Source organism: Paraburkholderia diazotrophica, assembly GCF_900108945.1.
Lineage (GTDB): Bacteria > Pseudomonadota > Gammaproteobacteria > Burkholderiales > Burkholderiaceae > Paraburkholderia > Paraburkholderia diazotrophica.
Map to the genome: position 1 here is coordinate 114,862 of NZ_FNYE01000008.1, position 113,618 is coordinate 228,479.

106 protein-coding genes (1 of these 106 running past the window's edge) are annotated in these 113,618 nt (G+C 63.9%); 51 read left to right on the forward strand and 55 right to left on the reverse strand.

What is annotated here, in order from left to right; all coding sequences use genetic code 11:
* Positions 1-107: 107 nt before the first annotated feature.
* Both BMW76_RS42595 and BMW76_RS13080 read left to right on the forward strand, forming a co-directional pair.
* Entirely contained in the window at positions 108-494 is a 387-nt protein-coding gene (locus BMW76_RS42595; protein WP_090865559.1) for a hypothetical protein, read from the forward strand.
* Complete coding sequence (locus BMW76_RS13080; protein ID WP_090865560.1) at positions 473-997, forward strand: helix-turn-helix transcriptional regulator; 525 nt, start codon at positions 473-475, stop codon at positions 995-997. Before BMW76_RS42595 ends, BMW76_RS13080 begins: the two co-directional genes overlap by 22 nt.
* Before the next feature lie 109 nt (positions 998-1,106).
* Here the strand turns inward: BMW76_RS13080 and BMW76_RS13085 are convergent, their stop codons facing one another.
* On the reverse strand, positions 1,107-2,522 hold the full coding sequence (locus tag BMW76_RS13085) for a nucleobase:cation symporter-2 family protein (protein ID WP_090865561.1): 1,416 nt from the start codon (positions 2,520-2,522) through the stop codon (positions 1,107-1,109).
* Here BMW76_RS13085 and BMW76_RS13090 point away from each other — a divergent pair.
* The 4 genes from BMW76_RS13090 to fghA all read left to right on the forward strand — a co-directional run bounded on the left by BMW76_RS13090 (position 2,517) and on the right by fghA (position 6,558).
* Positions 2,517-2,756, forward strand: coding sequence for a hypothetical protein (locus BMW76_RS13090; RefSeq protein ID WP_090865562.1), 240 nt, complete (start codon positions 2,517-2,519; stop codon positions 2,754-2,756). The two genes, BMW76_RS13085 and BMW76_RS13090, sit on opposite strands and share 6 nt — an antisense overlap.
* A 211-nt stretch (positions 2,757-2,967) precedes the next feature.
* Complete coding sequence (locus tag BMW76_RS13095; RefSeq protein ID WP_090865563.1) at positions 2,968-4,392, forward strand: xylulokinase; 1,425 nt, start codon at positions 2,968-2,970, stop codon at positions 4,390-4,392.
* 202 nt (positions 4,393-4,594) lie between these two features.
* Positions 4,595-5,701: an S-(hydroxymethyl)glutathione dehydrogenase/class III alcohol dehydrogenase gene (locus BMW76_RS13100; RefSeq protein WP_090865564.1), complete on the forward strand. Its 1,107-nt coding sequence runs from the start codon at positions 4,595-4,597 to the stop codon at positions 5,699-5,701.
* A gap of 11 nt (positions 5,702-5,712) precedes the next feature.
* Entirely contained in the window at positions 5,713-6,558 is an 846-nt protein-coding gene (fghA, locus tag BMW76_RS13105) for an S-formylglutathione hydrolase (protein WP_090865566.1), read from the forward strand.
* 58 nt (positions 6,559-6,616) lie between these two features.
* Here the strand turns inward: fghA and BMW76_RS13110 are convergent, their stop codons facing one another.
* Genes BMW76_RS13110 through BMW76_RS13125 form a run of 4 tightly spaced genes read right to left on the reverse strand, consistent with a single transcriptional unit; the run spans position 6,617 to position 9,820 of the window.
* On the reverse strand, positions 6,617-7,408 hold the full coding sequence (locus tag BMW76_RS13110; protein WP_090865760.1) for a metal ABC transporter permease: 792 nt from the start codon (positions 7,406-7,408) through the stop codon (positions 6,617-6,619).
* Positions 7,401-8,330, reverse strand: coding sequence for an ABC transporter ATP-binding protein (locus tag BMW76_RS13115; protein ID WP_090865568.1), 930 nt, complete (start codon positions 8,328-8,330; stop codon positions 7,401-7,403). The genes BMW76_RS13110 and BMW76_RS13115 overlap by 8 nt, the downstream gene beginning before the upstream one ends.
* Complete coding sequence (locus BMW76_RS13120) at positions 8,327-9,256, reverse strand: metal ABC transporter solute-binding protein (RefSeq protein WP_090865570.1); 930 nt, start codon at positions 9,254-9,256, stop codon at positions 8,327-8,329. The genes BMW76_RS13115 and BMW76_RS13120 overlap by 4 nt, the downstream gene beginning before the upstream one ends.
* A 54-nt stretch (positions 9,257-9,310) precedes the next feature.
* Positions 9,311-9,820, reverse strand: a complete 510-nt coding sequence (locus BMW76_RS13125; RefSeq protein WP_090865572.1) for a Fur family transcriptional regulator — start codon at positions 9,818-9,820, stop codon at positions 9,311-9,313.
* 279 nt (positions 9,821-10,099) lie between these two features.
* On the opposite strand from BMW76_RS13125, the gene BMW76_RS13130 reads away from it, so the two are divergent.
* From BMW76_RS13130 to BMW76_RS13160, 7 genes are all read left to right on the forward strand, one after another.
* Entirely contained in the window at positions 10,100-10,882 is a 783-nt protein-coding gene (locus BMW76_RS13130; RefSeq protein WP_090865762.1) for an L-iditol 2-dehydrogenase, read from the forward strand.
* Positions 10,883-10,975: 93 nt separating this feature from the next.
* Entirely contained in the window at positions 10,976-12,298 is a 1,323-nt protein-coding gene (locus tag BMW76_RS13135) for an ABC transporter substrate-binding protein (protein ID WP_090865573.1), read from the forward strand.
* A 186-nt stretch (positions 12,299-12,484) separates the two neighbouring features.
* Entirely contained in the window at positions 12,485-13,435 is a 951-nt protein-coding gene (locus tag BMW76_RS13140; protein WP_090865575.1) for a carbohydrate ABC transporter permease, read from the forward strand.
* Positions 13,432-14,298, forward strand: a complete 867-nt coding sequence (locus tag BMW76_RS13145) for a carbohydrate ABC transporter permease (protein WP_090865577.1) — start codon at positions 13,432-13,434, stop codon at positions 14,296-14,298. The genes BMW76_RS13140 and BMW76_RS13145 overlap by 4 nt, the downstream gene beginning before the upstream one ends.
* A complete protein-coding gene (locus BMW76_RS13150) occupies positions 14,295-14,990 on the forward strand; it encodes an HAD family hydrolase (RefSeq protein ID WP_090865579.1) in 696 nt (231 codons plus the stop codon). The genes BMW76_RS13145 and BMW76_RS13150 overlap by 4 nt, the downstream gene beginning before the upstream one ends.
* Positions 14,991-15,154: 164 nt before the next feature.
* Entirely contained in the window at positions 15,155-16,264 is a 1,110-nt protein-coding gene (locus tag BMW76_RS13155) for an ABC transporter ATP-binding protein (protein ID WP_090865581.1), read from the forward strand.
* A 303-nt stretch (positions 16,265-16,567) separates the two neighbouring features.
* Complete coding sequence (locus tag BMW76_RS13160) at positions 16,568-18,373, forward strand: tetratricopeptide repeat protein (RefSeq protein WP_245763207.1); 1,806 nt, start codon at positions 16,568-16,570, stop codon at positions 18,371-18,373.
* Positions 18,374-18,421: 48 nt separating this feature from the next.
* On the opposite strand, the gene BMW76_RS13165 is transcribed toward BMW76_RS13160, so the two are convergent.
* The 3 genes from BMW76_RS13165 to dalD all read right to left on the reverse strand — a co-directional run bounded on the left by BMW76_RS13165 (position 18,422) and on the right by dalD (position 22,624).
* Complete coding sequence (locus BMW76_RS13165; protein ID WP_090865585.1) at positions 18,422-19,399, reverse strand: sugar-binding transcriptional regulator; 978 nt, start codon at positions 19,397-19,399, stop codon at positions 18,422-18,424.
* Positions 19,400-19,512: 113 nt separating this feature from the next.
* A complete protein-coding gene (gene xylB / locus BMW76_RS13170) occupies positions 19,513-20,997 on the reverse strand; it encodes a xylulokinase (RefSeq protein WP_090865587.1) in 1,485 nt (494 codons plus the stop codon).
* A gap of 217 nt (positions 20,998-21,214) precedes the next feature.
* Entirely contained in the window at positions 21,215-22,624 is a 1,410-nt protein-coding gene (gene dalD / locus BMW76_RS13175) for a D-arabinitol 4-dehydrogenase (RefSeq protein WP_090865589.1), read from the reverse strand.
* Positions 22,625-22,833: 209 nt separating this feature from the next.
* Here dalD and BMW76_RS13180 point away from each other — a divergent pair, with 209 nt between their 5' ends.
* From BMW76_RS13180 to BMW76_RS40320, 9 genes are all read left to right on the forward strand, one after another.
* Positions 22,834-23,082, forward strand: coding sequence for a hypothetical protein (locus tag BMW76_RS13180; RefSeq protein ID WP_090865591.1), 249 nt, complete (start codon positions 22,834-22,836; stop codon positions 23,080-23,082).
* A gap of 90 nt (positions 23,083-23,172) precedes the next feature.
* Positions 23,173-24,195 (forward strand): AraC family transcriptional regulator, encoded by a 1,023-nt coding sequence (locus BMW76_RS13185; RefSeq protein ID WP_090865593.1) that lies wholly within the window; start codon positions 23,173-23,175, stop codon positions 24,193-24,195.
* An 88-nt stretch (positions 24,196-24,283) separates the two neighbouring features.
* Positions 24,284-25,243, forward strand: coding sequence for an ABC transporter substrate-binding protein (locus BMW76_RS13190; protein WP_090865595.1), 960 nt, complete (start codon positions 24,284-24,286; stop codon positions 25,241-25,243).
* Positions 25,244-25,312: 69 nt separating this feature from the next.
* Entirely contained in the window at positions 25,313-26,848 is a 1,536-nt protein-coding gene (locus BMW76_RS13195) for a sugar ABC transporter ATP-binding protein (RefSeq protein ID WP_090865597.1), read from the forward strand.
* Positions 26,835-27,836 carry an ABC transporter permease gene (locus BMW76_RS13200; RefSeq protein ID WP_090865599.1) on the forward strand — a complete coding sequence of 334 codons (1,002 nt, stop codon included), beginning with the start codon at positions 26,835-26,837 and terminating at the stop codon, positions 27,834-27,836. The genes BMW76_RS13195 and BMW76_RS13200 overlap by 14 nt, the downstream gene beginning before the upstream one ends.
* Before the next feature lie 43 nt (positions 27,837-27,879).
* Positions 27,880-28,968 (forward strand): alcohol dehydrogenase catalytic domain-containing protein, encoded by a 1,089-nt coding sequence (locus tag BMW76_RS13205; protein ID WP_090865600.1) that lies wholly within the window; start codon positions 27,880-27,882, stop codon positions 28,966-28,968.
* A 72-nt stretch (positions 28,969-29,040) separates the two neighbouring features.
* A complete protein-coding gene (locus tag BMW76_RS13210; RefSeq protein WP_090865602.1) occupies positions 29,041-30,585 on the forward strand; it encodes an FGGY-family carbohydrate kinase in 1,545 nt (514 codons plus the stop codon).
* A complete protein-coding gene (locus BMW76_RS13215) occupies positions 30,582-31,322 on the forward strand; it encodes an SDR family oxidoreductase (protein WP_090865604.1) in 741 nt (246 codons plus the stop codon). The genes BMW76_RS13210 and BMW76_RS13215 overlap by 4 nt, the downstream gene beginning before the upstream one ends.
* A complete protein-coding gene (locus BMW76_RS40320; protein WP_143062257.1) occupies positions 31,322-31,588 on the forward strand; it encodes a hypothetical protein in 267 nt (88 codons plus the stop codon). The genes BMW76_RS13215 and BMW76_RS40320 overlap by 1 nt, the downstream gene beginning before the upstream one ends.
* A gap of 683 nt (positions 31,589-32,271) precedes the next feature.
* On the opposite strand, the gene kynA is transcribed toward BMW76_RS40320, so the two are convergent.
* The 3 genes from kynA to kynB all read right to left on the reverse strand — a co-directional run bounded on the left by kynA (position 32,272) and on the right by kynB (position 35,185).
* Positions 32,272-33,216, reverse strand: coding sequence for a tryptophan 2,3-dioxygenase (kynA, locus tag BMW76_RS13220; protein WP_090865606.1), 945 nt, complete (start codon positions 33,214-33,216; stop codon positions 32,272-32,274).
* A 9-nt stretch (positions 33,217-33,225) separates the two neighbouring features.
* Positions 33,226-34,476 carry a kynureninase gene (gene kynU, locus BMW76_RS13225; RefSeq protein WP_090865608.1) on the reverse strand — a complete coding sequence of 417 codons (1,251 nt, stop codon included), beginning with the start codon at positions 34,474-34,476 and terminating at the stop codon, positions 33,226-33,228.
* A 76-nt stretch (positions 34,477-34,552) separates the two neighbouring features.
* Positions 34,553-35,185: an arylformamidase gene (gene kynB / locus BMW76_RS13230; RefSeq protein WP_090865609.1), complete on the reverse strand. Its 633-nt coding sequence runs from the start codon at positions 35,183-35,185 to the stop codon at positions 34,553-34,555.
* Between the two features lie 132 nt (positions 35,186-35,317).
* Between kynB and BMW76_RS13235 the strand changes: the two genes are divergently transcribed.
* Positions 35,318-35,821 (forward strand): Lrp/AsnC family transcriptional regulator, encoded by a 504-nt coding sequence (locus BMW76_RS13235; protein ID WP_087738730.1) that lies wholly within the window; start codon positions 35,318-35,320, stop codon positions 35,819-35,821.
* 118 nt (positions 35,822-35,939) lie between these two features.
* On the opposite strand, the gene BMW76_RS13240 is transcribed toward BMW76_RS13235, so the two are convergent.
* Positions 35,940-36,452 carry a flavin reductase family protein gene (locus tag BMW76_RS13240; protein ID WP_090865611.1) on the reverse strand — a complete coding sequence of 171 codons (513 nt, stop codon included), beginning with the start codon at positions 36,450-36,452 and terminating at the stop codon, positions 35,940-35,942.
* Between the two features lie 370 nt (positions 36,453-36,822).
* Here BMW76_RS13240 and msrA point away from each other — a divergent pair, with 370 nt between their 5' ends.
* Positions 36,823-37,374, forward strand: coding sequence for a peptide-methionine (S)-S-oxide reductase MsrA (gene msrA, locus BMW76_RS13245; protein WP_090865764.1), 552 nt, complete (start codon positions 36,823-36,825; stop codon positions 37,372-37,374).
* A gap of 64 nt (positions 37,375-37,438) precedes the next feature.
* Here msrA and BMW76_RS13250 read toward each other — a convergent pair whose 3' ends face one another.
* The 3 genes from BMW76_RS13250 to pdxH form a co-directional block, all read right to left on the reverse strand.
* The gene (locus BMW76_RS13250) at positions 37,439-38,614 is read right to left on the reverse strand and encodes a DUF72 domain-containing protein (protein ID WP_090865613.1); all 1,176 of its coding nucleotides are present in this window, start codon (positions 38,612-38,614) and stop codon (positions 37,439-37,441) included.
* A 105-nt stretch (positions 38,615-38,719) separates the two neighbouring features.
* The gene (locus BMW76_RS13255) at positions 38,720-39,934 is read right to left on the reverse strand and encodes an SAM-dependent methyltransferase (RefSeq protein WP_090865615.1); all 1,215 of its coding nucleotides are present in this window, start codon (positions 39,932-39,934) and stop codon (positions 38,720-38,722) included.
* Positions 39,935-40,134: 200 nt separating this feature from the next.
* Entirely contained in the window at positions 40,135-40,773 is a 639-nt protein-coding gene (pdxH, locus tag BMW76_RS13260) for a pyridoxamine 5'-phosphate oxidase (RefSeq protein ID WP_090865617.1), read from the reverse strand.
* A gap of 209 nt (positions 40,774-40,982) precedes the next feature.
* Here pdxH and tcdA point away from each other — a divergent pair, with 209 nt between their 5' ends.
* Positions 40,983-41,843, forward strand: a complete 861-nt coding sequence (gene tcdA / locus BMW76_RS13265; protein ID WP_090865766.1) for a tRNA cyclic N6-threonylcarbamoyladenosine(37) synthase TcdA — start codon at positions 40,983-40,985, stop codon at positions 41,841-41,843.
* A 72-nt stretch (positions 41,844-41,915) separates the two neighbouring features.
* Here tcdA and trxA read toward each other — a convergent pair whose 3' ends face one another.
* Together trxA and BMW76_RS13275 are read right to left on the reverse strand one after the other, a co-directional pair.
* Positions 41,916-42,764, reverse strand: coding sequence for a thioredoxin (trxA, locus tag BMW76_RS13270; RefSeq protein ID WP_090865619.1), 849 nt, complete (start codon positions 42,762-42,764; stop codon positions 41,916-41,918).
* A gap of 124 nt (positions 42,765-42,888) precedes the next feature.
* Complete coding sequence (locus BMW76_RS13275; protein ID WP_090865621.1) at positions 42,889-43,770, reverse strand: pirin family protein; 882 nt, start codon at positions 43,768-43,770, stop codon at positions 42,889-42,891.
* Positions 43,771-43,937: 167 nt separating this feature from the next.
* Here BMW76_RS13275 and BMW76_RS13280 point away from each other — a divergent pair, with 167 nt between their 5' ends.
* Positions 43,938-44,819: an EamA family transporter gene (locus tag BMW76_RS13280; protein ID WP_090865622.1), complete on the forward strand. Its 882-nt coding sequence runs from the start codon at positions 43,938-43,940 to the stop codon at positions 44,817-44,819.
* 102 nt (positions 44,820-44,921) lie between these two features.
* Here BMW76_RS13280 and BMW76_RS13285 read toward each other — a convergent pair whose 3' ends face one another.
* Together BMW76_RS13285 and tsaE are read right to left on the reverse strand one after the other, a co-directional pair.
* Positions 44,922-46,478, reverse strand: coding sequence for an N-acetylmuramoyl-L-alanine amidase (locus tag BMW76_RS13285; protein WP_090865624.1), 1,557 nt, complete (start codon positions 46,476-46,478; stop codon positions 44,922-44,924).
* On the reverse strand, positions 46,460-47,014 hold the full coding sequence (tsaE, locus tag BMW76_RS13290; RefSeq protein WP_090865626.1) for a tRNA (adenosine(37)-N6)-threonylcarbamoyltransferase complex ATPase subunit type 1 TsaE: 555 nt from the start codon (positions 47,012-47,014) through the stop codon (positions 46,460-46,462). The genes BMW76_RS13285 and tsaE overlap by 19 nt, the downstream gene beginning before the upstream one ends.
* A 122-nt stretch (positions 47,015-47,136) precedes the next feature.
* On the opposite strand from tsaE, the gene queG reads away from it, so the two are divergent.
* The 3 genes from queG to xerD are packed head-to-tail and all read left to right on the forward strand — an operon-like array spanning position 47,137 to position 49,780.
* Complete coding sequence (gene queG, locus BMW76_RS13295; RefSeq protein ID WP_245763208.1) at positions 47,137-48,327, forward strand: tRNA epoxyqueuosine(34) reductase QueG; 1,191 nt, start codon at positions 47,137-47,139, stop codon at positions 48,325-48,327.
* 38 nt (positions 48,328-48,365) lie between these two features.
* On the forward strand, positions 48,366-48,848 hold the full coding sequence (locus BMW76_RS13300) for a methylated-DNA--[protein]-cysteine S-methyltransferase (protein WP_090865630.1): 483 nt from the start codon (positions 48,366-48,368) through the stop codon (positions 48,846-48,848).
* Positions 48,845-49,780, forward strand: a complete 936-nt coding sequence (gene xerD, locus BMW76_RS13305) for a site-specific tyrosine recombinase XerD (protein ID WP_090865632.1) — start codon at positions 48,845-48,847, stop codon at positions 49,778-49,780. Before BMW76_RS13300 ends, xerD begins: the two co-directional genes overlap by 4 nt.
* Positions 49,781-49,858: 78 nt before the next feature.
* Here xerD and BMW76_RS13310 read toward each other — a convergent pair whose 3' ends face one another.
* Positions 49,859-51,442: a class I adenylate-forming enzyme family protein gene (locus BMW76_RS13310; protein WP_407668950.1), complete on the reverse strand. Its 1,584-nt coding sequence runs from the start codon at positions 51,440-51,442 to the stop codon at positions 49,859-49,861.
* A 152-nt stretch (positions 51,443-51,594) separates the two neighbouring features.
* Here BMW76_RS13310 and ybaK point away from each other — a divergent pair, with 152 nt between their 5' ends.
* Together ybaK and plsY are read left to right on the forward strand one after the other, a co-directional pair.
* Positions 51,595-52,086, forward strand: coding sequence for a Cys-tRNA(Pro) deacylase (gene ybaK, locus BMW76_RS13315; protein WP_090865768.1), 492 nt, complete (start codon positions 51,595-51,597; stop codon positions 52,084-52,086).
* 121 nt (positions 52,087-52,207) lie between these two features.
* A complete protein-coding gene (gene plsY / locus BMW76_RS13320; protein WP_090865636.1) occupies positions 52,208-52,849 on the forward strand; it encodes a glycerol-3-phosphate 1-O-acyltransferase PlsY in 642 nt (213 codons plus the stop codon).
* Between the two features lie 107 nt (positions 52,850-52,956).
* Here plsY and BMW76_RS13325 read toward each other — a convergent pair whose 3' ends face one another.
* Entirely contained in the window at positions 52,957-53,442 is a 486-nt protein-coding gene (locus BMW76_RS13325; RefSeq protein WP_087739445.1) for a YajQ family cyclic di-GMP-binding protein, read from the reverse strand.
* A 181-nt stretch (positions 53,443-53,623) separates the two neighbouring features.
* On the opposite strand from BMW76_RS13325, the gene murB reads away from it, so the two are divergent.
* Complete coding sequence (gene murB, locus BMW76_RS13330) at positions 53,624-54,664, forward strand: UDP-N-acetylmuramate dehydrogenase (RefSeq protein WP_090865638.1); 1,041 nt, start codon at positions 53,624-53,626, stop codon at positions 54,662-54,664.
* Positions 54,665-54,768: 104 nt separating this feature from the next.
* On the opposite strand, the gene BMW76_RS13335 is transcribed toward murB, so the two are convergent.
* The gene (locus BMW76_RS13335; protein ID WP_090865770.1) at positions 54,769-55,995 is read right to left on the reverse strand and encodes an argininosuccinate synthase; all 1,227 of its coding nucleotides are present in this window, start codon (positions 55,993-55,995) and stop codon (positions 54,769-54,771) included.
* Between the two features lie 331 nt (positions 55,996-56,326).
* A complete protein-coding gene (gene argF, locus BMW76_RS13340; RefSeq protein WP_090865639.1) occupies positions 56,327-57,256 on the reverse strand; it encodes an ornithine carbamoyltransferase in 930 nt (309 codons plus the stop codon).
* A 466-nt stretch (positions 57,257-57,722) separates the two neighbouring features.
* On the opposite strand from argF, the gene BMW76_RS13345 reads away from it, so the two are divergent.
* On the forward strand, positions 57,723-58,058 hold the full coding sequence (locus tag BMW76_RS13345; RefSeq protein WP_090865641.1) for a DUF3579 domain-containing protein: 336 nt from the start codon (positions 57,723-57,725) through the stop codon (positions 58,056-58,058).
* 208 nt (positions 58,059-58,266) lie between these two features.
* Here the strand turns inward: BMW76_RS13345 and rpsT are convergent, their stop codons facing one another.
* Complete coding sequence (gene rpsT / locus BMW76_RS13350; RefSeq protein ID WP_090865643.1) at positions 58,267-58,545, reverse strand: 30S ribosomal protein S20; 279 nt, start codon at positions 58,543-58,545, stop codon at positions 58,267-58,269.
* A 472-nt stretch (positions 58,546-59,017) separates the two neighbouring features.
* On the opposite strand from rpsT, the gene murJ reads away from it, so the two are divergent.
* Together murJ and BMW76_RS13360 are read left to right on the forward strand one after the other, a co-directional pair.
* On the forward strand, positions 59,018-60,568 hold the full coding sequence (gene murJ, locus BMW76_RS13355; RefSeq protein WP_090865645.1) for a murein biosynthesis integral membrane protein MurJ: 1,551 nt from the start codon (positions 59,018-59,020) through the stop codon (positions 60,566-60,568).
* 5 nt (positions 60,569-60,573) lie between these two features.
* A complete protein-coding gene (locus tag BMW76_RS13360) occupies positions 60,574-61,413 on the forward strand; it encodes a SirB1 family protein (protein ID WP_090865772.1) in 840 nt (279 codons plus the stop codon).
* Positions 61,414-61,514: 101 nt separating this feature from the next.
* Here BMW76_RS13360 and BMW76_RS13365 read toward each other — a convergent pair whose 3' ends face one another.
* The 5 genes from BMW76_RS13365 to lpxK form a co-directional block, all read right to left on the reverse strand.
* Complete coding sequence (locus BMW76_RS13365) at positions 61,515-62,273, reverse strand: 3-hydroxyacyl-CoA dehydrogenase (protein WP_090865647.1); 759 nt, start codon at positions 62,271-62,273, stop codon at positions 61,515-61,517.
* A 257-nt stretch (positions 62,274-62,530) separates the two neighbouring features.
* A complete protein-coding gene (adk, locus tag BMW76_RS13370) occupies positions 62,531-63,196 on the reverse strand; it encodes an adenylate kinase (RefSeq protein WP_090865649.1) in 666 nt (221 codons plus the stop codon).
* Positions 63,197-63,452: 256 nt separating this feature from the next.
* Positions 63,453-64,274: a 3-deoxy-manno-octulosonate cytidylyltransferase gene (kdsB, locus tag BMW76_RS13375; protein ID WP_090865651.1), complete on the reverse strand. Its 822-nt coding sequence runs from the start codon at positions 64,272-64,274 to the stop codon at positions 63,453-63,455.
* A 331-nt stretch (positions 64,275-64,605) separates the two neighbouring features.
* Complete coding sequence (locus BMW76_RS13380; RefSeq protein WP_007180583.1) at positions 64,606-64,809, reverse strand: Trm112 family protein; 204 nt, start codon at positions 64,807-64,809, stop codon at positions 64,606-64,608.
* Positions 64,790-65,806 carry a tetraacyldisaccharide 4'-kinase gene (lpxK, locus tag BMW76_RS13385; protein ID WP_090865653.1) on the reverse strand — a complete coding sequence of 339 codons (1,017 nt, stop codon included), beginning with the start codon at positions 65,804-65,806 and terminating at the stop codon, positions 64,790-64,792. Before lpxK ends, BMW76_RS13380 begins: the two co-directional genes overlap by 20 nt.
* Before the next feature lie 365 nt (positions 65,807-66,171).
* Here lpxK and BMW76_RS40325 point away from each other — a divergent pair, with 365 nt between their 5' ends.
* The 3 genes from BMW76_RS40325 to BMW76_RS13395 all read left to right on the forward strand — a co-directional run bounded on the left by BMW76_RS40325 (position 66,172) and on the right by BMW76_RS13395 (position 68,602).
* Positions 66,172-66,441 carry a hypothetical protein gene (locus BMW76_RS40325; RefSeq protein WP_143062258.1) on the forward strand — a complete coding sequence of 90 codons (270 nt, stop codon included), beginning with the start codon at positions 66,172-66,174 and terminating at the stop codon, positions 66,439-66,441.
* Entirely contained in the window at positions 66,438-67,817 is a 1,380-nt protein-coding gene (gene xseA, locus BMW76_RS13390; protein ID WP_090865655.1) for an exodeoxyribonuclease VII large subunit, read from the forward strand. The genes BMW76_RS40325 and xseA overlap by 4 nt, the downstream gene beginning before the upstream one ends.
* A 206-nt stretch (positions 67,818-68,023) precedes the next feature.
* A complete protein-coding gene (locus BMW76_RS13395) occupies positions 68,024-68,602 on the forward strand; it encodes a superoxide dismutase (RefSeq protein WP_090865657.1) in 579 nt (192 codons plus the stop codon).
* A gap of 152 nt (positions 68,603-68,754) precedes the next feature.
* On the opposite strand, the gene BMW76_RS13400 is transcribed toward BMW76_RS13395, so the two are convergent.
* Together BMW76_RS13400 and BMW76_RS13405 are read right to left on the reverse strand one after the other, a co-directional pair.
* Positions 68,755-70,086 carry an NYN domain-containing protein gene (locus tag BMW76_RS13400; RefSeq protein ID WP_090865659.1) on the reverse strand — a complete coding sequence of 444 codons (1,332 nt, stop codon included), beginning with the start codon at positions 70,084-70,086 and terminating at the stop codon, positions 68,755-68,757.
* Positions 70,087-70,176: 90 nt separating this feature from the next.
* Complete coding sequence (locus tag BMW76_RS13405) at positions 70,177-70,776, reverse strand: isochorismatase family protein (RefSeq protein ID WP_090865661.1); 600 nt, start codon at positions 70,774-70,776, stop codon at positions 70,177-70,179.
* Between the two features lie 48 nt (positions 70,777-70,824).
* Here BMW76_RS13405 and BMW76_RS13410 point away from each other — a divergent pair, with 48 nt between their 5' ends.
* Positions 70,825-71,436 (forward strand): TetR/AcrR family transcriptional regulator, encoded by a 612-nt coding sequence (locus BMW76_RS13410; protein ID WP_090865663.1) that lies wholly within the window; start codon positions 70,825-70,827, stop codon positions 71,434-71,436.
* A gap of 57 nt (positions 71,437-71,493) precedes the next feature.
* Here the strand turns inward: BMW76_RS13410 and clpP are convergent, their stop codons facing one another.
* Complete coding sequence (clpP, locus tag BMW76_RS13415; protein ID WP_090865665.1) at positions 71,494-72,147, reverse strand: ATP-dependent Clp endopeptidase proteolytic subunit ClpP; 654 nt, start codon at positions 72,145-72,147, stop codon at positions 71,494-71,496.
* A 180-nt stretch (positions 72,148-72,327) separates the two neighbouring features.
* Between clpP and BMW76_RS13420 the strand changes: the two genes are divergently transcribed.
* Positions 72,328-73,287 (forward strand): sigma-70 family RNA polymerase sigma factor, encoded by a 960-nt coding sequence (locus BMW76_RS13420; protein ID WP_090865666.1) that lies wholly within the window; start codon positions 72,328-72,330, stop codon positions 73,285-73,287.
* On the opposite strand, the gene BMW76_RS13425 is transcribed toward BMW76_RS13420, so the two are convergent.
* The 3 genes from BMW76_RS13425 to BMW76_RS13440 all read right to left on the reverse strand — a co-directional run bounded on the left by BMW76_RS13425 (position 73,243) and on the right by BMW76_RS13440 (position 77,892).
* Positions 73,243-74,514, reverse strand: a complete 1,272-nt coding sequence (locus tag BMW76_RS13425; protein ID WP_090865774.1) for an EAL domain-containing protein — start codon at positions 74,512-74,514, stop codon at positions 73,243-73,245. The genes BMW76_RS13420 and BMW76_RS13425 overlap by 45 nt on opposite strands.
* 348 nt (positions 74,515-74,862) lie before the next feature.
* Complete coding sequence (mdtD, locus tag BMW76_RS13435; protein ID WP_090865670.1) at positions 74,863-76,329, reverse strand: multidrug transporter subunit MdtD; 1,467 nt, start codon at positions 76,327-76,329, stop codon at positions 74,863-74,865.
* A gap of 150 nt (positions 76,330-76,479) precedes the next feature.
* Positions 76,480-77,892 carry an aminotransferase-like domain-containing protein gene (locus BMW76_RS13440; RefSeq protein WP_090865672.1) on the reverse strand — a complete coding sequence of 471 codons (1,413 nt, stop codon included), beginning with the start codon at positions 77,890-77,892 and terminating at the stop codon, positions 76,480-76,482.
* 184 nt (positions 77,893-78,076) lie between these two features.
* Between BMW76_RS13440 and BMW76_RS13445 the strand changes: the two genes are divergently transcribed.
* The gene (locus BMW76_RS13445; RefSeq protein ID WP_090865674.1) at positions 78,077-78,394 is read left to right on the forward strand and encodes a DUF2917 domain-containing protein; all 318 of its coding nucleotides are present in this window, start codon (positions 78,077-78,079) and stop codon (positions 78,392-78,394) included.
* Between the two features lie 39 nt (positions 78,395-78,433).
* Here BMW76_RS13445 and BMW76_RS13450 read toward each other — a convergent pair whose 3' ends face one another.
* On the reverse strand, positions 78,434-79,666 hold the full coding sequence (locus BMW76_RS13450; protein ID WP_090865676.1) for a citrate/2-methylcitrate synthase: 1,233 nt from the start codon (positions 79,664-79,666) through the stop codon (positions 78,434-78,436).
* A 138-nt stretch (positions 79,667-79,804) separates the two neighbouring features.
* On the opposite strand from BMW76_RS13450, the gene BMW76_RS13455 reads away from it, so the two are divergent.
* A complete protein-coding gene (locus BMW76_RS13455; protein WP_090865678.1) occupies positions 79,805-81,199 on the forward strand; it encodes a CoA transferase in 1,395 nt (464 codons plus the stop codon).
* A gap of 33 nt (positions 81,200-81,232) precedes the next feature.
* Here BMW76_RS13455 and BMW76_RS13460 read toward each other — a convergent pair whose 3' ends face one another.
* Positions 81,233-81,979: a GntR family transcriptional regulator gene (locus tag BMW76_RS13460; protein WP_090865680.1), complete on the reverse strand. Its 747-nt coding sequence runs from the start codon at positions 81,977-81,979 to the stop codon at positions 81,233-81,235.
* Positions 81,980-82,165: 186 nt separating this feature from the next.
* Between BMW76_RS13460 and BMW76_RS13465 the strand changes: the two genes are divergently transcribed.
* A complete protein-coding gene (locus BMW76_RS13465) occupies positions 82,166-83,011 on the forward strand; it encodes an aldo/keto reductase (RefSeq protein ID WP_090865681.1) in 846 nt (281 codons plus the stop codon).
* Positions 83,012-83,146: 135 nt separating this feature from the next.
* Here BMW76_RS13465 and BMW76_RS41105 read toward each other — a convergent pair whose 3' ends face one another.
* Positions 83,147-83,782, reverse strand: coding sequence for a hypothetical protein (locus BMW76_RS41105; protein WP_177200370.1), 636 nt, complete (start codon positions 83,780-83,782; stop codon positions 83,147-83,149).
* Positions 83,783-83,901: 119 nt separating this feature from the next.
* Between BMW76_RS41105 and BMW76_RS41110 the strand changes: the two genes are divergently transcribed.
* Positions 83,902-84,078 (forward strand): hypothetical protein, encoded by a 177-nt coding sequence (locus BMW76_RS41110; RefSeq protein ID WP_177200371.1) that lies wholly within the window; start codon positions 83,902-83,904, stop codon positions 84,076-84,078.
* Between the two features lie 555 nt (positions 84,079-84,633).
* Here BMW76_RS41110 and BMW76_RS13475 read toward each other — a convergent pair.
* The 10 genes from BMW76_RS13475 to BMW76_RS13520 all read right to left on the reverse strand — a co-directional run bounded on the left by BMW76_RS13475 (position 84,634) and on the right by BMW76_RS13520 (position 96,787).
* Positions 84,634-86,781: an ABC transporter ATP-binding protein gene (locus tag BMW76_RS13475; protein WP_090865685.1), complete on the reverse strand. Its 2,148-nt coding sequence runs from the start codon at positions 86,779-86,781 to the stop codon at positions 84,634-84,636.
* The gene (locus BMW76_RS13480) at positions 86,778-87,689 is read right to left on the reverse strand and encodes an ABC transporter permease (RefSeq protein WP_090865687.1); all 912 of its coding nucleotides are present in this window, start codon (positions 87,687-87,689) and stop codon (positions 86,778-86,780) included. Before BMW76_RS13480 ends, BMW76_RS13475 begins: the two co-directional genes overlap by 4 nt.
* On the reverse strand, positions 87,686-88,696 hold the full coding sequence (locus BMW76_RS13485; RefSeq protein WP_090865689.1) for an ABC transporter permease: 1,011 nt from the start codon (positions 88,694-88,696) through the stop codon (positions 87,686-87,688). The genes BMW76_RS13480 and BMW76_RS13485 overlap by 4 nt, the downstream gene beginning before the upstream one ends.
* A gap of 31 nt (positions 88,697-88,727) precedes the next feature.
* Positions 88,728-90,413, reverse strand: a complete 1,686-nt coding sequence (locus tag BMW76_RS13490; RefSeq protein WP_090865691.1) for an ABC transporter substrate-binding protein — start codon at positions 90,411-90,413, stop codon at positions 88,728-88,730.
* A 357-nt stretch (positions 90,414-90,770) separates the two neighbouring features.
* Positions 90,771-91,814: a HoxN/HupN/NixA family nickel/cobalt transporter gene (locus tag BMW76_RS13495; protein ID WP_090865693.1), complete on the reverse strand. Its 1,044-nt coding sequence runs from the start codon at positions 91,812-91,814 to the stop codon at positions 90,771-90,773.
* Between the two features lie 37 nt (positions 91,815-91,851).
* The gene (locus BMW76_RS13500) at positions 91,852-92,349 is read right to left on the reverse strand and encodes a cupin domain-containing protein (protein ID WP_090865695.1); all 498 of its coding nucleotides are present in this window, start codon (positions 92,347-92,349) and stop codon (positions 91,852-91,854) included.
* Between the two features lie 217 nt (positions 92,350-92,566).
* Positions 92,567-94,672: an elongation factor G gene (gene fusA / locus BMW76_RS13505; RefSeq protein ID WP_090865777.1), complete on the reverse strand. Its 2,106-nt coding sequence runs from the start codon at positions 94,670-94,672 to the stop codon at positions 92,567-92,569.
* A gap of 279 nt (positions 94,673-94,951) precedes the next feature.
* On the reverse strand, positions 94,952-95,467 hold the full coding sequence (locus BMW76_RS13510; RefSeq protein WP_090865697.1) for a DUF192 domain-containing protein: 516 nt from the start codon (positions 95,465-95,467) through the stop codon (positions 94,952-94,954).
* Between the two features lie 144 nt (positions 95,468-95,611).
* Positions 95,612-95,812, reverse strand: coding sequence for a hypothetical protein (locus BMW76_RS13515; protein WP_090865699.1), 201 nt, complete (start codon positions 95,810-95,812; stop codon positions 95,612-95,614).
* Between the two features lie 405 nt (positions 95,813-96,217).
* On the reverse strand, positions 96,218-96,787 hold the full coding sequence (locus BMW76_RS13520) for a pseudouridine synthase (protein ID WP_090865701.1): 570 nt from the start codon (positions 96,785-96,787) through the stop codon (positions 96,218-96,220).
* Between the two features lie 396 nt (positions 96,788-97,183).
* Between BMW76_RS13520 and icd the strand changes: the two genes are divergently transcribed.
* From icd to BMW76_RS13535, 3 genes are all read left to right on the forward strand, one after another.
* The gene (gene icd / locus BMW76_RS13525; RefSeq protein ID WP_090865705.1) at positions 97,184-98,440 is read left to right on the forward strand and encodes an NADP-dependent isocitrate dehydrogenase; all 1,257 of its coding nucleotides are present in this window, start codon (positions 97,184-97,186) and stop codon (positions 98,438-98,440) included.
* 165 nt (positions 98,441-98,605) lie between these two features.
* Positions 98,606-98,965, forward strand: coding sequence for a hypothetical protein (locus tag BMW76_RS13530; RefSeq protein ID WP_090865707.1), 360 nt, complete (start codon positions 98,606-98,608; stop codon positions 98,963-98,965).
* 140 nt (positions 98,966-99,105) lie between these two features.
* Entirely contained in the window at positions 99,106-100,746 is a 1,641-nt protein-coding gene (locus BMW76_RS13535; protein WP_090865709.1) for a multicopper oxidase family protein, read from the forward strand.
* 94 nt (positions 100,747-100,840) lie between these two features.
* On the opposite strand, the gene cspD is transcribed toward BMW76_RS13535, so the two are convergent.
* The gene (gene cspD, locus BMW76_RS13540) at positions 100,841-101,047 is read right to left on the reverse strand and encodes a cold shock domain-containing protein CspD (RefSeq protein WP_017776809.1); all 207 of its coding nucleotides are present in this window, start codon (positions 101,045-101,047) and stop codon (positions 100,841-100,843) included.
* Between the two features lie 549 nt (positions 101,048-101,596).
* Here cspD and clpS point away from each other — a divergent pair.
* Together clpS and clpA are read left to right on the forward strand one after the other, a co-directional pair.
* Positions 101,597-101,911, forward strand: a complete 315-nt coding sequence (gene clpS / locus BMW76_RS13545; protein ID WP_012399982.1) for an ATP-dependent Clp protease adapter ClpS — start codon at positions 101,597-101,599, stop codon at positions 101,909-101,911.
* Positions 101,908-104,208, forward strand: coding sequence for an ATP-dependent Clp protease ATP-binding subunit ClpA (gene clpA / locus BMW76_RS13550; RefSeq protein ID WP_090865711.1), 2,301 nt, complete (start codon positions 101,908-101,910; stop codon positions 104,206-104,208). Before clpS ends, clpA begins: the two co-directional genes overlap by 4 nt.
* Positions 104,209-104,320: 112 nt before the next feature.
* Here clpA and dut read toward each other — a convergent pair whose 3' ends face one another.
* The 6 genes from dut to BMW76_RS13580 form a co-directional block, all read right to left on the reverse strand.
* On the reverse strand, positions 104,321-104,767 hold the full coding sequence (gene dut, locus BMW76_RS13555) for a dUTP diphosphatase (protein ID WP_090865713.1): 447 nt from the start codon (positions 104,765-104,767) through the stop codon (positions 104,321-104,323).
* Between the two features lie 54 nt (positions 104,768-104,821).
* Positions 104,822-105,826: an LLM class flavin-dependent oxidoreductase gene (locus tag BMW76_RS13560; protein ID WP_090865715.1), complete on the reverse strand. Its 1,005-nt coding sequence runs from the start codon at positions 105,824-105,826 to the stop codon at positions 104,822-104,824.
* A gap of 76 nt (positions 105,827-105,902) precedes the next feature.
* Positions 105,903-107,114 (reverse strand): bifunctional phosphopantothenoylcysteine decarboxylase/phosphopantothenate--cysteine ligase CoaBC, encoded by a 1,212-nt coding sequence (coaBC, locus tag BMW76_RS13565; RefSeq protein ID WP_090865717.1) that lies wholly within the window; start codon positions 107,112-107,114, stop codon positions 105,903-105,905.
* A gap of 184 nt (positions 107,115-107,298) precedes the next feature.
* Positions 107,299-107,799: a signal peptidase II gene (lspA, locus tag BMW76_RS13570; RefSeq protein ID WP_090865719.1), complete on the reverse strand. Its 501-nt coding sequence runs from the start codon at positions 107,797-107,799 to the stop codon at positions 107,299-107,301.
* The gene (gene ileS, locus BMW76_RS13575; protein WP_090865721.1) at positions 107,799-110,636 is read right to left on the reverse strand and encodes an isoleucine--tRNA ligase; all 2,838 of its coding nucleotides are present in this window, start codon (positions 110,634-110,636) and stop codon (positions 107,799-107,801) included. The genes lspA and ileS overlap by 1 nt, the downstream gene beginning before the upstream one ends.
* A gap of 214 nt (positions 110,637-110,850) precedes the next feature.
* Positions 110,851-111,843 (reverse strand): bifunctional riboflavin kinase/FAD synthetase, encoded by a 993-nt coding sequence (locus BMW76_RS13580; RefSeq protein ID WP_090865723.1) that lies wholly within the window; start codon positions 111,841-111,843, stop codon positions 110,851-110,853.
* A gap of 119 nt (positions 111,844-111,962) precedes the next feature.
* Here BMW76_RS13580 and purN point away from each other — a divergent pair, with 119 nt between their 5' ends.
* Both purN and BMW76_RS13590 read left to right on the forward strand, forming a co-directional pair.
* Positions 111,963-112,628 carry a phosphoribosylglycinamide formyltransferase gene (gene purN / locus BMW76_RS13585; protein WP_090865725.1) on the forward strand — a complete coding sequence of 222 codons (666 nt, stop codon included), beginning with the start codon at positions 111,963-111,965 and terminating at the stop codon, positions 112,626-112,628.
* Positions 112,625-113,618: the 5' portion of an RsmB/NOP family class I SAM-dependent RNA methyltransferase gene (locus BMW76_RS13590; RefSeq protein ID WP_090865727.1), read on the forward strand. The gene runs 266 nt beyond the window's last position; 994 of the gene's 1,260 nt are visible here — the first part of the coding sequence; its start codon is at positions 112,625-112,627; its stop codon lies off the right edge, out of view. Before purN ends, BMW76_RS13590 begins: the two co-directional genes overlap by 4 nt.

Below are 113,618 nucleotides of genomic sequence, written 5' to 3' on the forward strand. Positions count from 1 at the left end.
TGCATCGTGAACCGCTAGTATCGGCACCTGATGGACGGAAAATGATGGTCCATTTAAAGGTTGTCAATTGACAACCATACGACAGGCGCTATAGACTGGAGTTGTTCATGAATCGTCGAACTCATTCGAAGAAGGAAGTCGAGTCGGCACTCGGCTATGCGGAAGAAAACGGCTGGCGCGTCGTGTCCGGCACGGGCTGCGGGCATGCGTGGGGGCGAATGTATTGCCCTTACAACGACAGCGATTGCCGATGTGGCGAGTTTTGCATCACCAGCATCTGGTGCACGCCGCGCAATGCAGTCAGTCACGCGAGGACGTTGCGTCGCATCGTGGAGAATTGCGCGCCGCATCGGCACAAGGTCATTTCCTTCCGCGTGATCGCCGAAGCGAAAAGGCGCGTGCGAACGCAACAGCAGCACGGGCAGCAACAAGAGCAGCAGGAGCAGCAACCAGGGAAGGACAAGGAGCAAACATGGAATACACCTTCACACTGAAGTACCGTCTGAGCACGGAAGACTGCGATCATGACGACATCGTCGAGCGTCTTGCGGCGCAAGGCTGCGACGATGCAACCATCGGTGTCGGTCAGCCGGGGCGTCTTGCGCTCGCGTTCGCGCGCGAGGCAAAAACAGCGACGCATGCGCTCGTCAGCGCGCTGAAGGACGTGCGCCGCGCGGTGCCGACGGCGCAACTGGTCGAAGCCGCGCCGGATTTCGTCGGGCTGACGGATGTGGCGGAAGTGGCGGGCGTGTCGCGCCAGAACATGCGCAAGCTGATGCAGTCGCATGCCACGGAATTTCCCGCGCCCGTTCATGAGGGGAGCACGTCGTTGTGGCATCTGTCGGACGTGCTCGAATGGATGCACGATCGCGGCGGCTATGACATCGCACCCGACGTCTTCGAAGTCGCGAGATCGGCGAAGCAGATCAATCTGATGAAGGAGGCTCGCGATCTGGAGCCGAAGGTGACGCGACACTTCAACAACCTGGTCGCTTGAAGCGGGACGAAGGCGTCTGTTCTTCCGTTTGCGTGCGCACAACCGTAGTCATGCGCACGCGTAATGCGGTAGTTGCGCCTGGCGTCTGGCGCAGAATTTGGCACAAGGCTTAGTGCATGTCGGCGGCGCGCAGCATTTCGTCGCCGGCGATGGCGTCGTCGTTACCGCCGCGTCCGTCGAAGTCATGACCGGCGCGGTGAATATCGCGCTTCGCTGCGCGTTCGCCCTTCACGCCGTTGAAGATCAGGTTCAGCACGACAGCCGAAACGGACGCCAGCAGAATCCCGCTGTGCAGCAGCGGCGAGAGTGCGGGCGGCAGCTTCGAGAAGAAGTTCGGCGAGACTACGGGCACGAGGCCAAGGCCGATGCTCACGGCGACGATAAAAAGGTTGTGATGGTTCTTCACGAAGTCGACTTTCGACAGGACCTTGATGCCGTTTGCCGCCACCATGCCGAACATCACGATGCCCGCGCCGCCCAGCACGAAGGCCGGTACGGATGCGACCAACTGCGCCATCTTCGGGAACAGGCCGAGCAGCACGAGGATCACGCCGCCCATCGCGCAGACGAAGCGGCTCTTGACGCCCGTCACGCCGATCAGGCCGACATTCTGCGAGAACGACGTATGAGGGAAGGAGTTGAAGATGCCGCCGATCAGCGTGCCGAGACCGTCCACGCGCAGACCGCGCACGAGTGTCTTCTGATCGACGGGACGGTCCACCATGTCGCCGACGGCGAGGAACATCCCCGTCGATTCGATGAACGTGACGAACATCACCGTGACCATCGTCGCAATGGAGAGCGGATCGAAGTGAGGCAGGCCGAAATGGAACGGCATCACGAAGCCGACCCACGGCGCGTTCGTCACGCCATCCATGTTCACGCGACCGAGCAGCGCGGCAATGACGAAGCCCGCTACGATGCCGAGCAGCACCGAAATATTGGCGATGAAGCCTTTGCCGAACTTGTTGATCAGAAGGATGAGCGTGAGCACGACGAGCGACAGCGCGAGGTAGACCGGGTTGCCGTAATCCGGATTGCCGACTCCGCCTGCCGCCCAGTTGATGCCCACTTCCATCAGCGAAAGACCGATCACCGAGATCACCACGCCGACCACGACGGGAGGGAAAAAGCGCAGCAGCTTGCCGATCATCGGCGCGACGACGATGCCGATCACGCCGGCTGCGATCGTCGAACCGAAGATGTCGAGAATGCCCAGGTTCGGGTTCGTGCCGATCGCGACCATCGGGCCGACTGCGGCGAACGTGCAGCCCATGATGACGGGCAAACGGATGCCAAAGATCCACAGGCCGAGCGTCTGAATCAGTGTGGCGATGCCGCACGAAAAGAGGTCGGCGCTGATGAGAAAGGCGATTTGCTCTTTCGGCAGCTTGAGCGCACTGCCGATGATCAACGGCACGGCGACGGCGCCTGCGTACATCACCAGCACGTGCTGGATGCCGAGCGTCAGCAACTGGCCGAAGGGCAGTCGCTCGTCGCACGGATGAACCGTGTTCGAGTGCATCTTGTCTCTCTCCACATCTGGTTTTGGGATGACTCCAAGGTATGCGGGACGAAAAAACGCGACAAGACCACGTCGTTCTATTCCAACCTTTGCCGCGACGATATGCGTGAACCGGATTTGGAACGCACGTCCTATGCGCAATCGGAGGAATCTGCCCGCATCCCTTGCGGCGCGGTGGCGTGCGGGATTTTCATCAAAGGGGCGCTCAATGGCGACGTATCGGCGGCCATATGATGTGTATTGCGGTTCGCACATAATGCGTTTTCGGGCTGCGTCTTATCGGGGGTGGGTTAACCCGCGCGAGCGGTTGTCGCGCGTCGGAATGATCGTTCGCAACCTGTCCCGTTTCGACGCAAGCTGTCCCGCCTCGACGGAGCGTGCCGTGCCCCGGAAGCACGGCGCTCTTCAACACACACTTTTAAACCGGATTTAACCCATCGCATTCATGTCCTTCCTTGGCATCGATCTTGGTACAGGTTCACTAAAGCTCGCGATCATCGACGATGAAGGCCGCGAGCAATGCGCGGCAAGCGTCGCGTATACGATCGACACGCCGCAGCCGGGCTGGGCGGAAATCGATCCGGAGGTCTGGTGGCGCGCGCTGCGCGAAGCGGCTTCGCGTTTGCCGCAGGTTCAACGCAGCGCCGTGCGGGCGATCGGTTTTTCCGGTCAGATGCACGGCGTCGTGTTGAGCGACGCACAAGGCAATGCAGTTCGGCCCGCGATGCTTTGGCCCGATACGCGCGCGCTGCCGTTGCTCGACGCATGGTCCGCGCCGCAGCCGAATCCCGTCGCGCCCGGCATGGCAGGACCGCTGCTGCGATGGATCACGCTGCACGAGCCGCAGTCCATGCAAGCGGCTCGCTGGGCCTTGCAACCGAAAGACTGGCTGCGCTTCAAGCTCGGCGGCGAAATCGCGACCGATCCTTCCGATGCCTGCGCGACAGCGCTCGCCGATCCAGCCGGCGTATGGGATCGCGCGTTGCTGGAACGTCTCGCGTTGCCGCTCGAGCGCTTCGCGCCCCTCGCTGCGTCGTACGCGGCGAGTGGCTCGCTGTCCGGCGATGCGGCACGCGCGCTCGGTTTGCGCGCTGGCATCATGCTTGCCACAGGTGCAGGCGACACACCCTGCGCCGCGCTCGGCAGCGGCCTTGCGAACGACGGCGACGCGCTGCTCACCACAGGCACGGGCGGACAGATTCTCGTGCTCGCGACGCAAGAGCCGAACGAGGCACAAGGTCTGCATCGCTATCGGGCCGCGACCGACCACTGGTATCGGATGGCCGCGATGCAGAACATCGGGGTCGCGCTCGAAGCGGTACGAGGCTGGCTGTCTTACGAATGGTCTGATGCATATTGCGATGCGTTCGCGTCCGATCCTGCGTCGGGCGTGACGTTCTTGCCTTATCTGACGGGCGAGCGCACGCCTTGGCTCAATCCCTCGGCGCGCGGCGGCTGGCTCGGGCTCGCGCTGGGCACATCACGTGGCGCGATGATGCGGGCTGCATTCGAAGGCGTCGCGTTTTCGTTGCGCGCGGGGCTCGACGCGATCAGGCAAAGCGGCGCGCAAGTGTCGGCGCTGCGTCTCGCGGGCGGCGGTTCCGTCGATGCGCGCTGGCGCCAGTTGCTCGCCGACGCGCTCGACGTGGAACTGCATGCCGTCGATTGCCCCAACTCAGCGGCGCGCGGCGCGGCGATGCTCGGCGCAATCGCGTGCGGCCATTGGCATGCAAGCGATCTCGCTGCGCTCGCTCCTGCGGCGACACGCGTCGCGGGACCGCAAAACAATACGGCGCTCGCGGCACGGTACGCGCGCTTTATCGATCTGTACGGCAGGGTCGAAGGCTGGTTCGCGCCGCCATCCGCCTGAGGCGCGCTACGCGTCGCATGACGACAATCATGCGACGCGGCATGCCATGGGCGCGTCGCGATTGTCGGCGATGATGTCCGAAGCGCGGCGCGCGAACATGCGAGACAATCCGGGCCGCAATCGTTCACGGCAGTAGGAACAGATTCAGATTCAGACTCAAATTCATGGAACAGCGTTGCCGAACCACAGGAGAGCATTCACGATGAAGACGAAAGCAGCAATCGCATGGAAAGCCGGCGCACCGTTGACGATCGAAGAAGTCGACCTCGAAGGGCCGCGTGCCGGTGAAGTGCTGATCGAAGTGAAGGCGACGGGCATCTGCCACACCGACTATTACACGCTGTCGGGCGCCGATCCCGAGGGCCTCTTCCCGGCCATTCTCGGTCACGAAGGCGCAGGCGTCGTCGTCGATGTGGGGCCGGGCGTCGGCACGCTGAAGAAGGGCGATCACGTGATTCCCCTCTACACGCCCGAGTGCCGCCAGTGCAAGTTCTGCCTGTCGCGCAAGACGAATCTTTGTCAGGCGATCCGCTCAACGCAGGGCAAAGGCCTGATGCCCGATTCGACGTCGCGCTTCTCACTCGACGGCAAGCCGCTCTTTCACTACATGGGCACGTCGACGTTCTCGAACTACATCGTCGTGCCGGAGATCGCCGTCGCGAAGATCCGCGAGGACGCGCCGTTCGACAAGGTCTGCTACATCGGCTGCGGCGTGACGACGGGCGTCGGCGCTGTGGTCTATTCGGCGAAGGTGGAGGCGGGCGCGAATGTCGTGGTGTTCGGTCTGGGCGGCATCGGTCTGAACGTAATCCAGGGCGCCAAAATGGTCGGCGCTGACAAGATCATCGGCGTCGACATCAATCCGGGCCGCGTCGAACTGGCGAAGAAGTTCGGCATGACGCACTTCATCAACCCGAAGGAAGTCGAGAGCGTCGTCGACCATATCGTGCAGCTCACCGACGGCGGCGCTGACTATTCGTTCGAGTGCGTCGGCAATACGACGCTGATGCGCCAGGCGCTCGAGTGCACGCACAAGGGCTGGGGCCAGTCGTTCATCATCGGCGTGGCGGCAGCGGGCGAGGAGATCAGCACGCGGCCGTTCCAGCTGGTGACGGGTCGTCAATGGAAGGGCTCGGCGTTCGGCGGCGCGCGTGGCCGTACCGACGTGCCGAAGATCGTCGACTGGTACATGGAAGGCAAGATCAACATCGACGATCTGATCACGCATCACCTGAAACTCGACCAGATCAACGAAGGCTTCGACCTGATGAAGAAGGGCGAGTCGATCCGCTCGGTGGTCATCTACTAAAGGAGCGCGCGATGCTCGAACTGATCGAATCGCATGCGTCGTTCGGCGGGACGCAGCGTATCTACAGGCACGAGTCGAAGGCGATCGGGCTGCCGATGCGCTTCTCGGTCTTCATGCCGAAAGAGGCGTCGCAGCGGAAGGTGCCGGCGCTGCTCTATCTTGCAGGCCTGACCTGCACCGAAGAGACGTTCCCAATCAAGGCCGGCGCGCAGCGCTTTGCCGCGCAGCATGGCATCGCGTTGATCGCGCCCGATACGAGTCCGCGTGGCGCGGGCGTGCCGGGCGAGAGCGCGTCGTGGGACTTCGGCGTCGGCGCGGGCTTCTATGTCGATGCGACGCAGGAGCCCTGGTCGAAGCACTATCGGATGTACTCGTACGTGCGGGACGAACTGCGCGAAACAGTCGCCAAGGAACTGCCGGTCGATGGTGAAAGACTCGGCATCTTCGGTCACTCGATGGGCGGGCACGGCGCGCTGATGCTCGCGCTGCGCAATCCGGACCTCTATCGGTCGGTGTCGGCGTTCGCGCCGATTGCCGCGCCGATGCGTTGTCCGTGGGGCGAGAAGGCGTTCAGCGGCTATCTCGGCGCGGACCGCGAGGCGTGGAAACAGTACGACGCAAGCGAGCTGGTCGGCAAGGCGACACGCAAGTTTGCGCAAGGCATCCTGGTCGATCAGGGTCTCGCCGATCAGTTTCTCGCCGAGCAGCTGAATCCCGACGTGTTCGAAGCCGCTTGCAACGCAGCGGGGCAGCCACTCACGCTGCGTCGGCATGAAGGCTACGACCACGGCTATTTCTTCATCTCGACGTTCATCGAGGATCATCTCGCGCATCACGCGAAGGTGTTGCTCGGCTGAGCTTTACTGGCGATAGCGTCAAAAGCAAAACGGGGTGGCTCGCAAGCCACCCCGTTCTTTATTTGCGCATGTGTTGCGCCATCAGGCTCGCGCCATACACGAGCGCCGCGAGCAACGTAATCCAGAAGCTCGTCGGCCAGTCGGTGTAAAACGCGAGCGTCACGCCGATCCACGCCTGCGCGAGCGCGAGCAGCGCAGCGACCACGAGCCCGACGGAAAGACGCGTCGACAGGTTTTGCGCCGCCGCTGCCGGCCCGACCATCAGCGTGAACACGAGCAGCACGCCGACGATCTGCGTGCACGCAGCCACCGCAAGGGCGGCAATCGCCAGAAACAGCACCGACACGAGTCGCAGCGACACGCCTTTCGCTTCCGCCAGTTCCGGCTGCAACGATGCGAACAGCAAAGGCCGCATGATCGCCGCCAGCGCCAACAGGCTGACGACACCGAGCGCGGCGAGCACCGCGAGCGTCGCCGAACTGACGCCGAGCACGTTGCCGAACAGCAAGGCCGTGACCTGGGTCGCGTACGCGGTGAAGAAGTGCAGGAACAGCAAACCGAAACCCAGCGCCAGCGACAGGATTACGCCGATTGCCACATCACGTCCCGCGAGCTTCTCGCCGAGCGCGCCCATGCCGACGCCCGCCGCGAGCGTGAAGCCGATCATCCCCCAGATCGGCGAAATGCCGATCAGCACGGCGCCCGTCGCCCCCGTGAAGCCGACGTGCGACAGCGCGTGTCCCGCGAAGGTCTGCCCGCGCATCACGAGGAAGTAGCCGACGATGCCCGACAGCACCGCGACAATTCCCGACGCCGCGAACGCGTTCACCATGAAATCGTATTCAAACATCGTGCGTGTGTCCGTCGCGTGAGGCGGGATGGTGCGCATGTCCGTGGCCGTGCGCATGCCCGTGGCTGTGCGGCTCGCCGTGACGATGATCGTCATCTTCGTGCTCGTGATCGTGTTTCTCGACTTCGACGTCGCCCGACATCACGAAGATACGACCGTTCACGCGCATCACTTCGATGGTCGAGCCATAGAGGCGCGAAAGCACCGGCTTCGTGATCACTTCATCGACGGTGCCGAGCGCGGCGACGCCATTGCCGAGATACAGCACGCGATCGAGCGCATGCAGCAGCGGATTGAGCTCGTGCGCCGAGAACAGCACGGCGATGCCGAGCTCCTGCTGCACGCGCTTCACCAACTCGACGACTGACTTCTGATGATGCGGATCGAGGCTGATCAGCGGCTCGTCGAGCAACAGCAGGCGCGGATTGCCGAGCAGACATTGCGCGAGCAGCAGCCGTTGACGCTCGCCGCCCGACAGTTCGGACAACGGCCTTGCAGCCAGCGCGCCGCCGCCGACCAGATCGAGCACGCGATCGACGTCGGCGCGTGTTTTCGCATCGGCATGAGGCAGGCCCCAGCGATGTCCGTCCGCCGCCATTGCGACGAAATCGCGTCCGCGCACGCGCCGGCCGGCGAGCGCGCTGCGCGTCTGCGGCATGTAGCCTATCGACGGATTGCCGCGCACCACGGGCTCGCCGAGCACGCGCACCGTGCCGCTTGCAGCGGGGACGAGCCCGAGCACCGAGCGCATCAGCGTCGTCTTGCCCGCGCCGTTCGGCCCGAGCACGCCGATGAACTCGCCCTGGTTGATCGTGAGGCTGGTGTCGCGCAGGATCTTGCGATCGCCGAGTTCGAGCGTCACGCGATCCAGTTCGAGCACGGGCGCGTTGCCAGGCGATACGGCGCGGCGAGGCATGTTCATGGGGTCTTCCCCTGGTTCGCGCCGCCGCCATTGCCTGCGGCCAGCGCGTTTCCGAGCGCATCGAGCTGCGCCAGCATCCATTGCTGGAACGTCTTGCCGGCGGGTTGCGTCTCGGTGACGCTGACCGTCGGCACGTGTGATTGCTGCGCGAGTTTCAGCATGCGTTTCGTGAGGGCTTCCGTTGCCTGGCTGTTGTAGATCAGAACGCGCACGCGTCGCTCGCGAAGATCGCGCTCGAATGCAGCGATATCCGATGCGCTCGCTTCCGTGTCGTTCATTGCGGCAAGCTGAAAGCGCTGGTTACGCATATCGAGTCCGATCACATCGGACATGTAGCCGAACACCGGCTCGGTCGCCGTCACGCTCACATGCGCGTACTGGCTGCGCAGCGCGGCGATCTTGTCGTTCATCGGCTTGAGCGAATCGAGAAACTTCGCAAGGTTTGCATCGTACACGGCCTTGTGGGACGGATCGGCTGCTGTCAGCGCCGCGTTCACCGCGCGGGCGACGGCGGGCATCGTCGGCGGGGCGTACCACAGGTGCGGATTGTCGCCGCTCTTTTTGCCGACGAGATCGGCCGCCACGATCACCTTGCGCTTGTCGCTCCTCGACGCGTTCAGCAGCTTCACCATCCACGGATCGTAGTCGGCGCCGTTGTAGACGACAAGGCTCGCACGCTGCAACGCGCGCGCCGTCTTCGGGCTCGCTTCGAACAGATGCGGGTCCTGGTCGGGATTGCTCAGGATGCTGGTCACGTCGACGCGGTCGCCTCCGAGTTGCTGCACGACGTCGCCATAAAAATTCTCTGCGGCGACGACGGGAATCTTCGCATCCTGAGCCTGCGCCGCCTGAGTAAATGCGACGGCCATCAGCGTCGAAGCGGCGGCGCGCGTCAGAAACTTCCACATCGGGTTGTTCTTCTTCATATCGGATTGACCTGTGGCTTAAGAGGCGTCGGGTTAAACGAAAGCAGCGCGACGTTACGGGTGAGCGTGCTTGCAGGCCGCGCACAACCCGCTCAGTTCGACGACCTGGTGATGTACTTCGAAACCGGGTGCGCTGCGCGACAACTGCGCTGCCACCCCGTCGCCGGGAATCTCGACCGTTTCGCCGCACGCTTCGCACATCAGGAACTGGCTTTGATGCGGCTCGCCTATCTGGCAACACGCGAAAAACGCATTCTTCGATTCGATCCGATGCACGAAGCCATGCTCGACGAGAAACTCGAGCACACGGTAGACCGTGGTCGGCGGCACGCGGCCGCGCTGTGGTTCGAGCGCGCCGAGCAGATCGTACGCGCCGACGGGGCGCTCGCTCTGCGCGATCAGCGTATAGACCTGGCGGCGCAGCGTCGTCAGCGCGAGACCGCGCTCGGCCGCGAGCGCATCGGCGCGGGCCAGCTTGCGCGCGAGCTTGTCCGCGGACGGCGCGTTCGGATCGCCGGGACGGGCGGCGCCGTGAAAAGCGTCAGCATCGAATGAGCGGGCCATGTCACGACCTCCTGGCAGCGTCGGAATGAACGAAGGCGCAATGATATAACGTATCTCGAAAAATTGTCATTGCCCGTTGCAAGGTCATCGCCGATTCTTAGAAAGAAGCGCTGTGTCGCGCGCCGTTTGACGCTGCCGCGCTGCACCATCGAAATTGCGCGACGCGCCTTGACATGACCGGACGTGTATCCGATCATTCGATCACAACGAGAGCAATTGTTCGGCAAGCGAGCGTTCGCTCATGCTGATTCGAAGAATCAAACGAACCGGAGACAGGTTGTGACAGCCCGACTGCAAGGCAAGGTGGCGATTCTGACGGGCGCAGCAAGCGGTATCGGCGAGGCGGTGGCCCGCCGCTATCTCGAGGAGGGAGCGCGCTGCGTGCTGGTCGACGTGAAGCCGGCGAGCGAATTCGCACACGCGCTGCGCGAAACGGACGGTGACCGCCTGCTGACGATCAGCGCGGACGTGACGCGCCGCGAAGACATCGCGCGAATCGTCGACGAGACGGTGCGGCGCTTCGGCCAGATCGACATTCTTTTCAACAACGCGGCGCTGTTCGACATGCGCCCGCTGCTCGATGAATCCTGGGATATCTTCGACAAGCTCTTCGCGGTCAACGTGAAGGGCATGTTCTTCCTGATGCAGGCCGTCGCGCAGCGCATGGTCGAGCAGGGACACGGCGGCAAGATCATCAACATGTCGTCGCAGGCGGGCCGGCGCGGCGAGGCGCTCGTGTCGCACTACTGCGCGACCAAGGCGGCCGTGCTGAGCTATACGCAATCGGCTGCGCTGGCGCTCGCGCCTCACGGGATCAACGTGAACGGCATCGCTCCGGGCGTCGTCGATACGCCGATGTGGGATCAGGTCGATGCCCTTTTCGCGCGTTACGAGAACCGGCCGCCTGGCGAGAAGAAGCGTCTCGTCGGTGAAGCGGTGCCGCTGGGCAGGATGGGGCTGCCCGCGGATCTGACGGGGGCGGCGCTGTTCCTCGCGTCTTCGGATGCGGATTACATCACCGCGCAAACCCTGAACGTCGACGGCGGCAACTGGATGAGCTGACCGTCATTCATTCACCGGCAGCCAATTTCCGGCGTCCTGCGCGCACCCGCCGGTCACGTACCAAAACGCAAGTACGAATAAAGGAGACAAACGATGAAGCCCACTTTCAAACCCGCGCTCAATGTATTCGGCGCTGCGGCGCTCGCGTGCGCCGCGTTCAGCGCGAACGCGGCAACCGTGACGATCGCGACGTTGAACAATCCGGACATGATCGAGCTGAAGAAGCTGTCGCCGGCATTCGAGAAAGCGAATCCCGACATCAAGCTGAACTGGGTGATCCTGGAAGAAAACGTGCTGCGTCAGCGCGCGACGACCGACATCACGACGGGCAGCGGCCAGTTCGACGTGATGACGATCGGCGCGTATGAAACGCCGCAATGGGGCAAGCGCGGCTGGCTCGCGCCGCTCACGGGCCTGCCCGCCGACTACGACCTGAACGACGTCGTGAAGACGGCGCGCGACGGTCTGTCGTACAACGGCACGCTGTTCGCGCTGCCGTTCTACGTCGAAAGCTCGATGACGTACTACCGCAAGGATCTGTTCGCGGCGAAGGGCCTGAAGATGCCCGACAACCCGACGTATGACCAGATCGCCCAGTTCGCCGACAAGCTCACCGACAAATCGGCGGGCACCTACGGCATCTGTCTGCGCGGCAAGGCCGGCTGGGGCGAGAACATGGCGTACGTGACGACGCTCGTGAATACGTTCGGCGGCCGCTGGTTCGACGAAAAGTGGAACGCTCAGCTGACGACGCCCGAATGGAAAAAGGCCGTGTCGTTCTACACCGACCTGCTGAAGAAGGACGGCCCGCCGGGAGCGAGCTCGAACGGCTTCAACGAAAACCTCACGCTGATGTCATCGGGCAAGTGCGCGATGTGGATCGACGCGACGGTCGCGGCGGGCATGCTCTACAACAAGCAGCAATCGCAGATCGCGGACAAGGTCGGCTTCGCGGCCGCGCCGACGCAAGCCACGCCGAACGGCTCGCACTGGTTGTGGGCATGGGCGCTGGCGATCCCGAAGTCGTCGAAGCAGGCCGATGCCGCGAAGAAGTTCATCACGTGGGCGACGTCGAAGCAGTACATCGAGCTCGTCGCGAAGGATGAGGGCTGGGCCTCGGTGCCGCCGGGCACGCGCCAGTCGACCTATGCGCGCCCCGAGTACAAGCAGGCCGCGCCGTTCGCCGACTTCGTGCTGAAGGCGATCGAGACGGCTGACCCGAACCATCCGACGGCCAAGCCGGTGCCGTACACAGGCGTGCAGTTCGTCGGCATCCCTGAGTTCCAGTCGTTCGGGACGGTGGTCGGCCAGAGCATCTCGGGCGCCGTCGCGGGCCAGATGTCCGTCGAGCAGGCGCTCGCAGCCGGCAACGCGACAGCCGAGCGCGCCGTCAAGCAGGCCGGCTACCAGAAATAACGATGAAGTGAAAATGGGTACGTCGTTTGCGTTTCCCCTGGCGCAAGGGACGTACCCAGCCCGTAGCCTCGAAACAAGGCCGTAACGATGTAACGCGCCGGCTGACAGCACACCGTCAGCCGGACCCTGGCAGCACAGCGAGCCGCAAGCCCCGCGACCCGCGCACGACCGAAGAGGTGGTCCATCATGCGTCTTCATTTGCGTCTACCCCTCATGCACGCCCAACCCCAGCCCCAGCCCAAAACAGAACACGAGCGAGAGGAGCGCAAGGCCGCGCACGCGCGCTGGCTCGTTTCGCCGTCCGTAGGTCTTCTCGTGCTGTGGATGACGATACCGCTCGCGATGACGATCTGGTTTTCGTTCTCGCGCTACAACCTGCTGAATCCGGATGAAAAAGGTTTCGCGGGTATCGACAACTACAAGTTCCTCGCCAGCGATCCTGCATTCGGTCCGTCGATCCTGCACACGCTGCAGTTGATCGTCGCCGTGCTGGTCATCACCGTGGTCGGCGGCGTGCTGATGGCGGTGCTGTTCGACCGCAAGTTCTACGGGCAGGGCATCGCGCGGCTGCTCGCGATCGCGCCGTTCTTCGTGATGCCGACGGTCTCCGCGCTGATCTGGAAAAACATGATCCTGCACCCGGTGTACGGGCTCGTCGCGCAAGGCATGCGCGCGATCGGCCTCACGCCGGTCGACTGGTTCGCCGACTATCCGTTGACGGCCGTGATCATCATCGTCGCGTGGCAGTGGCTGCCGTTCGCGTTCCTCATTCTGTTCACGGCGATCCAGTCGCTCGACCAGGAGCAGAAGGAAGCCGCGAAGATCGATGGCGCCGGTCCGTTCTCGATGTTCTTCTTCATCACGCTGCCGCACCTGAGGCGCGCGATCGCCGTGGTCGTGATGATGGAAACCATTTTCCTGCTGTCGATCTTCGCCGAAATCTACACGACGACGGGCGGCGGTCCGGGCAACGCGACGACCAACCTGTCGTACCTGATCTACGCGCTGGGCCTGCAACAGTTCGACGTCGGCCTCGCATCGGCAGGCGGGATTCTCGCCGTGGTGCTCGCGAATATCGTGTCGTTCTTCCTCGTGCGCATGCTCGCGAAGAACCTGAAAGGGGAGTACGAAAAATGAGCCAGGTTGCTGCTACACCCGTTACGACGACCCAGTCGTCGGCCGCTTCGCCGCTCGCCGTCATCCGGCGCAGCATTCCCGGCATCATCGCGTGGCTGCTCGCGCTGCTGCTGTTCTTCCCGATCTTCTGGATGACGATCACGGCATTCAAGACCGAGCAGCAGGCGTACGCGTCGTCGCTCTTCTTCGTGCCGACGCTCGACAGCTTCCGCGAGGTTTTCGCGCGCAGCAACTACTTCGGCTTCGCGTGGAACTCAATCCTGATCTCAGTCGGCGTGACGCTGTTGTGCCTGATCCTCGCCGTGCCGTGCGCGTATGCGATGGCGTTCTTCCCGACCCGACGCACACAGAAAGTGCTGCTGTGGATGCTGTCGACGAAGATGATGCCGTCCGTCGGCGTGCTGGTGCCGATCTATCTGCTGTGGAAGAACAGCGGGCTGCTCGACACGGTTTCGGGCCTCGTGATCGTCTACACGCTGATCAATCTCCCGATCGCCGTGTGGATGGCGTTCACGTACTTCGCCGAAATCCCGCGCGACATTCTCGAAGCGGGCCGCATCGACGGCGCGGCGACGTGGCAGGAGATCGTCTATCTGCTGATGCCGATGGCGCTGCCGGGGCTCGCGTCGACGGCGCTGCTGCTCGTGATCCTGTCGTGGAACGAGGCGTTCTGGAGCATCAACCTGTCGAGTTCGAACGCGGCGCCGCTCACGGTATTCATCGCGTCGTATTCGAGCCCTGAGGGCCTCTTCTGGGCGAAGCTGTCGGCGGCATCGCTGCTGGCCGTCGCTCCGATTCTGATCGTCGGCTGGGTTTCGCAGAAACAGCTGGTGCGTGGCCTTACGTTCGGGGCGGTCAAGTGACGGATATCAGAACCGACGCGAAGCTGGCTTTGATTTGCGATTGCGACGGCGTGCTGATCGACAGCGAAGCCGTCGCGGCCGCGATGCTCGTGCACGAGCTCGAAGCGCGCTGGCCCGATGCCGACGTCGCGCCCGTCGTGATGCCGCTGCTGGGCTTGCGCATCGAGAGCGTGCTGCAAGGCACGGCGACGCAGCTCGGCAAGACGTTGACGCCCACGGACATCGCTGCGATTCGCAGCGCTGTCGAAGCCGCGGCCGTGAAGGCGCCGATGGTCGACGGCATCGAGGCGGCGCTCGCGAGCATCCCGCTCACGAAGGCGTGCGCGAGCAACAGCTTTCGCGCGTACGTCGAAGCGGCGCTGGCGCGCACGGGCCTCGTCCGGCATTTCGGCAACCGGCTGTTTTGCGCGGATGCCGTTGCGCAACCGAAGCCCGCGCCCGACGTCTATCTCGCCGCCGCGCGCGGACTGTGCGTTAGCGCCGATGCATGCCTCGTCATCGAAGACAGCGTGACGGGCGTTACGGCGGCAACGGCGGCGGGCATGACGGTGTATGGATTCATCGGCGGCGATCATGCGAGCGACGAGCAGATCGGCGCGCTGCACCGCGTGGGCGCGCAACAGGTCTTCGACGATATGAGGCAATTACCGGGACTGGTCGCGGACTGGATGCAGCGCATAACGGTCGCGTAACGGTCGCATAACCGTCGCGTGATGGTTACGTGATAGTCGGACGGGCATCGCACGAAGTCCACTTTCCGGCAAAGCGATTGAACGTAGTAGAGAAGCAGCAACTATTTTGCATGGGACGGAAGTGGACGCCAGGCGCCATCTCCCGTCGACAATGGAGACACATCATGGCAAGCGTAACTCTGCGCAACATCAGGAAAGCCTACGACGACAACGAGGTGATGCGCGACATCAACCTCGACATTCAGGACGGCGAGTTCGTCGTGTTCGTCGGGCCGAGCGGCTGCGGCAAGTCCACGCTGATGCGGATGATCGCCGGCCTCGAAGACATCACGGGCGGCGATCTGCAGATCGACGGCACGCGCATGAACGACGTGCCGCCCGCCAAGCGCGGCATTGCGATGGTGTTTCAGTCGTACGCGCTGTATCCGCACATGACGCTGTACGACAACATGGCGTTCGGCCTCAAGCTCGCGGGCACGAAGAAGCCGGAGATCGACGTCGCCGTGCGCAATGCCGCGAAGATCCTGCACATCGACCATCTGCTCGAACGCAAGCCGAAGCAGCTGTCGGGCGGCCAGCGGCAGCGCGTCGCGATCGGCCGCGCGATCACGCGTAAGCCGAAGGTGTTCCTGTTCGACGAACCGCTGTCGAATCTCGACGCCGCGCTGCGCGTGAAGATGCGCCTCGAATTCGCGCGTCTGCACGACGAGCTGAAGACGACGATGATCTACGTCACGCACGATCAGGTCGAAGCGATGACGCTCGCGGACAAGATCGTCGTGCTGTCGGCGGGCAATCTGGAACAGGTGGGCAGCCCGAACATGCTGTATCACGCGCCCGCGAACCGCTTTGTCGCCGGCTTCATCGGCTCGCCGAAGATGAACTTCCTCGAAGGCATCGTGCAGTCGGTGTCGGCGAACGGCGTGCTCGTGAAGTACGAAACGGGCGAGACGCAACTCGTGCTGGTCGAACCCGGCCGCGCGAAAGAGGGCGACAAGGTGACGGTCGGCATCCGGCCCGAGCATCTGCATATCGATGTGGCGGACTATGGCGTGTCGGCGCGCATCATGACGGTCGAATCGCTCGGCGATGCGGCGTATCTGTACGCCGAAAGCAGCGTTGCGCCCGACGGTCTGATCGCGCGCATCCCGCCGCTTGAACGGCACGAGAAAGGCGCGACGATCCGGCTCGGCGCAACGCCCGATCATTGCCATCTGTTCAACAGCGACGGGCAGGCGTTCCAGCGCAAGATCGTCGAGGTGCTTGCGGCGTGATTGAACGATAAGAAAGCGCTCAACGAGGGCGTGTTCTAGCGCGCAGGTACGGGCGTCGTTGCTCCGTCGTTGCCATAAAGGTGACAGCGAGACAACGGCGCCTTGCTTTTGCAGACTCGGACTTATCCGATATTTCCGCGACCTATCCCATATCAAAATTGTGCATCGTCTGACGGGACGCCTGAGGCCAAACGGCCCGGCGCGTTCTGTCGATTCCCCGTCCATCCCCGTCGAATACGCCATCAAAGCGATTGCAATCCGAATCGCGCGTGCATGCGCGTGCCGCCGACGACACAAGACGCCATGCACAACATCCCCGCCTTCACGCAACAAGAAACCGTTACGACATCGACTGTCGATAACCCGGTCGACAACCCGATCGAAAATGCGCTTGCGCTCCATCGCGCGGGCCGGCTCGATGGCGCCGAACAGGCGTATCGCGCGATTCTGAACGCGCAGCCCTGCGACGCAAGCACGCTCTACATGCTCGGCGTGCTGTACCTGCAGCGCCAGGACATCGAGCGCGCAATCGAACGCTTCGATGCGGCGCTCGCGCTGGAGCCGAATGACGCCGATTGCCTGATCGATCGCGGCATCGCGGCCCTCGCGCGCGGCGACGATGAAGGCGCGGAGCGATTCTTCAGCGTGGCCGTGGAGTACGCGCCACAACATGCGCTGGCGCACAGCAATCTCGGCAAGGTGCAACGGCGCATGGGCAAGCGCGAAGAGGCGCTGGCCAGTTTCCAGCAGGCCGTTGAACTGGAGAGCGATCTCTTTGAGGCGGCGGTCGGCCGTGCCGAACTGCTCGAAGCGCTTTCGCGTCCGCAGGAGGCGGTTGCCGCTTACCAGTGCGCGGAGCGATTGGCGCCGCAGGACACCCGAGTGCTGCGCGGCCTGGGCGCGACGTTGAACGCGGTGCGCCGGCATACAGAGGCTACCGAGGTTTTTCAACGCGCATTGCAGTTGGAGCCGCGCGATATCCACGCGCTGTTCGGCCTCGCATTCGCAACGGATGCGCAACTGAAGTTCGACGATGCGCTCGCGATCTACGCTCGCGCTCTGGAGATCGCGCCAGACTCGCCGACGCTGCACAACAATGTCGCGTTCACGCTGACGTGTCTGTCGCGCTACGACGAAGCCGACGATCATCTGCGCTGCGCGATCGAACTCAGCCCCACTCTTTCCAATGCCTATAAGCTGCTCGGCATGTCGGAATTGCGGCGCGGGAATTTCCGCCGAGGCTGGACGTATTACGAGCATCGCAAGACCACGCCGAGTGGCCTGCTCGACTATCCGAAGCTCGGCATGCCCGAATGGCAGGGCGAGCCGATCGGTGGCAAGCGCTTATTGCTCGCGCGCGAGCAGGGCGCCGGCGATCAGTTGCAGTTCGTCCGTTATGCCGATGTGCTGCGCGGTCTCGGCGCGACCGTCGACGTATGGACCAGCAGCGAACTGGCGCCTCTCATCTCGCGCATGCCAGGCGTGAACCGCGTTCTGACGAGCCAGCCCGACGGCGGCTATGACTACTCCTGCCGCATGATCAGCGTGCCCGCGTGTCTCTCCGACGACGCGATCCCGAACGCGGTGCCGTATCTGTCGGCGGACGCGGCGCAGGTCGCTGTGTGGAGCGAGCGGCTCGCGCAGGCTGCGGGCGAGCGCAAGAAGATCGGGCTCGTGTGGGCGGGCAATCCGCAGCACTATCTCGACGTGTATCGTTCGGCGCCTCTTGCGGCGCTCGAAGCGCTCGCGTCGGTGCGCGGCCTCGCATGGTTCGCATTGCAAAAGGGCGCGGCGGAGGCGCAGCTCGACGGGCTCGCGCATCGCTGGCCGATCTCCGCACTGGGTCAGTTGCTGAACGACTTCGACGCGACGGCGGCCGTGATCGAGTGTCTGGATCTCGTGATCACCGTCGATACGTCCGTGGCGCATCTGGCGGGCGCGCTCGGCAAGCCGGTGTGGGTGATGCTGCCGAAGCAGGCCGACTGGCGCTGGATGATGTCGGGCGAGGACAACCCGTGGTATCCGACTGCACGTCTTTTCCGGCAGCAGGTGCTCGGCGACTGGACGCCCGTGATCGATGCGTTGCGCGGCGCGCTCGAAGCGCTTTGAGCAACGCGAGCGCTCCGATCGTGTCGAGAGGGCGCTAGCGTCCTCTCATCACGCGCGTGATGCGACGGACACATCCGCGCCGTGATTCAGCGCGGCGCGCGCGCACAACTCGTCGGTGACGAGTCCCGACAGCCAGCCGCCCTTGAGCGCGGCGATCACCGCATCGCGCTTGCGCTCGCCGCCCGCGAAGCCGATCACGGGGCGCTTCGGCGGCGAATCGAGCCGCAAGCTCGTCACGCGGCGGCCCGTCGGCGATTCGACGCGCGCGCCGTCGGCGTCGATCGGCAGGCCGAGCAATTCGGCGACGGCGCCCAGCGACACCAGTTCCTCCACCTCATCCGACGTGATGAAGCCATCCTCATGCAGCGGACAGTGCAAGCCGATATTGCCGATGCCGACGAACGCCACATCCGCTTCGCCCGACAGCGACTCGACGATCCGGTACAGACGGTGATTGCACCACTGCGCGCGTTCCGCTTCGCTGTCGGCGATCAGCGGCGCGGGCAGCAGGAAGTGCTTGCCGCCCGTCTTCTCGGAGATGTGCAGCGCGACGTCGTAGCGGTTCGACGAGCCGTCCTGCGCGATCGCGCCGACCATCGACACGAGCCGATGCTGCGGCCGCTCCAGTTGCGCGACCTGATCGACGACGGCCTTCAGCGTGCGCCCGCTGCTCACGGCGACGACCATCGGCCGCTCTTCGCCGAGATAGCGCTCCATCACCTGCGCGCCCGCGACGGCGAGCTTGCGGTCGATCTCTTCGGGGTTATCGTTGTCGACGGGCACGACTTCGCACATCGACAGTCCGTAGCGCTTCGACAGCTGCGCGGCGAGCGACAGGCAGTCAGCAAGCTGATGATCGACGCGCACGCGGATCAGATTCTTCTCGACGGCGAACGCGACCAGCCGCTGCGCGACGGGCCGCGACACCTGCAGTTTTTCGGCGATCTCGTTCTGCGTATTGCCGGCGACGTAGTAGAGCCAGGCGGCGCGCGTCGCGAGATCGAGCTTTTCAGTGGACTTGGGCACGATGGGTTCGCTCAGGATTGCGCCGAAGCGCGTAACACCAGGCAGCCCGCATCGGACGTTCTGGTGTGCTGCTTGCCGTACGCATTCATCGTAGTGCGCATCACGGGCTCACACTACGCTGCGTTCGCATCGCGCGCGGGCGCGAACATCGGCTTCACATGCCGGTACAGCGCACGATAACTGGCGAGCCGCTCGCGCAGCACGGCATGACGCCGCGCGTTCGGCGTGAATTCGATTTCGACGGGCGGCTTGGTCAGCACCGTCGACGGATCGCCGCCCGCCGCGAGCCAACCCAGACGCGCCGCGCCCAGCGCCGCGCCCGTTTCGCCGCCGCCATGCTTGCGCGTCGCCGTGTTCAGCGAATCGGCGAGCAGTTGCGCCCAGTAGTTGCTTCGCGCGCCACCGCCCAAGAGCGACAGCGCGCTCACTTCGGTGCCCGCCGCGCGCAACGCGTCGAGGCCGTCCGTCAGTGCGAGCGTCACGCCTTCGAGCACCGCATAGCCGAGCAGCGCGCGATCGGTCGCGTGCGTCATGCCGAAGAACACGCCTTGCGAATACGGGTCGTTGTGCGGCGTGCGTTCGCCGGACAGATACGGCAGAAAGAGCGGCGCCGTCGCGAGCGCGTCGTCGGGCAGCTTTTCGACTTCTGCAAGCAACGTTGGCTCATCGGTCGACGTCAGCTTGCAGACCCAGCGCAAGCAGCTCGCCGCCGACAGCACGACGCTCATCTGATGCCAGCGGTCGGGAATCGCATGGCAGAACGCGTGCACGGCCGACTCGGGATTCGGCCGGAAGCTGTTGCCGATCACGCACAACACGCCCGACGTGCCGAGCGACACGAAGCCGTCGCCGGGCTGCGTCGCGCCGATGCCGATCGCGCTCGTCGCGTTGTCGCCGCCGCCCGCCGCGACTACGACGGGTTCGCGCAAGCCCAGCTCGCGCGCGAGTTCGGGACGCAGCATGCCCGACGGCGCGCTGCCTTCCGCGAGACGCGGCATATGCGAGCGGTTCAGATTGCAGGCGGCGAGCAAGGTATCGGACCAGTCGCGCTGCGCGACGTCGAGCCATAGCGTGCCCGCTGCGTCGGATGGATCGGAGACCTTGTCGCCCGTCAGTTGAAGGCGCAGGTAGTCCTTCGGCAGCAGCACGCAGGCCGTCTGCCGGAAGATCTCCGGCTCGTGGCGCGCGACCCACAGCAGCTTCGGCGCGGTGAAGCCAGGCATCGCCAGATTGCCGGCGATGCGATGCAACTCCGGCGCGCGCCGGTACAGTTCATCGCACTCCTCGACGGCGCGCATGTCATTCCACAGAATCGCGGGACGCAGCACGCGGTCTTCGTTGTCGAGCAGCACCGCGCCGTGCATCTGTCCCGACAGCCCGATGCCGCGAATCTGCGCGAACTCTTCCGGGTAACGGTCGCGCAATGCGAAGAGCGCGGTCCGCGTGCCTTGCCACCAGTCGGACGGGTTCTGCTCCGACCAGCGCTGATGCGGACGCGAAACGGTGAACGGAGAACCTGCCGTGCCGATCACGCGTCCGTCGGACGCGAGCAGCAGAACTTTCACTTCGGACGTGCCGAGGTCGATGCCGAGATACATGGGCGCGAAACCTTCGTCGGTAGGAGATGCGCTACTTTAGCCGCATGCCGCTGGCGATGCCATGCGCAATAGACCTGACGCATGGCAGGCGTCGAACGCGGCGATCAATGGGAGCGGCCGCGCGTGGAAGCAGCGTGGTTGCATTCGCACGCGCGGCGGTGCTGTCGTGTGTCGAGCGAGGTGATGATACCGGTCGCTTCAGTCGCCTATGGCACCTTCACGCGCCGCGCTTCGCGAGCCACGCATCGACGCGTTCGAGCGCCGCGCGCACCACTTTCTCGAGCGAAGCCGTGCCCGCCATGCTGCCCCAGAGCAGACGATCCGCGCAATAAGCCTGCACCGGATCGGATGCCTTGAAGAAGCCGCGCGCAACGCCTTCGTCCATCACGCCGTCCTGATACGTGTACGGCAACTGGCCGCGCTGCCATCTGTCGAGAAAGCGGAAGAAGAGCGCAGGCAAGGTCGCCGTCGCGTTCGGCTCAACTTTGCGCTCGAAGCACTCGGACAGCGTCGGCGCGATGAAGCCGGGAATCTTCGAAAAGCCATCGGCGGCGACGCGCTGATTCGTGTCCTGGATATAAGGATTGCCAAAGCGTTCGAGCACGACGTCGCGGTACTTCGCGAGATCGAGCGGACTCGGCGTGAGGCAGGGGATCACGTCCTGTGTCACGTAGTCATGCGCGAACTGGCGGATTTCCGGATCGAGCGTGCCTTCGTGGATGAACGAGAGGCCGACCAGCGTGCCCGCCCACGCGATGCAACTATGCGTCGCGTTCAGGATGCGGATCTTCGCCTCTTCATACGGCAGCACCGATTCGACCAGCTCCGCGCCGACCTGCTCCCACGCCGGCCGCCCGGCGACGAAGTGATCCTCGATCACCCACTGGATGAACGATTCGCCCATCACGGGGCACGCGTCGTCGACGCCCGTCGCCGCCTTCACGCGTTCGCGCACGTCGGGTGTCGGGCGTGGCGTGATCCGGTCGACCATCGAGTTCGGACATGCCGTGTTTGCGTCGAACCATTGACGCAGCGCGCTAGCGCCGCGCCGCTCCAGGAATTCGGTCATGCCTGCGCGGAAGCGCTCGCCGTTGCTGCGCAGGTTATCGCAGGTCTGCAGCGTGACGGGGCCGGCGCTGCTCTGCATCCGCGCTTCGAGAATCGCGGCGAGCGCGCCGTAGATCGTGGTGCGCGCGCCGTTCAGATCGGCGGAGAGATCGGGATTCGCTGTGTCGAGCTTGTCGTGTTCGTCGAGGTAGTAGCCGCCTTCCGTCACGGTGAACGCGATGATCTTGCACGCGGGGTCGGCGCCCGCTTCGACGAGCCCATCGAGATTCGCCGACCACGGCACCACGCGCCTGATCGAGCGGATCGTCTCGTAGTCACGCTTGCCTTGCGGCGTGACGGTTTCGAGCGTGTAGACGCCGTTTTGCGCGGCCAGCGCATCGGCGACGGCATTCATGTCGCTGCGGATATTGCCGACGGTGAGCGACCAGTGCGTATCGCCAGGCTGACTCGCTTCATTGAGCCGGTGCAGATACCACGCCTGATGCGCGCGATGGAACGATCCCGCGCCGATGTGCAGGATTACCTGCGTGCTTGCGCCGTTGCTTTGGCCGCTGTTCATGTGCGTCTCCTGTGTCGACCCGGGCTGGCATGTCGACGGGCGTTGGCGCCTGGCGCTGACTCCCGTTTCACGCGTTGCTCGGGTCACTTGCTAGTGAAGTCTTATGCGCACGGTCTTTCGCGTGCGTTGCTTGGGATAAGTCTAGAAGCTGTCTCGGCGACATGAGCCGACGATTCGAATTGAAGAGCATTTGCTCTCAACATGAACTAATGATCGTATTCGACCGATCGAAAGTCAAGGCGAAGGACGCTGCTTTTCACGGCAAATCGTTGCGCAGCGCGGCGGGGCGGGCTTTTCAACGGCTGATGCGCTGCCCGCGAAACGTTGGCGAACGGCCGGTCGGCCGGCTGTTGCATTGCATCAAATTTGACACCCAGAGGGCCAGGATTAACCCGAATGCAAAAAAGTATCAGTCGGCGGTCTCATTTCTAGTGGCCGCGATTGCGCTCGGGGTCTAACTTTCGCTACACAAAAGCAATGAAGCTGATGGCGTTTGCAAGACGTGAAACGCAAGGCGCCGGACGAAGGAACAGGAGGAGGACCGACACGTGCAACCCGATCTCGAACTGGTCAGCGTGCGACGCGACGAGTCGTTCAAGGTGTGGTATCACGGCTTTCCGTACCGCACAGTGCGCTGGCATTTCCATCCGGAATTCGAAATCCATCTGATCGTCGCGACGACGGGCAAGATGTTCGTCGGCGATTACATCGGCAGCTTCGCGCCGGGCAATCTCGTGCTGATGGGGCCGAACCTGCCGCACAACTGGGTCAGCGAAGTGCCCGAAGGCGTGACGATCGCGCAGCGCAATCTCGTCGTGCAGTTCGGCCAGGATTTCGTCGCGCATTGCACCGAGAGCTTCCCCGAATGGCGCACGCTCGAAGCGCTGCTCGCCGATTCACGGCGCGGCGTGTCGTTCGGCGCGCAGACGAGCGCCGCGATCCAGCCGCTTTTCATGGAACTGCTCGAAGCGCGCGGTCTGCGCCGCATCGTGCTGTTCCTGTCGATGATGGAAATCCTGCTGAACGCGAGCGACCGCGAACTGCTCGCGAGCCCCGCGTATCAGAGCGACCCGACCGGCTATGCGTCGACGCGCATCAACCATGTGCTGTCGTATATCGGCAAGAACCTCGCGTCGGAGTTGCGCGAATCCGATCTCGCGCAGCTCGCGGGGCAGAGCGTGAGCGCTTTCTCGCGGTACTTCCGCCGCCATACGGGCCTGCCGTTCGTGCAGTACGTGAACCGCATGCGCATCAATCTCGCGTGTCAGCTGCTGATGGATGACGAGTTGAGCGTGACCGACATCTGCTACAAGGTCGGCTTCAACAACCTGTCGAACTTCAACCGGCAGTTCCTCACGGCGAAGGGCATGGCCCCGTCGAAGTTCCGCCGCTTCCAGCAACTGAACGACGCGAGCCGCGCCGCTTCAGAAGCCGCGGCGGCGCTCGGCAAGGGCATTGCGAACGCGCCTTCGATCGTGCCCGCCGTGCAGGCTCGAAGCCATACGCACGCTCAGCCACGCGCCGCACCCGCGGCGTATCCGCCTCTGGGCTCGCCAGTCGCCACGACATAGAGCACTTCAGCATCACAGACGTTTCACCTGCTCATCGCGCACTCGAATCGCGCGAGGGACGCACTCATCCTCATAAACGGAGACAACCATGACGCACACCACTTCGCACTCTTCGCATCCTTCGCGCACGTTGCGCCTGCGCGCCGCGCTGACCTTCGCTGCCGTGATGCTCGGTGCGCCGCTTCTTGTACCGGCGACTGCCAACGCCGCGCCGCTCAAAATCGGCATGACGTTCCAGGAACTGAACAACCCGTACTTCGTGACGATGCAAAAGGCGCTGAACGATGCGGCCGCATCGATCGGCGCGACGGTTGTCGTCACCGATGCGCATCACGACGTGAGCAAGCAGGTGAGCGACGTCGAGGACATGCTGCAGAAGAAGATCGACATCCTGCTCGTCAATCCGACCGATTCGACGGGCATCCAGTCGGCCGTGACGTCGGCGAAGAAGGCGGGCGCCGTGGTCGTCGCCGTCGATGCGAACGCGAACGGTCCCGTCGATTCGTTCGTCGGCTCGAAGAATTTCGACGCGGGACAGATGTCGTGCGAGTACCTCGCGAAAGCGATCGGCGGCAGCGGCGAAGTGGCGATTCTCGACGGCATCCCCGTCGTGCCGATTCTCGAACGCGTGCGCGGCTGCAAGGCGGCGCTCGCGAAGTTTCCGAACGTGAAGCTCGTCGATACGCAGAACGGCAAGCAGGAACGCGCGACCGCGCTGTCCGTCACCGAGAACATGATCCAGGCGCATCCGAACCTGAAGGGCATCTTCAGCGTGAACGACGGCGGCTCAATGGGCGCGTTGTCCGCGATCGAATCGTCGGGTAAGGACATCAAGCTGACGAGCGTCGATGGTGCGCCCGAAGCGATCACCGCGATCCAGAAGCCGAACTCGAAGTTCATCGAAACGTCCGCGCAATTCCCGCGCGATCAGATCCGTCTCGCGATCGGCGTGGCGCTCGCGAAGAAGTGGGGCGCCAATGTGCCGAAGGCGATTCCCGTCGATGTGAAGCTCGTCGACAAGGACAACGCGAAGGGCTTCAGCTGGTAAGCAAGGCGTTAGTGATGCAGTGGCGCTTGTGTCTTCGGCAAAGCGTCACTGCATGAACAAGGAAACGCGATGGACACGGTCCTCAAACTCGACAACATCACGAAGAGCTTTCCCGGCGTGAAGGCGTTGCAGCGCATTCATCTCGAGATCGCGCGCGGCGAGATTCACGCGCTGCTCGGCGAGAACGGCGCGGGCAAGTCGACGCTGATGAAAATCCTGTGCGGCATCTATCAGCCCGACGATGGCACGATCGTGATCGACGGCGAAGCGCGGCACTTCGCGAATTATCACGACGCCGTCGCGGCGGGCATCGGCATCGTGTTTCAGGAATTCAGCCTGATTCCGTATCTGAACGCCGTCGAGAACATGTTCCTCGGACGCGAGTTGCGCAATCGCTTCGGTATGCTCGATCGCGCGCAGATGAGGCGCGCGGCGGCGGAGATTTTCGCGCGGCTCGGCGTCGCGATCGATCTGTCCGTGCCGATTCGCGAGCTCTCGGTGGCGCAGCAGCAGTTCGTCGAAATCGGCAAGGCGCTGTCGCTGAATGCGCGCATCCTGATTCTCGACGAACCGACGGCGACGCTCACGCCCGCCGAAGCCGAGCACCTCTTCACGATCATGCGCGACCTGAAGCGGCACGGCGTCGCGATGATTTTCATCTCGCACCACCTCGAAGAGATTTTCGAAGTGTGCGACCGCATCACCGTGTTGCGCGACGGTCACTATGTCGGCATGACGGATGTGGCGAAGACGGATGTCGGCCGGCTCGTCGAGATGATGGTCGGACGCAAGATCGAAAGCAGCTTTCCATCAAAGCCCGCGCTGCCCGCCGATGCGAAGGTCGTGCTCGAAGTGAACGCATTGCAGTTGCACAAGGACGGCCCCGTGAATCGCTTCACGCTGCGCGAAGGCGAAATACTCGGCTTTGCGGGACTCGTCGGCTCGGGCCGCACGGAGACGGCGCTCGCCGTCATTGGCGCGGACGCGGCGCACGTGAAGGACATTCGCATCAACGGCGCGCCGGCGAATCTGTCCGATCCCGCCGACGCATTGAAATCGGGCATCGGCATTCTGCCCGAAAGCCGCAAGACGGAAGGGTTGATCACATCGTTCTCGATCAAGCAGAACATCTCGATCAACAACCTCGGCAAGTATCGCGCCGCGCGCTTCTTTATCGATCACGGCAGCGAAGCGCGCGCGACGGCCGACATCATGAAGCGCGTCGGCGTGAAGGCGCCGACGATGAACACCGAAGTCGCGACCCTGTCGGGCGGCAATCAGCAGAAAGTGGTGATCGCGCGCTGGCTCAATCACCACACGAACATCCTGATCTTCGACGAACCGACGCGAGGCATCGACGTCGGCGCGAAAGCGGAAATCTATCTGCTGATGCGCGAGCTCACTGCGCGCGGCTACTCGATCATCATGATTTCGTCGGAACTGCCGGAGATCGTCGGCATGTGCGATCGCGTCGCCGTGTTCCGGCAGGGCCGCATCGAAGCGATGCTCGAAGGCGACCAGATCGAATCGAACGCCGTGATGACTTATGCAACGGCTGGTGCGACAGCCGGCACTCGTGGAGCAACACAGCATGAACACGCCTGATACTTCTCCCAAGACATCGACCGTCGCGTCCAATACGCCGGGCGCGCCGTTGCGCCTGAACTGGGCGAGCATCAAACGCTCGACGCTGTTCTATCCGTTCATCGGCTTGCTCGTCGTGTGCATCGTGATGGTGTTCGCGAGCGACAGCTTCCTGTCGGCGGCAAATCTCGAGAACGTGCTGCGCCAGGTGTCGATCAACGCGATCATCGCCGTCGGCATGACGGCCGTGATTTTGACAGGCGGCATCGATCTATCCGTCGGTTCCGTGATGGCGCTTTCGGGCACGCTCGCGGCGGGCCTGATGGTGGCGGGGCTCAACGGCGTCGCAGCGATCGCGATCGGCATTGCGGTCGGACTCGGCTTCGGCTTCGGCAACGGCTTCTTCGTTGCGTTCGCAGGCATGCCGCCCATCATCGTCACGCTCGCGACGATGGGCATCGCGCGCGGCCTCGCGCTGATCTACACGGGCGGCTATCCGATCGACGGCTTGCCCGACTGGGTGAGCTTCTTCGGCAGCGGCAAGGTGTTCGGCATTCAGGCGCCCGTGCTCATCATGCTCGTCGTCTACGCGATCGCGTGGCTGCTGCTCGAACGCATGCCGTTCGGCCGCTACGTGTACGCGATCGGCGGCAACGAGCAGGCGACGCGTCTTTCCGGCGTGCGCGTCGCGCGCGTGAAGCTGATCGTCTACACGCTCGCTGGCTTGACGTCGTCGTTCGCGGCCATCGTGCTCACATCGCGCCTGATGAGCGGCCAGCCGAATGCGGGCGTCGGCTTCGAACTCGATGCGATTGCTGCCGTCGTGATGGGCGGCACGTCGATATCGGGCGGACGCGGCTCGATCATCGGCACGCTGATCGGCGCGCTGCTGCTCGGCGTGCTGAACAACGGACTCAACATGGTCGGCGTGAATCCATACGTGCAGAACGTGATCAAGGGCGGAATCATTCTGCTCGCGATCTACATCAGCCGCGACCGCAAGAAGTGAATTTCCCTTTCCCTTGTTCTCCCCTTAAAAGCAGGGCAATGCAATGACCACTCAGGACACCACCAAAAGCATGACGGCGATCGTGTGCCACGCGCCGAAGGACTATCGCGTAGAACGCGTGACGAAACCGCAGGCGCGCGCGCATGAACTCGTGATCCGCATTGCCGCGTGCGGCATCTGCGCGAGCGACTGCAAATGCCATTCGGGCGCGAAGATGTTCTGGGGCGGCCCGAGTCCATGGGTCAAGGCGCCCGTGATTCCCGGCCATGAGTTCTTCGGCTACGTCGAAGAACTCGGCGAAGGCGCAGCCGAACATTTCGGCGTGAAGAAGGGCGACCGTGTGATCGCCGAGCAGATCGTGCCGTGCGGCAAGTGCCGCTACTGCAAATCCGGCCAGTACTGGATGTGCGAGGTGCACAACATCTTCGGCTTTCAGCGCGAAGTCGCGGACGGCGGCATGGCCGAATACATGCGCATTCCACCGACGGCCATCGTCCACAAGATTCCCGATGGCATCTCGCTCGAAGATGCCGCGATCATCGAGCCGCTTGCGTGCGCGATTCACACCGTCAATCGCGGCGATATTCAACTGGACGATGTCGTCGTGATCGCGGGCGCGGGTCCGCTCGGTCTGATGATGACGCAAGTCGCGCATCTGAAAACGCCGAAGAAACTCGTCGTTATCGATCTCGTCGACGAGCGTCTCGAACTCGCGCGCGAATACGGCGCGGACGTGACGATCAATCCGAAGAACGACGATGCGCTCGCGATCATCCAGTCGTTGACGGACAACTATGGCTGCGACGTCTACATCGAAACGACGGGCGTGCCTGCGGGCGTGAATCAGGGCATGGACCTCATTCGCAAACTCGGGCGTTTTGTCGAGTTTTCCGTGTTCGGCGCCGAGACTACAATGGACTGGTCGATCATCGGCGACCGCAAGGAACTCGATGTGCGCGGCGCGCATCTCGGGCCTTACTGCTATCCGATCGCGATCGACCTGCTGGCGCGTGGGCTCGTCACATCGAAAGGCATCGTCACGCATGGCTTCTCTCTCGAAGAGTGGGACGAAGCGATCAAGGTCGCGAACTCGCTCGATTCGATCAAGGTGCTGATGAAGCCGGCCCGATAGTCCCGTGCCTGATCCGTCATTCCGAAGGAAAACAGACAGTGCGCGTCGCAAAGGCGCGCACACGGAGACACTATGAATTACGTCATCGGCGTCGATATCGGCACGCAGAGCACGAAGGCCGTGCTCGTCGACGAGAACGGCGCAATCGTCGCACAGCATTCGAGCAGCTATCACCCGGATACGCCTAAGCCGTTGTGGGCCGAGCAGTGGCCGACTGTGTGGATGAAGGCCGTCGTCGAATGCATTGCGCGCTGCGTCGCGAAGGCGCGCGAGGCGGGCGTCGCGTCGAATGCCATCAAGGCCGTGTGCGTGAGCAGCCTGTATGGCGGCTCCGGTATTCCCATCGATAGCGAAATGAAGCCGCTGTATCCGTGCCTGATCTGGATGGACCGGCGCGCGACGGCGCAGGTCGAGTGGGTGCGCAACAACGTCGATCTCGACCGGCTCCATGCGATCACGGGCAATGGCGTCGACAGCTACTACGGCTACACGAAGATGCTGTGGCTGCGCGAGAACGAGCCGAACGTGTGGGCCAATACGCGCTTCTTCCTGCCGCCGAATGCGTATGTGATCTATCTACTGACGGGCGAAGTGGCCGTCGATCACAGCTCGGCGGGCAACATCGGCGGCGTGTACGACATCGCGAAACGCGACTGGTCCGACGAAGCGCTCGACATGCTCGGCATTCCCGCAACGATGATGCCCGAGCGTCTCGTCGAATCGTCGGACGTGGTGGGCGGCCTGCTGTCGCAATGGACGGAGCAACTCGGACTCGAAGCGGGCACGGCGATCGTCGCGGGCGGCGTCGATGCGGCGATGGCGACCTACGCGGCGGGCGTCACGCGCGCGGGCCAGCATGTCGCGATGATCGGCACGAGCATGTGCTGGGGCTATATCAACCAGAGCGTCGATGCGCGGCACGGTCTCGTCAGCATGCCGCATGTGTTCAATGGCCAGCACGACATTTACGTGTTCGGCGGCGCGATTACGGCGGGCGCATCGGTGTCGTGGTATCGCGAGCAGTTCTGTCAGGCGGAAGTCGAAGCGGCGAAAGCGATACCGGACGGCGATCCGCATCAGCTGCTCGAAGAAGACGCGGCTCACATTCCGGCGGGCTCGGACGGCGTGATGTTCCTGCCGTATCTGATGGGCGAGCGCAGCCCCGTGTGGGACGCGAAAGCGAGCGGTGCGTTCGTCGGCCTGAGTCTTTATCACACGCGTGCGCATCTGTATCGCGCGGTGCTCGAAGGCGTCGCGTTCGCGTTGCAACACAACATCGTCGCGGGGCGCAAGGGCGCGAAGTCGCTCGACGACAAGCTGATCGTCGTCGGCGGCGCGGCGCATTCGGACCTGTGGATGTCGATCATCGCGGACGTCACCGGCTTTCCCGTCTACACGATCGAACAGGAGGTAGAAGCGCCGATGGGCGCGGCGCTGCTGGCCGCATATGGTGTGAAGCTGATCTCGCAGGAAGCGGCGCGCGGCGGCTGGGTCAGGCTCGTCGAGCGCGTGAAGCCCGATCCTGCGCGCGAGGCCCTGTACGCCGAGCGCTTTTCCATCTACACGGATCTGTATCCGGCACTGAAGCCCGTCATGCACCGGCTGCAAGCGAAATGAACGCGACCTTCGATTTTTCCGGACGCACGATCCTCGTGACGGGCGCATCGAGCGGCATCGGCCGCGTGACGGTCGAGCTATTGTGCGCAAGCGGCGCGCAAGTCGTCGCGGCGGCGCGCAATGTCGACGAGCTTGCGAGGCTCGCGGAGGAGACAGGCTGCGAGTCCTTGATTCTGGATGTTGGCGATGAAGGGGCTATCGATAATGCGCTCGGGTCGCTCGATGTCGTCTTCGATGGTCTTGTAAATTGTGCCGGCACGACGGTGCTTGAACGCGCAATCGATACGACGGCGGCGAGCTTCGACAGCGTGATGAACGTGAACGCACGCGGCGCGGCGCTGGTTGCGCGTCATGTGGCGCGCGCGATGATCGATGCGAAGCGCGCGGGCAGCATCGTCAACGTGTCGAGCCAGGCGGCCCTCGTCGGGCTCGACGATCATCTGAGCTATTGCGCGTCGAAGGCGGCGATGGATGCGATCACGCGAGTGCTGTGCGTCGAGCTTGGACCGCATGGCATACGCGTGAACAGCGTGAATCCGACAGTGACGTTGACGCCGATGGCCGTGAAGGCGTGGAGCGAGCCGGCGAAACGCGATCCCGCATTGCAGGCGATTCCGTTGAAGCGTTTCGCGCAGCCGCGCGAAGTGGCAGAGCCGATTCTGTTTTTGCTGAGCGATGCGGCTTCGATGATCAGCGGTGTGACGTTGCCGATCGATGGGGGGTATACCGCGAGGTGATGCTGCTGGTTTCTCTGCCTTTATCGCTGGCATCCGCGTATGCGCTCGCGGTGCTGGCGTTTTCCCCCTGCGCGGGGCGGCATTTTCCTTTGTTTGCAACGGCTTTTGTTTTGGTGTTTTTATCTTTGCGCCGGCATCCGCGTATGCGCCTCGCGGCGCTGGCGTTTGCCCCTGTGCGGGGCGGCACTTTGTTTTGTTTGCAACGGCTTTTGTTTTGGTGTTTTTACCTTTGCGCCGGCATCCGCGTATGCGCCTCGCGGCGCTAGCGTTGCCCCTGTGCGGGGCGGCACCTACTCTTCTTTGCCGCGGCAAAGAAGAGTAGGCAGAAGAAAGCCGCTCATACCGCCAATGCTTGACCTCTACCCACGGGCTCTCAACGTCCCCGTGTTTCGAGCGGCAGCATGCTGGCCGCTGGGCGTTGCCAACGCACTATCTGAACGCCTCACCCGCTTCTACGCCCGTGGCACGGCTAAGGGCATCGAACACGTCAGCGCCGCATCTCGGTAGTGAATAAGGTTGCTGTGTCGTACAGGACAACGCCCTCACTTGAGCCGCATCGCGTAGCGAGGTTCCTGTGCGGTGCGAATGCCTACACACAGTTTGCCGCAAAGGGGCCGGGGATATTCGATGTCGCGAGCCTCAACGCAGGTGCATGAAGCAGGTGAGGCGCTCAGCTAGTGCGCTGGCAACGAACATGAGCCAGCATGCTGCCGCGTGAAGGATGGGGGCGTTGAGAGCCCGTGGGTAAGCGTCAAGAATTGGCGGTGTGAGCGGCTTTCTTCTGCCTACTCTTCTTTGCCGCGGCAAAGAAGAGTAGGTGCCGCCCCGCACAGGGGCAACGCCCGCGCCGCGAGGCGCATCGCGGATGCCAGCGGCACGCTGAACTTTCCACGCATACGCGAATGCCAGCGCAAAGGCAAAAAAACCAACAGCGTCGCAGACAAAAAAATCACAAAAGAGTCCGCACGTGCCACAACTCAGGAAACAACACCACGTCCAGCATTTTCCGCAGATAAGGCGCGCCGCTCGTTCCGCCCGTGCCCTGCTTGAACCCGATGATCCGCTCGACTGTCGTCACATGCCTGAAGCGCCACTGACGAAACGCGTCTTCGAGATCGACGAGTTCTTCGGCCATCTCGTACAGCTCCCAATGCTGCGACGGATTGCGATACACCTCGAGCCACGCCGCTTCGACTGACGGATCGTGCTGCGTCGGCTGTGTCCAGTCGCGTTCGAGCCGCGACGCGTCGATCGCAAAGCCGCGCCGCGCGAGCAGACGGATTACTTCGTCGTAAAACGAAGGCGCTTCGAGGGACGCTTTCACTTCGGCATACACGTCTGGGTGATGCGCATGGGGCTTGAGCATCTGCTCGTTCTTGTTGCCGAGCATGAACTCCAGCTCGCGATACTGATACGACTGAAACCCCGACGAGCTGCCGAGGAAAGGCCGCATCGACGTGTATTCCGATGGCGTCATCGTCGACAGTACGTTCCAGGCCTGCACGAGCTGCTCGAGAATCCGCGACACGCGCGCAAGCATCTTGAACGCGGGCGGCAATTCATCGCGATGCACACACGCAAGCGCCGCGCGCAGTTCGTACAGCGCGAGCTTCATCCACAGTTCGCTCGTCTGATGCTGGATGATGAACAGCATCTCGTTGTGATCGGGCGAAAGCGGATGCTGCGCATGCAGAATCGAGCCGAGCGACAGATAGTCGCCATAGCTCATCGACTTCGAGAAATCGAGCTGCGCGTCGTGCCAGCCTTTGTCTTCGTCGGCGGCCATGTGCGACGCGTGCCCGGTGTGATCGGGGTGTGCCGGCTGCGTGCCGCCGTGTCCGAACGGACAGCCTTGCGCGGGCTTTTCTTCCATCATCTTCATGTGATCGGTCATCGTCGTTCCTCAGGTCACGGCGCCGCGCGCGGCGAATTCGGGTGCGCGCCAGGTCTCGTGTGCGAGCACGTGGCGCAGATGCTCGACGGCATCCCACACATCGACATAGCGCGTGTACAGCGGCGTAAAGCCGAAACGCAGCACATGCGGCTCGCGATAGTCGCCGATCACGCCGCGCGCGATCAGCGCCTGCATCACTTCATAGCCGTGCGGATGCTCGAAGCTCGCATGCGAGCCGCGCTGCGAATGCGCGCGCGGTGTCACGAGCTTGAGCGGAAACTCGTTGCAGCGCGTTTCGACCAGCTCGATGAAGAGATCGGTCAGCGCGAGCGACTTCTTGCGGATCGCCTGCATGTCGGTTTGCAGGAACACGTCGAGCCCGCATTCGACGAGCGCCATCGACACCATCGGCTGCGTGCCGCACAGGAAGCGGCCGATGCCGTCGTCGGCGGCGAACGTCGGGTCCATCGCGAATGGCGCGCGATGACCCCACCAGCCCGAGAGCGGCTGCTCGAAGTCGCTCTGATGACGATGCGGCACCCACGCGAACGCGGGCGAGCCCGGACCGCCGTTCAGATACTTGTACGTGCAACCGACGGCGCAATCCGCACCGACGCCGTTCAGATCGACGGGCACCGCGCCCGCGGAGTGCGCGAGATCCCACAGCGCGAGCGCGCCCTGCCGATGGATCAGCTGCGTGAGCGCGGCCATGTCGTGCATGTAGCCCGTGCGGTAGTTGACGTGCGTGATCATCACGACGGCGACATCGTCGGTGATGGCGGCGGGCAACTCCGACGGATCATCGATGAGGCGCAGTTCATAGCCGCGATCCAGCTGCTTGATCAGCCCTTGCGCGATGTACAGATCGGTCGGGAAGTTCGAGCGCTCCGACACGATCACGCGGCGCTTCGCATCGCGCCTGTCCTGCAAACGCAGCGCCGCCGACAGCACCTTAAAGAGGTTGATCGAAATCGTATCGGTGACGACGACTTCGTTGTGCGCCGCGCCGATCAGCGGCGCGAGCTTGTTGCCGAGGCGTCGCGGCAGCGAGAACCAGCCGGCCGTGTTCCAGCTGCGGATAAGGCCTTGCGTCCATTCGGCGCCGATCACCGTCTGCGCGCGCTGCGCGGCGGCGGCGGGCGGCACGCCGAGCGAATTGCCGTCCAGATAGATGACGCCGGGCTCCAGCGCGAACTGGTCGCGCAAGGGCGCGAGCGGATCGGCGGCGTCGAGCGCGAGTGCTTCGTCACGTTGATTCATGATGGTTCGGTTGGGTTGATCGAAAGAGAGTGTCGAGGCGCGAGGCCGTCGGTTGTGGTTGTCGTCGGGCTTGTCGTCACGCTGACAACGCTCGCAGCACGGCGCGTACCGGGCTTGCATCGAGCGTCATCAGCTTGAGCGGCAGCGCGATCAGTTCGTAGTCGCCCGGCGCCACGGCGTCGAGCACGATGCCTTCGAGAATCGCCATTCGATGCGCGCGTATGCGGCGGTGCGCGTCCATCGTCTTCGACTCCTGCGGATCGAGCGACGGCGTGTCGATGCCGATCAGCTTCACGCCATGCGCGGCGAGCAGGTCGATCGTGTCGGGCGCGACGGCGCAGAAGCCGCTGTCCCAGGCAGTCGTCGGCGCCGCGCGGTACGTGCGCAGCAGCACGCGCGGCGGCACGCCGTCGAGCGATGCCGCGACGTGCTCAGGCGTCACCAGCGGCTTCGCGCCGATGCAATGAATCACGCGGCACCGGCCCAGATACGCATCGAGCGGCACCGCGCCGATCGCCGCGCCCTGGGCGTCGTAGTGAAGCGGCGCGTCGGTGTGCGCACCCGTATGCGGCGAGATCGTCAGCCGCGCGACGTTGACAGGCGAACCCGCCTCCATCCGCCACATGCGCTCGATGCCGACGGGCGTATCGCCCGGCCAGACGGGCGTCGCCGTATCGACGGCGGGCGTGATATCCCAAAGTGTCTCCATGCGTCTGTCATGTCGTTGTACGTCCATCTCTGGATGATAGGCGGCATGAAGCGAAATGTGCTTGCTAAAAAAACTGTTTATTTCGATCCCTTTGGAACATAATTTGAGGCAAACGGGAAAGGGAGACCGAATATGAACGCGATCTCACTCGACGCCACCGATTGCCGTATCTTGACGGTGCTGCAGCACGAAGGACGAATCAGCAATCTCGATCTGGCGGAGCGGATCTCGCTTTCGCCGTCGGCATGTCTACGCCGTTTGCGCCTGCTGGAAGAGCAGGGCGTGATCGAGCGTTATCGGGCGTGTCTGAACCGCGAAGTGCTCGGCTTCGAACTGGAAGCGTTCGTGCAGGTGTCGATGCGCAACGACCAGGAAAACTGGCACGAGCGCTTCGCCGAAGCGCTGCGCGACTGGCCGGAAGTGGTCGGCGCGTTTGTCGTGACGGGAGAGACACACTATCTGCTGCGGGTGCTCGCCCACAATCTCAAGCACTATTCGGATTTCGTGCTCGGCCGGCTCTACAAGGCACCGGGCGTGATGGACATCCGCTCGAACATCGTGCTGCAGACTCTCAAGGAGGATTCTGGCGTCCCCGTGTCGCTGGTGACGGGCGCGAAGGTGCAATCGAACGGATAGCGGCGCAGGCGGCGCGGGATGGCGTAAACCCGTCGCGCGGAAAGCCTGCGAAGCCTTTCTTCCTCGCCGCCGCTTAAATGACGCGAGCCGTCAGCCCAGCGGCTTCAGCGCAGCGGCTTCAGCGCAGCGGCTTCAGCCCATGGAAATCGCCGTTCTGAAACACGAGCGGCTGGACGTGGCCGGCGCTGTCATGGATGCCGCAGCGCTCAACTTCGCCGACGAAAATGACGTGGTCGCCTTCCTGGTAGCGGCTGCGGTTATGGCATTCGAACCACGCGAGCGCGCCGTCGAGCACGGGCATGCCCGTGTCGCCCGCCGCATGCGAGACGCCCTCGAAACGGTCGCCCTTGACGGTCGCGAAGCGCTTGCACAGATCGAGTTGCGACGCGGCCAGCACATTGACGACATAATGACTGTTCGCCTGGAACACGGACATCGATGCCGAGCGCGTCGCGAGGCTCCACAGCACGAGCGGCGGCGTCAGCGAGACGGAATTGAACGAACTGGCCGTAATGCCGATCAGTGCGCCGGACGGCGCGCGCGTCGTGATGACGGTGACGCCCGTCGCGAACTGGCCGAGCGCGCGGCGAAACGCTGCATCGTCGAAATTGGGCGGGGCGGCGCGCTTCATCGCGTGAGGCATTCCGGCGAACGGACCGCTTGATGAAGCGACCAAATGGAGAAAATCGGTTTGAAGGTCATGTAGAAATTCGGCGAATTGTCCCAATTTTAACTGCAATCGCAGAGGGCTTGGCGCAGCAGGCCGTCGGCGTGGCGGCGCAATCCGCTGTCGCGAGCCGCAAGGCTTGCACCTGATGTCGCGATTCGCGCATGGTATGGATGGTGCGTGCATCACGCGTTGAACAGAAAGGCGGTGCCGCACGAACGTCCCGCCGCCGGATGCGATCAGGCATCGGGTTTCAAGGTGACTGTGGCGAGTCAGCCCGTTCCGCGCACCGATGCGCGGCGGCGAGGCGAGCGAGCCAATCCAAGGAGCGAACATGAGTCAGTCGGTCGAGACCGCCACGCTGGGCGGCGGATGTTTCTGGTGTCTTGAGGCGGTGTATCTGGGCGTCGATGGCGTGATGTCCGTGGAGTCGGGCTACGCGGGCGGGCAGGCCGAAAACCCATCGTACGAGCAGGTGTGCGACGGCGACACGGGGCACGCAGAAGTCGTCAAGGTCGAGTTCGATCCGGCGCGCATCGGCTACCGTGAGATTCTGGATATTTTCTTCGCGATCCACGATCCGACGCAGCTCAACCGCCAGGGCAACGATGTCGGCACGCAGTACCGGTCGGTGATCTTCACGCACTCGGACGCGCAGAACGAGACGGCCTTGCAGGCGATCCGCGAGATCGGCGCGGAAGGCATTTACGACGGCCAGATCGTCACGCAGGTGCTGCCGCTCGACGGCAACTACTGGGCCGCCGAGGCGTATCACCAGAACTATTTCGCGCAGCATCCGGATCAGGGCTATTGCGCGTTCGTCGTCGCGCCGAAGGTAGCGAAGTTTCGCCAGAAGTTCGCCCATCGGATCAAGGCGGGCGCCTGATCCTTAAGCGCGCCACGGCGCGCTGCGCAGCGCTGGCCTCAGATGGCCTGCGTTGCGATTCGGCTCAAATCGGCCAGGCGGCCTGTGCCGCGTTTTCCTGTTGCGCATTGCGAAGCCGCTCGCAGGCGGCCGCGATTTCCGCTGCGAGCTTCACACAGGTCAGCGGCGCCGAGCCTTCGGCCTTGTTGTTCGCGGCGATCAGCACCGGCTGGCCCGCGATCGCGTAGCGCGCGGCGAGTTCGGCGAGCGCAGTACGCGTATCCGGGTCTTCGTCGACGAGTTTGTCGAATGGCTCGTACTTCGCCTTCGCCTGTTCGTACTTGAAGCCGCCATGCAGGCTCCAGCGCACGATCAGCGGACCCGACGGCGCTTCGTCCAGCATCGCGAGGGCTGCCGCCTGGCGCGAGGGATCGGGCATCCGCGCATGAATGCCGACGCAGTAGCGCACGCCCGTTGCCTTCAACGCGCGGATCAGGCGCGGCGTCAAAACGCACGCGTCGCGGATTTCGACGGCATAGCAGGTATCGCCTTCGAGCGGCGGCAGCGCCGACAAGAACGCCGTCAATCGTTCGATGAAAAGCGCGGGCTGCGCGAGCATTTCGTTCGGCAGCGGCGAGAACTGGAACACGAGCGCGCCCGCCTTCTCTCCGAGACCATCGATGCAGGGCCGCACGAATTCGTCGATGGCCAGTTGCGCATTCAGAAAGCAAGGGTTCCCCGACACCGGCTCGCCACGCTCGGCGCGTACGGTCGCATCGGTGACGAGCGCGGGCGCCTTCACGATGAAGCGGAAGTTGTCCGGCACCTGCTGCGCGTAGCGCAGATAGTCGGTGAGCGTGAGCGGCGCATAGAACGAGCGGTCGATGCTCACCGTGCGCAGCAGCGGATGCGCGCCATATGCCGCGAGGCCATCGCGCGACAGTTTGCTGTTGCTGTAATCGTCGCCGTAGACGATGCCTTTCCAGCCAGGAAACGACCATGTCGACGTGCCCAGATGCACGTGCGGCGGCAACTGGCTCGCGAGTTCGGCGATATCGGCGGACGGCTGCGCGGCGAGGACATCACGCGCACGGCGCTTTTTCGGCGGAGCGTTGGTCTGCGCGGAGGATGTGTCGGATGCGGTATCGGATGCGGCATTGGATGCCACTGTGGGCGGCGAAGCGTCGGCGGCAGGTGTCTCGCCGACGGGGTTGCCGAACATGTCGAGTTGCGCGGAGTGCTCCGGCGTTTCTTCTTTCATCGATGCGTTGCAAGAGAGAGTGCGCTGATGTAACTCGTGCCTGCTTCGGCCCGACCCGGTGCACCTCGTCGTGCTAGCCGGTCCGAAGCGGTATGCTGCGCGATTCTACAGCGCCTTCTCGTACATATAGCGGCGCGACCACGGCAGCGTCTTCGCGCTGCGTCCCGCCCTGCGGCATACGACCTGAAAGATCGATACGTCGTCGTTCTCGAACGCGTACGCGCAGCCCGCGAGGTACACGCGCCAGATGCGGAATTTCTCGTCGTCGACGAGCTGCTTCGCTTGTTCCGCGTTTGCCTCGAAGTTTTCCGTCCAGATGTCGAGCGTGTGCGCATAGTGACGGCGCAGGCTTTCGACGTCGATGGCTTCGAGCCCGCCACGCTGCATCGATTCGAGCGCGAGGCTGATATGCGGCAGTTCGCCGTCGGGGAACACGTATCGGTCGATGAATTCGCCGCCGCCGAGAGCCGTTTCGCCGCTGTCGGAGTCAGTCGACGTGATGCCGTGATTCATCGCGATGCCGTCGTCCGTCAGCAGGTCGTGAATCTTCTGGAAGTACGTCGGCAGATTCTTGCGGCCCACGTGCTCGAACATGCCGACGCTCGTGACGCGGTCGAACTGGCCTTCGATATCGCGATAGTCCTGCAGACGGATCTCAATCTGGCCTTCGAGGCCTGCGGCTTTCACGCGCTGCGTCGCGAGATCGAACTGGTTCTGCGATAGCGTCACGCCCACGCACTTCGCGCCGAACTTCTGCGCCGCGCGCAGCACGAGCGCGCCCCAGCCGCAGCCGATGTCGAGCAGGCGCTGGCCGGGCTGCACCCCGATCTTCGTGAGGATGTGATCGATCTTCTTGATCTGCGCGGTGGCGAGATCTTCGTCACCGTTCTCGAAGTACGCGCACGAGTACACCATGTTCTCGTCGAGCCATAGCTTGTAGAACTCGTTCGAGACGTCGTAGTGATACTGGATCGCTTTCTTGTCCGACGTTTTCGTGTGATTGAAATAGCGCCGAACGCGGGCGAGCTTGCTGGCGCTCGTCACCGTGCTGCGCGCAAGCGAATAGCCGATGTTGATGATGTCCGACAGCTTGCCTTCGATGTCGATCTTGCCCTTCACGTAGGCCTCGCCGAGATTGTCGAGGCTCGGTTCGAGCAGGAGGGGCAGCGCGGAAGCGCTATTCACTTTCAGCGTGACCTGCGGCGCCGCGAACGTGCCGAAATCGTGTTGCTGGCCGTCCCACAGTACGAGGCGCGCCGGAATATTGGCCTTCGTTTTGACTTCTTCTACCCACTGCGCCAGCTTCTTCTCCCAGAACATGTGATTTCTCCGTGTCCAATGAATCAAAGCAAAGCAAAGCAAAGCCTGTCGGATCACAGTGCGCTGCGCGTGCCTCCCCCTGGCATGGGTTGGCTGCGCGTATTCGAACGTCGGGCAGCGCGCGATCCGGCCGTCCGCGCATTGCGCCGCCGTCGCGCATCGGATGCGCGATGCGGCGCGCGGGCCGGCCTGGCGATAACTCAGGGCGACAGACGGGCGATCGTCCAGTCGGCGCCGCCGCTGCGCGTGTAGAGCAGCCGGTCGTGCAGACGTGATGGCCGTCCTTGCCAGAATTCGATCGCGTCGGGAATCAGCCGGTATCCGCCCCAGTGCGGCGGACGCGGCGGATTCTCTCCGTATTGTGCGCTGAATTCACGTTCTCTCGCTTCCAGAAGCGCACGGCTTTCAATCACCTTGCTCTGGTCCGATGCCCATGCGCCGATGCGCGAGCCAAGCGGTCGCGACGCATAGTACGCGTCGCTTTCCGCGTCGCTCGTCTTGACGACGGTGCCCTCGATGCGCACCTGGCGTTCGAGTTCGATCCAGTAGAAGAGGAGGCTTGCGTGCGGGTTCTCCGCAAGTTCGCGTCCCTTGCGGCTTTCGTAGTTCGTGAAGAAGACGAAGCCGCGCTCATCGACACCCTTGATCAGCACGATGCGTGCCGAAGGCCGGCCGCGTGCGTCGACGGTCGCAAGCGTCATCGTGTTCGGCTCGGGCAGTTGCGCATCGACTGCCTGCTTGAACCACTTGTCGAACTGACGGAACGGATCGGGATCGACATCGGCGACGTCGAGAGAACCGAGCGAATAGTTTTTGCGGAGGTCGGCAAGAGTGCTCATATTTTTATGCAAGCGCTACAGTGGGGCCAGTATAGCGAAGGACGCAAATTTCTGTATTGAGTCTTGTCGTATCGACGGCTCGAGCACGAAGAGGCGACGGCGCGCGTCGGGCGCTTGCGGGCGCGATCAGGCAAAATACGGGCTTGGATGCAGACGGATATCCGCACGATATCTGCACGCTCACGCCTGAATTCGCCAAGCCACACATCATGTCCACGCCTCTCGTCACCGAGCAATCCGATCTTACTACCGACCACAGCGCGCACGAAACGCCCGACCGCGAGCGCCGCTTCGGTGGCGTCGCGCGTCTGTACGGCGCGGATGCACTGGCGGCGTTCGAGCGCGCGCACGTCGCCGTGATCGGGATTGGCGGCGTCGGTTCGTGGGCGGCGGAAGCACTCGCGCGCACGGCGATCGGCAAGATCACGCTGATCGATCTCGACAACGTGGCCGAGAGCAACACGAACCGGCAGATTCACGCGCTCGACGGCAACTATGGCAAGCCGAAGGTCGACGCGATGGCCGAGCGCATCCGGCTGATCGATCCGCAATGCGATGTGCGCGTGATCGAAGATTTCATCGAGCCGGACAACTTCGATGCGCTGCTGGGCGGCCGCTTCGACTATGTGATCGATGCGATCGACAGCGTGCGCACGAAGACGGCGCTGATCGCATGGTGCGTCGGGCACAGGCAACCTTTGATCACCGTCGGCGGCGCAGGCGGGCAGCTCGACCCGACGCGCATTCGCATCGACGATCTCGCGCTCACCATTCAGGACCCGCTGCTGTCGAAAGTGCGCGGCCAGTTGCGCAAGCAGCACGGTTTTCCGCGCGGGCCGAAAGCGAAGTTCAAGGTGAGCGCCGTGTATTCGGACGAGCCGCTGATCTATCCGGAAGCAGCTGTCTGCGATATCGACGAAGAGGCCGAGCACGTCACGACGTCGCCCGGTCATCATGGACCCGTGGGCCTGAACTGCGCGGGCTTCGGGTCGAGCGTGTGCGTGACGGCGAGCTTCGGGTTTGCCGCCGTATCGCATGTATTGCGAGCGCTCGCGAAGCAGGCGGCCTGAAGCGCATCGCTCGCACCAACGAAAAACGCGGCCGCGTGGCCGCGTTTTTCATGCCGCGTCGGAATGAGATGGTCAGTTCAGCGACGCGCTCAGCCTGCGCCGCCACTTCGACACCAGTTCCGGCTGATGCGCAGCGAGGTCGAACACCGATAGCATCGTCTTGCGGCCGACGTCCTCGCGGAACGTGCGGTCGCGCTGCACGATCGCGAGCAGATGCTCGAGCGCCGGATCGTACTTGCGCCGCGCGATCAGTGCGCTCGCGAGGTCGAAACGCGCTTCGAGGTCGTCGGGATTGTCGGCGACGCGGGCTTCGAGCGCATCCGTGGGCGGCAAATCGGCGGCGGCGTCGACGGCATCGAGCCGCGTCTTGATCGCGTTGTAGCGCGCGTCGATGCCCTGCGTCGTTTTCGGCGACAGCAGATCGTTTTCGTTCTGCGCTTCCTCGACGCGATGATCTTCGAGCAGCAGCTCCATCAGATCGAGCCGTGCTTCGTCGTAGCCCGGATCGAATGCAAGCGCAGCCTTCAGCGCGTCATACGCATCTTCGCGGCGGCCTTCGGAAACGGCCACGGCCGCTTCGGCGCGTGCCGCTTCCGCGCTGTCGGGCACGAGGCGGTCGAGAAACTGGCGCAGTTGCCCTTCCGGCAGCACGCCGATGAACTGATCGACGGGTCGACCGTCCGCGAAGGCGACGACGTGCGGAATGCTGCGCACCTGGAAGTGCGCGGCCAGTTCCTGGTTCTCGTCGACGTTCACCTTCACGAGACGCCATTTGCCTTCGTACTCGGCTTCGAGCTTTTCGAGCATCGGGCCGAGCGTCTTGCACGGTCCGCACCACGGCGCCCAGAAGTCGACCAGTACGGGCGTGAGCATCGATGCGCTGATGACGTCCTTTTCGAAGGTGGCGAGAGTGGTGTCCATTGCAATCTCTTCCTTGAATCTGTACTTGAAATAAATAGGGGCGGCCGGCGGGATTTCAACGCGCGTCTTCGATTCGTCTGGTTTGAGTGCTTTTTCGGCGCCGCCCCCGCCGATGCTTGCGAGTCTAGCGCGGCTTGCGCTCCGGCAGCGGGATCCATTCCGTTTCGCCCGGCACCTTGCCCATTTCCTGATTCGTCCAGGCGGCCTTCGCGCGCTCAATCTTCTCTCGCGAACTCGAAACGAAATTCCATTCGATGAAGCGTTCGCCGTCGAGTTTCTCGCCGCCGAGCAGCATCACCGTCGCGCCTTTCGCACTCGCGAGGGTGACGGTTTCGCCGGGCGCCAGCACGGCCATCTGCTCGGCTTCGAGCGGCTGGCCGTCGAGCGACAGATCGCCGTCGACGAGGTACACGCCGCGCTCGTCGTGCTCCGGTTCGAGCGCAAGCGCGCTGCCGGGCGAAAAATGCGCGGCGGCATACAGCGTGCCAGAGAAGGTACGCGCGGGCGCCGTCTGGCCGAACGACGTGCCCGCGATGATGCGCAAGATAACGCCGTTACGTTCGATCTCGGGCAGAGTCGAGCCGGGATGATGCTCGAACGACGGCTCGGCGTCCTCGTCGGCGAGCGGCAGCGCGACCCAGGTCTGGATGCCGTGCACCGTCGAGCCGTTCGCGCGTTCCGGTTCGGGTGTGCGCTCCGAATGCACGATGCCGCGGCCGGCCGTCATCCAGTTGACGTCGCCGGGGACGATCCGCTGTTCGGAACCGAGGCTGTCGCGATGCATGATCGCGCCTTCGAACAGATAGGTGACGGTCGCAAGGCCGATATGCGGATGCGGACGCACGTCGAGCCCAGTTCCTGGCGGCAGCGTCGCGGGGCCCATGTGGTCGAAGAAGATGAACGGACCGATGAGACGCGCGGCCATCGCGGGCAGCACGCGCCGCACGGCCAGATTGCCGATGTCGCGGACGTGAGGCTTGAGAACCGCTTTGATCGATGAGGGCATGAGGGGCTCGGTGGGTGGGGACAGGGCAGGTCATTCTACTGCCCATGCCGGCAGGCTGCGCACGAGGGAGGACGCGACAGGGCGCACGCGTTTAGCGAAGCGGACGCTGCCTTTGCCGCCGCTCCGCTAAACTCCTTTCTTTGAGAACAAGCAGAAGAGGAGTCCAGATGTCGCCGAAAGACCTGCTGCTGGCGCTGGTCGTCGTACTCGCGTGGGGCGTGAACTTTGTGGTGATCAAGGTCGGCCTGCACGGCGTGCCGCCGATGCTGCTCGGCGGGCTGCGCTTCACGCTCGCCGCGATTCCCGCCGTGTTCTTCATCAGGCGGCCGAAGATGCCCTGGCGTTGGCTCATCGCGTATGGCGCGACGATCTCGCTCGGCCAGTTCGCGTTCCTGTTCTCGGCGATGTACGTCGGCATGCCGGCCGGTCTCGCGTCGCTCGTGTTGCAGGCGCAGGCATTCTTCACGCTCGGTTTTGCCGCGATGTTCCTGCACGAGCGCTTTCGCGCGCAGAACGTGCTCGGTCTCGTGATCGCGGCGATCGGGCTCGCGGTGATCGGCATGCAGGGCGGCCACGCAATGACGCTCACCGGTTTCATCCTCACGTTGTGCGCAGCCGTGATGTGGGCGCTCGGCAATATCGTCACGAAGAAGGTCGGCAAGGTCGATCTGGTCGGGCTCGTCGTGTGGGGCAGCCTCGTTCCGCCCGTGCCGTTCTTCGCGCTGTCGTATCTGCTCGAAGGGCGGCAGCGGATCGAGGCGGCGTTGACGGGCATCGGCGCGACGTCGGTGTTTGCGATCGTCTATCTCGCGTTCGTCGCGACGCTGCTCGGCTATGTGCTGTGGAGCCGCCTGCTGTCGCGCTATCCGGCGGGGCAGGTCGCGCCGTTCTCGCTGCTCGTGCCGATCATCGGGCTAGCGTCGGCATCGGTGCTGCTCGGCGAGTCGCTGTCGGCCGCGCAGATCGGCGGCGCGGCGCTCGTGATGGTGGGCCTCGCCGTCAACGTGTTCGGCGGCTGGGTCGTGCAAAGGCTTGCGCCCGCGCGTTGAGCAGCGTTGATTTTTAGCGACACGTAAAAAGGCAACGGCCGCACTTCGCAGTGCGGCCGTTTTGCTTTGGATGCAGCGCGAGTTTCGCGGAAAGCCTGCGCCTCAGGTCATCCGGCTCTTCGCGAGCGGCGGGTTCGCCGCAAAGTAGCGCTTGATGCCGCTCAGGATCGCGTTCGCCATCTTCTCGCGATACGCGTCGTCGTTCAGACGGCGCTCTTCATCCGGGTTGCTGATGAACGCGGTCTCGACGAGGATCGACGGAATGTCGGGCGCCTTCAGCACGGCGAAGCCCGCCTGTTCGACGCTGCCCTTGTGCAGCTTGTTGATCCCGCCGATTTCCTTCAGCACGAACGTGCCGTAGCGCATCGAGTCGCGGATCTGCGCCGTCGTCGACATATCGAACAGCGCGCGATTCACGCTCGCGTCGGCGGACTTGATGTTGATGCCGCCGATCTGATCCGACGAGTTTTCCTTGTTCGCCATCCAGCGCGCGGCCGCGCTCGACGCGCCATGCTCCGACAGCGCGAACACCGACGAGCCGTTCGCTTCGGGCGTCGTGAACGCATCCGCGTGAATCGACACGAACAGGTCCGCGCCGACGCGCCGCGCTTTCTGCACGCGCACGTTGAGCGGCACGAAGAAGTCGGCGTCGCGCGTCATCATCGCCCGCATGTTCGGCTGCGCGTCGATCTTCGCGCGCAGCTTCTTCGCGATGTCGAGCGCGACGTGCTTCTCGTACGTGCCGCTGCCGCCGATCGCGCCGGGGTCTTCGCCGCCGTGGCCCGGATCGATCGCGACCGTCAGCAGGCGCACCGTCGTGCTGCCCTTCTTCGGCGTGGTGAACTTGTACGTGTCGTCGCCGTTGTCGACGTCGTTGTCCGTATCGTTGCCGTTGTTGCGCGCGATGACGGGCGGCGCGGGCGCAGGCGTCGGCTTCGACGGCGCGTGCGGCGCCGGCGCCGCATGCGCGGGCGGACGCGGCGCGGGCGCGGGTGCGGAAGGCGAAGGCGCGTTGTTCTGCGCGTACTTCTCGAAGAAGGCGTCGCTGTTGTCGGCGGGCGGCGTGGTCGGGCCGCTCAGCGTCGCGGCGGGCGGCGATGACTCTTCGTTGAGCTTGTCGAGCTGCTGCTGCTTGCGCTCCGTCTGCGCGAGCAGCTCCATCAGCGGATCGGGCGCGACGGCGGGGTACAGGTCGAACACGAGACGGTACTTGTACGTGCCGACGGGCGGCAGCGTGAACACCTGCGGCTTCACCGAGCCCTTCAGGTCGAACACCATCCGCACCACATGCGGCTGATACTGACCGACGCGCACCGATTGAATCTGCGGATCGTTCGGCGCGATCTTCGAGACGAGATCCTTCAGTGCCTGATCGAGATCGAGACCGTTCAGATCGACCACCAGCCGATCGGGGCCTTGCAGCATCTGCTGCGTGTTTTGCAGCGGCTGATCGGACTCGATGGTCACGCGCGTGTAGTCGCGCGCGGGCCACACGCGCACGCCGAGCACCGACGATGCCCACGCGAAGCGAGGAACGGCAAGCCCGAGGACGAGGGTGGAAGCGCCCGCGCGAAGAATCTGCCGGCGACGCCAGTTATGCGTCGCCGTGGCCGCCGATTCGATCGAGCGGAACGGTTTGATCAACATCTTTCGAGACATGCCTTTCCTGATTCGCTATACGCCCGGGCGACCAGCCTGCGGCCATCGCCGTCGACGTCGAGCGAGAACACGAGATCCGGCACGCCTAGCAGACTGCCCGCGCGTTCCGGCCATTCGACGAGGCAGATAGCGCCGCTGTCGAAGTACTCGCGAAAGCCTGCATCGGCCCATTCGGCCGGATCGTTGAAACGGTAAAGATCGAAGTGATACAGCTCCAGTTCCCCATCCGGCCGTTCGACCGCATAAGGTTCGACAAGCGTATAGGTTGGGCTGCGTACGCGGCCCGTGTGTCCGAGGGCGCGCAACGTGGCGCGCACGAGCGTCGTCTTGCCGGCGCCCAGGTCGCCGAAGAGCTGCACCTGAAGGCCGTTGAATGCGAGGTCGCCCGACACGCTGCCTGCGTTGCGCACGCTGTCAATCGCATGCGCGAAGCGTTCGCCGAATGCCATCGTGGCGGCTTCGTCCGCGAGCGCGAAATGGCGCTCCAGCAGGACGGCAGCAGACGGCTGATTCGCGAGACGGGATTGATCGGGCATTCTCGTAAAATGGCGTTATGAACCAAAGCCAGCAGCACCCCGACGCCTCGTCGGGGCAACATCGGGAGCGACGTCCCGACGCGCATTCGCCACCCCGTGCGGCGAACGACGAAGCACCAGCCATGCGTCATTACGATGAAGCGCAGCTGGCGGCGCTTGCTTCGCGTATCCGCAGTTGGGCACGCGAGCTGGGTTTCGGCGCGGTCGGCATCAGCGATATCGACCTGTCGAACGCCGAAGCGGGCCTTGCTGCATGGCTCGACGCGGGTTGCCACGGCGAGATGGATTATATGGCCAAACATGGGATGAAACGTGCGCGGCCAGCCGAGCTTGTGGCCGGAACGCGACGCGTGATCTCCGTGCGCATGGCCTATTTGCCCGCTCATTTGCATCGTTCTTCGGATGTGCGAAAGGATGATGAAAGTGCGAGCGCGGACACTCGAAGCGTTCAGCACGACTGGCGACTGGAAGAACGCGCGCGTCTGAACGATCCGTCGGCGGCTGTCGTGTCGATCTATGCGCGCGGCCGCGACTATCACAAGGTGATGCGCAACCGCCTGCAGCAACTCGCCGGGCGGATCGAGGCGGAAGTCGGCCCGTATGGTCATCGCGTGTTCACCGATTCGGCACCCGTGCTCGAAGTCGAGCTTGCGCAGAAGGCGGGCACGGGCTGGCGCGGCAAGCATACGTTGCTGCTGCAACGCGATGCGGGGTCGCTGTTTTTCCTCGGCGAGATCTTCGTGGACCTGCCTTTGCCGACGGATGCCGAGACAGCACCGGAGCGCGCGCCAGAAACGACGGGCGCGCACTGCGGCAGTTGTACGCGCTGCATCGGCGCATGTCCGACGGGCGCGATCGTCGGGCCGTATCAGGTCGATGCGCGGCGCTGTATTTCCTATCTGACGATCGAACTGAAGGGCAGTATTCCCCAGGACTTGCGGCCGCTGATCGGCAATCGTGTGTATGGCTGCGACGATTGCCAGCTCGTGTGTCCATGGAACAAGTTCGCGCAGGCCGCGCCCGTCGATGATTTCCACGTGCGTCATGGACTCGATCGCGCGTCGCTCGTCGAGCTGTTCGGCTGGAGCGCCGAGGACTTCGACACGCGCATGCAGGGCAGCGCGATCCGCCGCATCGGCTACGAGTGCTGGCTGCGCAATCTCGCCGTCGGCATGGGCAATGCGCTGCGGGCCGCGCCGCAGAGCCTTTCCGCCGACGCGCGCGCCGCCATCGTCGACGCGCTGCGCAAGCGTGCCGACGATCCGTCGCCGCTCGTGCGCGAGCATGTCGAGTGGGCGCTCGAAGCGGCCTGATAACGTTGAATGAACCTTCCGAAAGAGGTGAGCACATCATGTTCGATGCAGTGATCGATGCGCCGTTCGGCAAGATCGGCGTGCGCGTGCAGGACGGACGGGAAGGCGAGACCGTGCGCGAAATCGTCTATCTGCCGGATTCGGTGGCGAACGTCGAGCCGCAGTCGTCGCTCGCGAAGCAGGCCGTCGAGCAGATCGAGCAATATTTGCAGCGCGCGACGGCGAGCTTCGATCTGCCGCTCGCCAGTGTCGGCACGCCTTTCCAGCGGCGCGTGTGGCAAGCGATCTGCGAGATTCCGCCGGGGACGGTGCTGACCTACGGGCAGCTTGCGAAGAGCATCGGCAGCGTGCCGCGCGCCGTCGGCCAGGCGTGCGGATCGAACTTCTTTCCGATCGTGATTCCGTGTCATCGCGTGGTGGCGTCGGGCGGTATCGGTGGCTTTGCGCATACGGGCGGCGACGGCTACTATCGCAACGTCAAACGATGGCTGCTGAAACACGAGGGCGTACCCTACGCATGACTGATGTGCTGACCGAAGACGCGCGGCCCGCGTCGCCTTTGCTCCTGACGAGCGGAGAGTCGATCGACGCGTTCTGCGATGCGCTGTGGCTCGAGCATGGCCTCGCGCGCAACACGCTCGATGCGTACCGGCGCGATTTGCGGCTCTTCTCCGAATGGCTCGCGGATACGCGTGACGCTTCGCTGGATACGGCGACGGAAGCCGATCTGATGGCCTACAGCGCCGCGCGCGCGAAGGACAAGTCGACGTCGGCGAACCGGCGTCTGTCCGTGTTTCGCCGCTACTACGCGTGGGCCGTGCGTGAGCATCGAGCGGCGGCTGATCCGACGCTGCGCATCCGCTCGGCGAAGCAGCCGCCGCGCTTTCCGTCGACGCTGACGGAAGCGCAGGTCGAAGCGCTGCTCGGCGCGCCGGATGTGACGACGCCGCTGGGCTTGCGCGATCGAACGATGCTCGAGCTGATGTACGCGAGCGGCTTGCGCGTCAGCGAACTCGTGACGCTGAAGACGGTGGAAGTCGGCCTCAACGAGGGTGTCGTGCGCGTGATGGGCAAGGGCTCGAAGGAGCGGCTGATTCCGTTCGGCGAGGAGGCGCACGGATGGATCGAGCGCTATCTGCGTGAGTCGCGGCCCGCGCTGCTCGGGAAGCGTTCAGCCGATGCCCTCTTCGTCACCGCGCGCGCCGAGGGCATGACGCGCCAGCAGTTCTGGAACATCATCAAGCGCCACGCGATGACGGCGCATATTCATGCGCCGCTGTCGCCGCATACGCTGCGTCACGCGTTCGCGACGCATCTGCTGAACCATGGCGCCGACTTGCGCGTCGTGCAGCTGCTGCTCGGCCACACCGATATCTCGACGACCCAAATCTACACGCACGTCGCGCGCGAGCGCCTCAAGACGCTGCACGCGGCGCATCATCCGCGCGGGTGATCGCTTTGCGGCGGACCTTTCGCGCGGCTGATTTTTCGCGCGGCTGACTTTGCTTGCGGCTGACCTTTATCGGGCGGCTCATGCGATATCGCGCAGCCGATGCTTGAGAATCTTGCCCGTCGATGCGGCTGGCAGCGCGGCCAACACCCTGATTTCGGCGGGACGCTTGTACGGCGCGAGCCGCGTTTCGCACCATTCGGCGAGATCGGCGGGCGTCGTGGTCGCGCCGCCGATCAGCTCGACGAACGCCACCACTTCCTCGTTGCCTTCGATCGCGCGCCCGATCACAGCGGACTGCACGACGTCGGGATGCGCATTCAGCGCCTGTTCGACTTCCACTGGATAGACGTTGAAGCCCGAGCGGATGATCAGCTCCTTGCTGCGCCCGGCGATATGCAGCGCACCGTCCGCTTCCTGGCGCGCGAGATCGCCCGTCTTGAGCCAACCGTCTTCGGTGATGGCGGCCTGCGTCTGCTGCGGGTTGCGGTAATAGCCGAGCATCACGTTCGGTCCGCGCACCCACAGTTCGCCGACTTCGCCTTGCGCGACATCCGCGCCATTCATGCCGACGAAGCGCACCTCGATGCCGGGGATCGGCTGGCCGACGGAGCAATCGGCGCGCGGCGCGTCGATCATCGTTTGAGAGACGGTCGGGCTGCTCTCGGTCATCCCATAGCCGTTGTGAAGCGTGACGCCATACACGGCTTCGACGCGCACCTTCAACGCGGCGTCGAGCGGCGAACCGCCCGAGTACGCGAAACGCAGTTGCGGCGCGGACCACGGCAGCCCATTCGCTTTCAGGTATTCGAGCAGCTTCGCATGCATCGCGGGAACGCCCTGGAAGATCGACACGCGTTCTTCGGCGAGCGCGCGGCGCACGGCTTCAGGCGAGAAGCGCGGCGCGAGCCTGAGCGTTGCGCCCGCATACAGGCTGCCGAGACACACCGATGCAAGCCCGTACACATGCGAGATCGGCAGCACGGCATAGACGACGTCGTCGGCGTTGACGCGCCTCAGCGTGCTCGACATCGCCGCGATGAACAGCAGGTTGCGATGCGACAGCATCACGCCCTTGGGCATGCCTGTCGTGCCCGTGGTGTAGATCAGCGCGGCGCATTGACGGTCGGAGGCGGCGTCGACGGGTTCCGCTTGGGCTGTGTCGTCGATCGTGTAGCGCCACGCGCCGACGTCGATATCGATGCCGGGCGCGGGCTTCGCGCCGTGGCGTTCGGCGTGCTGCCGCGCATCGGGCGAGGCGTCGACGGCATACGCGACGATGCGCGGCTTCGCGTGTGCGCGGATCGCATCGAGCTCGCCCATCGACAGCCGCGCGTTCGACACTAGCGCCCATGCATCGAGCTTCGCCGCCGCGAACAGCAGCACGATCTGCACGATGCTGTTTTCCGCGACGATCATCACGCGGTCGCCGGCGCGCACGCCTTGCTCGCGCAGCAGCGCGGTAACGGCATCCACGGCTTGCGCGAGCTGTGCGCGCGTGAGACGCCGTTCGTCTTCGATCAGCGCGACATGCTGCGGATCGCGCGCGGCAATGAGCGCCGGAATATCGGCGATGCGCGCAGGGAGCGACGCGAGCAGGGCGGCGGCATCAACGGACTGCGCCACATCTCCTGCGACGGCAGACGACTGCGAGGCTGGCTTCAACGATGTCTCCTTGATGGACGATCCGTGCGCCTGAATCTGCTGCATGCCGTTGCGCCGGAAGTTTCTCGAACGAGCGTGCCATAATCCGCGAGCGCGCACAATTGGCCATCCGGCAAATGGTCGATGCGTCGCGCGGACATTACAATGCGCCGATGAGTAAATCCAGACACGTCTCCGAAACCCCTGCCACGCAGTTCTTGCGCCGTCACAAGGTCGAGTTCGGCGAGCATCCGTACGACTACGTCGATCACGGCGGCACGAGCGAATCATCGCGGCAGCTTGGCGTCGACGAGCATCACGTCGTCAAGACGCTCGTGATGGAAGACGAGCAGGCCAAGCCGCTGGTCGTGCTGATGCATGGCGATCGCACCGTGTCGACGAAGAATCTCGCGCGGCAGATCGGCGCGAAACGTGTCGAGCCGTGCAAGCCGGAAGTGGCGAGCCGGCATTCGGGTTATCTGATTGGCGGCACGTCGCCGTTCGGCACGAAGAAAGCGATGCCCGTGTACGTCGAATCGACCATACTCGAACTGGACAGGATATTGATCAACGGTGGGCGGCGCGGCTTTCTCGTCAGCATCGCGCCGGGCGTGCTGACGTCGCTGCTGTCCGCGAAGCCGGTGCAGTGCGCAAGCGTCGATTGACGCGCGCATCTGTATCTGTAAAAGCGGGTGAACGCTTCGGTAGAATGTGCGCCGTTGCGCCTGCGCCGCCAGGAGACCGGCGCCGCTTGCTGCGCTTTCCAATACTGATAAGAGTTTCAACATGGAAAACCTGATTGTCGCCGTCGTGGCTTATCTGATCGGCTCGGTGTCGTTTGCCGTGATCGTCAGCGCCGCGATGGGACTGGCCGATCCGCGCTCATATGGCTCGAAGAACCCCGGCGCCACGAACGTGCTGCGTAGCGGCAACAAGAAGGCCGCGATTATCACGCTGATCGGCGACGCGTTCAAAGGCTGGATCGCCGTGTGGCTCACAGGGCATTTCTCGGCGCGTTTCGGACTCGACGACACGTCCGTCGCGATCGCCGCAATCGCCGTTTTTCTCGGCCACCTGTATCCCGTCTACTTTCGCTTCAAGGGCGGCAAGGGCGTCGCGACGGCGGCGGGCGTGCTGCTCGCGATCAATCCCGTTCTTGGCATCGCGACGCTGCTGACCTGGCTGATCGTCGCGTTCTTCACGCGCTACTCGTCGCTTGCTGCGCTGTGCGCGGCCATTTTCGCGCCGCTGTTCGACGGCTTTCTGTTCGGCGCGAACGTCATTGCGCTGGCTATCGTCGCGATGAGCGCGCTTCTGATCTGGCGTCACCGCGCGAACATCGCGAAGCTGGTGGCAGGGCAGGAAAGCCGCATCGGCGACAAGAAGAAAGCGGAAGCGGCCACGCGGCCGGCGTCGCACAAGCATTGAATTCGCAACAGCGGCGAGGCCGTATCGCCGCTTTTCGCTCTAGCGGTATATCAAACGATCAAGCGGTTGGCATGCGCCGCCCGGCGGACGGCGCATGCCGGCAGACATCAGTCGCGGAAGTTGTTGAAGTCGAGCGGCGTATCGGTCACGTCCTTGCGCAGCAGCGCGATCACGCTTTGCAGGTCGTCGCGCTTCGTGCCCGACACGCGCACGGCATCGCCCTGAATGCTCGCCTGAACCTTGATCTTGCTGTCCTTCACGAGCTTGACGATTTTCTTCGCGAGATCGCCGGACACGCCTTTCTTCACGGTGACGACCTGCTTGACCTTGTCGCCGCCGATCTTCTCGATCTTGCCGTAATCGAGGAAGCGCACGTCCACGCTGCGCTTCGCCATTTTCGACACGAGCACGTCCTTCACCTGGCCGAGCTTGAACTCGTCGTCGGCGTACGCAGTGAGCTCGCGCTCTTTCTGCTCGACGCGGGCGTCCGAGCCCTTGAAGTCGAAGCGCGTCGAGATTTCCTTGTTGGACTGCTCGACGGCGTTCTTCACCTCGATCATGTTGGCTTCGCAGACGACGTCAAACGATGGCATTGCATTCTCCCATTTGTATCGAGCGGCGGCGCCCCGCCTAACGCCAGGCGGCTACGCGCGACGCACTCGCTATAATCACGAACCGGTGTCATTTTACCGACCCCTTTCCCTTTTGCCCAAGGCTCGCGAACCGGTTGCGCCGTACCGTTCGCGCTTTGCTGGGCGCTTGCCAGAACTCCTGATGTCCGAGTCCGATCTACTCCCGTTCACCGCCCGCTTTCCGCTGAAGTCGCGCAACACGTTTGGCTTCGATGTGCGCGCGCGTCTCGCATGCCATATCGAAAGCGAGGCGCAACTGCTTGCGGCCGTGCGCGATCCGCGCGTGTCGGGCTTGCGGCGCCTCGTGCTGGGCGGCGGCAGTAACGTCGTGCTGACGGGCGATTTCGACGGCCTCGTGCTGCTGATCGGGCTGCGCGGCCGCAAGCTGGTCCGCGAGGACGCCGATGCGTGGTACGTCGAAGCCGCCGCGGGCGAGAACTGGCACGACTTCGTTTCGTGGACGCTCGCAGAGGGCATGCCAGGCCTCGAAAATCTCGCGCTGATTCCAGGCACGGTCGGCGCGGCGCCGATCCAGAATATCGGCGCATATGGGCTGGAGATGTGCGAGCGCTTTGCGTCGCTGCGCGCAATCGAGCTCGCGACGGGCGAGCCGGTCGAATTCGATGCCAACGATTGCCGCTTCGGCTATCGCGACAGCTTTTTCAAACAGGAAGGGCGCGACCGTTTCGTGATCACGTCGGTGACGTTCAGATTGCCGAAAGCGTGGACGCCGCGCGCCGGTTACGCAGATATCGCGCGCGAGTTTGCCGCCGTCGGCCTCGGCGATGCGACGCCCACGCCGCGGGCGATCTTCGATGCCGTCGTCGCCGTGCGCCGCGCAAAGCTGCCCGACCCGCTCGCGCTCGGCAACGCGGGGAGCTTCTTCAAGAATCCCGTCGTCGACGCGACGCAGTTCGACGCTTTGCTCGCGAAGGAGCCGGAGATCGTCTCGTATCGGCAGGCGGATGGACGCGTGAAGCTCGCGGCGGGCTGGCTGATCGACCGCTGCGGCTGGAAGGGCCGCGCGATGGGCGCGGCGGGCGTGCATGAGCGTCAGGCGCTCGTGCTCGTGAATCGCGGCGGCGCGAGCGGGGCGGAAGTGCTGGCGCTCGCGAAAGCGATCCAGCAGGACGTCGCGCAGCGATTCGGTGTCGAGCTGGAGGCCGAGCCGGTTTGCCTTTGAGTCTGAAAGCGGCTTCGCTCGGACGCGAGCCTGAGCGAGCCTGAAATAAAAAAGCGCCGGGTTTGAACTCCCGGCGCTTTGTTTTTGTAGCAGCGTTCTATCGCTTAGCCGCGCTTGCGGCGCGCGTTTTCAGCGATACGCATACGCAGCGCGTTCAGCTTGATGAAGCCGCTGGCGTCGGCCTGGTTGTAGGCGCCGCCGTCGTCGTCGAACGTTGCGATGGTCTTGTCGAACAGCGTCTCCTTCGAGTCGCGCGCGACGACGGACACGCTGCCCTTGTACAGCTTCACGCGCACCCAGCCGTTGACCTTCTCCTGCGTGTGGTCGATCAGCACCTGAATCGCGCGGCGCTCCGGGCTCCACCAGTAGCCGTTGTAGATCAGCGACGCGTAGCGGGCCATCAGGTCGTCCTTCAGGTGCGCGACTTCGCGGTCGAGCGTGATCGATTCGATGCCGCGGTGCGCCTTCAGCATGATCGTGCCGCCCGGCGTTTCATAGCAGCCGCGCGACTTCATGCCGACGTAGCGGTTTTCGACGAGATCCAGACGGCCGATGCCGTGCTTGCCGCCGAGGCGGTTCAGCTCGGTCAGCACTTCGGCGGGCGACATGCGCTTGCCGTTCAGCGCGACGGGGTCGCCGTGCTCGTACTCGACGTCGAGGTATTCCGGCTGATCCGGCGCTTCTTCCGGCGACACCGTCCAGCGCCACATTTCCGGTTCGGCTTCCGCCTTCGGGTCTTCGAGGTGACGGCCTTCGAACGAGATGTGCAGCAGGTTCGCGTCCATCGAGTACGGTGCGCCGCCTTGCTTGTGCTTCATTTCGATGGGAATGCCGGCCTTTTCTGCATACGCGAGCAGCTTTTCGCGCGACAGCAGGTCCCATTCGCGCCACGGGGCAATTACCTTGATGCCCGGCTCGAGCGCGTAGTAGCCGAGCTCGAAGCGCACCTGGTCGTTGCCCTTGCCCGTCGCGCCGTGCGACACGGCTTGTGCGCCGCTTGCGCGCGCGATTTCGATCTGGCGCTTCGCGATCAGCGGACGCGCGATCGACGTGCCGAGCAGATACTCGCCTTCGTAGATCGTGTTCGCGCGGAACATCGGGAACACGAAGTCGCGCACGAATTCTTCGCGCAGGTCTTCGATGTAGATGTTTTCCGGCTTGATGCCGAGTTGCAGGGCCTTCTTGCGAGCCGGTTCCAGTTCTTCGCCCTGGCCGATATCGGCCGTGAACGTGACGACTTCGGCGTCGTAGTTGTCCTGCAACCACTTCAGGATGACGGAGGTGTCGAGACCGCCCGAATAGGCGAGCACGACTTTGTTGATATCGCTCATGGTGAACTCGTAGCTGGGAGAACTGAGCGCGTCGGCCGGTCCGGCGCGCGGAAAAATCATATTTTGACACTAAACCGCCACATGTCCCGCGATTTCGGGTGCGGCGGCCAGGGAGCCAACGCGTTGTTGCAGAACGGTGCGCCCCGCTGGGGAGTCGGCGCGGGACATGGTCGATGCGCCGCTTTCGCTTGCCGCCTGTCTGCTGCCGGTTTGCTGCCAGGCTTTTTGCCTGCGTATCGCGTTGAACTGCGTATCGCGTTGAACTGCGTGTTGCCTTGGACTGCTTGCCGCAGGATCGATCCGGCGGCTTTTGCTGCGTTTGCCCGGATGCCTAGTGATTCAGCTTGCCGAGCAGCAGGAATTCCATCAGCGCCTTCTGCACGTGCAGACGGTTTTCCGCTTCGTCCCACACGACGCTCTGCGGCCCGTCGATCACTTCCGCGCTCACTTCCTCGCCGCGGTGCGCGGGCAGGCAGTGCATGAAGAGGGCGTCCTTGTTCGCGCGCGACATCATGTCGGCATCGACGCACCAGTCGGCGAACGCTTTCTTGCGCGCTTCGTTTTCGGCCTCGAAGCCCATGCTGGTCCACACGTCCGTCGTGACGAGATCGGCGCCCTTGCAGGCCTGGTTCGGATCGTCGAATTCTTCGTAGAACGGCGCGCTTCCAGGCGAGACCAGCCCACGGTCGAGCTTGTAGCCCGGCGGCGTGGACAGGCGCAGCTTGAAACCGAGGATCTGCGCGGCTTCGATCCACGTATAGAGCATGTTGTTCGCGTCGCCGACCCACGCGACCGTCTTACCGCGAATCGGCCCGCGATGCTCGTAGTACGTGAAGATATCGGCGAGCACCTGACACGGGTGATATTCGTTCGTCAGGCCGTTGATGACGGGCACGCGCGAATTTTCCGCGAAGCGCTGGATGATGTCCTGGCCAAACGTGCGGATCATGATGATGTCGACCATCCGCGAGATGACCTGCGCTGCGTCTTCGATCGGCTCGCCGCGGCCAAGCTGCGTGTCGCGCGTGCTCATGAAGACGGCGTGACCGCCCAGCTGGAAAATGCCCGCTTCGAACGACAGGCGGGTGCGCGTCGAATTCTTCTCGAAGATCATCGCGAGTGTGCGGTCGTGCAGCGGATGATACGTCTCGTAGTTCTTGAACTTGCGCTTCAGGATGCGGGCGCGTTCGAGCACGTACTCGTAGTCTTCCAGCGAGAAGTCGTTGAACTGCAGATAGTGGCGGATTGTCTTGGAGGTCATGAAACAAATACGGCGGATTCACCCGGGCGAAATCGCCGGACTGGGCCGCCGTCGTTTGTGGTAACTCAAGGCAGCATAAAGGATTTTGAATGTTTTGACGAGTCGGCCAAAAGGCCGGGGCAATGTGCCGGAACGTGCAAAGGACTGTTCCAGAGCGCTTGTGTGCAGTGCGGAAAAACCCTGGCTGCGCTATAATCTCGGAGTTTTCTCAAAGCCCGGCAGGCAGGCTTAACGCTTGCAGGACACGGCTTTCGCACATCCGGTATGCGCACGTACCGTGCGCCATCTGATCGCTGCCCGAAGCGCCCTCGCTGGCTCGCTGCGGCGGCCGGACTCCAAGGCTCGATGCGGGATTCACTGTGGGTTCGGGTGGTCGCAAGACGTGTTTTGAACAGCGTTTTCAGGCAGCCATCTTTCGCCGGCTAGTCACTGGCAGTTCGCCGGGCAGTCACACAGGGTTTCGTACATGGCCGATACACCCCCAACCGAGTATTTCATTCAAGGCATCACGTCGGCCGGGCGCAAGTTTCGTCCGAGCGACTGGTCGGAGCGACTGGCGGGCGTGATGTCGTGTTTTGGTCCGGGCGCGAAAGGGCCGAACGCCCGTCTTCAGTATTCGCACTACGTGCGTCCCACGATGATCGGCGACCTGAAGTGCGTGATTCTCGATTCGCGGCTGCGGGACATCGAGCCGATGGCTTTCGACTTCGTGATGAATTTCGCCAAGGATAACGATTTGATCGTCACCGAAGCGTGCGAGCTTCCGCCGGAGCATGAGGCGCAAAAAGCATCGTCGCGTTGAGTCGGGCGCCGCGTCCGGGCGGCATCGGCGGAAGGCTGGATGAACAATGGAACCCGCATCGGCGGGTTTTTTTGTGTCCGCGATTGGATCGGCTTCGCGCGTGATCACCGATCGAAGGCGAAAAACAAAAAAGCCCGCGATTGCGGGCTTTGATGACGCAGCGGAAACAGGAAGCAGCTCGCGCAAGCGAGCTGCCGGATTCGACAATTTACTGCGCTGCGGGCGCTTGCAGACCCTTGATGGCTGCAGCGAGGCGGCTCTTATGGCGAGCTGCCTTGTTCTTGTGAACGATTTTCTTGTCGGCAATGATGTCCAGCGTCTTTGCCGATGCCTTGAAGATTTCAGCGGCTTGTGCTGCGTCGCCGGCGTCGATCGCCTTGCGGACAGCCTTGATTGCCGTGCGGTACTTCGAGCGCAGCGCCGAGTTGTGCGAGTTTGCCTTGGCGGCTTGACGGGCGCGCTTGCGTGCTTGTGCGGAGTTAGCCATGACGGTTCCTTATCCTGTTCCTGTTTCCAGTGCTGCCTGCCTTTGATGGCGGCAGGCGCTGCTTTTAGATCGAACCCCTGAGAGCGATTGCCCAAGGGCGCAAATAGACAAACAACTGAGAACTACGTGAAATCCCGCTCGTTCCGACTCCGATGGAGTGGGTCAGAAAGATGAGCGAGCTTCGAAACGGGCGATTATAGCAACAAAATCAGACACGTGGCAACCGCGCACAGTCGCGGCTTCGCTGCCGCACGAGCGCGGGCCGGCAGCGCGTGCGCCAGCGAAGGCCTCCGATGCCATGTGCGGACGGCCCGGCAAGTCCCCACGATGGCTCGAAAAACGCCAATCTCCGCACGAATTCGCCGTCGAATCGAACGTATTTCGCGCAACGCGGTCCCATTCGGTCCCGATTACGAGGAATCTCACTCTGTCATGCTGACCGCCCCGGACGCACCCGTATAATAAGCGCCCCATGAATCTATTCCGAGCCCTGCTGACGGTCAGCGGCTTCACGCTGCTTTCGCGCGTGACCGGACTGGCCCGCGAGACCCTGATCGCCCGCGCATTCGGCGCGAGCCAGTACACCGACGCGTTCTACGTCGCTTTCCGAATCCCGAATCTGCTGCGCCGGATTTCCGCCGAGGGTGCGTTCTCGCAAGCCTTCGTTCCGATCCTCGCCGAGTTCAAGAACCAGAAGGGCCACGACGCGACGAAGGCGCTCGTCGATGCAACCTCGACGGTGCTCGCGTGGGCGCTGGCGGTTCTCTCCCTGCTGGGCGTGGCGGGCGCGACGTGGGTGGTGTTCGTGGTGGCGTCCGGCCTGCGCAGCGACGGCCAGGCGTTCACGCTGGCCGTGTCGATGACGCGGATCATGTTCCCTTACATCGTGTTCATTTCGCTGACGTCGCTGGCGTCGGGCGTGCTGAACACGTACAAGAACTTCTCGCTGCCCGCGTTCGCGCCCGTGCTGCTGAATGTGGCGTTCATCGTCGCGGCCGTGTTTGTCGCGCCGCACATGAAGGTGCCCGTTTTCGCGCTCGCGTGGGCGGTGATCGCGGGCGGCGTCGCGCAGTTCGTCGTGCAGTTGCCGGGCCTGAAGAAGATCGACATGATCCCGCGCATCGGGCTCGATCCGTTGAAGGCGATCGCGCATCGCGGCGTGAAGCGCGTGCTCGCGAAGATGGTGCCGGCGATGTTCGCGGTGTCGGTTGCGCAGATCAGCCTCATCATCAACACGAACATCGCGTCACATATCGGGCCGGGCGCCGTCTCGTGGATCAACTACGCGGACCGCCTGATGGAATTCCCGACGGCGCTGCTCGGCGTCGCGCTCGGCACGATCCTGCTGCCGAGCCTGTCGAAGGCGCACGTCGATGCCGACGCGCACGAGTACTCGGCGCTGCTCGACTGGGGCTTGCGCGTGACGTTCCTGCTCGCCGCGCCGAGCGCAATCGCGCTGTTCTTTTTCGCTGAGCCGCTCACGGCGACGCTTTTCCACTACGGCAAGTTCGACGGCAACGCGGTCGTGATGGTGGGACGTGCGCTGGCTGCGTATGGCGTCGGCCTGATCGGCCTCATTCTGATCAAGATCCTGGCGCCCGGCTTCTACGCGAAGCAGGACATCAAGACGCCCGTGAAGATCGGCGTGTTCGTGCTGGTCGTCACGCAGTTGAGCAACTACGTGTTCGTGCCGATCTTCGCGCATGCTGGGCTGACGCTGTCGGTCGGGCTCGGCGCTTGCGTCAACGCGCTGTGTCTTTTCATCGGCTTGCGGCGGCGCGGCATCTATATGCCGTCGTCGGGCTGGACGGTGTTCTTCGTGCAGATGATCGGCGCGTGTCTCGTGCTGGCGGGCGTCATGCACTGGTTCGCGATCAACTTCGACTGGATCGGCATGCATGCCCAGCCGGTGCAGCGCATGGTGCTGCTGGCGGCGTGCCTCGTGCTGTTCGCCGCGCTATATTTCGGTATGCTGTGGCTGATGGGCTTCAAGTACGCGTATTTCAAAAGGCGAGTGAAGTGATCACGATGACGCGGGTTCTCGATTATTTCAGCGCGCTCGTCGCCGAAGACGATGGGTTTCCGCTCACGGAAGCGGCGCTGTCGCTCGCGCAGGACGCCTATCCCGATCTCGATCTGCAAGCGGTGCTCGCGGAGATAGACGAACTCGCGCTGCGCGTCAAACGCCGCATTCCCGACGACGCCGACATCCAGCAGCGCGTCGGCATTCTCAATCGCTACTTCTTCCGCGAGCTGGGCTTCGCGGCGAACGTCAACGACTACTACGATCCCGACAACAGCCACCTGAACATGGTGCTCAAGCGCCGGCGCGGCATTCCGATCTCGCTCGCGGTGCTGTATCTGGAGATGGCGTCGCAAGTCGATATTCCCGTGCGCGGCGTGTCGTTTCCCGGACATTTCCTGCTGCGCGTCACGCTGCCCGAAGGCGACGCGATGATCGATCCGACCACGGGCCATCCGCTGACGGAGCACGAGATGGTCGAGATGCTTGAGCCCTATGTCGCGAAGGCAGGCGAGTCGGTGAGCCGCGCGCTGCGCATGCTGCTGCAGCCGGCGACGCGCCGCGAGGTCGTCGCGCGCATGCTGCGCAACCTGAAAGCAACGTATCTGCAGACGGAACGCTGGCAGCGGCTGCTTGCCGTTCAGCAGCGTCTCGTGATCCTGTTGCCGGAGAACATCGAGGAAGTGCGCGATCGCGGCTTCGCATATGCGCGGCTGGATTACCTGCGTCCCGCGCTCGAAGACCTCGAACGCTATCTCGACGACAGGCCGGATGCCGAAGACGCAACAGTCGTCGAATCGCAGCTGAGCGAATTGCGGCAGCGCACGCACGACGATCGCGATTGATCGGTTGGCGCGTCGCTCGAATCCAAACGAAAAACGCCTGCGCAGAACACGCGCAGGCGTTTTTCATTGCAGTGGCCGTTCGTGTATGGCGCGCGTTGCGCTCACTTCGGCTGCATGCGGATCGCGCCGTCAAGGCGGATCACTTCGCCGTTCAACATCGGGTTGTCGAAGATCTGCTTGACGAGCATTGCGTATTCGTTCGGCTTGCCCAGGCGCGGCGGGAACGGCACCATCGCGCCGAGCGCGTCCTGCACTTCCTGCGGCATGCCGAGCAGCATCGGCGTTTCGAAGATGCCGGGCGCGATCGTCATCACGCGGATCGCATTGCGCGACAGATCGCGCGCGACGGGCAGCGTCATGCCCGCGACACCGGCCTTCGACGCCGCATACGCGGCCTGGCCGATCTGTCCGTCGAACGCGGCCACGGATGCCGTGTTGACGATCACGCCCCGTTCGCCGAGCGCATTCGGCGCGTGCTTCGACATTTCGGCGGCCGCGAGGCGAATCATATTGAACGTGCCGACGAGGTTGATCGAGATCGTGCGCGCGAACGAGTGCAGCGGATGCGGGCCGTCCTTGCCGACTGTTTTCATCGCGGGCGCGACACCCGCGCAGTTGACGAGGCCGCGCAGCGTGCCGAGCTTCGTCGCCGCTTCGACGGCCTGCACGGCATCGTCTTCGCGGCTCACATCGCATTTGACGAACACGCCGCCCAGTTCCTGCGCGAGCGTCTCGCCCGTTTCGTGATTCAGGTCCGCGAGCACGACCTTGCCGCCGTTTTCCGCGATCATGCGCGCCGTCGCGGCGCCGAGCCCCGATGCGCCGCCCGTGATCAGAAACACGTTGTCCTTGATGTCCATGTCTTCTCCTTGATTGGATGCGTTGATCGCATGATTCGAATATTTATCGCTGAACGATTTTAACGGCTCGACCCGACGCGTCAATCCGCGCAAAACGGCAACGGCTGTCACGCGTGCGTCGATATTTCGGGCGCTCCGCTCAGTGCTCCGAATGAGCAACGACGTCGACAAGCAAAGCGCAATGCCAAATAAAAAACCCGCCGTGAGGGGCGGGTTCTTCGTATCGTGCGTGGCCTTGTGCGACGAAGCGGTGCTGCTTACTTCAGCGCGTCGAACACGCGAGCGCGGATTTCATCGACGGAGCCGAGGCCCGAGATGCGGCGGTATTGCGGCGCCTTCAGCGAAGTGGACGCGTCGCCTTTCTGTGCCCAGTCGTTGTAGTAGTCGATGAGCGGCTTCGTTTGCGCGACATACACGTCGAGGCGCTTCTTCACCGTCTCTTCCTTGTCGTCGTCGCGCTGGATCAGCGGCTCGCCCGTCACGTCATCGATGCCTTCGGCCTTCGGCGGATTGAACTTCACGTGATACGTGCGGCCCGATGCCGGGTGCGTGCGGCGGCCGCTCATGCGAGTAATGATTTCGTCGAACGGGACATCGATTTCGAGCACGTAGTCGATGGGCACGCCCGCCTGCTTCATCGCTTCCGCCTGCGGAATCGTGCGCGGAAAGCCGTCGAACAGGTAGCCGTTCGCGCAGTCCGGCTGTTGAAGACGTTCCTTGACGAGGTTGATGATGAGTTCGTCGGTGACGAGTTCACCCGCATCCATGTAACGCTTCGCTTCGATGCCGAGCGGCGTGCCTGCTTTGACTGCGGCGCGCAGCATATCGCCCGTCGAGATTTGCGGAATGCCGAACTTCTCCTTGATGAAGTTGGCCTGGGTGCCCTTGCCCGCGCCAGGAGCGCCCAACAGGATCAAACGCATTTGATATCTCCAGATCTATGTGAATTCTGTGCGGCGCACTGCGCGCTGTTTGCGGCAGCATGCGCTCTTGATTTTTCGTTGCACGCTGTTTCCGTCGGGCAGGTCTTCGCTGCGGGCTTCGCGCTGCACGTCATATACGGCGCTGCGAAACAGACGACAGAACAAGCGGCTTAAAACTACGGGCGAATGGCGATATCGATTGATGCGCACCGATATCGGAGTGAATCGCATGAACGACCGATTATGCCATGGCTTTTTACACAGACGACCTAAAAAACGCCTGTACGCGGGCAAGATCTTCCGGTGTGTCGACGCCCGGCAGTGGCGCGTCCTGCGTAAGGAGGACGGCGATCCGCTCGCCGTGCCACATCGCGCGCAACTGTTCGAGGGCTTCCGCCTGCTCGATCGGCGAAATCGACAAGCTCGGGTAAGTACGGAGAAACTTCGCGCGATACGCATACAACCCGATATGCCGATAGACGGCAGCGGGCGCGGGCGGCGCGGGCATCTGCGAGACGTCAGGCCAGTGCGGCTGGTACGCGTCGCGAGCCCACGGAATCGGCGCGCGCGAAAAATACAGCGCGACGGCGCGCGCGTCCAGCACCACCTTGACCACGTTCGGATTGAACACGTCCGCAGGCTCGTGGATCGGATGCGCGGCCGTTGCGATCGCGCAGCCGTCCATGGCCGCGAGATGCGACGCTACGCCACGCACCAGCGCGGGATCGATCAGCGGCTCGTCGCCTTGCACGTTGACGACGATCGTGTCGTCGCTCCAGCCGTAGTGCGACGCGACTTCTGCAAGACGGTCCGTGCCCGACGGATGATCGGCACGCGTCATCATCGCGTCGATGCCGTGCGCGCGCGCGACGTCGAACACCGATTGCGCATCGGTGGCGACGAGCACGCGCTGCGCGCCCGATTCGAGCGCGCGCTCCGCGACACGCACGACCATTGGCTTGCCGCCGATATCGGCGAGCGGCTTGTTCGGCAGACGCGTGGATGCAAGCCGGGCCGGAACGACGGCGATGAAGGGCGGAGTGTGCTGGGTATCGGTATCGGTATCGGTATCGGTCATCGGTGGAGCGGCCGTGTTGGGCTCGACTTAAAGGAAGCTCGAAAGGGGCTCAGCGCAAAAAGGCCAACGCAAAAGGCCAACGTAAAGGGCCAACGTAAAGGGCCAACGTAAAGGGCCAACGCAAAGGGCCAACGCAAAAGGCCAACGCAAAAGGCCAACGCAAAAGGCCAACGCAAAAGGCCACCATAAGGCCCGAAGCGCGAGAAAAAAGCGCCGCCATGATCGGCGGCGCGTTTGGGTCCGGTGCTTTCACTCGCCGTCAACGAGACAACGACGTACCCGTTATGGCGACTCGTCGCGCGTCATCATCGGCGCGGAGTCGGCACGCGAATCACGCAACCGAGCCGGGATTCAGATCGACGGGCGTGCCTTCGACCGTCTGACGCGCTTCGTCGACGAGCATCACGGGAATGCCGTCGCGGATCGGATAGGCGAGCTTGTCTGCGTTGCAGATCAGCTCCTGCGCGGCGCGATCGTAGCTGAGCGGGCCCTTGCAGATCGGGCAGACGAGGATTTCAAGCAGGCGAGCGTCCACGGACTTTCTCCACAACAAGTGCAATGAGGCGATGATCGAGCGTGGCTTCGACGGGAACGACCCACAGCCGCGCGTCATGCCAGGACGCCAATTTTACCGCATCCTTTTCGGTGATCAGGATGGCGTCGGCGTCCACGTCGACGAACGGATTCGCGCTGAACGCGTAGTGATCGGGCAGCGCGCGCGTCTCGGGCGCGAGGCCCGCCGCGCGCAACGTCGCAAAGAAGCGCTCCGGCGCGCCGATGCCCGCGGCGGCCAGCACGCGCTCGCCTGCGAACTGCGCGAGCGGGCGGCGCAGGCGCGGATTGTCGAGATGCCAGGCGTCGCCGGGCGCAAGCTCAAGCGAAAACGTGTTCGGCCATGGCGGCAGCGCGCGGTCGTACGGATTGTTGATCAGCGTCGCGTCACGCTTACGCGACAGCGGTTCGCGCAACGGGCCGGCGGGCAGCAGAAAGCCGTTGCCGCCCAGCCGGTGATCGAACACGACGATCTCCGCGTCGCGCTCGAGCCGGTAGTGCTGCAAGCCGTCGTCGCTGACGATCACATCGACATCGCGGTGCGCGAGACACAGCGCCTCGGCGGCGGCCACGCGGTCGGGACACACGAACACGGGCGCGCCCGTGCGTCGCGCGATCAGCAACGGCTCGTCGCCCGCTTGCGTTGCATTCGAAGTCGGCGTGACGAGTGTCGGCAGCGTGATCTTCGCGCCGTAGCCGCGCGACACGACGCCCGGCGTGAAGCCCGCGCTGCGCAATGCCTGCACGAGCGCGATCACCGTCGGCGTCTTGCCCGTGCCGCCGACCGTCACGTTGCCCACGACGACGACGGGCACGCGAACGCGCGCCGACTTCAGCCAGCCGAGCGAGTACGCAGCGCGACGCGCGAGCGCGATCGCGCCGAAGACGCACGCGAACGGCGTCATCGCCCACGCAAAGGGGCCGCGTTGCTGCCACTCGCGCGCGATACGCGCTTCGATGCGGGACGCGAGTTCGCTCATCGGAAGCAAGCCGGCCAGCGCGGCGCGTCAGACAGAACGGACAGTGCGGACATCAACGGGCATCTCCGGGCGGTCGGCTGCACCGACGGTTGAAAGACAAGGACGAAGGGAACCACGAAACGCGGACGACAATAGTGGCAACAGCAATGAGGCAACAGAGAAGCGGCAACGCCGGGTCAGCCAAGGGACGGCCAGGGCGCCGGACAAGCACGAGACGAACCTCCCCGATGGGCGCGCATCATGTCGACCAGGTCGCGCCCGAACCCGGCACTCTAGCGCGCGAGCGGCGTCGGCGGCAAGTCGGGACGGCCTTCACGTGTGGGCAGGCACCGCTCATGCTCAATCCATAGTCTGTGGATAACTTTGTGGAGAACGCGCATTGCAAACTGTCGGAAAGGCCGTCGCGCAAGCCTGAGATCGGCGAGCGGGAACTCTCGATGACCGAAAAATGGTTAAAAATCATAAAGTTGGATGGCATAAAATGGGCTCTTGAGCACTTCCGCGCCGCCAAACCAAAGTGCTCCCGACATGTGGACACTTTTAACAATCCGGCTAAAGGCCCTTACGAGGTGCTGGACCTGACTGGCCGATCGGTCTATCGTCTGTCCGGCCTGTTCTCACCATTCCTCGCATGAATTCCGAAAGTCCTTTCTCGTCTGCCGCCGGAGCGGGCGGCGATGCTGTCGTTCCCGTATCGGTGCTCAACCGTGCAATCGGGACGATGCTCGAACGCACGTTTCCTCTCGTCTGGGTATCCGGCGAGGTGTCGAATTTCACGCGCGCCGCCAGCGGACACTGGTACTTCTCGATCAAGGACGCGCAGGCGCAAATGCGTTGCGTGATGTTTCGCGGCCGCGCGCAGTACGCCGAGTTCACGCCGCGCGAAGGCGACAAGATCGAAGTGCGCGCGCTCGTCACGATGTATGAGCCGCGCGGTGAACTTCAGCTGAATGTCGAAGCCGTGCGCCGTACGGGCCAGGGTCGGCTGTACGAAGCGTTTCTGCGTCTGAAGGCGCAACTCGAAGCCGAAGGCCTGTTCGACCCGCAACGCAAGCGCGCATTGCCCGCGCATCCGCGCTCGATCGGCATCGTCACGTCGTTGCAGGCGGCCGCGTTGCGCGACGTGCTGACGACGCTCGCGCGCCGCGCGCCGCATATTCCCGTGGTCGTCTATCCGGCGCCCGTGCAGGGCGCGGGCGTGGGCGCGAAGCTGGCCGCGATGGTCGAGATAGCGAACCGTCGGCGCGAAGTGGATGTGCTGATCGTCTGTCGAGGCGGCGGCTCGATCGAAGACCTGTGGGCGTTCAATGAAGAAGTGCTGGCACGAGCGATTGCTGCGAGCGACGTGCCCGTCGTGAGCGGTGTCGGTCACGAAACCGACTTCACGATCGCCGACTTCGCCGCTGACGTTCGCGCGCCGACACCCACGGGCGCCGCCGAACTCGTCAGTCCGCAGCGCGTATTGCTGCTGCGCGACCTCGATCACCGGCATGCATCGCTTGCGCGCGGCTTCGGCCGCATGATGGAGCGCCGCGCTCAACAGCTCGACTGGCTCGCGAGACGTCTCGTGTCGCCCGCTGAAAGGCTCGCGCGGCAACGCGCGCATCTTCAGCAACTGTGTGCGCGACTCGCGTCAGCAGGCGCGCGGCCCGTGCGCGATGCACGCGCGCAGTTCTCGCTTGTGAAGATGCGCTGGCAGCGCTGGTGTCCCGATCTCTCCCAGCATCGTGCAACCGTGAATGGGCTCGCCGAACGGTTGGATCGCGCATTGTTGCGTCAGCATGAAAGACACCTTGCCCGAGTGGAAACACTTGCTGCGCGGCTCGAAGTATTGAGCCCGAAACGCACACTCGAGCGCGGCTACGCGGCGCTGCTCGATGCGCAAAGCGGACGCGCGGTCCGTGCGCCATCGGCGTTGAAGCCGGGCCGGCGCATGACGCTGCATCTCGCGGAGGGCTCGGCGGACATCGCGCTTTCGGATGTGCAGCCGCGTCTTACGGATGGCTTTTGACGTGCGCAAGGCACAGTACTTTTGACCTTGGTATGACGTGTGGAAACGCGCTGCGCGAGCATTAATTACGCTGCCCGCGCAGCGCGTTTTCGCAATGAACGCCATAAAGGGCTTGTGTTTGCGGGGTTATTCCAAGTCGCCTACAATCGAGTGCTCCACAGCGTTATCCGCAGACTCCCCATAAACAGATACAAAGGAATAGCACCATGGAACATACGCTCCCGCCGCTGCCTTTCGCAAAGAACGCGCTCGCTCCGCACATGTCGGAAGAGACGCTCGAATTTCACTATGGCAAGCATCACCAGACCTATGTGACGAACCTGAACAATCTGATCAAGGGTACCGAGTTCGAGAAGCTGTCGCTGGAAGAGATCGTCAAGAAGTCGTCGGGCGGTGTCTTCAACAACTCCGCACAAGTGTGGAACCACACGTTCTTCTGGAACAGCCTGTCGCCGCAAGGCGGGGGCGCGCCGAAGGGCAAGCTGGCAGACGCGATCAACGCGAAGTGGGGCTCCTTCGACAAGTTCAAGGAAGAATTCACGAAGACGGCAGTCGGCACGTTCGGCTCGGGCTGGGCCTGGCTCGTGAAGAAGGCTGACGGTTCGCTCGACCTGGTGTCGACCAGCAACGCCGCCACGCCGCTGACCACGGACGCGAAGCCGCTGCTCACGATCGACGTGTGGGAACACGCGTACTACATCGACTATCGCAACGCACGTCCGAAGTTCGTCGAAGCGTACTGGAACATCGTGAACTGGGATTTCGCTGAAAAGAATTTTGCGTAAGTCCTGCTTCGCTTGCTAAACCCTGCGGTTCAGTATTTGCCACAAAAAAGCCCTCATTTGAGGGCTTTTTTGTTTCTGTCGCACGGAACGCATGACGTATATCGTTAGCGATCCCGATCAATCGCGAGAGTGGGTGATGTTATCGGAACCGCTCAACTGGCGTCGCCGCTCGGTTCGGCCTTGCGCGGACGGCGGCTTCGCGTCGTCGATTTGCGCGGCGCCTTTTTGGCGGGGGGAGCCCCGGCTGCATGCGGTTCGGCGCCGGGCGTCGAGGCTTGTGGCTCTGTCGTTGCAACGTGTTCGGTAACGGGCGGCGCATCGGCGTGATGGGCGGAACCGGCATCCGTATCGACGGCTTCTGTTCGCTCGGTCTTCGCCTTGCTCGCTTTCTTTGCCTTCTTTGCCGCGGGCTTGCGCGTGCCGCGGCTCTTGCGGCGGGCGCCGTTTCTTTCGCTGTCCGTGTGTTCGTGCTGCGTCACGGATGTCTGCCCGATTGCCGAGACGTCCTCGCCGGGCGCGCTATCCGTTTCAGGCGTTTCAGGCGTTTCAACGGCGTCATCCGTTTCGGCCATTGCAGCGGCTGTGGGCATCGCGGTCCATTCGTCACCCGTGTCGCGCGAACTTGCGATATCGCTCGTGCCCACGACGGCGCTCGCGCTGCGATACACGAACGTGCCTGACTTCTCGTCGCGGCCCAGTTCCAGCAGCCCGCGCGATTGCGCTTCTTCGAGCAGGTTGCCGAATGCGCGAAAGCCGTAGTACGTCTCGTTGAAACCGGGCATGCGGCGCTTGATCGCGTTCTTCAGCGTCGACGCCCAGATCTTGCCGCTGTCGCCGCGCTCCGATGCGAGCGCATCGAAAGTCTGCACGGCAAACTCGATGGCCTTCGTCTTGCGCGTTTCCAGATCTTCCTTGCGCTTTTCGCCATCGGACGCGCGCTTCATCGCCTGTTGGGCGGCCTGTTGCGCGGCCTTCGCGCTCTCGCGCTTCGCGGTCGCGCGCTGGCTCTCGCGCACCAGATCGTCGTAGAAGATGAACTCGTCGCAATTGGCCGTAAGCAGATCCGACGTCGAGCGCTGCACCCCGACGCCGATCACCTGCTTCGCGTTTTCGCGCAGCTTCGACACGAGCGGCGAGAAGTCCGAGTCGCCGCTGATGATGACGAACGTGTTGACGTGCGACTTCGTATAGCAGAGATCGAGCGCATCGACGACGAGCCGGATATCCGCCGAGTTCTTGCCGGACTGGCGCACATGTGGAATTTCGATCAGCTCGAAGTTCGCTTCGTGCATCGCGGCCTTGAAGCCCTTGTAGCGGTCCCAGTCGCAGTACGCCTTCTTCACGACGATGCTGCCCTTCAGCAGCAGCCGTTCGAGAACCAGCTTGATGTCGAATTTCTCGTATTTCGCGTCGCGCACGCCGAGCGCGACGTTCTCGAAATCGCAGAACAGCGCCATGCTGACGGTATCCTGGGATGACGCCATGTATCTCTCCAATGAAGTGCAGGCACGATCGTCTCATACAACGCGGCGTCGATCGAGTGCTGCACGATGACGGGCCTGCGCGCAATGCGTTCAGGCGCCGCCGAACGTGCCCGTGTCGGCGACCGCGCCAATGAATTCTTCCGTCGAGCGCACGAAGCCCATGCGCGGAAAGATATGTTCGACGGGAAAGCGATGCACGTCGCCGGAGAAGCTCGACATCGCGTCTTCGATAAAGACCAGTTCGTAGCCGCGATCGAAGGCCGCGCGCGCAGTCGACTCGACGCCGAAGTTCGTCGCAATGCCCGTCAGCACAATCGTGCGAATGCCACGGCGACGCAATTGCTGTTCCAGATCGGTGCCGTAGAACGCGCCCCATTGGCGCTTCGTCACGATCACGTCGCTGGATTGCACGTTGCATTCGGGCACGAGCTCCGACGCTTGCGGCGGCGGGGCGGGCGCGTCGCGCGGACGCAGCGGCGCGTCGGCGGGCAGCGACAGCAGCTGCGAAATATCGACGCGCACGAACACGACCGTGCCGCCTGCCGCGCGCAGCGCATCGGCGGCGCGCAGGGAACGCGCGACCACGTCGGCGGCCGAATGCGGCTCCAGTTGCCGTCCGACGTTGCTGTGCTGCAGATCGATCAGCACGATGGCCGTGCTGCGTGGGTCGATGGAAAGCGCTTGCGCCATATGTCACCTATATGTGAGGATGTGCTCATATCATGATACGACAGAAATATGAGCGTAGCCTCAGATAATCCGAAAGTGCGGCGCGTGCCTCAACAGGAGCGCGCGGCAAAGCGCGTCGATGCGTTGCTCGATGCGGCGGGCGAAGTGATCGCGGAACGCGGCTTCGAGGCCGCGACGATGACGGCCATCGCCGAGCGTGCGGGCGCGTCGATCGGTGCGGTCTATCAGTACTTTCCGAACAAGCATGCGCTCGTTCTCGCGCTGCGCACGCGCTATGGCAACGAAATGGATGCGCAATGGAGCGCGCTCAGCGAGGCGGCGTACGCGTGGAGCGCCGAAGAACTGGTCGAGCGTCTGTTCGCGCTGATGGTCGATTTCATGGCAGCGCGGCCCGCGTATCTGCCGCTGCTGTCGGTGTCGCTGAATTTCCGGCGCGATGCCGCCGCGCGCAACCGCTTGCGCGGCAGGTTCGCCGAACTGTTTCAACGCTACAGTCCGGCGCTGTCGGACGACGACGCGTTTCGCGCTGCCGAAGTCGCGCTTCAGGTCGTGAAGAGCCTGAGTCCGCTGTACGCGGCCGCGAAGCCGAAAGAGCGCAACGCGCTCGTCGACGAATACAAGATTGTCGTTTCATCATATCTGGCCGCGCGGCTGCGCTAGGCGTTTCACGTCGGCGCTTCACATCGGCGCTTCACATCGACGCCACACGTCGGCCGATCACATCGTGCGATGCGCGGCGTCAATCACGCCCGCTTCGCGCGTCGCGAGCACGTCGTCGATCAGGCCATACGCCTTCGCCGCATCCGCCGACATGAAATTGTCTCGATCGGTATCCTTCTCGATCTGCGCGACGCTCTGGCCCGTGCGCTGCGCGAGCACGGCGTTCAGGCGCTCGCGCAGGTACAGCACTTCCTTTGCCTGGATCTCGATGTCCGATGCTGTGCCTTGGCCTCCGCCCGAAGGCTGATGAATCATGATGCGCGCGTTGGGCAGCGCGAAGCGCTTGCCGGGCGCGCCCGCCGCGAGCAGGAACGTGCCCATGCTGGCCGCGAAGCCGGTGCATAGCGTCGACACATCGGGCTTGATGAACTGCATCGTATCGAAGATCGCGAGGCCGTCATAGACCGAGCCGCCCGGCGAGTTGATGTAAAAAGAAATATCCTTGTCAGGGTTCTCCGATTCGAGAAACAGCAACTGCGCGACGATCAGGCTCGCCGACTGTTCGTTGACCGGCCCGACCAGAAACACGATCCGCTCGCGCAACAGGCGCGAATAGATGTCGTAGGCGCGCTCGCCGCGGTTCGATTGCTCGATGACGGTCGGCACGAGATTGAATCCGGAGTACGTCGGTGAAATGAAATGACGGTGCATGCGTTCCTCGCTGATGAGTTCGTGTGTGCGAAAGGGCCGCGCCCGCGCGCGGCTCCCATCGCAAGACGCGAAAGCGTGGGCACGCGTGACAGAAGAATTTTTGCGTTCGCGTGTCACATCGCAGGCGGTTGGTCCGTCTAGCCGATGAGAACTGATGGGAACGCAAGAGGAGTGGCATGCATGGACCAGACAGAACAAGGCAAGCCGGCGCAGTTCGAAGCGGTGCGCGCGAAGCTTTTCGCGCTCGCGTACCGGATGCTCGGCAGCCGCGCGGAAGCGGAAGACATCGTGCAGGACGCCTGGCTCAAATGGCACGCCGCCGACGCCAGCGAGCTGCGCTCATCCGTTGCGTGGCTCACGACGGTCACGACGCGCCTCGCGATCGACCGCCTGCGTCATCTGCAAATGGAGCGCGCGACGCACTCGGGCGGCTGGCTGCCGGACCCGTGGCTCGATGGGCTTGCGCCGTCGGCGGAAGATCTCGCGTTGCGCGCCGTGCAGATGTCGTACGGCGTGATGCTGCTGCTCGAGCGCCTGAAGCCCGAGGAGCGCGCCGCGTTCGTGCTGCATGAAGCCTTCGATTGCGACTACGCGGAGATCGCGAAGATTCTCGCGAAGACGCCCGCCCATTGCCGGCAGATCGTGCATCGCGCGAAAACGCGCTTGCAGCGCGAGGGCGTGCCGGCGAAGCGCGCCGATCCCGCCGCGCATGCGCGCATCGTCGAGCGCTTGCGGGCGGCGATGGAAGCGCAGGATCGCTTGGCGCTCGTGCGGCTCTTCTGTGAAGTGCCGAGCGTGGTCAGCGATGCACCCGAACTGGTCGACGCCGTCGCGTCGGCGGAACAAGTGGCGGCCACGCTTGCGATGCGCAGCAACGGGGATCAGACGGAGACGGTGTCGATGAACGGCGCGAGCGCGGTAGCGCTGATGCGCGACGGCGAGGTCGATACGCTGCTCGATATTTCGATCGGCGAGGACGAGCGCATTGTTGCTCTGCGCATCGTGACGGGCGCGCTGCGGCTCGCGCCCGCTACGCGCGTGTTCGGACGCGCGGCGATCTTGCGGCTCTTGCAACCGATCAGCAGCGAGGCGGCATCAGTCACGATGCGCGGCCACCTCCCAGTTGATATCGACGCATAGCACCTGCATGCCGCGCGCGGTCTCCGCCGCGATCGACGCCGTCACGCACAGGTGCGCCTCGTTGATCGACAGATATGGCGGCGTCAGATGCACCTGCCCTGGCGCGCGCACGGCTTGAATGAAATACGGACGGCGTTCCCAGCTCGCGCCTTCCGAATGCAAAAGCGGCCGGAAACGCTTCGCGCGCTGCGACGCGCGGCCCTGAGGCAAGACGTTATCGCCGATCTGGCGGCCCGAGCCGTCGAGCAGGAAGCAGCGCGCCGTCTCGCGCAATGCGAGCAGCGGCGCGGTTGCGTCGGCCATCGTTTCGCCTTCGACGAGCTGCGTGCTCGCCGCTTCCAATGCCGTGACGAACGGCGCGAGCCGCTCGGACTGCGCGCGCTCGCGCTCGGCCACGCGCTGACGCAGTGCCGCCGACAGTTCGTCCATGAGCTTCACCGTCGCCTGGCGCGCGACGGGCTCGACGCTCGGCGCCGCGAAGAATGTGCCCTGCACGAAATCGACGTTGCATTCGAGCGCGATCAGCGCGTCGCGCTCGGTGGAGAGGCCGCCCATCAGCACCAATTGTCCCGACTCATGCAGCATCGACACGATGCCGGGCAGCACGCGTTCGATATGCGAATGCTCGGTGGCCTGCGCGAGGATGCAGCGGTCGAGCGTGACGATATCGGGCCGCAGATGCCACACGCGGTCGATGTTCGAATGCTTCGCGCCGAAGCCGTCGAGCGCGATCAGAAAACCCGACTTGCGCAACGCGTCGACGATTTCAGCGAAGCGGGTTGTTTCGCCGCCCGAATGCTCGGAGACTTCGAGCACCACGCGCTGCGGCGGCAGGCCAAGCGCCTTCAGTCCCGCGAGCAGCGCGTCGCCGTAACTCGTGTCCATCAGCGCGGCGGGATGCAGGCTCAGGAAGAGCCATTCGTCGTGGCTGTCGAATGCATTGAAGTTGCCCAGATGCAGCGACTCCGCGAGACGCCCGAGTTCGAGCAGATCGCCGCGGCGTGCTGCCTGCGTGAAGACTTCCGCCGACGGCACCTGCTTGCCGTTTTCATCGTGTGCGCGCAACGACGCGTGATAGCCGATTGCACGTCGATGCGAAACCGAAAAAACAGGCTGAAACACGCTGAAAACCGTGTAGCCGCCATACCGGACAGTGCGGCGCGAGCCTTCGTCGCCCGCCACGGGGCGCGTCTGGAAGCCGGGAGGATCGAGTTCGATCATGCTCATCGTGTCGGTCATCGGTAGAGAAGCGAGGCAAGCCGCACGCATTGCGCGGACAGGTCGAGTTTACAGGATAGGCTTGAGCAAGAAACATGCGCGGAACGAAATGCCGCGGCCATGTGCGGCCATTCGCGGCTGAATCGCGTCGATCGCGCTCGTGCGTCGCGGCTGTCTTTATCGTGCGCGGGGTCGTGCTTCGCGTGTTGCTTCGGGTCTTGATCCGATTGTGCGCCGGGAACGCGATCGCTGCCATGCGTGGCGCGCAAGGCGCACATCGATGGTGCGGCGCGCGCCCCGTAACGGTTCCGATCGTTGCGGCGAATCATGCGCGTCCCGTTTGAAACCGAGCCGCCATCACGTGCGTTCCTGCGGATCGGCGCGCTTCGCGGGCTGCCGGATGTCGGCCGACAACTGCGCGAAAATCCATGACGTCGCGGCCGTGATCAGGCCGACGCACAGGAACGTCGCGTGAAACGCGGGCAGCGAGTTCGCCGCCGTCACGCGCGGGATGATGCCTGTGAACGTCGTGAGCAGCGCGCCCGCGACGGTCACGCCGAGACTCATCGCGAGCATCTGCACGAGCGAGAAGAGGCTGTTGCCGCTGCTCGCGCCGCCCGTGCCGAGGTCTTTCAGCGTCAGTGTGTTCATTGCCGTGAACTGCATCGAGTTGACGCCGCCGAAGAACGCGAGCTGCACGAGGCGAAGCCACAGCGGCTGATGCACGCTCGTCAGCGAGAAGCTCGCCATCGCGAGACCGACGAGCACCGTGTTCGACACGAGCACGCGCCGGTAGCCGTACTTCATGATGAGATTCGTGACGAGGCGCTTCGACGACATGCCGGCGGCGGCGACGGGCAGCATCATCAGGCCCGCTTCGAATGCGCTATAGCCGAGGCTCACCTGCAACAGCAGCGGAATCAGATAGGGCATCGCGCCGCTGCCGATCCGCGCGAACAGATTGCCGAGCAGGCCGACGCTGAACGTGTGAATCTTGAAGAGATCGAGCGAGAAGATCGGATTCGCTGCGCGCACCGCATGCAATCCGTAGGCGACGAAACAGCCGAGCGAAAGAATCAGCAGCATCAGCACGGTTGCATGCTGAATGGAAAACTCGGTGCGCCCGTCGAGCGCCATCGAGATCGACACCATGCCGACGATCAGCAGCACATAGCCTTTGATGTCGAACGGCGCGGTGTCGGGATTACGGCTGTCGGGCATGAACACGAACGTCGCGATCAGGCCTGCAATGCCGACGGGCACGTTGATTAGAAAGATCCAGTGCCACGACGCGATCTTGACGAGCCAGCCGCCGAGCGTCGGTCCGATCAGCGGGCCGATCAGCCCTGGAATCGCGACGAACGACAGCGCAGGCAGATAGCGTTCGGCCGGAAACACGCGCAGCACGGCGAGACGTCCGACGGGCAGCAGCATCGCGCCGCCCACGCCCTGCAGCACCCGATAGATCACCAGTTGCGTGAGCGTATGCGCGTTCGCGCACAGCAGCGAGCCGACGGTGAAGATCAGGATCGCGCTCATGAAGACGCGCCGCGTGCCGAGCTTGTCCGCGAGCCAGCCGGACACGGGAATCATCACGGCCATCGTCAGCGAATACGCAATCACGACTGATTGCATGCGCAACGGCAGCTCGCCGAGACTTGTCGCCATTGCGGGCAGTGCGGTGTTGACGATCGTCGCATCGAGCGTCTGCATGAAGAAGCCCGTCGCGACGATCCACAACATCACCGACAGCGAGCGGGCAGTGGGCGCGGTTTGAGCAGTGTGATGAGCGGCGGATGATCGCGATTCGGTCGATTCGGACATGAACGCTAGGCAGGACGGCTGGGCGGGAGAGCCCACATTCTAAGGAAAAAGTGCTGTATCCGTATGACGGAGCCGCACGAGCAAAACGCGCGCAGGCCGTGAGCAAAAGGCACGCAGGCAGAGATAGCAAGCCGCGCGCCTCGCCGTTCGTCATGGCTCCAGTTGCGCCGCGGCCTCGAAGAATGCCCGCGCGCGCGGATCGTTCGCGAACGCGGCATTGATGCGTATCCACGGGCTCGTCTCCGCGTTCGGCCGAAAGTAGCTGCCTGGCGCAACGGTCACGCCGAGCGGCGCGCCGCACTCCACCAGCCGCTGCGCATCGTCGACATGCGGCACGCGCGCCCACACGAACTTGCCGCCCAGCGGATTTTCGAACACCTGCCAGCCGCCCATTTCAAGCGTCTGCACCGTCGCGCCGAGCGCATCGCGCATGCGCCGGCGCAATCTTTCGAGATGCTTGCGATACATTCCGCGTTCGAGCAGCGCGACGGTCACTGCTTCCGCGAAGCGCGATCCGCCGATGCTCGTCAGCATCTTGATGTCGGCGAGGTCCTTGATGGTTGCGTGGTCCGCGATCACGTAGCCGATGCGCAGCGACGACGACAGCGTCTTCGACAGACCGCCGATGTAGATCACGTGTTCGAGCTGATCGAGCGTCGCGAGGCGATCGGTGGGCTCCGCCTGGAAGTCAGCGTAGATGTCGTCTTCGAGAATCTTGAAGCCGTGCTCGCGCGCCAGTTGCAGCAGACGGAACGCGACGGGCGGCGCGACCGTCGTGCCCGTCGGGTTGTGAAACACCGAGTTGATAAAGAAGAGCTTCGGCCGATGCTGCTGCAACTGCGCCTGCAACGTATCGAGATCGGGCCCTGTGCGCGTGCGCGGAATGCCGACGAGCTTCACGCCATGCAGCTTCAGCAGGCCGTTGAAATTGTAGTAGCCGGGATCTTCGACGAAGATCGTGTCGCCGGGCTTGAGCATGTAGCGCATCAGCAGATCCATCGCCTGGCTCGCGCCGATCGTGATGAGGATCTGCGACGCGTCCGCGTCGATGCCGAGCTGCGCGACGCGCCCCTGCAAATGCTCGCGCAGCGCCGCGTTGCCGAGCGGCGTCGCGTAGTCGATCATGCTTGCGCCGTCGGTGCGCGACACGTAGCGGATCGCCTGCGCGAGGCTGTCCATGTCGCGCCACGCTTCGGGGATGAAGCCGCTGCCGAGTTTTAGCGATTCGCCGGGATGATTGAACTGCTGAAGAATGTGCACCGATTCCTCCTCGGCGCGGCGCGGATCGGATGCACCCTGGCAACTCATCGACGCGCGATGCCGCTCCGCCACGTAAAAGCCCGAGCCGGGACGCGAATCCAGATAGCCGAGCGACACGAGCCGGTCATACGCCTCGATCACGGGAAAGCGGCTGATGTCGTTATCGGCGGCGAACTGGCGGATCGACGGCAGCCGCGCCCCCGGATGCGCGGTGCGCGAGCGTATCCATTCCTGCACGCCGCTCACGATCTGCTCGGTGAGCGGCACGCCGTTGTCGCGGTTCAGTTCGATGTCGAGCTTCATGGCGTGTATTCCTTCGCTTCGTCCTTCGTCGATGACGGACCGTCTGTTATGGCCGAAGCGCCAGCAACTGTCAGGTTTTCTGACTGTACAGTTCTTTCGAAACTGTTCAGTACTGTGCATGTGACAGCCATCATCGCACGCCAATAATGGATGCAAGCGAAAAAGCCTTTCAAGGAGCACTGCGATGCGTGAAATCCGTACTTTCGAACTCGAACACGGCGAGCCGGCGAGCGCCTGGCGGGTCGCGCAGCCGCTCGCAGTGAACGTGCTGGCGGGCGAACTGTGGCTGACCGTTGAAGGCGATGCCGAGGACTATTGGCTCGCGCCGGGCGAGTCGTTCGAGCTGAAGCATGGCGCCGTCGCGTGGATGAGCGCCGGACGTGAAGGCGCGCGGCTGTCGCTGACGGTTGCAGGCGGCGGGCGCGAGATGGGCGATACGCTGCGCGTTCAGCGGCGCCCAATGCGCTGGACGTGGATGCCGCGCTGGCTGCTTACCGCATGATGGCGGTTTCAGGATTGCGATTCGCGGTTTAAAGCGCCGTCAGTCGGCTTCATACGCGCCGATATACCTTGCGCGCGGACGGATCAGGCGGCCGTCGCTGGTCTGCTCGATCGCGTGCGCGATCCAGCCTGTCACGCGGCCCACTGCGAACAGCGTGAAGGCCGCGCCGGCGGGCAAGCCGAGCACCCGCTCGATGGCCGCGAGCGCGTAGTCGACGGTCGGCTCGGCGCCCGTCGTGTCGCGCACGGCGCGCGCAAGCCTTTGCACTTCGGCCAGCGACGAGCGCGCCGGCGCGCATTGTCCGAGCAGATCGAGCAGCAGCCGCGCGCGCGGATCGCCGTCCGGATACAGCGGATGGCCGAAGCCCGACAGCGCCGGACCCACCGAGCCATGCTCCGGATGCGCGAGCCGCGTGGCGAGATAGCGGTCCAGATCGGCGGCTCGCTCGGCTTCGTCGAACAATGCCGCGATGCGCGCCGTTTCTCCGCCATGCCGAGGCCCCGACAGCGCGGCGAGTCCGCCCGCGACGGCGCCGAACAGGTGCGTGCCCGTCGACGTGATGCAGCGCACCGTGAACGTCGACGCATTCAGTTCATGATCCGCGCAGGCGACGAGCGCCGCGCGCAGCAGGTTGGTCTGCGCGCGATTGCGCACGCCCCACGCGCTCGCGAGTTGCTTGTGCAGCGGTTCGTTCGACGGCGCAGCGGAAATCATCGCGCCTGCCAGCAGCCGGATCAGCGCGCAGGCATTGTCGAGCTGCGCATCGCGGCCGAGCGCCCAGACGCGCGGCATTTGCGCGGCGGCCGCGGGCAGCAGCACCAGCGCGCGGTCGAGCGGCGCGCTGTCGCTCCACAGCTTCAGCCACGCCGACCATTGCGCGGCGGCGAGCGGTGCGGCAGGCGCATCGGCGATGCGCCGCGCGCTGCATTCCCACAGCAGCGCCGCGACTTCTTCCAGCGTGGCTGTGCGCGCCAGTTCGATCGCGTCGCGGCCCCGATAGAGCAGCTTGCCGTCCGCGATCAGCGTGATCGACGATTCGAGCACGGGCACGCCCCAGTCCAATACTTTCTGCGCGACCTTGCCAGCGCGCTTGCCGTCTTCCTTGCGGCGCGCGAGGCGCCGCACTTCGTCGGCATCATAGAGACGGCGCTTGCTGTCCGCATCGGGCGTCGAGCGCAACATGCCCCGGCTGACGTACGCGTAGAGCGTCGTGACGCTGATGCCGAGCATCGTGGCGGCTTCGTCGGCGGACAGGTAACGCGGAGCGGACATCGCTTGTGTCCTCATGTGTGTGATATCGGAACGGGAAAGCCAAAGAAAACGATATATGTTGATTATATGAATCAAGATTGATCGTGGCGAGCGGCAAATCTAGACTGAGTTACGCCTTCTTCTGGATGCATACTCATCATGACGCCCCAGCTCGCTCTCGATCATCTGTGGTCCGTTGCCGGTTGCGATCCGGCCTTGCTCGATTACGCGGTCATCGACGGCAACGACCCGTCGCTGCCTTCCGTGTTCCGCGTCGGGACGCTCGCGAGTGCGTCGATTGCCGCGATGGGTCTTGCCGCCGCCGAATGCTTCAGGCTGCGTACGGGCCGCATGCAGCGCGTCGATGTGAGCGTGCGGCGCGCGCTCGTCGCGTTTCGCAGCGAGCGTTATCTGCGTGTCAACGATGGGCTGCCGCCCGAGTTACGCCATCCCGTCACCGGCTTCTATGCGACGCGCGATGGCCGCTGGGTCCAGTTGCACACGAACTTCCCGCATCATCTGCAAGGCGTGCTGAAGGTGCTCGGCTGCGAAGGCGAGCCGGGCGCCGTGGCCGAAGCGATACGCGGCTGGGACGGCGCGCAGCTCGACCAGACGCTCGCCGACGCCGGCCTGTGCGCCGCGCTGATCCGCTCGCCACGCGAATGGGCGGCGCTCGACCAGGCGAAGGCGATTGCGAATCTGCCGCTCTTCGAAATCGAACGGATCGGCGACGCGCCGCCGGAAGCGCCAGGGCGGGACGCGCCGCAGCGGCCGTTGAGCGGAACGCGCGCGCTCGATCTGTCGCGGATCATCGCGGGACCGGTGGCGGGGCGCGCGCTCGCGCAGCATGGCGCGGACGTATTGCTAATCAACGGGCCGCATCTGCCGAACATCGCGCCGCTCATCATCGACAACGGCCGAGGCAAGCGTTCGGCGACGCTCGATTTGCGCGAGTCCGCCGCGCGCGAGCAGTTGCACGCGCTCGCCGCCGATGCCGATGTGTTCCTTCAGGCGTACCGGCCCGGCTCGCTTGCTTCGCGCGGCTTTGCGCCCGAAGCGCTCGCGCGGATCAGGCCGGGCATCGTCTGCGTGTCGATTTCTGCGTATGGGCACGCGGGTCCGTGGTCGACGCGGCGCGGCTTCGACAGTCTCGTGCAATCGGCGAGCGGCATCGCGTACACGGAGAGCCACGCGGCTGGCGTCGAAGGGCCGAAGCATCTGCCGTGTCAGGCGCTCGATCACGCGACGGGCTATCTCGCCGCGTTCGGCGCGATGGTCGCGCTCGCGCGCCGCGCGCAGGAGGGCGGCAGCTGGCACGTGCGGCTGTCGCTTGCACAGACGGGGCGGTGGTTGCAATCGATGGGACAGATCGAGGGCGGCTGGCGCGCGCCCGACGTGACCTACGACGACGTGCAGGACTGTCTGCACGAAGTCGACTCGCCGTTTGGCCGCGTGCGCGCGGCGGCGCCCGCCGAGCAGATGTCGGAGACGCCTGCGTTCTATGCGCGGCCGCCCGTGCCGATCGGCACCGACGCGGCGCGCTGGGAAGACTGAGCCTCAACGATTGACGGGAGCAGAAAGCGCTTCTTACTTGCGCAGCTCGGCCACGAAATCGTAGTAGTCGTTGCGGCAGTAGGTATCGGTGAGCTCGATCGCACGCTGGTCCGCCGTGTAGCCGACACGCGTGATCAGCAGCAGCGCCTCGTTCGGCGCAATGCTCATCTGTTGCGCGATCTCGTCGTTCGCGTTGACCGCGCGGAAGTGCTGCAACGCGCGCACGATCGTCAGCCCGCGCTGTTCGAGATACGTGTACAGCGAATCGCCGATGGCCTGCGGATCGGGAATGATCGAAGCGGGAAACGTCGAGTTTTCGACGGCCATCACGATGCCGTCCGCGAGACGCAAGCGGCGCAAGCGCGTGACGGCGGCAGCGGGCGACAGCCCGAGCTGGATCACTTCATCGCGATTGGCGGGGACGATCTCGCGCGAGAGCCACTGCGAACTCGGCGTGAAGCCACGCCGGCGCAGCATTTCGCTGAAGCTCGACAGGCGCGACAGCGGGTCTTCATAGCGTGGCGTGATGAAGCTGCCCGCGCCTTGCGAACGGCGGATCAGCCCTTGTTCGACGAGCAGCGCGATCGCCTTGCGCGCGGTGATCCGCGATACGCCGAGCGCTTCCGACAACACACGCTCCGACGGCAGCGCTTCGCCCGCGTTCCAGCGGTTCTCGTGGATCGCGTTGCCGAGCTTGCGGGCGAGCTGAAGATACAGCGGAGTGTCGTTTTCCGGGTCCGGGCGCAGATCGCGCCAGCGGTCTTCCGAGGCTGGATTCATGTGACGGACGCAAGAAGGGCAAGCGGCAATTCTATGACATTGGCGCGCTGCGTTATAGCGGGGTTTTGCCGGGACGCCGATGCGTTTCGCGATCAGACGCTACACTCGTTGCATAGCCGATGCGTGACATGTAGTGACATGTAGGGACGCGCGCATCGTCATCACATCATCTGCGAGGAATCGAACATGACGAACGACATCGCCAGCGTGACGCTGCCCGACGGCGAACGCATTCCGAAACTGGGGCAGGGCACGTGGGAGATGGGCGAGCATCCGTCACGCCGCAAGGCCGAGATCGAGGCGCTGCGCGGCGGCATCGAACTGGGCATGACGTTGATCGATACGGCTGAAATGTACGGCGAAGGCGCGACGGAATCGCTACTTGGCGAGGCGTTGCACGGCCTGCGTGACGATGTCTTTCTCGTCAGCAAGGTCTATCCGCACAACGCGAGCAAGCGTGGCGTGCAGCATGCGTGCGAGCAGTCGCTGAAGCGCCTGAAAACCGATCGGCTCGATCTGTATCTGCTGCACTGGCGCGGATCGGTGCCGCTCGAGGAGACCGTCGCCGGCTTCGAGGCGCTGCGCCGCGACGGCAAGATACGTCACTGGGGCGTGAGCAACTTCGACGTCGACGATATGGAAGAGCTCATCGCCGTTCCTCATGGCGACGCGTGCGCGACCGATCAGATTCTCTACAACGTCGCGCGGCGCGGGCCGGAGTTCGATCTGTTCCGCTGGCTCGCGGCGCGCAAGATGCCCGCGATGGCGTATAGCCCCGTCGATCATGCGCGGCTGCCGAAGCGCTCGCCGCTCGACGATATCGCCGATGCGTACGGTGTGTCCGTGATTCAAGTCGCGCTCGCATGGGTGCTGCGGCAGCCCGACGTGTTTGCGATTCCGAAATCGGGACGCATCGAGCATGTGCGCGACAACGCGCGCGCGCTCGCACTTCGTTTGTCCGCCGATGATCTTGCCGCTATCGACGCGCACTTTCGTCCGCCGGGAAGCAAGCGGCCGCTTGAGATGCTTTAAGCGAGAAATGTTGCGGTTGCGTGCGTTGGGCCGGGTGATCTGCGGGCTTCGTGCGTTCGATGTTTGGCTCACTGCCCAGGCGGTGACGTTCGTTCGGCGATCGCAACGTCACCGCCAATGCGGGCCGGGAAGCGTCTACGCATTGTGTGATTGTTGCCGCGGGTGAACGGCGCGTGGCGTCCGCCGGATCTTAGTGTCCGTTGCCACCGCCGCCGTGACCGCCGCCTGACCCAGAGCCGCCACCGTAGCCGCCGCCTTTACCGAAACCACCCGCGCCAAAGCCGCCTCCAAAGCCGCCGCCGAAACCGCCTGCTCCAAATCCTCCGCCCGGTCCGCTCGGGCCGCCATGGCCGCCGCCACAACCGCATCCGCCGTTGCCACCGCCACCGTTACCGCCACCGCCACCGCCACCACCGTTACCACCACCGTTACCGCCACCGCCGCCGCCGCCGCCACCGCCGCCGCCGCCACCGCCGCCGCCGCCGCCAGCGCCGCCACCGCCGTTGCCACCACCGCCACCGCCACCGTTACCACCACCGCCACCGTTACCACCACCGCCACCGTTGCCACCACCACCGCCGCTTCCACCACCATTCCCACTTCCACCACCCGAGCCACCCGAGCCACCCGAGCCACCCGAGCCACCTGAGCCACCGAAACCACCGAAACCACCGAAACCACCGAAACCACCGAAACCACCGCCACCGCCCGAATTCCCACTCGGACCTGCCGCAGCTCCGCCAGAGCTGCCGCCGAAACCGCCACTGCCACCGCTACCGCCACCACTACCGCCCGAAGAAGCCCCAGCCGAACCCGAAGCGCTGGCCGCGCCCGCGCCGCTGCCACGTCCGCCATTCGCCGAGCAGTTGCCTTGGTTGCCAATACAAGTCTTGAGCAGAAAGACGGATGCTGCGTCGTCGGTTGCCGTCGTCGTGCTGGACTGCGCGCCTGTCGAGTCCGCATCGTTCTGGGCGAACTGCGTCGCAGCCGACGCTCCGCTTGCCATGAGCGGCGCATCGGCTGTGACGATCCACCTCGGAATCACTTCATCGGTGGATGCGGCCTGAACGAACTGGGCCGCCATCAAAGTCCCCGCGCCTACCGCGAAGGCTGCCGTACCTTTTATTGTCATGTAGTAGTACGTAGCAAGTTTGTTCGTATTCATCGCACCTCTCCCGAGGAAACGACGACCCCCGCAAGCCGTCATCCCTTTATGCTGCTTTTTGCTTTTGTCCCGTTTGCTCTGTCGAGCCGCGCGTGGGCCGGAAGTCCGCGAGGTTCATCAGATGCGAGACCGGCTGTCCTTTCTGTGCGCCGTTGCGTCGTTGCTTCATTCGTGTACCGGCGCAAAGCATCCCGGAGGATTCGCCGATCTCGCCGCAACCCCATGCGTGACTGTCGTTTAGCGATAAACATGCCATTGCGCGCGCACGCCCACTGCGTATGGCACTGATGTGACGGCTCGATTGCGCGCGCGTCGGAACGGATGAAAAACGTTTCGGACATGAAACGCAGGCCGCAAATCGCGCGGCTTTTCGTTTCAGCGATGGCGATGAGCGGTGTCAGCGATGCTCGATGAGCGGCTTCAGCGATGCTCGATGAGCGCGGCTAGAACAGGCGTTTCAGTCGCGGCGTTGAAGAACGCGCAACTCGTCGACGGGAATATGGCAACGGATGCGATGCCCGTCTCCGGCATCGGTGAAGGGCGGGTCCTGTTGTTCGCAGATCGCACCGAGCTTGCGCGGACAGCGTGTATGAAAGACGCAGCCCGAAGGCGGTGAAGCGGCGCTCGGCAATTCGCCCGACAGGCGGATGCGTTGCGTGCGGCTGTTATCGCGCGTTTCGTCCGGCTCGCCGGCGTGCCCATCGAGCGTCGGCACGGAAGACAGCAGCGCTTCCGTATAAGGATGATGCGGACCGTTGAACACGGCGTCGGCGGGCCCGATCTCGAGCAGCCGGCCAACGTACAGCACCGCGATGCGATCCGACAGATAGCGCACGACATGCAGATCGTGCGAGATGAACACATAGCTCACGCCGCGATCGCGCTGCAGATCGGCGAGCAGGTTGAGGATCGCTGCCTGCACGGACACGTCGAGCGCGGAGGTCGGCTCGTCGCACACGACGATGCGCGGATCGCCCGCGAACGCGCGCGCAATAGCGACGCGCTGCTTCAAGCCGCCCGACAGTTGCCGGGTGCGCGACGTCAGATAGCGGTCTGGCAGCCGCACGGCTTGCGTCAGCGACGCGAGCCTTTCGTCGCGCGCGGGCCCGTGCAGCGAAGACAGTCGCGACAGCGCGCGGCCGATCAATCGCTTGACGGAGTGCGCGCGATTGAGCGCGGAGTCCGGATTCTGGAAGACGATCTGCAGCGACTTCACCTGGTCGTCGTTGCGATTCGTGACGCGCGGCGGCAGGCGCGCGCCGTCGAGTTCGATGACGCTGCCCGCGTCGGGCGAGATCAGGCCGAGCAGCAGCTTCGCGAGCGTCGTCTTGCCGCTGCCCGATTCACCGACGAGGCCGAGCGTCTCACCCTTCGCGAGTTCGAGCGACACGTCGTCGACGGCGCGCAGCGTCGCGCCCGGCACGTGAAAGGTCTTCGACACGTTTTCCGCGCGCAGAACGGGCGAATGATCGTGCGCGCTGCGTGCATTGTCGGGTACATCGCTGGGTGCATCGTCGGACGCATCGTCCGATGCATGCAAGGCCGTCACGCGCGGCAGTTCCATTGCGCGTTCGTGATAGTGGCAGCGAGACATCTGATCGCCGTACTGCGATTTCACGCGATAAGGCGGCGGTGCTTCGCGACGGCAGCGGTCGTCCGCGAGACGGCAACGCTCCGCGTAGATGCAGCCCTGCGTGACGGAGCCCGGCTGCGGCAGGCTGCCCGCGATCGTATCGAGCCGGTCGGTGTCCTTGCTGCGATCCGACGTGGGCAGACAGCGCAACAGGCCCACGGTGTACGGATGACGCGGCCGCGCGAACACATCCTGCGTCGCGCCTTCTTCGACGAGCTTGCCCGCATACAGCACGCCGACGCGCTCGCACATGCGCCCGATCACCGCGAGGTTGTGGCTGATGAAGAGCACAGCCGTGCCGAACTCTTCGCGCAGTTGTGCGACGAGATCGAGCACTTCAGCTTCGACGGTGGCGTCGAGTCCCGTCGTCGGTTCGTCGAGAATCAGCAGCGCGGGTTGCGACGCGAGCGCCATCGCGATCACGACGCGCTGCTGCATGCCGCCCGACAGCTGATGCGGATAACTGTCCATCACGCGCTCGGGCTCGGCGATGCGCACCTTGCGCAGCATCTCGGCAGTTCGCGTGAGCGCTTCATCGTAGGTCGCACCGGACGCTTCGAACGCTTCCGACACCTGGCGCGCAACGGTCAGCGAAGGGTTCAGCGCGCGGGACGGGTCCTGATAGACCATCGAGATCGCGTTCGCGCGCATCTCGCGCAGCGCGACAGCATCGAGCGAATGCACTTCCTTGCCCGCGATCGAAATGCGGCCCGCCTTCACGCGGCCATTGCGCGGCAGATAGCGCAGCGTTGCCATCGCGACCGTCGACTTGCCGCAACCCGATTCGCCGACGAGCCCATACGATTCGCCGCGCTTGATCCGAAACGATACGTCCTGCAGCACTTCGCGCTCGCGTCCGCGCGTGCGGTACGTGACGGTGAGTCCGACGATCGTGAGCGCGTCCGACTGCTCGCTCTTCGACACGTCGAAAGCGGGAAACGAGGCGGGAGGTGAGGGGGGCGGCCCGTTCATCCGTCGACGGCTCCTTGCACGGCATCCGCGATCAGATTCACGCCGACCACGAGCGAAGCGATGGCCGCCGCGTCGAACACGACCGTCCACCATGCGCCGCCCGCCATCAGCGTGTACGACTCGGAGAGCGCGAGGCCCCAGTCGGCGGAAGGCGGCTGGATGCCGAAGCCGAGAAACGACAGCGTCGCGACCGCGAAGATCGCGTAGCCGAGGCGCACCGTCGCTTCGACGATGATGGGCGGCAGCACGTTCGGCAGGATCTCGGCGAACATGATGTAGAGCGCGTTCTCGCCGCGCAGCTGCGCCGCGGCCACGTAGTCGAGATGCCGTTCGGCGAACACGGCGGCGCGCACCGTGCGTGACGTGATCGGCGCGAACGTGATGCCGATCACGAGGATCACCGTCGCGTTCGAAGCGCCTACAGCCGCCAGCGCGAGCAGCGCGACGATCACGAGTGGCAGCGCGAGCACGGCATCGATCGCGCGTCCGATCACGTTGTCGACCCAGCCGTCGAAGTAGCCGACCACCAGACCGAGCGCGGTGCCCGCGAGCGTGCCGAGCAGCGTCGCGAGCGGCGCGATCGTCAGGATGTCGCGCGCGCCGACGATAACGCGCGAGAGCACGTCGCGGCCCAACTGATCGGTGCCGAACCAGTGTCCCTGCGCGGGCGGCGCGAGCGAGTTCAGCGGATCGGATGCATACGGATCGAGCGGCGCGATCCACGGACCCGCAATCGCGCAGACGATCCACCACAGCACGATGACGGCGCCGACGATGAACGTCGGTGAGCGCAGCAACACGCGCAGCGTGTCGTAGCGGCGCTCGCGCGGGCGCGGCGCGGGTGTTCGCAGCGGCGTTTGCGGTGGCGTTTCAGGTGGCGTAACAGGCGAGGCGGGCGTCGTGCTCATTCGGCGCTCCTCACGCGCAAGCGCGGATTGAGCAGCACGTACGCTGCATCGGCGATGAGATTCGCGGCCGTATACACGACGCCGATCGTCAGCACGCCCGCTTCGAGCATCGGAAAGTCCTTGGCCTTCGCCGCGTTGTAGATCAGCGAGCCGATGCCCTGGTAGTGGAACAGCGTCTCCACGACGACAAGCCCGCCGATCATGTAGCCGAGTTGCGTCGCGGCGACCGTGATGGTCGGCAGCAGCGCGTTGCGCAGCACGTGCCGCCCGATCACGATATGCGGCGGCAACCCCTTGAGGATCGCGGTGCGCGTGTAGTCGGCGTCGAGCGCCTCGACGGTGCCCGCGCGCGCCATCCGCGCGATATAGCCGAAGAACACGAAGACGAGCGGCAGCACGGGCAGGATCAGATGCTTCAGTTGCGTGAGGATGCCCGCATTGGCGGGATACGATGCCTCGATGGGCAGCCATTGCAGCCACACGCCGAATACGAGTATCAGTACGATCGACGACACGAACTCCGGCACCACCGTCGCCGACAGGCCGGCGATGCTGATCGTGCGGTCGAGCCAGCGTCCCGCGTGCATCGCGGCCCACACGCCGCCCGCGATGCCGAGCGGCACAACCACGATGAACGCGAGAAAGCCGAGCTTCGCGGAGTTCGCCAGCGCGTTGCCGACGAACGGCGCAACGGGCTCGCGAAACGCGTACGACATGCCCATGTCGCCGTGCACGAAGTGCGTGATCCACTGCACGTACTGCGTGAGAAGCGGCCGGTCCGCGCCCAGCTGATGATTGAGCGCCGCGACCGCGCGCGCATCGGCGAGCGGCCCAAGCAGCGCGCGGCCGATGTCGCCGGGCAGCAGTTGGCCGCCCGCGAACACGATGATCGACAGGAGCCACAGCGTAATCAGCGACAAGCCGACACGCGTCGCGACGAAACGCGCGACACGCGCCGTACTGCCACCCGAGCCGCGCGCGATGGAAGAGGGGACCGTGCTCGACATCGATATCTCTTGCTCGCGGCGTCGCGCGGGGTCAGGCCGCGAGCGTCGCGCGATCGAAATACAGCTGCGCGATCGCGGTGAAGCGCACGCCGTTCAGCTGCTTGCGCGCGGCGATCAGCTGATCGTAGAAGAACGGAAAAATCACGGGCGTTTCGTCGAGCAGCAATGTCTGGATCTGCGCAGACACTTTCTTTTGCGACGAGAGATCGAGTGCCGCGACGTAGTCGGCGACCAGCTTGTCGTACTGCGGGTTCTTGAAATGCGCGGCGTTCCAGGTGCCCGTGCTCGTCAGCGGCGCGTTGAGGAACACGTTCGGCACGCCGCGGCTGCCGTAATCGGTGATGCCCAACGGCGCGTCGAGCCAGTCCGATTTGCCTGGCGTGCCCGAGCCGTAGTACTGCGACTGGCTCTCGACCTTCAGGTTGATGCGTATGCCGACGGCCTTCGCGTAGTTCTGCACGACGACGGCGAGGTCGGGAATCTCCATGAACTTCTCCGTCGTGAGCGTCACGTCGAAACCGTTCGGCACGCCCGCCTGCGCGAGCAGCTGCTTCGCTTTCGCCACATCGATCTTGCGCTGCGGCACGCCTGCATCCGACGACGGAAACGCAGGCGCGAACGGGCTGTCGTTGCCCACTTGCGCGCGGCCCTTGAACAGGCCCTTGACGATCACATCGCGATCGAGCGACAGAGCGAGCGCCTGGCGCACGCGTTTGTCCTTGAACTGCGGGCTGTCGACGCGCATGTGAATCTGCCGGTGCGCGCTCGACTTCACGCCGATCACCTTGAACTCGGGATTGTTCATCAGGCCCTGGCCGCCCTGCACGGTGAACGTGCCCATCACGTCCGCCTGATGGCCTTGCAGCGCGAGTATCTGCGCCTGCTGGTCGGCGTAGAACGCGAACTGCACGCGTTGCGGCAACGCTTTTTCACCCCAGTAGTCGGGATTGCGCACGAACGTCGCGCCGACCTTCGCCTGATACTTCTCGAGCTTGAACGGGCCCGTGCCGATGAAGCTCTTCTCGTATCCGCCCGTGTAGCTCGCCGGCAGGATCACTGCGTTGTAGTTGTCCGACGAAACGTAGTACGGGAAATTGCCATTGGGCGCGTCGAGATGGAACGCGACGGTGTGATCGTCGACGACTTTCGTCCCGCCTTTCGACAGCACGCCCTTCAGCACCGACAACGCAGCCGAGCCGGCGGCGGGATCGGCGAGACGGTCGAAGGTCGCGGCGACGTCCTTCGCGGTGAACGGCTGGCCGTCGTGGAACTTGACGTTCTCGCGCAGCTTGAAGGTCCACACGTCGCCCTTGTCGTTCGGCTTCCACGACAACGCGAGCGCGGGCTTGAGCACCTGCTTTTCGCCGTCGTCGTCGATCAGGAATTCGCCCGTCTGATTCAGCAGGCAGAGACTGGCGGCATCGGTGACCGTCATCGGATCGACGGCGCCCGCAGGCGTCAGGTGCGCGACGCGGATCGTTCCGTTCGCGCTCGCCGTGCCTTGCGCGCGGGCGCTGTGCGGGGCGAGCAGGCCGCCGCCCACGAGCGACATGCCGATCACGCTCGCGTATCGCAGCAGCTCGCGCCGAGTGAGACGGCCGGTCAGCCATTCGTCGATCGCATGATTGCCGTAGGCGTCGGCGCTGCGGCGTGTCGCCTCGACGTCAAAAGCGGCTGCTGAAAGAGGCGCAAAACGCGGGTCCGCGGAATTCTTCATCGATGGTTAGTCCGATCCGTTCTGTTGGGACGCCACGCGTTGTGCGCGCGGCGCTGCGGGTTGACGCAAGCGGTACTGCGGCGACGATGCGGGTTCAGTGTAAGCGATTGCCTTTGTGTTGGGAGCATTCGTGTCCGCCAGGGGTTCCCTTCAGACGAATCGGCGATGAACATGTGTCGCGCACACAACGCCCGCGGCGCTTGTCCGGACGCTCGACGGCGTTGCGGTGGCCGATCCGTTGTTCTGGCGGCGCGCATGCCGCGTTCATTCGCTGTTTATGAAGCGCTTATGAGGCGGTCATGAGGTGCTCGCGGGGCGCTCGTGGGCGATTGGCGCGGCTCGGCGCATATTGCAGCGCTAGCGGCCTGGCGGCCTGGCGGCCTGGCGGCCGATCGGCGCCGGCCTGCGCCAGCGATGAAACAGGATCGAGCCGATCCAGCACAGCATGAACACGCTGACGATCCCATAGCCGAGCGTGCCGAAGCGCGCGTTGACGGCGGCCACCGCGTCCCAGGCGCGGCCGTCGAGGCCCAGTTTGTCCGCCAGCAAGCCGAGCGCTTCGATGCCGCCGATCGCGATGGCGACGACGGCGGACACGAACGTGATGCTCGCGTTGTAGTAGAGCTTGCGCTTCGGATCGTCCATCGCCCAGCCGTACGCGTGGACCATCAGCACGTTGTCGGTCGAATCGACGAGCGTCATGCCCGCCGTGAAGAGCGCCGGAAACACGAGGATCGAGTAGAGCGGCAGACCTTTGCCCGCTTCGGCAGCGGCGATCGCGAGCAGGCCGATTTCCGTCGCCGTGTCGAAGCCGAGGCCGAACAGCACGCCGACGGGGTACATGTGCCAGCTTTTCGTCACGAGGCGGAAAAGCGGCTTCAGCGCGCGCGACAGCAGACCGGCGGGCGCGCCGCGCGCGGCGTCTTCATGCGACAGTTGCCCGCCTCGCTGCGCGTGACGGTAGCGGCGCCATACGTCGCGCAGAATCGCGAGATTGACGCCGGCGAGCACGAGCAGGAAGGCGGAAGAGACGATCGTCCCGATGGTCCCGCCGACCGCGTGAAACGCTTCGAAGCGCCCATGCAGCGTCAGCGCCGTCAGCGCGATGCCGACTGTCGCCGCGATCACGATGCTCGAATGTCCAAGCGAGAACGCGAGCCCGACACCGAGCGGGCGCTTGCCTTCCTGCATCAGCTTGCGCGTGACGGCGTCGATGGCGGCGATGTGGTCCGCGTCGACTGCGTGCCGCAGTCCGAAGCCATACGCGAGCAGCGCTGTGCCGAGCAGCAGCGGATAGTGGCGAAACGCGATCAGCGCCCATGCCCACGCGGCGACGTTTGCGCCGATCAGTCCGGCGTACAGCGTGACGAGGCGAGGGCGCAGTGAAGTGGGCGGCGTCATGCGGGCGTGGTCTTGAGCGTGTGGTTTGCGCGGGACGTCAGTGATCGTGCGGATGCTTGTGAATCGGATCGACCCAGTAGACGGTCTCAGGCTTTTCGACGGCATCGATGTTCAGGTTCACGACGACGGCTTCGTTGTCGCTGCGCACGAGCACGCATTCGAGCGGATCGTCGGTGCTCGCGTTAATCTCCTGATGCGGCACATACGGCGGCACGAAGATGAAGTCACCGGGGCCCGCTTCCGCAGTGAATTCCAGATGCTCGCCCCAACGCATCCGCGCATGGCCGCGCACCACGTAGATGACGCTTTCTAGCGCGCCGTGATGATGCGCGCCCGTCTTCGCATTCGGATGGATCATCACGGTGCCCGCCCACAGCTTCTGTGCGCCGACGCGTGCCGCGTTGATCGCGGCGGCGCGGTTCATGCCTGGCGTTTGCGGCGTGTTCGTGTCGAGCTGGTCGCCCTTGATGACCTTTACGCCGTGCTCGCGCCAGTCGATCGGAGTCTGGGGCGCCTGCTGATGTTCGTCGCTCATGTGTCGTCTCCTTGTTCGGGCGGCATTGCGCGCGGTTGACTTCATTCGCGCTCGCGCCCCTATGCGTACAACGATGTGATTGCTGATTTGATCGCGCTGGGAGTCGCTTCATTCTGGCATGGCCAAAAACTTCGCGTATGACGCTGCGCCAGAACGCGAGCGCAACAAAAAAGCCCGACCTTGCGGAACGGGCTTTCATGCTCGACGAGAAGACCGCCTATTTCCCCTTCGAATTGATGATCGCCTCCGACACGTTGTTCGGCGTCTCGGCGTAATGCTTGAACTCCATCGTGTACGTCGCGCGGCCTTGGGTGAGCGAGCGCAGCGACGTCGAGTAGCCGAACATCTCGGCAAGCGGCACTTCGGCGCGCACGAGCTTGCCGCCGCCGCCCGCGATGTCCTCCATGCCCTGCACGATGCCGCGGCGGCCCGACAGGTCGCCCATCACGTTGCCCATGAAGTCCTCGGGCGTTTCCACTTCGACGGCCATCATCGGTTCGAGCAGCACCGGCTTCGCGCGGCGCATGCCTTCCTTGAACGCCATCGAGCCGGCCATGCGGAACGCGTTTTCGTTCGAGTCGACATCGTGGTACGAGCCGAAGGTCAGCGTCACCTTCACGTCGACGACGGGGTAGCCTGCGAGCACGCCCGCCTTCAGCGTCTCCTGGATGCCCTTGTCGACGGCGGGAATGAATTCGCGCGGAATCACGCCGCCCTTGATCGCGTCGACGAACTCGTAGCCCTTGCCCGGATCCGGTTCGACCGTGATCACCGCGTGACCGTACTGGCCGCGTCCGCCCGACTGCTTCACGAACTTGCCCTCGACGTTCTCGATCTTCGTGCGCACCGTTTCGCGATACGCGACCTGCGGCTTGCCGACCGTTGCCTCGACGCCGAACTCGCGCTTCATCCGGTCGACGAGAATTTCCAGATGCAGCTCGCCCATGCCGGAGATGATCGTCTGGCCGGATTCTTCGTCGGTGGTAACGCGGAACGACGGGTCCTCCTGCGCGAGACGGTTGAGCGCGATGCCCATCTTCTCCTGGTCGGCCTTCGTCTTCGGCTCGACGGCTTGCGAGATCACCGGGTCGGGGAAGATCATCCGCTCGAGGATGATGATGTTGTTCGGGTCGCACAGCGTGTCGCCCGTCGTCGCTTCCTTCAGGCCGACAGCAGCCGCGATGTCGCCCGCGCGCACTTCCTTGATTTCCTTGCGCTCGTTCGCGTGCATTTGAAGAATCCGGCCGAGGCGCTCCTTCTTTTCCTTCACCGGGTTGTAGACGGTATCGCCCGATTCGACCACGCCCGAGTACACGCGGAAGAAGATCAGCTGGCCGACGAACGGGTCCGTCATGATCTTGAACGCGAGCGCGGAGAACGGCTCGTCATCGCTCGGATGACGCTCCGCTTCCTTGTCGTCTTCGGTGTGGCCGAGGATCGCGGGCACGTCGACGGGCGAGGGCAGATAGTCGATCACTGCATCGAGCATCGCCTGCACGCCCTTGTTCTTGAACGCGCTGCCGCACAGCATCGGCACGATCTCGTTGGCGATCGTGCGCTTGCGCAGGCCCGTCTTGATCTCGTCTTCCGTCAGGCTCTCGTGATCGGTCAGATACTTTTCGAGCAGCTCTTCACTCGATTCCGCCGCCGCCTCGACCATCTTTTCACGCCACTCGTGCGCGAGGTCCTTCAGGTTGTCGGGAATCTCTTCGTAGGTGAACTTGATGCCCTGGCTCTCGTCGTCCCAGACAATCGCCTTCATCTTCACGAGATCGACGACGCCCTGGAAGTGATCTTCCGCGCCGATCGGAATCTGGATGGGCACGGCCACACCCTTCAGGCGCTCGCCGATCTGCCGCTGCACGCGGAAGAAATCCGCGCCGACGCGGTCCATCTTGTTGACGAACGCGATGCGCGGCACCTTGTACTTGTTCGCCTGGCGCCACACGGTTTCGGACTGCGGCTGCACGCCGCCGACGGAGTCGTACACCATGCACGCGCCGTCGAGCACACGCATCGAGCGTTCGACTTCGATCGTGAAGTCGACGTGTCCCGGCGTGTCGATGATGTTGATCCGGTGCTCCGGATAATTGCCGGCCATGCCTTTCCAGAACGCCGTCGTGGCCGCCGACGTGATCGTGATGCCGCGCTCCTGCTCCTGCTCCATCCAGTCCATCGTCGCCGCACCGTCGTGAACCTCGCCGATCTTGTGAGTCACGCCGGTGTAGAAAAGAATGCGTTCGGTGGTGGTGGTCTTGCCGGCATCGATGTGAGCACTGATACCGATGTTCCGGTATCGCTCGATAGGAGTCTTGCGGGGCACGTGAACCTCCATGAGTTGGCGCGCCGGTGAATGGCGCCGGGCTTTACGCTGGGATTGAATGCGCGGCCCGGCCGATCTCGGTGCTGCAGGTGAGACTATAAGAATAGCGTGTCGCCCTGGCTTTTGCAGGAATCCTGCCAACACACGCGCAACGCCGCGCCTGCCTTGCGTTGCAATGCGGCGGACGAAAAAAAGCCGGCGCGCCCCAAGGCTGCGCCGGCTTGTGTTTGTTCGGCCGTTGACGGTTTCCGGCTCGCGCCGTTCGCGTGCTTGTCGTGCTTATTGCGGTGCCGGCAGGCCCTGAATCTTCGTTCCGGGCTTGATGCCCTTCGACGTGAACCAGCCCTTGCTCATCTCCAGCGCATACACGCCATTGTTTTTCGGGCAATGGTTGTTGGTGGTTTCGGCCTGCATCTCGTCGATGTCGGTGACCGTGCCGTCGGCGCGTATGAATGCGATCGACAGCGGAATCAACGTGTTCTTCATCCAGAAGCAATGCACGGCGTTCTCGCCGAACACGAAAAGCATGCCTTCGTTCGGCGCGAGTTGCGTGCGGTACATGAGGCCCTGCTCGCGGTCGGCGTCGTTCGCGGCAACGGCGGCGTCGATGACGAACATGCCCGCCGAGAGTTTCGCGCGCGGAAAATCGCCCGGCTGCTTCGCGCCCTGAGGCATCTGCTGTGCAAGGACGTCCTGCGAGGACAACGTTGCCAGCGACACTGCGGACAATGCGGCGACAGGCAGTGCAACTGCAATTGCGAAGCGCGCCATCAACGAGCGCAAAGAAAATCGCACGACGTGACTCCTTGCTGAATATGAACCGCGAATGTTACGCGAGCGCGTCAAAAACAAAAAGGCAGAGAGCCTTGCGGCCATCTGCCTTTCAACGCCGTAAGAACGGCAATGATGCTAATTCTTGACTGCGTTATTGCAACAAACTTATTCCGAAGCTGCCGAAGCTGCGGCTGCCGGAGCTGCCTTCTTGTGCGACTTCTTGTGTGAAACCTTCTTGTGCGACGACTTGTGAGCCGACGAAGCTGCTGCTGCCGGAGCTGCCGAAGCTGCTTCCGGTGCCGAAGCTTGTGCGAATGCTGCCGTTGCGAAGAGACCAGCGACCAGAGCGGCGATCAGTTTGTTCATTTTGTGAATCCTCGACTTTAGTTAATTAACCAAATGACCCGGTTAGGTTGAGTCATGTCGTTAAACGTGCCGTCCACCTTTCGGTTGACATCCGCATCGAAGAAATTTTTCTCAGCGGCTGCTAGCGTTCGGACACCCCGTACAGGTCGTCGAAGCGGCTTGTATCAAGGCTCTTGAGGCTCAATGCCGGACAGCTTCAGCGGCATCTGCGTCGAATAACGCGTGACGTTGCGGCACGGTTGACGAAAATCTTCTGGAATTTTTTTGAGTGCGCCGCGCGGACGTTCGAATGCTTTTTTGAGGCTCTATCGCACGCTTTTCAAATAGCGAAAAGAACAGAAAACTGCATGCCGATACAACGGCTTAGTGCTGCCGATGACGAGGTTTTCCGAGGTATGGCGGTTGCTATGCGAGGCCATCCCACGGTGCGCGCGAAGGCAACTCGATGCACTCGCCCGGCTGCAATCCGAGCGAAAAGATATCGAGCGCGCCGACACCGACGCGCACGAGACGCAGCGTCGGAAAGCCGACGGCTGCCGTCATGCGGCGCACCTGACGGTTCTTGCCTTCGGTGATCGACAGTTCGATCCACGTCGTGGGAATCGCGGCGCGATAACGGATAGGCGGCGTGCGTGCCCATAGCGCATCGCCGGGCTCGACGAAATCCACGCGGCAGGGGCGCGTCACATAGTCGCCGAGATCGACGCCGCGCGCGAGCGCCTTCAGATCGTTCGGACCAGGCGCGCCTTCGACTTGCGCCCAATAGCGCTTCACCAGCTTGTGACGCGGCTCGGCGATGCGCGCCTGCAATGCGCCGTCGTCGGTGAGCAGCAGCAGGCCTTCGCTATCGGAGTCGAGTCGGCCGGCGGGATAGACACCGGGCACTTTCACCCAGTCGGCAAGCGACGCGCGTGTTTCGTGCGGCGAGAACTGGCAGATCGTGCCGAAAGGCTTGTTGAGAGCGAGCAGAGTCATGCGTGAGCGAAGCACAGTGCGGACGCGGCGTCCGTGCGGTCGCAGCAACGCGATCGCCGCGCGCCGACGGCCAGTACGGGCAAGTCCGGTGGCAAATGGCGAGATCTTAATGCATAATATGGAACGTTATGTCTTGTGTCTTATATAAGACATAGGAGATGCGACTCCTCTCGCGCCAGCGAGGCCGCCGCGGCATGCGTTGGTGCTCGTCCCGAGGGCAGCGTTACGCTGACGTGGGCTAGAATACCCGCCTGCCTGTCTGCTGCATGAGCGTTGGCTCGCAGTATCGGGTATCGGCATTCGCAGCGGCATCTTGCCGCGTCGCGCGCAAGAGGAGCGCCCCGGTTTCGCAGTTCCAACCTGTTCTCACAGACCAGCCATCACTGGAGTCCGATCATGGCGTATCAGCACATCAAGGTTCCGACTGACGGTGACAAGATCACAGTCAACGCGGATTTCTCGCTCAACGTTTCCGACCAGCCGATCATTCCGTACATCGAAGGCGACGGCACGGGCTTCGACATCACGCCCGTGATGCTCAAGGTCGTCGATGCCGCCGTTGAAAAGGCCTACGGCGGCAAGCGAAAGATTCACTGGATGGAGATTTACGCGGGCGAGAAGGCGACCAAGGTCTACGGTCCCGATGTGTGGCTTCCTGACGAAACGCTGGAGGTGCTGAAGGAATACGTCGTGTCGATCAAGGGGCCGCTGACGACGCCTGTCGGCGGCGGCATCCGTTCGTTGAACGTCGCGCTGCGCCAGGAGCTCGACCTTTACGTGTGCCTGCGTCCCGTGCAGTACTTCAAGGGTGTGCCGTCGCCGCTGCGCGAGCCGGAGAAGGTCAACATGGTGATCTTCCGCGAGAACTCGGAAGACATCTACGCGGGCATCGAATGGCCGGCCGAATCGCCGGAGGCGAAGAAGGTCATCAAGTTCCTGCGCGAAGAAATGGGCGTGAAGAAAATCCGCTTCCCCGACACGTCGGGCATCGGCGTGAAGCCGGTGTCGCGCGAGGGCACGGAACGTCTGGTGCGCAAGGCGATCCAGTATGCGATCGACAACGATCGCCGCACGGTCACGCTGGTTCACAAGGGCAACATCATGAAGTACACGGAAGGCGCATTCCGTGACTACGGCTACGCGCTCGCACAGAAGGAATTCGGCGCGGAGCTGATCGAAGGCGGCCCGTGGATGAAGGTGAAGAATCCGAAGACGGGCAACGACATCGTCGTGAAGGACGTGATCGCCGATGCGTTCCTGCAGCAGATCCTGCTGCGTCCCGCCGAATACGATGTGATCGCCACGCTGAACCTGAACGGCGACTACATCTCCGATGCGCTGGCGGCACAGGTCGGCGGCATCGGCATCGCGCCGGGCGCCAACATGTCGGATTCCGTCGCGATGTTCGAAGCGACGCACGGCACGGCGCCGAAGTACGCGGGCAAGGATTATGTGAATCCTGGCTCGGAAATTCTCTCGGCGGAAATGATGCTGCGCCACCTGGGCTGGACGGAAGCAGCAGACGTCATCATCTCGTCGATGGAAAAGTCGATTCTGTCGAAGCGCGTGACGTATGACTTCGCGCGTCTGATGGAAGGCGCGACGCAAGTTTCCTGCTCGGGTTTCGGGCAGGTGTTGATCGAGCATATGTGATCGCGTCTTAACGCTTCGGTATCCTGCACGGACCCCGGCAAGCTCTTGCTTGCCGGGGTTTTTCGTTTGGGCTTGCGTCATCAACGCATTGGCCGCGCTGCGTTATGATCGAGTGATCCGCCTTGTCATCGGACATCGCATTCCCGTACCCGTCGATAGATACGCATGACTCTGCTTTCGCGCATCCTCATCGTGTTGACGCTCGCCTTGCTCGGCATGCAGGGCGCGTCCGCGTGCGAGCATGAGCATGCGTCGCAGCCGCCGCGAACGATGCACTCGCATGAGTCGATGCGCGTCGTTGCAATGCATTGCGATGTTTCGATGGACACGCGCGATGCGGGCTCGCCTTGCAGCCACTCGCATTCGCTGTGCTGCATGACGATGTGCGGCGTTCACTGCAGCGCGATGCTGTCGGGTGCGGGCGTTCCCGCGCGCATGTCGTCGGCCGACGTGCCCGTCCCTCGCAGCGACCCGGCGTGCGCGGGTGTCACGCGCGCGCCGCCGGTGCGGCCGCCGATCGTGTGACTGCTTCGTGTCGGCGCGCTTATTCGTGGCGCGCAAAAACGCAACGCGATGCGTGAGCGCACACGCGCTCGCAACTCGTCACACGATCCATGCGCGGCGAGCACTCTGATTGCCGCGCCGCATCAGCAAGGAAACGATCCATGATTCGCAGGGAATTTCTCGTCCGCACGTTGAGCGCCGCCGTTGCTTCGCTCTTCGCGCGCGACGTTTTCGCACAGCACTCGATGCACGACATGCATGGCACGCACGACATGTCCGGCATGGGCGATATGAAAGACATGCCCGGCATGTCGCAGGATCATGCGGCCCACTCGCATGCCGCGTCGTCCGCTGGCCACCTCGCGTCCGAAACGGCGCTGCCCGCAGGCGCGCCACTCGCCTCATTCCGCAAGCTCGTGAACGAGAGCAGCGAGCCGGGCGTCTTTCGAGCGACGCTCGTCGCGCAGCCAGTGCGCCGCCAGTTGGTGCCGGGTCATTCCACCGCGCTGTGGCTCTACGGTGATGCCGCGCAAGGCTCGATCGTCGGTCCGCTGATCGACGTGCGCGAAGGCGACACCGTCGAAATCCGCTTCGTCAACCGTTTGCCGCAGCCGTCGACGATCCACTGGCACGGGCTACCCGTGCCGCCCGATCAGGACGGCAATCCGACGAACCCCGTCGCGCCTGGCGCGACGCACGTCTATCGCTTCACGCTGCCGCGCGGCAGCGCGGGCACGTACTGGTATCACCCGCATCCGCACATGATGACGGCGGAGCAGGTGTTTCGCGGGCTGGCAGGGCCGATCATCGTGCGCGCCGCTGACGACCCCCTCGCCGCATTTCCGGAACGGCACCTGTTCTTCTCGGACCTGAAGCTAGCAAGCGACGCGTCCATCGCGCCGAACGACATGATGGACTGGATGAACGGCCGGGAAGGCCAGTTCGTTCTGGTGAACGGCGCGCGCCGTCCGCGTCTCACCGTCGCGCAGGACGAGCGCTGGCGTTTATGGAATGGGTGTAGTGCCCGCTATCTGAGATTGTCGCTCGGCGGCGAACGGACCTTCACGCAGGTCGGCACGGACGGCGGTCTGCTCGACAAGCCGCGCGATGGTCTGACGGAGTTGCTGCTCGCGCCCGGCGAGCGCGCGGAGATGGTCGTGCGCGCGGGTGCGCAGCCGTCGACGGCGGTTCTCACCGCTGCCGTCCATGACCGCCGCAAGATGACGATGACGGAAGGCCGCAGCCTGCCCGCCGATCCGGCGAAAGCGCTCGCCGATGTCCGCTTCGAGCCTGGCCCGGCGGCGGCGGCGCGCGCCGTGCCGCCGACGCTGCGGCCCATCGCGCCGCTGTTGTCGTCGGCGGACACGGCCGCCGGCAAAGTGCCGCGCAAATCCGTCGTCTTCGCCGAAGCGATGGACATGAAGGCGATGCATCGTCCCGGCGCGATGATGTCCACGCTGCCGCCCGGCATGAAATTCATGGTCAACGGCGCGACATTCGATCCGTCGCACATCGCGCTAACCAGCCGGGCGGGCGAGGTCGAAGTCTGGTCGATCGAAAACCGCACCGACATGGATCATCCGTTTCACCTGCACGGCACGCAGTTCCAGGTCATCGAGCGCGAGCAAACGGGCGCGAAGACACCCGAGCCGTATCTTGCATGGCGGGATACCGTCGACGTTCGGCGGGGAGAGACGGTGCGCATCGCGACGGTCCAGCGCGACGCGGGCGAGCGGATGTTCCACTGCCACATTCTGGAACATGAGGATCTCGGCATGATGGCGACCCTCAAGGTCGTCTGATTGCTGCCGTAGATACCGATAGCGGCGCGGGCTGCGCCAGAAACGAAAAAACCCGGCGTGATGCCGGGTTTTCAAGGGTGCGGAACCGAACGTATCAGGCTGCGGCCTGAATGTTCGATGCCTGCTTGCCCTTCGGGCCTTGAACGACCTCGAAGCTGACCTTCTGGCCTTCCTTGAGGGTCTTGAAACCGTTCATCTGGATAGCCGAAAAGTGTGCAAACAGATCCTCACCGCCTTCGTCGGGCGTAATGAATCCGAAACCCTTTGCGTCGTTGAACCACTTGACCGTACCAGTTGCCATACCAACTTCCCCTGTAACTCAAAAGCTGCCACGAGCCCTCGAAAAGCTCAACGACCGCAGGATGCAGTCGTCCCTCCTCACAAGCTCACCAACGGCATTTTTTCGTATAGACCACTTATTGAAAAAAGTGCCAGCTTGATTGTTGAGTCTCTTTAATCGAGTGTCAAGAAAATTTTGAGACGCTGAATTCTCCGTTGTAAAGAACCAATTTCCAGGGTTTTTACCGCTTTGCATGTGTGCGGTCGCGCAAGCGGGGCATCTTGAAAAGTCGCATAATCAACGCACATGCTGTTCTGCAGAACGAGGCCGGAGTTGACTGGCCGCGCCGTCAGCCTGCTGGCCCGGGTTGTGCGATACTCAATCCGACCGAAGTCATTACGCTGCAACACAGATGTATATCGAATATTCGGAGGGCCGCGACCGCGATCGGCCCGGCGCAAAGCGCACCCACGAGAGGCCGCTCCAACGGGCCGGAGGGAACTGATGTCCGACCAGCCGGTCGGGTTTTGACAGGATTGCGGGCCTGTCCGAGTTGTTTAGAATGGGTGTATGGCGATTATCCCGGACAAGCAGGACAACACCGTACTGGAGCGGCAGGAACAAAAGCTGAAACCGCCTGCCATGTTCAAGGTGGTGCTGTTGAATGACGATTTCACGCCGATGGAATTCGTCGTGATGATCGTGCAGGAATATTTCAATAAGGATCGTGAGACCGCGACACAAATCATGTTGAAGGTCCATCGCGAGGGCAGGGGAGTTTGTGGGGTCTACACGCGGGACATCGCGTCGACCAAAGTCGAGCAAGTCGTTACCCACGCACGGCAGGCCGGGCATCCGCTGCAGTGTGTGATGGAGGAAGCATGATTGCCCAGGAACTGGAAGTCAGCCTGCACATGGCGTTCATGGAAGCGCGCCAGGCGCGGCATGAGTTCATTACGGTCGAACATCTTTTGCTGGCGCTGTTGGACAACCCGACGGCGGCCGAAGTGCTGCGCGCGTGCGCGGCCAACATCGAAGACCTGCGTCAGAACCTGCGCAACTTCATTCACGACAATACGCCGACCGTTCCGGGCACCGACGACGTCGATACTCAGCCTACGCTGGGTTTCCAGCGCGTGATCCAGCGCGCGATCATGCACGTTCAGTCCACGTCGAACGGCAAGAAGGAAGTGACGGGCGCGAACGTGCTCGTCGCGATCTTCGGCGAGAAGGACTCGCACGCGGTCTACTATCTGCAGCAACAGGGCGTCACGCGTCTGGACGTCGTCAACTTCATTTCGCACGGCATCGCGAAGACGAACAGCTCGGAAGCCGCGAAGTCGACCGACGCGAGCGCCGAATCGGACGAAGCCGCTGCGCAGAAGGAAACGCCGCTCGCGCAATTCACGCAGAACCTGAACCAGATGGCGAAGGACGGCCGCATCGATCCGCTGATCGGACGCGAAGCGGAAGTCGAGCGCGTCGTGCAGGTGCTGTGCCGCCGCCGCAAGAACAATCCGCTGCTGGTCGGCGAGGCGGGCGTCGGCAAGACGGCGATCGCCGAGGGCCTCGCATGGCGCATCACGCGCGGCGAAGTGCCGGACATTTTGGTGGACGCGCAGGTCTACTCGCTCGACATGGGCGCGTTGCTCGCGGGCACCAAGTATCGTGGCGACTTCGAACAGCGCCTGAAGACGGTCCTGAAGGAATTGAAGGAGCGTCCGAACGCAATTCTGTTCATCGACGAAATTCATACGCTGATCGGCGCGGGCGCCGCATCGGGCGGCACGCTGGACGCGTCGAATCTGCTGAAGCCGGCGCTGTCGTCGGGCACGCTCAAGTGCATCGGCGCGACGACGTTCACCGAATTCCGCGGCATCTTCGAAAAGGACGCAGCGTTGTCGCGTCGTTTCCAGAAGATCGACGTGACCGAGCCGACCGTCGAGCAGACGGTGGCGATCCTGCGCGGCCTGAAGTCGCGCTTCGAAGAGCACCACGGCGTGAAGTACTCGTCGGGTGCGCTGTCGGCGGCGGCTGAGCTGTCGGCGCGCTTCATTACGGATCGTCATCTGCCCGACAAGGCGATCGACGTGATCGACGAAGCGGGCGCGGCGCAACGCATCCTGCCGAAGTCGAAGCAGAAGAAAACGATTGGCAAGAGCGAGATCGAGGAAATTATCTCGAAGATCGCGCGGGTGCCGGCGCAAAGCGTGTCGCAGGACGACCGCAGCAAGCTGCAGACGCTCGATCGCGATCTGAAAGCCGTCGTGTTCGGCCAGGACCCCGCGATCGACGCGCTCAGCGCTTCGATCAAGATGGCGCGCGCGGGCCTCGGCAAGACCGACAAGCCGATCGGCGCGTTCCTGTTCTCCGGTCCGACGGGCGTCGGCAAGACGGAAGTGGCGCGGCAGCTGGCGTTCACGCTGGGCATCGAGCTGATCCGCTTCGACATGTCGGAGTACATGGAGCGTCACGCGGTGAGCCGTCTGATCGGCGCGCCGCCGGGATACGTTGGTTTCGACCAGGGCGGCCTGCTGACGGAGGCCGTGACGAAGAAGCCACATTGCGTGCTGCTGCTCGACGAAATCGAGAAGGCGCATCCGGACATCTTCAACGTGCTGCTGCAGGTGATGGACCACGGCACGCTGACGGACAACAACGGGCGCAAGGCGGATTTCCGCAACGTCATCATCATCATGACGACGAATGCGGGCGCCGAGTCGATGCAGAAATCGACGATCGGTTTCACGACGCGCCGCGAGACGGGCGACGAAATGGTCGACATCAAGCGCATGTTCACGCCGGAGTTCCGCAACCGTCTGGATGCGACGATCAGCTTCCGCTCGCTCGATGAAGAAATCATCATGCGCGTGGTCGACAAATTCCTGATGCAGCTCGAAGACCAGTTGCACGAGAAGAAGGTCGACGCGCTCTTCACCGACTCGCTGCGCAAGCATCTCGCGAAGCACGGTTTCGATCCGCTGATGGGCGCGCGTCCGATGCAGCGTCTGATCCAGGACACGATCCGCCGCGCGCTCGCCGACGAACTGCTGTTCGGCAAGCTGATGAACGGCGGCCGCGTGACGGTCGACGTCGACGCGGACGACAAGGTTCAGCTGACGTTCGACGAGAACTCGGCGCCGCCGCGCAATCCCAATCCGGAAGCGGTGGAAGTGGACTGAGCGTCAGTCGCTCCGCGGATCTGAAGCAAAAGCAAAACGGCGTGGGTTTTTCGACCCACGCCGTTTTTATTTGCTGAACATCGAACGCATCGAGCGGAAAGCGAGCAATGCCTCAGTGCTTGCCGGTGCTGCCGAAGCCGCCTTCACCGCGCTCGCTGGACTCGAACTCATCGACGATATTGAACTTCGCCTGCACGACCGGGACGATCACGAGTTGCGCGAGACGCTCCATCGGATTCAGCGTGAAGGTGGTCGTGCCGCGATTCCACGTCGAGATCATCAACTGGCCCTGATAGTCCGAGTCGATCAGGCCGACCAGGTTGCCGAGCACGATGCCGTGCTTGTGGCCGAGACCCGAGCGCGGCAGGATCATCGCGGCGTAGCCGGGATCGCCGACATGAATCGCGAGACCCGTCGGCACGAGCGCCGTTTGTCCTGGCTCGAGGGTCAGCGGCGCTTCGAGGCAGGCGCGCAGGTCGAGGCCCGCGCTGCCCGTCGTCGCGTAGGCGGGGAGTTGTTCGCGCATGCGCGGATCGAGAATCTTCAGGTCGAGTTTCATGCAGTTCGGTGAGAGGTTGAAGAAGTAACGTTGTCCGTTGATTCGAAGGTCTTTCTACGACTTGCCGAGTTCGAACGCCTCGGCAAGCAGTTCATATGAGCGCAGGCGCGCGCGATAGCTGCCCGCGACGGTGAGCACGATCAGCTCGTCTGCGTCGAACTGTTCCTGCAACGCATGCAGCCGTTCCGTCACCGACTCCGGCGTGCCGATGATACTGCGCGGCTTTTCCCTGTCGATGACCAGCACTTCGCGGTCGCCATATTCCTGTGCGAGTCCCTGCTCAATCGACGGGATCGGCGCATTCAGACCGTACGCCATCTGCACGCGCCGCAGATCGACGGCCTTTTCGAGGTCGGCGGCTTCGCTTTCGGTGTCCGCGCAGATTACGAAGACAGCGGCCGCCAGATACGGCTTCTGCTCGTGACCAGGCTTGAAGCGCTCGCGGTACGCCTGCGCGACGGCGTGCCCGAAATGCGCATTGATGAAATGCGCGAATGAGAATCGAATGCCAAGCTGCGCGGCAAGCAGCCCGCCGAAATCGCTGGAGCCGAGCACCCACAGTTGCGGACGCGTTTCGACCTGCGGCTGCAGCAGCACGCCGTAGGCGAGATGATCGGACGGCAACGTGCCGTCGATCATTGCGACAAGATCGGCGACCTGCTGCGCAAACTGTTCGCCGCGATTGTAGGCGCCCGCCGCGACGGCCTGCGCGGTGCGCATGTCGCCGCCCGGCGCGCGTCCGACGCCCAGATCGACGCGGTTCGGAAACAGCGCCTCGAGCATCATGAACTGCTCGGCGACCTTGAACGGACTGTAGTACGGCAGCATGATGCCGCCCGAGCCGATGCGGATGCGCTTCGTCACGCTGCCGAGCCGCGCGAGCATCACTTCGGGACACGGGTTCGACAGGCCGGAAAGCCCGTGATGTTCGGCGCACCAGTAGCGCGTGTAGCCGAGGTCGTCGGCGAGTTGCGCGAGTTCGACCGTCGCGGCAATCGCGTCGGACACCTTATGCCCGTCGATCACGGGCGTCTGGTCGAGCACGGAGAGCAGGGTCATGACAGCACCATGGCATTGGCTGAGGGATCGTATTCGAGCGTGACCATTCGCGATGACACGAAGAGCGCGGCGACGCTCAGGCGATCACGCCCGCATCCGGCAGGCGCTTGGCGATTTCCGCGATCAATGCGCGCGCGAGCGTCTGCTTGTCCGCGCGCGGAAGCCGCGTGATGCCGGCGGCTTCGAAAAGTACGACTTCGTTGTCGTCGAGCCCGAACGTCTGCGGGCCGAGATTGCCGATCAGAAGCGGCACGTTCTTGCGCTTGCGCTTCTCTTCACCGTGCACATCGAGGTCACCGCTTTCCGCTGCAAAGCCGACGCAGAACGGCGGATGCGGCAGCTTCGCGACCGACGCCAGAATGTCCGGATTCTCGACGAAGGAGAACGACGGGATCGCGCGATCGGCGGTCTTCTTGATCTTGTGATCGGCGACATGATCGACGCGCCAGTCCGCGACAGCCGCCACGCCGATAAAGATGTCGCAGTCGGGCACGGCACGCATGACGGCGTCGTGCATCTGCTGTGCCGTCTGCACGTCCTCACGGTAGACGCCCCACGGCGTTTCCAGGCCGACGGGTCCGGCGACGAGATGCACGTCCGCGCCCGCCTGTTGCGCCGCGCGCGCGAGCGCGAAACCCATCTTGCCGCTCGAACGGTTCGTAATGCCGCGCACGGGATCGATCGGCTCGAACGTCGGGCCGGCCGTCAGCAGCACGCGACGGCCTGCCAGGATCTTCCGCGTGAAGAACGACGCGATCGCTTCGTAGACGGCTTCCGGTTCGAGCATGCGCCCGTCGCCGACTTCACCGCACGCCTGCGCGCCCGAATCCGGTCCGAGCAGTTCGATGCCGTCCGCGCGCAATTGGGCGACGTTGCGCTGCGTGGCGGGATTCATCCACATCTGACGGTTCATCGCGGGCACGACGAGCAGCGGACAGTCACGCGCGATGCAAAGTGTGGACAGAAGATCGTCGCACAGGCCGTTTGCGAGCTTGGCGAGGAAATCGGTGGAGGCGGGGGCGATCACGATCGCGTCGGCTTCACGCGACAGATCGATGTGCGGCATGTTGTTCGGAATGCGCGCGTCCCACTGGCTCGTGTAGACGGGGCGGCCGGACAGCGCCTGCATCGTGACGGGGGTGATGAACTGCGTCGCTGCGTCCGTCATCGCCACCTGGACGGTCGCGCCCGCCTTTGTCAGAAGGCGCGTGAGTTCTGCGATCTTGTAGCAGGCGATCCCGCCTGTCATGCCGAGGACGATGTGTTTTCCGGCGAGTTCTGTGGCCAACTGATGCCTCCGACAAGACGTGATGGCCGACGCATCGGTGAAGCGCGCCGGCTTCGTACTGCAAGACTGCTGCCTGATCGCGAGCGGCGCGGCTTATGGTTTCGCCGAAGGCTCGCGCACTGCGTGCGGCGGGACATGCGCCGCGCGCAGTCTGTTGTTATTCAAGTCAAGTCAAGCGTCGCGCTCAGCGCGCGCCGCGCACGCGTCGCAGTTCGTCGAACACGAGCAGCGCCGCGCCGATCGTGATCGCGCTGTCCGCGAGATTGAACGCCGGCCAGTGCCACGTGCCGACATGAAAGTCGAGGAAGTCGATCACATGGCCGTACAGCAAGCGGTCGATCACGTTGCCGATCGCGCCGCCCATGATCAGCGCGAGCGCCGTGCAGAACAGCTTCTGCGTCCCGTGGCGCTTGAGCAGATAGCAGATCAGCAACGCCGCCGCGACCCCCAATGCCGTAAACGCCCAGCGCTGCCAGCCGCCCGCCATCGCGAGAAAGCTGAACGCGGCGCCGCGGTTGTAGACGAGCACGAGGTTGAAGAACGGCGCGATCGCGTGCGACGAGCCGTATGCAAACACCTTCGCCACCGCGATCTTCGTCAACTGGTCGAACAGGATCACGACGACCGCGACGCCCAGCCACGGCGCGAGCGAACCGCCCGTCGATTTCGACAGCGTTCTGGACATTATGCCGCGCTCCTCGTTTCGCCGTTGCCGAACAGATTGCTGATGCAGCGGCCGCACAGCGTCGGATGCTCGGCGTTTTCGCCCACGTCCTTGCGGTAGTGCCAGCAGCGCTCGCACTTCAGGTACTTCGACGTGATCACCTCGACGCCTTCTTCCGCTTCGCTGTTCACCTTCACGACCGTCGCGCCCGACGTGATCAGCACGAATTTCAGGTCGGCGCCGAGGCTGGCGAGCGCATCGTGACGCGCGCCACTCGCGCGGATCTCGACTTCCGCCTGCAGCGACGAGCCGATCTGGTTCGCGACGCGCGCTTCTTCCAGTGCCTTCGTCACGTCGCTGCGCACCGAGCGCAGCAGCGTCCACTTGTCGAGCAGCGCGGGCGCGTCCGGCACTTCCGGATAGGCGTGATACGTCTCAGTGAAAATGGTTTCGCTTTGCGGCTGGAACACTTTCCATGCTTCTTCGGCCGTGAACGACAGGAACGGCGCCATCAGACGCAGCAGCCCTTGCGCGATGTGATACAGCGCGGCTTGCGCCGAACGGCGCGGATTCGAATCGGGCGCCGTCGTGTACAGGCGGTCCTTCAGCACGTCGAGATAGAAGCCGCCGAGGTCTTCCGAGCAGAACGTCTGCAGTTTCGCGACGACCGGGTGGAACTCGTACCGGTCGTAGTGCGAGAGGATGTCGGCTTGCAGGTTGGCCGTCAGCGCAACCGCGTAACGATCGATTTCGAGCCACTCGCTGACGGGCCGCGCGTGCTTCTCGAAGTCGAAGTCCGACAGGTTCGCGAGCAGGAAGCGCAGCGTGTTGCGGATCCGCCGATAGCTTTCCGTCACGCGCTTCAGGATTTCCTCGGAGATCGCCAGCTCGCCCGAGTAGTCGGTCGATGCGATCCACAGACGGATGATTTCCGCGCCCAGCCGGTTCGCGACCTCGTGCGGATCGATGCCGTTGCCGAGCGACTTCGACATCTTGCGGCCCTCGCCGTCGACGGTGAAGCCGTGCGTGAGCAGCGCGTTGTACGGCGGGCGGCCGTCGAGCATCGACGCCGTCAGCAGCGACGAATGGAACCAGCCGCGATGCTGGTCCGAGCCTTCGAGATACAAGTCGGCCGGGAATTGCAGCTCGTCCTTGTGCGAGCCGCGCAACACGTGCCAGTGCGTCGTGCCCGAATCGAACCACACGTCGAGCGTGTCGCGGTTCTTTTCGTACATGTTCGCGTCGTCGCCGATCAGCTCGCGCGGATCGAGCGTCTGCCACGCCTCGATACCCGACACTTCCACGCGCTTCGCGACTTCTTCGAGCAGCTCCAGCGTGCGTGGATGCAGCTCGCCCGTTTCCTTGTGGACGAAGAACGCCATCGGCACGCCCCATTGGCGCTGGCGCGAGAGTGTCCAGTCGGGACGGTTCGCGATCATCGCGAAGAGGCGCTGCTTGCCCCACGACGGATAGAACGCGGTCGCTTCGATGCCTTCCAGCGCGGTTTCACGCAGCGTCTTGTCGCCGTCGTTCGGCTTGATGTCCATGCCGGCGAACCACTGCGACGTCGCGCGATAGATGATCGGCGTCTTGTGGCGCCAGCAGTGCATGTAGCTGTGCACGTACTTTTCGGTGCGCAGCAACGTGCCCGCTTCGTCGAGCGCTTCGACGATCTTCGGGTTCGCCGCCCAGATCGACAGGCCGCCGAACAGCGCGAGCGATTCGATGTATCGGCCGTCGCCCATCACCGGGTTGATGATGTCCGAGTCGGCCATGCCGTGCGACTTGCACGAAACGAAGTCCTCGACGCCATACGCCGGCGACGAGTGCACGATGCCCGTGCCCGTTTCCGTCGTCACGTACTCGCCGAGATACACGGGCGACGTGCGTTTGTAGCCGGGATGCGCGGACGCGAGCGGGTGCGTGAAGCGCACGTTCGCGAGCTTCGCGCCGGGCGCCGTCGCGATCACGCGGCCTTCGACGCCGTACGTCTTCAGGCACGCCTCGACGCGTTCCTCAGCGAGGATCAGCAGCCCGCGCGGCGTATCGACGAGCGCATACGTGATGTCCGGGTGCACGTTGAGCGCCTGGTTGGCGGGAATCGTCCACGGCGTCGTCGTCCAGATGACGATGCCGCCCTCGTCGCGCGGCAGCGACGCGAGGCCGAACGCCTGCGCCGTCTTGTCGGTTTCCGCGAACGGGAACAGCACGTCGATGGTCGGATCGGTCTTGTCCTTGTACTCGACTTCCGCTTCTGCCAATGCCGAGCCGCAATCGAAGCACCAGTTCACCGGCTTCAGGCCGCGGAACACGTAGCCCTTTTCGATGATCTTTGCGAGCGCGCGGATTTCGCCGGCTTCGTTCGCGAAGTTCATTGTCCTGTACGGATTGTCCCAGTCGCCGAGCACGCCCAGACGGCGGAAGCCGGCCTTCTGCTTCTCGATCTGCTCGGTCGCGTAGGCGCGCGCCTTCTGCATCACTTCGGCGGCGGGCAGCGATTTGCCGAACTGTTTTTCGATCTGGATCTCGATCGGCATGCCGTGGCAGTCCCAGCCCGGCACGTAGACGGCGTCGAAGCCCACCATGTTGCGCGCCTTGACGATCATGTCCTTCAGGATCTTGTTCACTGCGTGGCCGAGGTGGATGTCGCCGTTCGCATACGGCGGGCCGTCGTGCAGCACGAACTTCGTGCGCCCTTTGCTGGCGGCGCGGATTTTTTCGTAGACCTTGCCTTCCTGCCAGTCCTTGACCCATTGCGGCTCGCGCTTGGGCAGGTCGCCGCGCATCGGGAAGGGCGTGTCCAGCAGGTTGACGGGATACCGGGCCTGCGGTTTCGAATTGGCTTTCTTGTTGCTCATGGTGAGGTAGCGGTGAATACGGTGTTAGGGCGCGGCATGCGCGAAAGGCCTGAGTGGCGCCGGACGCGGCGCGTTGCAATGCGCCCGGCGTCGCGCACGACGCGGGGGCCATTGCATTGCACGTTGCTGTCCAGGCTTCATGCTGCGCGGCGCCCCTCGATGCGCGGTGGACGGTACATGCGTCATGCGATGTGTTGCGCACGTACCGCGTCGGTCATCTAATTCGATCGGTGGCCGATGTGGCGAAACCTGTGGAACGGCTGCCCGGCGCATCGCCGATCGCTTCGAACCACGCGCGGGCATTGGCGACGTCGCGCGCGATCGCGGCCGTCAGCGTTTCGAGGTCGACGAATTTCTCCTCGTCGCGCAGCTTCTTCAGAAACTCGACGCGCACCAGCTTGCCGTATGCATCGCCGTGCCAGTCGAGCAGATGCACTTCGAGCAGCACGCGGCCGGAATCGTCGACGGTCGGACGCAAGCCGAGGCTCGCGACGCCCGGCAGCGGTGCGTCTTCGATGCCATGCACGCGCACGATGAAAATGCCCGACAGCGCGGGACGCTTGTGCGCGATGGGCAGATTCAGCGTGGGAAAACCGAGATCGCGGCCGAGCTTCAGTCCGTGGACGACGTGGCCGCTGATCAGATAGTCGCGGCCGAGCGCGGCGCGCGCCGCGTCGAGGTCGCCTGAGACCAGCGACGCGCGCACGCCGGAACTCGAAATGCGTGCGCCGGATGGATCGGCGACGGTCGCCATCTGCTCGACTTCGAAGCCGTACTGCTCGCCCGCTGCCTTGAGCGAAGCGAAATCGCCGGCGCGCTTCGCGCCGTAGCGAAAGTCGTCGCCGATCATCACCCAGCGAGCGTGCAAGCCGTTGACGATGATCCTTTCGACGAAAGCATCCGGCGACTGGCTCGCGAACGTGTGATTGAAATGCTCGACGACCACGCGGTCGACGCCGTTCATGCGCAGCGCTTCGAGCTTGTCGCGCAGCATCGCGATGCGCGGCGGCGCGCTCGCGGGATTGAAGAACTCGCGCGGGTGCGGCTCGAAGGTCATCACGCAGACGGGCAGGCCGCGCGCGTCGGCGGCGGCGCGGACACGGGCGAGCAATGCCTGATGCCCGCGGTGGACACCGTCGAAATTGCCGATGGTCAGCGCGCAAGGCGCACGGCTCTCGGCATTGGGAAGACCGCGAAAGACTCTCACAATAGCGGGCGATGGGATTTGAGCGGGCCAGATGCCGCAAAACAATCGATTATAAACGCACAGGGCCTCACACGGCGCCGCGGCGCGGATTGGCGGTTGCCGAATGATAAAATCCGCGGATGAAAAATCTCGTCATTCTGATTTCCGGACGGGGCAGCAACATGGAAGCCATCGTACGCGCCTGCGCGAGCGAAGGCTGGCCGGCGCGAATCGCCGCCGTGATTGCTAACCGTCCAGACGCCGCCGGGCTTGTGTTCGCGGCGTCGCAAGGCATTGCGACGGTGGTCGTCGACCATCGCCAGTTTCCCGACCGCGAAACCTTCGATGCAGCGCTCGCGCGCGAAATCGACAGTTTCGAACCCGATCTCGTCGTGCTCGCCGGCTTCATGCGCGTGCTGACGAACGGATTCGTCGATCGCTATGCGGGCCGCATGCTCAACGTGCATCCGTCGCTGCTGCCGAGCTTTCCGGGCCTCAAGACGCACCAGCAGGCGCTCGACGCCGGCGTGCGGCTACACGGTGCATCGGTGCATTTCGTCACCTCGCAGCTGGATCATGGGCCGATCGTCGTGCAATCGGCTGTGCCCGTGCTTGCCGGCGACGATGCCGCGACGCTCGCCGCGCGCGTGCTCGAAACCGAGCACGTGATCTATCCGCGCGCGGTGCGCTGGTTCGTCGAAGGGCGCATCGCGCTCGACGGCCTGCGCGTCACGGTGACGCCGCCCGAGCCTCAGTGGCTCTTCGTTGACACAGCAAGCCAGAACGCTGCCGGGGAGGCCGCATGAGACTGCATGGATTTCTGATCGGACAAACCGAGACGCTGCTCGCGGACGTCCTTAAGTTCACCGGCCCCGCGGACGCGGCGACGAGCCGGTTTTTCCGCGCGCATCCGAAGCTCGGCCACGGCGAGCGCGGCGTGATCGCGGAAGCGGTGTTTGCGGTGCTGCGTCGGCGGATGGAATTCGCGCATCTGGCGGAAAGCGGAACCGGCAGTCCTAACCGGCGGCTCGCGCTACTCGGACTCATGCAGACGGCGGGCCGCACGGCGCTGAAGCCGTTCGTCTCCGATGCGGAAGGCGCGTGGCTCGAGCATGTGTCGAAGGTCGATCCGCAAAGCCTGCCGCTGCGCACGCGTCTGAATTTGCCGGACTGGATCTGCCAGGCGCTCGGCACGCGGTTCGAAGGCGAGGAGCTCGCGCATCTGGCCGCCGCGCTGAACTATCCGGCGCCGCTGGATCTGCGCGCCAATCCGATCAAGGCGAGCCGCGACGAAGTGCTGGACGCGCTGTCGAAGGCGGGCATCGAGGCGGGCGCGACGCCCTATGCGCCGCTCGGCGTGCGCGTGGTCGGCAAGCCGCCGCTGTCGAAGCTCGACGCATTCCAGAACGGCTGGCTCGAAGTGCAGGACGAGGGCAGCCAGTTGCTGTGCGCGCTGGTCGCCCCCAAGCGCGGCGAGATGGTCGTCGACTTCTGCGCGGGCGCGGGCGGCAAGACGCTGGCGCTCGGCGCGATGATGCGCTCGACGGGCCGTCTCTATGCATTCGACATTTCCGACCGCCGCCTTGCCAAGCTCAAGCCGCGCCTTGCGCGCAGCGGCCTGTCGAACGTGAACCCGGTGCTGATCGACAGCGAGCATGACGCGAAGATCAAGCGCCTTGCGGGCAAGATCGACCGCGTGCTGGTCGATGCGCCATGCAGCGGTTTGGGTACGCTGCGCCGCAATCCCGACCTGAAATGGCGTCAGTCGCCGGAATCGATCGCCGAGCTGACGCCGA

Excerpts from the sequence above, each read along its gene's own strand:
- BMW76_RS13405 (WP_090865661.1), bottom strand. The coding sequence starts at position 70,776 with ATGGCGCAAGCGCTTTCCATCGACCCACGCAGCACGGCCATCGTGCTG.
- BMW76_RS13180 (WP_090865591.1), top strand. The coding sequence starts at position 22,834 with ATGATCGTATTCGACCGATCGAAAGTCAAGGCGAAGGACGCTGCTTTT.
- lspA (WP_090865719.1), bottom strand. The coding sequence starts at position 107,799 with ATGTCCAGAACGCTGTCGAAATCGACGGGCGGTTCGCTCGCGCCGTGG.
- BMW76_RS13145 (WP_090865577.1), top strand. The coding sequence starts at position 13,432 with ATGAGCCAGGTTGCTGCTACACCCGTTACGACGACCCAGTCGTCGGCC.
- clpS (WP_012399982.1), top strand. The coding sequence starts at position 101,597 with ATGGCGATTATCCCGGACAAGCAGGACAACACCGTACTGGAGCGGCAG.
- BMW76_RS13395 (WP_090865657.1), top strand. The coding sequence starts at position 68,024 with ATGGAACATACGCTCCCGCCGCTGCCTTTCGCAAAGAACGCGCTCGCT.
- BMW76_RS13160 (WP_245763207.1), top strand. The coding sequence starts at position 16,568 with ATGCACAACATCCCCGCCTTCACGCAACAAGAAACCGTTACGACATCG.
- BMW76_RS13465 (WP_090865681.1), top strand. The coding sequence starts at position 82,166 with ATGACGAACGACATCGCCAGCGTGACGCTGCCCGACGGCGAACGCATT.
- BMW76_RS13425 (WP_090865774.1), bottom strand. The coding sequence starts at position 74,514 with ATGAGCATGATCGAACTCGATCCTCCCGGCTTCCAGACGCGCCCCGTG.
- BMW76_RS13300 (WP_090865630.1), top strand. The coding sequence starts at position 48,366 with ATGTTCGATGCAGTGATCGATGCGCCGTTCGGCAAGATCGGCGTGCGC.
- BMW76_RS13440 (WP_090865672.1), bottom strand. The coding sequence starts at position 77,892 with ATGAAGCTCGACATCGAACTGAACCGCGACAACGGCGTGCCGCTCACC.
- dut (WP_090865713.1), bottom strand. The coding sequence starts at position 104,767 with ATGAAACTCGACCTGAAGATTCTCGATCCGCGCATGCGCGAACAACTC.
- BMW76_RS13345 (WP_090865641.1), top strand. The coding sequence starts at position 57,723 with ATGGCCGATACACCCCCAACCGAGTATTTCATTCAAGGCATCACGTCG.
- clpP (WP_090865665.1), bottom strand. The coding sequence starts at position 72,147 with ATGCACCGTCATTTCATTTCACCGACGTACTCCGGATTCAATCTCGTG.
- BMW76_RS13485 (WP_090865689.1), bottom strand. The coding sequence starts at position 88,696 with ATGTCGAGCACGGTCCCCTCTTCCATCGCGCGCGGCTCGGGTGGCAGT.
- BMW76_RS13520 (WP_090865701.1), bottom strand. The coding sequence starts at position 96,787 with ATGACTCTGCTCGCTCTCAACAAGCCTTTCGGCACGATCTGCCAGTTC.
- BMW76_RS42595 (WP_090865559.1), top strand. The coding sequence starts at position 108 with ATGAATCGTCGAACTCATTCGAAGAAGGAAGTCGAGTCGGCACTCGGC.
- BMW76_RS13460 (WP_090865680.1), bottom strand. The coding sequence starts at position 81,979 with ATGAATCCAGCCTCGGAAGACCGCTGGCGCGATCTGCGCCCGGACCCG.
- icd (WP_090865705.1), top strand. The coding sequence starts at position 97,184 with ATGGCGTATCAGCACATCAAGGTTCCGACTGACGGTGACAAGATCACA.
- clpA (WP_090865711.1), top strand. The coding sequence starts at position 101,908 with ATGATTGCCCAGGAACTGGAAGTCAGCCTGCACATGGCGTTCATGGAA.
- BMW76_RS13410 (WP_090865663.1), top strand. The coding sequence starts at position 70,825 with ATGAGCGTAGCCTCAGATAATCCGAAAGTGCGGCGCGTGCCTCAACAG.
- tcdA (WP_090865766.1), top strand. The coding sequence starts at position 40,983 with ATGTCCACGCCTCTCGTCACCGAGCAATCCGATCTTACTACCGACCAC.
- BMW76_RS13120 (WP_090865570.1), bottom strand. The coding sequence starts at position 9,256 with ATGAAGAAGAACAACCCGATGTGGAAGTTTCTGACGCGCGCCGCCGCT.
- BMW76_RS13100 (WP_090865564.1), top strand. The coding sequence starts at position 4,595 with ATGAAGACGAAAGCAGCAATCGCATGGAAAGCCGGCGCACCGTTGACG.
- BMW76_RS13135 (WP_090865573.1), top strand. The coding sequence starts at position 10,976 with ATGAAGCCCACTTTCAAACCCGCGCTCAATGTATTCGGCGCTGCGGCG.
- BMW76_RS13515 (WP_090865699.1), bottom strand. The coding sequence starts at position 95,812 with ATGAACAAACTGATCGCCGCTCTGGTCGCTGGTCTCTTCGCAACGGCA.
- mdtD (WP_090865670.1), bottom strand. The coding sequence starts at position 76,329 with ATGTCCGAATCGACCGAATCGCGATCATCCGCCGCTCATCACACTGCT.
- BMW76_RS13420 (WP_090865666.1), top strand. The coding sequence starts at position 72,328 with ATGGACCAGACAGAACAAGGCAAGCCGGCGCAGTTCGAAGCGGTGCGC.
- xylB (WP_090865587.1), bottom strand. The coding sequence starts at position 20,997 with ATGTATCTCGGCATCGACCTCGGCACGTCCGAAGTGAAAGTTCTGCTG.
- BMW76_RS13095 (WP_090865563.1), top strand. The coding sequence starts at position 2,968 with ATGTCCTTCCTTGGCATCGATCTTGGTACAGGTTCACTAAAGCTCGCG.
- BMW76_RS13445 (WP_090865674.1), top strand. The coding sequence starts at position 78,077 with ATGCGTGAAATCCGTACTTTCGAACTCGAACACGGCGAGCCGGCGAGC.
- BMW76_RS40320 (WP_143062257.1), top strand. The coding sequence starts at position 31,322 with ATGCTGCTGGTTTCTCTGCCTTTATCGCTGGCATCCGCGTATGCGCTC.
- BMW76_RS13475 (WP_090865685.1), bottom strand. The coding sequence starts at position 86,781 with ATGAACGGGCCGCCCCCCTCACCTCCCGCCTCGTTTCCCGCTTTCGAC.
- BMW76_RS13195 (WP_090865597.1), top strand. The coding sequence starts at position 25,313 with ATGGACACGGTCCTCAAACTCGACAACATCACGAAGAGCTTTCCCGGC.
- BMW76_RS13250 (WP_090865613.1), bottom strand. The coding sequence starts at position 38,614 with ATGAAAGAAGAAACGCCGGAGCACTCCGCGCAACTCGACATGTTCGGC.
- plsY (WP_090865636.1), top strand. The coding sequence starts at position 52,208 with ATGGAAAACCTGATTGTCGCCGTCGTGGCTTATCTGATCGGCTCGGTG.
- BMW76_RS13455 (WP_090865678.1), top strand. The coding sequence starts at position 79,805 with ATGACGCCCCAGCTCGCTCTCGATCATCTGTGGTCCGTTGCCGGTTGC.
- BMW76_RS13280 (WP_090865622.1), top strand. The coding sequence starts at position 43,938 with ATGTCGCCGAAAGACCTGCTGCTGGCGCTGGTCGTCGTACTCGCGTGG.
- BMW76_RS13365 (WP_090865647.1), bottom strand. The coding sequence starts at position 62,273 with ATGGACATCAAGGACAACGTGTTTCTGATCACGGGCGGCGCATCGGGG.
- BMW76_RS13255 (WP_090865615.1), bottom strand. The coding sequence starts at position 39,934 with ATGTTCTGGGAGAAGAAGCTGGCGCAGTGGGTAGAAGAAGTCAAAACG.
- rpsT (WP_090865643.1), bottom strand. The coding sequence starts at position 58,545 with ATGGCTAACTCCGCACAAGCACGCAAGCGCGCCCGTCAAGCCGCCAAG.
- BMW76_RS13155 (WP_090865581.1), top strand. The coding sequence starts at position 15,155 with ATGGCAAGCGTAACTCTGCGCAACATCAGGAAAGCCTACGACGACAAC.
- BMW76_RS13110 (WP_090865760.1), bottom strand. The coding sequence starts at position 7,408 with ATGTTTGAATACGATTTCATGGTGAACGCGTTCGCGGCGTCGGGAATT.
- BMW76_RS13480 (WP_090865687.1), bottom strand. The coding sequence starts at position 87,689 with ATGAGCACGACGCCCGCCTCGCCTGTTACGCCACCTGAAACGCCACCG.
- xseA (WP_090865655.1), top strand. The coding sequence starts at position 66,438 with ATGAATTCCGAAAGTCCTTTCTCGTCTGCCGCCGGAGCGGGCGGCGAT.
- BMW76_RS13325 (WP_087739445.1), bottom strand. The coding sequence starts at position 53,442 with ATGCCATCGTTTGACGTCGTCTGCGAAGCCAACATGATCGAGGTGAAG.
- BMW76_RS13115 (WP_090865568.1), bottom strand. The coding sequence starts at position 8,330 with ATGAACATGCCTCGCCGCGCCGTATCGCCTGGCAACGCGCCCGTGCTC.
- BMW76_RS13400 (WP_090865659.1), bottom strand. The coding sequence starts at position 70,086 with ATGGCGTCATCCCAGGATACCGTCAGCATGGCGCTGTTCTGCGATTTC.
- ybaK (WP_090865768.1), top strand. The coding sequence starts at position 51,595 with ATGAGTAAATCCAGACACGTCTCCGAAACCCCTGCCACGCAGTTCTTG.
- murJ (WP_090865645.1), top strand. The coding sequence starts at position 59,018 with ATGAATCTATTCCGAGCCCTGCTGACGGTCAGCGGCTTCACGCTGCTT.
- BMW76_RS13450 (WP_090865676.1), bottom strand. The coding sequence starts at position 79,666 with ATGTCCGCTCCGCGTTACCTGTCCGCCGACGAAGCCGCCACGATGCTC.
- BMW76_RS13360 (WP_090865772.1), top strand. The coding sequence starts at position 60,574 with ATGACGCGGGTTCTCGATTATTTCAGCGCGCTCGTCGCCGAAGACGAT.
- BMW76_RS13275 (WP_090865621.1), bottom strand. The coding sequence starts at position 43,770 with ATGCCCTCATCGATCAAAGCGGTTCTCAAGCCTCACGTCCGCGACATC.
- BMW76_RS13140 (WP_090865575.1), top strand. The coding sequence starts at position 12,485 with ATGCGTCTTCATTTGCGTCTACCCCTCATGCACGCCCAACCCCAGCCC.
- tsaE (WP_090865626.1), bottom strand. The coding sequence starts at position 47,014 with ATGCCCGATCAATCCCGTCTCGCGAATCAGCCGTCTGCTGCCGTCCTG.
- adk (WP_090865649.1), bottom strand. The coding sequence starts at position 63,196 with ATGCGTTTGATCCTGTTGGGCGCTCCTGGCGCGGGCAAGGGCACCCAG.
- trxA (WP_090865619.1), bottom strand. The coding sequence starts at position 42,764 with ATGGACACCACTCTCGCCACCTTCGAAAAGGACGTCATCAGCGCATCG.
- argF (WP_090865639.1), bottom strand. The coding sequence starts at position 57,256 with ATGACCTCCAAGACAATCCGCCACTATCTGCAGTTCAACGACTTCTCG.
- dalD (WP_090865589.1), bottom strand. The coding sequence starts at position 22,624 with ATGAACAGCGGCCAAAGCAACGGCGCAAGCACGCAGGTAATCCTGCAC.
- kynU (WP_090865608.1), bottom strand. The coding sequence starts at position 34,476 with ATGAATCAACGTGACGAAGCACTCGCGCTCGACGCCGCCGATCCGCTC.
- BMW76_RS13210 (WP_090865602.1), top strand. The coding sequence starts at position 29,041 with ATGAATTACGTCATCGGCGTCGATATCGGCACGCAGAGCACGAAGGCC.
- kynA (WP_090865606.1), bottom strand. The coding sequence starts at position 33,216 with ATGACCGATCACATGAAGATGATGGAAGAAAAGCCCGCGCAAGGCTGT.
- kynB (WP_090865609.1), bottom strand. The coding sequence starts at position 35,185 with ATGGAGACACTTTGGGATATCACGCCCGCCGTCGATACGGCGACGCCC.
- ileS (WP_090865721.1), bottom strand. The coding sequence starts at position 110,636 with ATGAGCAACAAGAAAGCCAATTCGAAACCGCAGGCCCGGTATCCCGTC.
- BMW76_RS13535 (WP_090865709.1), top strand. The coding sequence starts at position 99,106 with ATGATTCGCAGGGAATTTCTCGTCCGCACGTTGAGCGCCGCCGTTGCT.
- msrA (WP_090865764.1), top strand. The coding sequence starts at position 36,823 with ATGAGTCAGTCGGTCGAGACCGCCACGCTGGGCGGCGGATGTTTCTGG.
- BMW76_RS13530 (WP_090865707.1), top strand. The coding sequence starts at position 98,606 with ATGACTCTGCTTTCGCGCATCCTCATCGTGTTGACGCTCGCCTTGCTC.
- murB (WP_090865638.1), top strand. The coding sequence starts at position 53,624 with ATGTCCGAGTCCGATCTACTCCCGTTCACCGCCCGCTTTCCGCTGAAG.
- pdxH (WP_090865617.1), bottom strand. The coding sequence starts at position 40,773 with ATGAGCACTCTTGCCGACCTCCGCAAAAACTATTCGCTCGGTTCTCTC.
- BMW76_RS13205 (WP_090865600.1), top strand. The coding sequence starts at position 27,880 with ATGACCACTCAGGACACCACCAAAAGCATGACGGCGATCGTGTGCCAC.
- xerD (WP_090865632.1), top strand. The coding sequence starts at position 48,845 with ATGACTGATGTGCTGACCGAAGACGCGCGGCCCGCGTCGCCTTTGCTC.
- BMW76_RS13190 (WP_090865595.1), top strand. The coding sequence starts at position 24,284 with ATGACGCACACCACTTCGCACTCTTCGCATCCTTCGCGCACGTTGCGC.
- fghA (WP_090865566.1), top strand. The coding sequence starts at position 5,713 with ATGCTCGAACTGATCGAATCGCATGCGTCGTTCGGCGGGACGCAGCGT.
- BMW76_RS13285 (WP_090865624.1), bottom strand. The coding sequence starts at position 46,478 with ATGTCTCGAAAGATGTTGATCAAACCGTTCCGCTCGATCGAATCGGCG.
- BMW76_RS13560 (WP_090865715.1), bottom strand. The coding sequence starts at position 105,826 with ATGACCCTGCTCTCCGTGCTCGACCAGACGCCCGTGATCGACGGGCAT.
- BMW76_RS13235 (WP_087738730.1), top strand. The coding sequence starts at position 35,318 with ATGAACGCGATCTCACTCGACGCCACCGATTGCCGTATCTTGACGGTG.
- BMW76_RS13215 (WP_090865604.1), top strand. The coding sequence starts at position 30,582 with ATGAACGCGACCTTCGATTTTTCCGGACGCACGATCCTCGTGACGGGC.
- BMW76_RS13490 (WP_090865691.1), bottom strand. The coding sequence starts at position 90,413 with ATGAAGAATTCCGCGGACCCGCGTTTTGCGCCTCTTTCAGCAGCCGCT.
- kdsB (WP_090865651.1), bottom strand. The coding sequence starts at position 64,274 with ATGACCGATACCGATACCGATACCGATACCCAGCACACTCCGCCCTTC.
- BMW76_RS13085 (WP_090865561.1), bottom strand. The coding sequence starts at position 2,522 with ATGCACTCGAACACGGTTCATCCGTGCGACGAGCGACTGCCCTTCGGC.
- BMW76_RS13200 (WP_090865599.1), top strand. The coding sequence starts at position 26,835 with ATGAACACGCCTGATACTTCTCCCAAGACATCGACCGTCGCGTCCAAT.
- BMW76_RS13080 (WP_090865560.1), top strand. The coding sequence starts at position 473 with ATGGAATACACCTTCACACTGAAGTACCGTCTGAGCACGGAAGACTGC.
- BMW76_RS13495 (WP_090865693.1), bottom strand. The coding sequence starts at position 91,814 with ATGACGCCGCCCACTTCACTGCGCCCTCGCCTCGTCACGCTGTACGCC.
- BMW76_RS13240 (WP_090865611.1), bottom strand. The coding sequence starts at position 36,452 with ATGAAGCGCGCCGCCCCGCCCAATTTCGACGATGCAGCGTTTCGCCGC.
- BMW76_RS13500 (WP_090865695.1), bottom strand. The coding sequence starts at position 92,349 with ATGAGCGACGAACATCAGCAGGCGCCCCAGACTCCGATCGACTGGCGC.
- lpxK (WP_090865653.1), bottom strand. The coding sequence starts at position 65,806 with ATGAGCGAACTCGCGTCCCGCATCGAAGCGCGTATCGCGCGCGAGTGG.
- BMW76_RS13335 (WP_090865770.1), bottom strand. The coding sequence starts at position 55,995 with ATGAGCGATATCAACAAAGTCGTGCTCGCCTATTCGGGCGGTCTCGAC.
- BMW76_RS13125 (WP_090865572.1), bottom strand. The coding sequence starts at position 9,820 with ATGGCCCGCTCATTCGATGCTGACGCTTTTCACGGCGCCGCCCGTCCC.
- purN (WP_090865725.1), top strand. The coding sequence starts at position 111,963 with ATGAAAAATCTCGTCATTCTGATTTCCGGACGGGGCAGCAACATGGAA.
- cspD (WP_017776809.1), bottom strand. The coding sequence starts at position 101,047 with ATGGCAACTGGTACGGTCAAGTGGTTCAACGACGCAAAGGGTTTCGGA.
- queG (WP_245763208.1), top strand. The coding sequence starts at position 47,137 with ATGCGTCATTACGATGAAGCGCAGCTGGCGGCGCTTGCTTCGCGTATC.